General features: G+C 63.7%; 84 protein-coding genes, 2 tRNA genes, 2 rRNA genes and 1 riboswitch (2 of these 89 running past the window's edge). Of the genes, 58 read left to right on the top strand and 30 right to left on the bottom strand.

Translation table 11 applies throughout. The features are described from left to right. From C8C96_RS18970 to C8C96_RS18910, 13 genes are all read left to right on the top strand, one after another. Positions 1–2,066, top strand: a 23S ribosomal RNA gene (locus C8C96_RS18970) (it extends 813 nt beyond the left edge of the window). A gap of 143 nt (positions 2,067–2,209) precedes the next feature. Beyond that, positions 2,210–2,322: ribosomal RNA gene (gene rrf, locus C8C96_RS18965) — 5S ribosomal RNA — on the top strand. 99 nt (positions 2,323–2,421) lie between these two features. After that, complete coding sequence (locus tag C8C96_RS18960) at positions 2,422–3,174, top strand: 16S rRNA pseudouridine(516) synthase (protein WP_121943292.1); 753 nt, start codon at positions 2,422–2,424, stop codon at positions 3,172–3,174. Between the two features lie 275 nt (positions 3,175–3,449). Next, entirely contained in the window at positions 3,450–4,436 is a 987-nt protein-coding gene (locus C8C96_RS18955; RefSeq protein ID WP_121943291.1) for a YncE family protein, read from the top strand. Between the two features lie 23 nt (positions 4,437–4,459). Further along, positions 4,460–5,281, top strand: a complete 822-nt coding sequence (locus C8C96_RS18950; protein WP_121943290.1) for a polysaccharide deacetylase family protein — start codon at positions 4,460–4,462, stop codon at positions 5,279–5,281. A 97-nt stretch (positions 5,282–5,378) separates the two neighbouring features. After that, on the top strand, positions 5,379–6,392 hold the full coding sequence (locus tag C8C96_RS18945; protein WP_056743692.1) for a sterol desaturase family protein: 1,014 nt from the start codon (positions 5,379–5,381) through the stop codon (positions 6,390–6,392). Between the two features lie 35 nt (positions 6,393–6,427). Continuing rightward, positions 6,428–7,369: an EI24 domain-containing protein gene (locus C8C96_RS18940; protein WP_121944092.1), complete on the top strand. Its 942-nt coding sequence runs from the start codon at positions 6,428–6,430 to the stop codon at positions 7,367–7,369. Beyond that, a complete protein-coding gene (locus C8C96_RS18935) occupies positions 7,366–8,187 on the top strand; it encodes a molybdopterin-binding protein (protein ID WP_056067111.1) in 822 nt (273 codons plus the stop codon). The genes C8C96_RS18940 and C8C96_RS18935 overlap by 4 nt, the downstream gene beginning before the upstream one ends. Positions 8,188–8,359: 172 nt before the next feature. Next, positions 8,360–9,775: a type I glutamate--ammonia ligase gene (gene glnA, locus C8C96_RS18930; protein ID WP_056637704.1), complete on the top strand. Its 1,416-nt coding sequence runs from the start codon at positions 8,360–8,362 to the stop codon at positions 9,773–9,775. Between the two features lie 222 nt (positions 9,776–9,997). After that, positions 9,998–10,519, top strand: coding sequence for a hypothetical protein (locus C8C96_RS18925; RefSeq protein WP_056067114.1), 522 nt, complete (start codon positions 9,998–10,000; stop codon positions 10,517–10,519). Between the two features lie 81 nt (positions 10,520–10,600). Next, positions 10,601–11,626, top strand: coding sequence for a nitrogen regulation protein NR(II) (glnL, locus tag C8C96_RS18920; protein ID WP_056067116.1), 1,026 nt, complete (start codon positions 10,601–10,603; stop codon positions 11,624–11,626). A 51-nt stretch (positions 11,627–11,677) separates the two neighbouring features. Further along, positions 11,678–13,315 carry a nitrogen regulation protein NR(I) gene (gene ntrC, locus C8C96_RS18915; RefSeq protein WP_121943289.1) on the top strand — a complete coding sequence of 546 codons (1,638 nt, stop codon included), beginning with the start codon at positions 11,678–11,680 and terminating at the stop codon, positions 13,313–13,315. A gap of 228 nt (positions 13,316–13,543) precedes the next feature. Beyond that, entirely contained in the window at positions 13,544–14,491 is a 948-nt protein-coding gene (locus C8C96_RS18910) for a PA2169 family four-helix-bundle protein (protein ID WP_056067120.1), read from the top strand. A 147-nt stretch (positions 14,492–14,638) separates the two neighbouring features. Here the strand turns inward: C8C96_RS18910 and xth are convergent, their stop codons facing one another. The 4 genes from xth to C8C96_RS18890 form a co-directional block, all read right to left on the bottom strand. Beyond that, entirely contained in the window at positions 14,639–15,418 is a 780-nt protein-coding gene (gene xth / locus C8C96_RS18905) for an exodeoxyribonuclease III (RefSeq protein WP_121943288.1), read from the bottom strand. A 79-nt stretch (positions 15,419–15,497) separates the two neighbouring features. Beyond that, complete coding sequence (locus tag C8C96_RS18900) at positions 15,498–15,986, bottom strand: dihydrofolate reductase (RefSeq protein ID WP_121943287.1); 489 nt, start codon at positions 15,984–15,986, stop codon at positions 15,498–15,500. 32 nt (positions 15,987–16,018) lie between these two features. Continuing rightward, a complete protein-coding gene (locus C8C96_RS18895) occupies positions 16,019–16,627 on the bottom strand; it encodes a DUF4337 domain-containing protein (protein ID WP_056743682.1) in 609 nt (202 codons plus the stop codon). A gap of 75 nt (positions 16,628–16,702) precedes the next feature. Next, complete coding sequence (locus C8C96_RS18890) at positions 16,703–17,572, bottom strand: thymidylate synthase (RefSeq protein WP_108498839.1); 870 nt, start codon at positions 17,570–17,572, stop codon at positions 16,703–16,705. Between the two features lie 112 nt (positions 17,573–17,684). On the opposite strand from C8C96_RS18890, the gene C8C96_RS18885 reads away from it, so the two are divergent. Then, on the top strand, positions 17,685–18,197 hold the full coding sequence (locus C8C96_RS18885) for a GNAT family N-acetyltransferase (protein ID WP_121943286.1): 513 nt from the start codon (positions 17,685–17,687) through the stop codon (positions 18,195–18,197). A gap of 106 nt (positions 18,198–18,303) precedes the next feature. On the opposite strand, the gene C8C96_RS18880 is transcribed toward C8C96_RS18885, so the two are convergent. Next, positions 18,304–18,597 carry a hypothetical protein gene (locus C8C96_RS18880; RefSeq protein ID WP_056067132.1) on the bottom strand — a complete coding sequence of 98 codons (294 nt, stop codon included), beginning with the start codon at positions 18,595–18,597 and terminating at the stop codon, positions 18,304–18,306. A gap of 54 nt (positions 18,598–18,651) precedes the next feature. Further along, on the bottom strand, positions 18,652–18,945 hold the full coding sequence (locus tag C8C96_RS18875) for a DUF4148 domain-containing protein (protein ID WP_099729858.1): 294 nt from the start codon (positions 18,943–18,945) through the stop codon (positions 18,652–18,654). 440 nt (positions 18,946–19,385) lie between these two features. On the opposite strand from C8C96_RS18875, the gene C8C96_RS18870 reads away from it, so the two are divergent. From C8C96_RS18870 to C8C96_RS18820, 11 genes are all read left to right on the top strand, one after another. Continuing rightward, positions 19,386–20,717 (top strand): sugar ABC transporter substrate-binding protein, encoded by a 1,332-nt coding sequence (locus C8C96_RS18870; RefSeq protein ID WP_056743678.1) that lies wholly within the window; start codon positions 19,386–19,388, stop codon positions 20,715–20,717. A 146-nt stretch (positions 20,718–20,863) separates the two neighbouring features. Further along, positions 20,864–21,727, top strand: coding sequence for a carbohydrate ABC transporter permease (locus C8C96_RS18865; RefSeq protein WP_121943285.1), 864 nt, complete (start codon positions 20,864–20,866; stop codon positions 21,725–21,727). Positions 21,728–21,742: 15 nt separating this feature from the next. Further along, positions 21,743–22,588 (top strand): carbohydrate ABC transporter permease, encoded by an 846-nt coding sequence (locus tag C8C96_RS18860; protein ID WP_056067136.1) that lies wholly within the window; start codon positions 21,743–21,745, stop codon positions 22,586–22,588. A 46-nt stretch (positions 22,589–22,634) separates the two neighbouring features. After that, positions 22,635–23,678: an ABC transporter ATP-binding protein gene (locus tag C8C96_RS18855; protein WP_099729861.1), complete on the top strand. Its 1,044-nt coding sequence runs from the start codon at positions 22,635–22,637 to the stop codon at positions 23,676–23,678. A gap of 5 nt (positions 23,679–23,683) precedes the next feature. Further along, positions 23,684–24,430, top strand: coding sequence for an SDR family oxidoreductase (locus C8C96_RS18850; protein WP_199737495.1), 747 nt, complete (start codon positions 23,684–23,686; stop codon positions 24,428–24,430). A gap of 19 nt (positions 24,431–24,449) precedes the next feature. Next, the gene (dalD, locus tag C8C96_RS18845; RefSeq protein ID WP_121943283.1) at positions 24,450–25,853 is read left to right on the top strand and encodes a D-arabinitol 4-dehydrogenase; all 1,404 of its coding nucleotides are present in this window, start codon (positions 24,450–24,452) and stop codon (positions 25,851–25,853) included. A 29-nt stretch (positions 25,854–25,882) separates the two neighbouring features. Beyond that, positions 25,883–26,818: an AraC family transcriptional regulator gene (locus C8C96_RS18840; RefSeq protein WP_056743668.1), complete on the top strand. Its 936-nt coding sequence runs from the start codon at positions 25,883–25,885 to the stop codon at positions 26,816–26,818. A 128-nt stretch (positions 26,819–26,946) separates the two neighbouring features. Next, on the top strand, positions 26,947–28,431 hold the full coding sequence (xylB, locus tag C8C96_RS18835) for a xylulokinase (RefSeq protein ID WP_121943282.1): 1,485 nt from the start codon (positions 26,947–26,949) through the stop codon (positions 28,429–28,431). Positions 28,432–28,459: 28 nt separating this feature from the next. After that, positions 28,460–29,494 carry a PfkB family carbohydrate kinase gene (locus C8C96_RS18830; RefSeq protein WP_121943281.1) on the top strand — a complete coding sequence of 345 codons (1,035 nt, stop codon included), beginning with the start codon at positions 28,460–28,462 and terminating at the stop codon, positions 29,492–29,494. 75 nt (positions 29,495–29,569) lie between these two features. Further along, positions 29,570–29,845, top strand: coding sequence for a hypothetical protein (locus tag C8C96_RS18825; protein ID WP_121944091.1), 276 nt, complete (start codon positions 29,570–29,572; stop codon positions 29,843–29,845). A 14-nt stretch (positions 29,846–29,859) separates the two neighbouring features. Then, a complete protein-coding gene (locus C8C96_RS18820) occupies positions 29,860–30,330 on the top strand; it encodes a GNAT family N-acetyltransferase (RefSeq protein WP_233584273.1) in 471 nt (156 codons plus the stop codon). Between the two features lie 144 nt (positions 30,331–30,474). Here C8C96_RS18820 and C8C96_RS18815 read toward each other — a convergent pair whose 3' ends face one another. From C8C96_RS18815 to C8C96_RS18800, 4 genes are read right to left on the bottom strand one after another with little or no spacing between them, the layout of a single operon-like run. Next, entirely contained in the window at positions 30,475–31,095 is a 621-nt protein-coding gene (locus C8C96_RS18815; protein ID WP_121943279.1) for an SMI1/KNR4 family protein, read from the bottom strand. 20 nt (positions 31,096–31,115) lie between these two features. Further along, positions 31,116–31,583 (bottom strand): GNAT family N-acetyltransferase, encoded by a 468-nt coding sequence (locus tag C8C96_RS18810; RefSeq protein ID WP_121943278.1) that lies wholly within the window; start codon positions 31,581–31,583, stop codon positions 31,116–31,118. A 19-nt stretch (positions 31,584–31,602) separates the two neighbouring features. Further along, a complete protein-coding gene (locus C8C96_RS18805; RefSeq protein WP_121943277.1) occupies positions 31,603–33,018 on the bottom strand; it encodes an FAD-binding oxidoreductase in 1,416 nt (471 codons plus the stop codon). A gap of 57 nt (positions 33,019–33,075) precedes the next feature. After that, positions 33,076–33,507: a DUF2069 domain-containing protein gene (locus C8C96_RS18800; protein ID WP_121943276.1), complete on the bottom strand. Its 432-nt coding sequence runs from the start codon at positions 33,505–33,507 to the stop codon at positions 33,076–33,078. Positions 33,508–33,528: 21 nt separating this feature from the next. Here C8C96_RS18800 and C8C96_RS18795 point away from each other — a divergent pair, with 21 nt between their 5' ends. Continuing rightward, positions 33,529–34,779: a YihY family inner membrane protein gene (locus C8C96_RS18795; RefSeq protein ID WP_056067158.1), complete on the top strand. Its 1,251-nt coding sequence runs from the start codon at positions 33,529–33,531 to the stop codon at positions 34,777–34,779. Between the two features lie 104 nt (positions 34,780–34,883). On the opposite strand, the gene C8C96_RS18790 is transcribed toward C8C96_RS18795, so the two are convergent. From C8C96_RS18790 to C8C96_RS18780, 3 genes are all read right to left on the bottom strand, one after another. Further along, the gene (locus tag C8C96_RS18790) at positions 34,884–35,231 is read right to left on the bottom strand and encodes an Mpo1-like protein (RefSeq protein WP_121943275.1); all 348 of its coding nucleotides are present in this window, start codon (positions 35,229–35,231) and stop codon (positions 34,884–34,886) included. A 161-nt stretch (positions 35,232–35,392) separates the two neighbouring features. Next, the gene (locus tag C8C96_RS18785; RefSeq protein ID WP_008906693.1) at positions 35,393–36,211 is read right to left on the bottom strand and encodes an alpha/beta fold hydrolase; all 819 of its coding nucleotides are present in this window, start codon (positions 36,209–36,211) and stop codon (positions 35,393–35,395) included. Positions 36,212–36,213: 2 nt separating this feature from the next. Further along, positions 36,214–37,524, bottom strand: coding sequence for an O-acetylhomoserine aminocarboxypropyltransferase (locus C8C96_RS18780; RefSeq protein WP_121944090.1), 1,311 nt, complete (start codon positions 37,522–37,524; stop codon positions 36,214–36,216). Between the two features lie 158 nt (positions 37,525–37,682). On the opposite strand from C8C96_RS18780, the gene C8C96_RS18775 reads away from it, so the two are divergent. Beyond that, positions 37,683–38,132 (top strand): CBS domain-containing protein, encoded by a 450-nt coding sequence (locus C8C96_RS18775; RefSeq protein ID WP_015013536.1) that lies wholly within the window; start codon positions 37,683–37,685, stop codon positions 38,130–38,132. A gap of 63 nt (positions 38,133–38,195) precedes the next feature. Here the strand turns inward: C8C96_RS18775 and C8C96_RS18770 are convergent, their stop codons facing one another. Continuing rightward, complete coding sequence (locus C8C96_RS18770; protein WP_121943274.1) at positions 38,196–40,421, bottom strand: EAL domain-containing protein; 2,226 nt, start codon at positions 40,419–40,421, stop codon at positions 38,196–38,198. Positions 40,422–40,658: 237 nt separating this feature from the next. Beyond that, positions 40,659–42,230, bottom strand: coding sequence for a caspase family protein (locus tag C8C96_RS18765; RefSeq protein ID WP_121943273.1), 1,572 nt, complete (start codon positions 42,228–42,230; stop codon positions 40,659–40,661). Positions 42,231–42,348: 118 nt separating this feature from the next. On the opposite strand from C8C96_RS18765, the gene aroC reads away from it, so the two are divergent. After that, entirely contained in the window at positions 42,349–43,446 is a 1,098-nt protein-coding gene (gene aroC, locus C8C96_RS18760; RefSeq protein ID WP_056067164.1) for a chorismate synthase, read from the top strand. A 36-nt stretch (positions 43,447–43,482) separates the two neighbouring features. After that, positions 43,483–45,288 (top strand): bifunctional UDP-sugar hydrolase/5'-nucleotidase, encoded by a 1,806-nt coding sequence (locus C8C96_RS18755; RefSeq protein ID WP_121943272.1) that lies wholly within the window; start codon positions 43,483–43,485, stop codon positions 45,286–45,288. 47 nt (positions 45,289–45,335) lie between these two features. Here C8C96_RS18755 and C8C96_RS18750 read toward each other — a convergent pair whose 3' ends face one another. The 4 genes from C8C96_RS18750 to C8C96_RS18735 form a co-directional block, all read right to left on the bottom strand. Then, on the bottom strand, positions 45,336–46,238 hold the full coding sequence (locus tag C8C96_RS18750; RefSeq protein WP_121943271.1) for a DMT family transporter: 903 nt from the start codon (positions 46,236–46,238) through the stop codon (positions 45,336–45,338). A gap of 255 nt (positions 46,239–46,493) precedes the next feature. Beyond that, the gene (gene nrdR / locus C8C96_RS18745; protein WP_015013541.1) at positions 46,494–46,943 is read right to left on the bottom strand and encodes a transcriptional regulator NrdR; all 450 of its coding nucleotides are present in this window, start codon (positions 46,941–46,943) and stop codon (positions 46,494–46,496) included. A 24-nt stretch (positions 46,944–46,967) separates the two neighbouring features. Then, positions 46,968–48,212 carry a serine hydroxymethyltransferase gene (gene glyA / locus C8C96_RS18740; protein WP_056067170.1) on the bottom strand — a complete coding sequence of 415 codons (1,245 nt, stop codon included), beginning with the start codon at positions 48,210–48,212 and terminating at the stop codon, positions 46,968–46,970. A gap of 35 nt (positions 48,213–48,247) precedes the next feature. Next, a riboswitch (ZMP/ZTP riboswitch) is annotated at positions 48,248–48,401 on the bottom strand. Positions 48,402–48,485: 84 nt separating this feature from the next. Beyond that, complete coding sequence (locus C8C96_RS18735; RefSeq protein ID WP_056743637.1) at positions 48,486–49,331, bottom strand: lytic transglycosylase domain-containing protein; 846 nt, start codon at positions 49,329–49,331, stop codon at positions 48,486–48,488. Between the two features lie 951 nt (positions 49,332–50,282). Here C8C96_RS18735 and C8C96_RS18730 point away from each other — a divergent pair. Further along, positions 50,283–53,063: a DUF349 domain-containing protein gene (locus tag C8C96_RS18730; RefSeq protein WP_121943270.1), complete on the top strand. Its 2,781-nt coding sequence runs from the start codon at positions 50,283–50,285 to the stop codon at positions 53,061–53,063. 150 nt (positions 53,064–53,213) lie between these two features. Here the strand turns inward: C8C96_RS18730 and C8C96_RS18725 are convergent. Both C8C96_RS18725 and C8C96_RS18720 read right to left on the bottom strand, forming a co-directional pair. Further along, positions 53,214–53,298 (bottom strand) — tRNA-Leu (locus C8C96_RS18725). Between the two features lie 186 nt (positions 53,299–53,484). Next, positions 53,485–53,569 (bottom strand) — tRNA-Leu (locus tag C8C96_RS18720). 19 nt (positions 53,570–53,588) lie between these two features. On the opposite strand from C8C96_RS18720, the gene rnr reads away from it, so the two are divergent. Continuing rightward, entirely contained in the window at positions 53,589–55,922 is a 2,334-nt protein-coding gene (gene rnr / locus C8C96_RS18715; RefSeq protein WP_121943269.1) for a ribonuclease R, read from the top strand. Between the two features lie 93 nt (positions 55,923–56,015). On the opposite strand, the gene C8C96_RS18710 is transcribed toward rnr, so the two are convergent. Beyond that, positions 56,016–57,026, bottom strand: a complete 1,011-nt coding sequence (locus tag C8C96_RS18710; RefSeq protein WP_121943268.1) for an alpha/beta fold hydrolase — start codon at positions 57,024–57,026, stop codon at positions 56,016–56,018. 122 nt (positions 57,027–57,148) lie between these two features. On the opposite strand from C8C96_RS18710, the gene C8C96_RS18705 reads away from it, so the two are divergent. Continuing rightward, positions 57,149–57,889 carry an AraC family transcriptional regulator gene (locus tag C8C96_RS18705; protein WP_121943267.1) on the top strand — a complete coding sequence of 247 codons (741 nt, stop codon included), beginning with the start codon at positions 57,149–57,151 and terminating at the stop codon, positions 57,887–57,889. Positions 57,890–57,892: 3 nt separating this feature from the next. Here C8C96_RS18705 and C8C96_RS18700 read toward each other — a convergent pair whose 3' ends face one another. From C8C96_RS18700 to C8C96_RS18690, 3 genes are all read right to left on the bottom strand, one after another. Further along, entirely contained in the window at positions 57,893–59,422 is a 1,530-nt protein-coding gene (locus tag C8C96_RS18700) for an NAD(P)H-hydrate dehydratase (RefSeq protein ID WP_121943266.1), read from the bottom strand. Positions 59,423–59,506: 84 nt separating this feature from the next. Beyond that, positions 59,507–60,739: an FAD-dependent oxidoreductase gene (locus C8C96_RS18695; protein WP_121943265.1), complete on the bottom strand. Its 1,233-nt coding sequence runs from the start codon at positions 60,737–60,739 to the stop codon at positions 59,507–59,509. A gap of 52 nt (positions 60,740–60,791) precedes the next feature. After that, positions 60,792–62,147, bottom strand: a complete 1,356-nt coding sequence (locus C8C96_RS18690) for an amidase (RefSeq protein WP_121943264.1) — start codon at positions 62,145–62,147, stop codon at positions 60,792–60,794. A 187-nt stretch (positions 62,148–62,334) separates the two neighbouring features. Here C8C96_RS18690 and rpsB point away from each other — a divergent pair, with 187 nt between their 5' ends. The 20 genes from rpsB to C8C96_RS18590 all read left to right on the top strand — a co-directional run bounded on the left by rpsB (position 62,335) and on the right by C8C96_RS18590 (position 83,250). Continuing rightward, complete coding sequence (gene rpsB / locus C8C96_RS18685; RefSeq protein WP_056067188.1) at positions 62,335–63,087, top strand: 30S ribosomal protein S2; 753 nt, start codon at positions 62,335–62,337, stop codon at positions 63,085–63,087. A 106-nt stretch (positions 63,088–63,193) separates the two neighbouring features. After that, the gene (gene tsf, locus C8C96_RS18680) at positions 63,194–64,120 is read left to right on the top strand and encodes a translation elongation factor Ts (protein ID WP_015013552.1); all 927 of its coding nucleotides are present in this window, start codon (positions 63,194–63,196) and stop codon (positions 64,118–64,120) included. 56 nt (positions 64,121–64,176) lie between these two features. Beyond that, positions 64,177–64,899 (top strand): UMP kinase, encoded by a 723-nt coding sequence (pyrH, locus tag C8C96_RS18675; RefSeq protein ID WP_008906712.1) that lies wholly within the window; start codon positions 64,177–64,179, stop codon positions 64,897–64,899. Positions 64,900–64,948: 49 nt separating this feature from the next. After that, the gene (gene frr / locus C8C96_RS18670; protein WP_056067192.1) at positions 64,949–65,509 is read left to right on the top strand and encodes a ribosome recycling factor; all 561 of its coding nucleotides are present in this window, start codon (positions 64,949–64,951) and stop codon (positions 65,507–65,509) included. A 23-nt stretch (positions 65,510–65,532) separates the two neighbouring features. Further along, complete coding sequence (uppS, locus tag C8C96_RS18665; RefSeq protein ID WP_056067194.1) at positions 65,533–66,264, top strand: polyprenyl diphosphate synthase; 732 nt, start codon at positions 65,533–65,535, stop codon at positions 66,262–66,264. A gap of 27 nt (positions 66,265–66,291) precedes the next feature. Beyond that, positions 66,292–67,146, top strand: a complete 855-nt coding sequence (locus C8C96_RS18660; RefSeq protein WP_121943263.1) for a phosphatidate cytidylyltransferase — start codon at positions 66,292–66,294, stop codon at positions 67,144–67,146. Further along, a complete protein-coding gene (gene ispC / locus C8C96_RS18655) occupies positions 67,146–68,324 on the top strand; it encodes a 1-deoxy-D-xylulose-5-phosphate reductoisomerase (protein ID WP_121943262.1) in 1,179 nt (392 codons plus the stop codon). The genes C8C96_RS18660 and ispC overlap by 1 nt, the downstream gene beginning before the upstream one ends. A 29-nt stretch (positions 68,325–68,353) precedes the next feature. Then, positions 68,354–69,718, top strand: a complete 1,365-nt coding sequence (gene rseP, locus C8C96_RS18650; RefSeq protein ID WP_116749497.1) for an RIP metalloprotease RseP — start codon at positions 68,354–68,356, stop codon at positions 69,716–69,718. 45 nt (positions 69,719–69,763) lie between these two features. Next, complete coding sequence (gene bamA / locus C8C96_RS18645; RefSeq protein ID WP_056067201.1) at positions 69,764–72,061, top strand: outer membrane protein assembly factor BamA; 2,298 nt, start codon at positions 69,764–69,766, stop codon at positions 72,059–72,061. Continuing rightward, complete coding sequence (locus C8C96_RS18640; protein ID WP_056067203.1) at positions 72,061–72,582, top strand: OmpH family outer membrane protein; 522 nt, start codon at positions 72,061–72,063, stop codon at positions 72,580–72,582. The genes bamA and C8C96_RS18640 overlap by 1 nt, the downstream gene beginning before the upstream one ends. Before the next feature lie 24 nt (positions 72,583–72,606). Further along, positions 72,607–73,590 (top strand): UDP-3-O-(3-hydroxymyristoyl)glucosamine N-acyltransferase, encoded by a 984-nt coding sequence (gene lpxD, locus C8C96_RS18635; protein WP_056743618.1) that lies wholly within the window; start codon positions 72,607–72,609, stop codon positions 73,588–73,590. A 16-nt stretch (positions 73,591–73,606) separates the two neighbouring features. Further along, entirely contained in the window at positions 73,607–74,047 is a 441-nt protein-coding gene (gene fabZ, locus C8C96_RS18630; protein ID WP_056067207.1) for a 3-hydroxyacyl-ACP dehydratase FabZ, read from the top strand. Between the two features lie 21 nt (positions 74,048–74,068). After that, the gene (gene lpxA / locus C8C96_RS18625) at positions 74,069–74,857 is read left to right on the top strand and encodes an acyl-ACP--UDP-N-acetylglucosamine O-acyltransferase (protein ID WP_056067209.1); all 789 of its coding nucleotides are present in this window, start codon (positions 74,069–74,071) and stop codon (positions 74,855–74,857) included. 10 nt (positions 74,858–74,867) lie between these two features. Further along, the gene (gene lpxB / locus C8C96_RS18620; protein ID WP_121944089.1) at positions 74,868–76,031 is read left to right on the top strand and encodes a lipid-A-disaccharide synthase; all 1,164 of its coding nucleotides are present in this window, start codon (positions 74,868–74,870) and stop codon (positions 76,029–76,031) included. After that, a complete protein-coding gene (gene rnhB / locus C8C96_RS18615; protein ID WP_108498900.1) occupies positions 75,997–76,629 on the top strand; it encodes a ribonuclease HII in 633 nt (210 codons plus the stop codon). The genes lpxB and rnhB overlap by 35 nt, the downstream gene beginning before the upstream one ends. 20 nt (positions 76,630–76,649) lie before the next feature. After that, complete coding sequence (locus C8C96_RS18610) at positions 76,650–77,423, top strand: RNA methyltransferase (RefSeq protein ID WP_121943261.1); 774 nt, start codon at positions 76,650–76,652, stop codon at positions 77,421–77,423. A gap of 265 nt (positions 77,424–77,688) precedes the next feature. Then, positions 77,689–78,852 (top strand): glutamine-hydrolyzing carbamoyl-phosphate synthase small subunit, encoded by a 1,164-nt coding sequence (carA, locus tag C8C96_RS18605; RefSeq protein ID WP_121943260.1) that lies wholly within the window; start codon positions 77,689–77,691, stop codon positions 78,850–78,852. Further along, the gene (gene carB / locus C8C96_RS18600) at positions 78,852–82,097 is read left to right on the top strand and encodes a carbamoyl-phosphate synthase large subunit (protein WP_121943259.1); all 3,246 of its coding nucleotides are present in this window, start codon (positions 78,852–78,854) and stop codon (positions 82,095–82,097) included. The genes carA and carB overlap by 1 nt, the downstream gene beginning before the upstream one ends. 201 nt (positions 82,098–82,298) lie before the next feature. Continuing rightward, a complete protein-coding gene (gene greA / locus C8C96_RS18595) occupies positions 82,299–82,775 on the top strand; it encodes a transcription elongation factor GreA (protein WP_056067220.1) in 477 nt (158 codons plus the stop codon). Positions 82,776–82,803: 28 nt separating this feature from the next. Next, positions 82,804–83,250: a DUF4149 domain-containing protein gene (locus C8C96_RS18590; RefSeq protein WP_099732064.1), complete on the top strand. Its 447-nt coding sequence runs from the start codon at positions 82,804–82,806 to the stop codon at positions 83,248–83,250. Positions 83,251–83,329: 79 nt separating this feature from the next. Here the strand turns inward: C8C96_RS18590 and C8C96_RS18585 are convergent, their stop codons facing one another. Continuing rightward, positions 83,330–84,061 carry a glycosyltransferase gene (locus C8C96_RS18585; protein ID WP_370107400.1) on the bottom strand — a complete coding sequence of 244 codons (732 nt, stop codon included), beginning with the start codon at positions 84,059–84,061 and terminating at the stop codon, positions 83,330–83,332. Positions 84,062–84,105: 44 nt separating this feature from the next. Continuing rightward, positions 84,106–84,579 carry a YhbY family RNA-binding protein gene (locus C8C96_RS18580; protein WP_056067223.1) on the bottom strand — a complete coding sequence of 158 codons (474 nt, stop codon included), beginning with the start codon at positions 84,577–84,579 and terminating at the stop codon, positions 84,106–84,108. Positions 84,580–84,684: 105 nt separating this feature from the next. Here C8C96_RS18580 and C8C96_RS18575 point away from each other — a divergent pair, with 105 nt between their 5' ends. The 4 genes from C8C96_RS18575 to glmM all read left to right on the top strand — a co-directional run bounded on the left by C8C96_RS18575 (position 84,685) and on the right by glmM (position 89,820). After that, the gene (locus C8C96_RS18575) at positions 84,685–85,350 is read left to right on the top strand and encodes an RlmE family RNA methyltransferase (RefSeq protein WP_056067225.1); all 666 of its coding nucleotides are present in this window, start codon (positions 84,685–84,687) and stop codon (positions 85,348–85,350) included. A gap of 171 nt (positions 85,351–85,521) precedes the next feature. Further along, positions 85,522–87,441 (top strand): ATP-dependent zinc metalloprotease FtsH, encoded by a 1,920-nt coding sequence (gene ftsH, locus C8C96_RS18570; protein ID WP_056067227.1) that lies wholly within the window; start codon positions 85,522–85,524, stop codon positions 87,439–87,441. A gap of 123 nt (positions 87,442–87,564) precedes the next feature. Further along, complete coding sequence (gene folP, locus C8C96_RS18565; RefSeq protein WP_121944088.1) at positions 87,565–88,395, top strand: dihydropteroate synthase; 831 nt, start codon at positions 87,565–87,567, stop codon at positions 88,393–88,395. 90 nt (positions 88,396–88,485) lie between these two features. Next, positions 88,486–89,820 carry a phosphoglucosamine mutase gene (gene glmM / locus C8C96_RS18560; RefSeq protein WP_116749507.1) on the top strand — a complete coding sequence of 445 codons (1,335 nt, stop codon included), beginning with the start codon at positions 88,486–88,488 and terminating at the stop codon, positions 89,818–89,820. Between the two features lie 62 nt (positions 89,821–89,882). On the opposite strand, the gene C8C96_RS18555 is transcribed toward glmM, so the two are convergent. The 3 genes from C8C96_RS18555 to C8C96_RS24680 all read right to left on the bottom strand — a co-directional run bounded on the left by C8C96_RS18555 (position 89,883) and on the right by C8C96_RS24680 (position 95,453). After that, on the bottom strand, positions 89,883–92,114 hold the full coding sequence (locus tag C8C96_RS18555; protein WP_121943257.1) for an EAL domain-containing protein: 2,232 nt from the start codon (positions 92,112–92,114) through the stop codon (positions 89,883–89,885). Between the two features lie 189 nt (positions 92,115–92,303). After that, positions 92,304–95,255, bottom strand: a complete 2,952-nt coding sequence (locus tag C8C96_RS18550; RefSeq protein WP_121943256.1) for an EAL domain-containing protein — start codon at positions 95,253–95,255, stop codon at positions 92,304–92,306. Positions 95,256–95,270: 15 nt separating this feature from the next. Then, a complete protein-coding gene (locus tag C8C96_RS24680) occupies positions 95,271–95,453 on the bottom strand; it encodes a hypothetical protein (RefSeq protein ID WP_147455690.1) in 183 nt (60 codons plus the stop codon). On the opposite strand from C8C96_RS24680, the gene C8C96_RS18545 reads away from it, so the two are divergent. Together C8C96_RS18545 and C8C96_RS18540 are read left to right on the top strand one after the other, a co-directional pair. Beyond that, the gene (locus tag C8C96_RS18545; protein ID WP_121943255.1) at positions 95,452–96,291 is read left to right on the top strand and encodes a GNAT family N-acetyltransferase; all 840 of its coding nucleotides are present in this window, start codon (positions 95,452–95,454) and stop codon (positions 96,289–96,291) included. The two genes, C8C96_RS24680 and C8C96_RS18545, sit on opposite strands and share 2 nt — an antisense overlap. Before the next feature lie 3 nt (positions 96,292–96,294). Beyond that, positions 96,295–96,467: the 5' portion of a UDP-2,3-diacylglucosamine diphosphatase gene (locus C8C96_RS18540; RefSeq protein WP_121943254.1), read on the top strand. The gene runs 697 nt beyond the window's last position; 173 of the gene's 870 nt are visible here — the first part of the coding sequence; its start codon is at positions 96,295–96,297; its stop codon lies off the right edge, out of view.

The following is a 96,467-nucleotide window of genomic DNA, read 5'->3' as shown; positions in this document are numbered from 1 at the left end:
AAACTATTTAGGTAGTGCCTCAAGTATTACCTGCGGGGGTAGAGCACTGTTTAGGCTAGGGGGTCATGGCGACTTACCAAACCTATGCAAACTCCGAATACCGCAGAGTACAGCTTGGGAGACAGAGCACCGGGTGCTAACGTCCGGACTCAAGAGGGAAACAACCCAGACCGCCAGCTAAGGTCCCTAAAATTGGCTAAGTGGGAAACGAAGTGGGAAGGCTAAAACAGTCAGGATGTTGGCTTAGAAGCAGCCATCATTTAAAGAAAGCGTAATAGCTCACTGATCGAGTCGTCCTGCGCGGAAGATGTAACGGGGCTAAGCCAGTTACCGAAGCTGCGGATTTGCAATTTATTGCAAGTGGTAGGAGAGCGTTCTGTAGGCCTGTGAAGGTGTCTGGTAACGGATGCTGGAGGTATCAGAAGTGCGAATGCTGACATGAGTAGCGTTAAAGGGGGTGAAAAGCCCCCTCGCCGTAAGCGCAAGGTTTTCTACGCAACGTTCATCGGCGTAGAGTGAGTCGGCCCCTAAGGCGAGGCAGAGATGCGTAGCTGATGGGAAACAGGTCAATATTCCTGTACCGATCAATAGTGCGATGTGGGGACGGAGAAGGTTAGCTCAGCCAACTGTTGGATATGTTGGTTCAAGCCTGTAGTCGTGCTCGGTAGGCAAATCCGCCGGGCTTAGATGAGGGGTGATAACGAGTCTGCTTGCAGACGAAGTGAGTGATACCCTGCTTCCAGGAAAAGCCACTAAGCTTCAGCTATTGACGACCGTACCGCAAACCGACACTGGTGCGCGAGATGAGTATTCTAAGGCGCTTGAGAGAACTCAGGAGAAGGAACTCGGCAAATTGATACCGTAACTTCGGGAGAAGGTATGCCCCAAGTAGGTGAACTCGTACAGAGGGAGCCCAACGGGGTTGCAAAAAATCGGTGGCTGCGACTGTTTAATAAAAACACAGCACTCTGCAAACACGAAAGTGGACGTATAGGGTGTGACGCCTGCCCGGTGCTGGAAGATTAAATGATGGGGTGCAAGCTCTTGATTGAAGTCCCAGTAAACGGCGGCCGTAACTATAACGGTCCTAAGGTAGCGAAATTCCTTGTCGGGTAAGTTCCGACCTGCACGAATGGCGTAACGATGGCCACACTGTCTCCTCCTGAGACTCAGCGAAGTTGAAATGTTTGTGATGATGCAATCTCCCCGCGGAAAGACGGAAAGACCCCATGAACCTTTACTGTAGCTTTGTATTGGACTTTGAACAGATCTGTGTAGGATAGGTGGGAGGCTTTGAAGTGAGGACGCTAGTTCTCATGGAGCCAACGTTGAAATACCACCCTGGTGTGTTTGAGGTTCTAACCTAGGTCCATTATCTGGATCGGGGACAGTGCATGGTAGGCAGTTTGACTGGGGCGGTCTCCTCCCAAAGCGTAACGGAGGAGTTCGAAGGTACGCTAGTTACGGTCGGACATCGTGACGATAGTGCAATGGCATAAGCGTGCTTAACTGCGAGACTGACAAGTCGAGCAGATGCGAAAGCAGGACATAGTGATCCGGTGGTTCTGTATGGAAGGGCCATCGCTCAACGGATAAAAGGTACTCTGGGGATAACAGGCTGATACCGCCCAAGAGTTCATATCGACGGCGGTGTTTGGCACCTCGATGTCGGCTCATCTCATCCTGGGGCTGTAGCCGGTCCCAAGGGTATGGCTGTTCGCCATTTAAAGAGGTACGTGAGCTGGGTTTAAAACGTCGTGAGACAGTTTGGTCCCTATCTTCCGTGGGCGCTGCAGATTTGAGGAAGCCTGCTCCTAGTACGAGAGGACCGGAGTGGACACACCTCTGGTGTATCGGTTGTCACGCCAGTGGCATTGCCGAGTAGCTAAGTGTGGAAGAGATAACCGCTGAAAGCATCTAAGCGGGAAACTCGTTTCAAGATGAGATCTGCCGGGGCCTTGAGCCCCCTAAAGAGTCGTTCAAGACCAGGACGTTGATAGGTCAGGTGTGGAAGCGCAGTAATGCGTTAAGCTAACTGATACTAATTGCTCGTGCGGCTTGACCCTATAACTTTGATAGCCAACACGCAACCAGCGTGAAGCTCAAAGTCTGTTATGCCAAGTTAGACGCAGTCAAAACACAAACATCTGATTCCAGACTCTATGAATTCGCCAGGCAGTTCACAAAAACTGCCCAGCACCAAGTTATGCCTGATGACCATAGCAAGTTGGTCCCACTCCTTCCCATCCCGAACAGGACAGTGAAACGACTTTGCGCCGATGATAGTGCGGGTTCCCGTGTGAAAGTAGGTCATCGTCAGGCTCTTACAGCCCAGAAAACCCCAGTCAGATATGACTGGGGTTTTTTGCTTTGGAATAACAATAAATCATCCCCTCTCGCTGACCCTCCCGGGCATTGACCATGCAACTACAAGACATTCTGTATTCACAAGGTTTTGGTACGCGTCGTGTTTGCGCAGGCCTGATTCAGCAGGGGTGGGTCTCGGTGCGTGAGGCATCTTCGCCCAATGCCGAATACGTGCTCTGCACGGAGGCTACAGCAGGCTATGAGCCCGAAGGACTGCTGTTACGTGTGCAGGGTGTGGATTGGCCGTTCCACGCCAAGGCCTACGTGCTGCTTCACAAACCCGCCGGCACGGAGTGTTCTCAGAAGCCTTCTACGTACCCCAGCATCTACACGCTTCTGCCTCCGCCTTTGCGACAGCGGCCCACGAAGAGTGCGGTACAAGGAGTGCAGGCTGTGGGGCGCCTTGATCAGGACACAACGGGTATGTTGCTATTGAGCGATGACGGGCAATTCATTCATCGCTTGAGTTCGCCCAAGAAGCATGTTCCGAAGGTTTATCAAGTGACGACCAAACACCCGGTGGACGAGACACAGGTGTCGAAATTGTTGGCGGGGGTTGTGCTGGACGATGATCCCAAGCCGGTGCGTGCTGCAAACTGCTCCATCGTGGATTCCCATCGCTTGGATATGACGCTGACTGAGGGCAAGTACCACCAGGTCAAGCGGATGATTGCAGCGGTTGGCAATAGGGTGGAGGGGCTACATCGCTCTCGCATTGGAAGTATGGATTTGCCTGCGGATTTGGCCCCCGGCCAATGGCGATGGCTCAATGCTTCCGATCTGGCACTGTTGAACAGCAGTGCTTGAGCATGTTATCTGGGGAGGAGTGGCCTCTTTTAACTGGCTCAGAGCGCGCGGCCAGGGCACTGTGCCTCATGTCGTTGATTCCTTGACTGCTGACGCTGGGAGAGCTCTGCTGGCAAGTTGTGGTCTCGCCCTGCGATATGGCTTGGCACCCCAGGCAGCGCAATACCGGGATGACCTGAGTCAAAGAGAGCACGATCGTCCTGATGTTACTTGTTGTCGCTCGGGTCCGCGCTGGGCGCGGCGCTACACTTCAAGGCTGTGTTGAAAGTGGTTTTGTGAAGATTCTCTCGATTGCACGCATCTGCGTTGTGGCCCTTGGTGGGTGGTGTTACTCCTTGGCCAGTGTGGCGGCGGGCGCTCCGCCGCTTTTTGTACTCAATTCGCTGGAGGCCAACGTCAGCGTCATCGACCCGGTGACCTGGACTGAGACGGCCCGCATACCCACAGGTAAAGAGCCGCACCATCTGTATCTGACCCCCGATGAAAAGTCGATCATCGTGGCCAACGCGCTCGGTGACACGCTGACGTTTGTGGACCCCCGTACCGCCGAGGTGCAGCGTACCGTACGTGGGATTGTGGACCCCTACCATCTGCGATTCAGTCCCGACATGAAATGGTTCATCACGGCCGCCAACCGTCTGAATCACGTGGACTTTTACCGCTGGGACGGCAAGGACCTGACCCTGGTGCAGCGCGTGGCCACATCGCGCACCCCCAGCCATCTGTGGATCGATAGCCGCAGCACCACCGTCTATTCGACCATGCAGGACAGTGACGAACTGGTGGCGATTGATATTGCCACCCAGACCATCAAATGGCGTGTCAAAACAGGTCCCATGCCTGCGGATGTCTACGGCAGTCCCGATGGTAAGCACCTGTTTGTGGGACTGACGGGCGGTGACAGCGTGGAGGTGTTCGATATCTCAGGGCGTGAAGCGGTCAGCGTCAAGCGGATCAAGACAGGCAACGGTGCACACGCCTTTCGCGCTGCTGGCGACGGGCACCACCTGTATGTGAGCAATCGCGTGGCCAACTCGATCAGCAAGATCGACATGAACACCCAGCAAGTCGTCGAGTCGTACCCCGTGCCGGGCGGGCCCGATTGCATGGATGTTTCGGCGGATGGCCGTTATATCTACGTCAGTTCGCGTTGGGCCCGGAAGCTGTCTGTGTTGGACACCCAAGCAAAGAAAGTGGTGCGCCAAGTCAACGTGGGTAAATCGCCCCACGGCGTATGGACCCTGCAACACGCGCCACGTTGAGCGCGGTGTAGCCGGTGAGAGGTATGTTTCTCAGCGCTTTTTGTGGATCACGCAGCAGGCGTCGCGATGCTATTGTATTGATAGCTGTTTGGGCATGTTTCACTAGCGCTACCGCCCAAAATGACTGCAAAAAGCCCCTGTACCTGACCTTTGACACTGGCCACATGGAAGTGGCGCCTTTGGTGGCTGAGGTGCTCAGGCGCCAGCAGGTGCACGTGACCTTCTTTGCTGCAAACGAGCGCACGAAAGAAGGCGATGGAAGTCTTGGAGACCATTGGGCCCCGTGGTGGCGTGCACGCGCCGCGGAGGGCCATGAGTTTGCTTCCCACACCTGGAACCACACCTACTGGCGTGCCGATGCCGGCAGCGCGCCGCATCCGGCATTTCGGGTCCGTCCCTCTGCGGGACAGCGTGAGGGTCAAAGCTTTGTGATGTCCGCAGCTGAATACTGCGAAGAAATTGCCCGTGCTGCGGATCGTTTGAAGGCCATTACCGGCAAGACGCCTTTGCCCCTGTTCCGCGCGCCTGGCGGCAAGATCTCTGCACAATTAATTGCCAGCGCGAAGGCCTGCGGTTATGCGCATGTGGGGTGGTCGCCTGCCGGCTTCTTGGGGGATGAGCTGCCCAGTGAGACGGCCAGCAACACCGCGCTGCTGAACAAGGCGCTGCGTGATGTGCGCAGTGGCGACATCCTGCTGGCGCACCTGGGGATCTGGTCGCGCAAGGACGCCTGGGCGCCCGCTGTGCTGGAGCCTTTGATTGAAGGGCTCAAGCAGCGAGGGTTTTGCTTTCGCACCTTGCGGGATCATCCTGACTATGCGGCCGCAGCGGCTCAGGTTCGCTAGATGGGCTGTGGGATCAAGTTGGATTGCGTGCGCCGTGGCTGAGGGCGCACGCGCCGCATGTTTGCATGATTAACCAGGTGCCAGGGAGCGCGACACGATGGGATGGCTAGGCGGTGTATTTGACAGCGTGCAGCAATGGCTTTTTGAGAGCGTGCTGCAGCCGCTGATGTTCACCACAGGGCTGGCCAGCCTGCTGGAGAACGGCTATGAGGCATCCGGCTGGCTGCTGGTGGGATTGCTGCAACTGGTGGTCATCGTGGCTGTGATTGGCCCCATGCAGCGCTGGTGGCCGGTGGAGCAGATCAATGACCGCGCCACCATCCGCACTGACATCCTCTACACCCTGATTCACCGGCTGGGACTGTTCCGGCTGGCGCTGTTTTTCACGGTGGATCCGCTGGCGGATTCACTGTTTGGTGCCTTGCGTGTGGCGGGTGTCAGCACGTTCCAGCTCGATGGCCTCTGGCCGGGTGTGACGGACATCTCCTGGGTCAGCTTGCTGCTGTATCTGGTGGTGTTCGATTTTGTGGACTACTGGATCCACCGGGGGCAGCATCACTTTGAGTGGTGGTGGCGCCTGCATTCGCTGCACCATGCTCAGCAGCAGATGACGATGTGGAGCGACAACCGCAACCACCTGCTTGATGACCTGCTGCGCGACGTGATTCTGGTGACGGTGGCGCAGCTGATTGGCGTTGCGCCGGGGCAGTTCATTGCCATCGTGGCCATCACTCAGCTCAGCGAGAGCTTTCAGCACGCCAACGTGCGGCTGTGGTTTGGTCAGGTGGGTGAGCGGCTCTGGATCAGCCCCCGGTTTCACCGCCGGCACCACAGCATTGGCATTGGCCACGAGACGGTCAAGCCTTCGGCCGAGGCAACATCGGGCCAAGCAGCAACGCCGCCGCGTGTGGTGCTCGGCGGGCACAACTTCGGGGTGCTTCTGCCTTGGTGGGACATGCTGATGGGCACCGCCAACTTTGAAAAGCGCTTTGACCCTACGGGCGTGCGCGACCAGGTCGAGCCGGGCCCCGATGGCCGTGTGCGCGACTACGGCGCGGGGTTCTGGTCCCAGCAATGGCGGGGCGTACTGAGGTTGCTGGGCAAGGCCTGAGCGGCTTGGCGGGCGCTGCCTGTATGCTTGCCGCCATGGGATTACTGCTTGATTCTTTCTGGCGTGCCGCTGCCTATTGCCTGCGTCCGCGGGTGATTGCGCTGTCGCTCTTGCCTCTGTTCTTGATGGCCGTTTTGGCACTCGGCCTGGGTTACTTCTACTGGGACGCGGCGGTGCAGGGGATGCGCGCGTTGCTCGATGCGTCCTCGTTGCTGGCCAGCGTCTGGGGTTGGCTTCAGGGCTGGGGCCTGGGGGATGTGACTGCTGTCATGGCGCCGTTGATGGTGGTGCTGGCCGTGGCGCCTGTGCTGGTGGTGGTCTCGCTGCTGGCCGTAGCGGTACTCATGACCCCCGCCCTGGTGGCATTGGTGGCTGCGCGGCGGTTTCCGGATCTGGAGCGCAAGAAGGGCGGGTCCTTCATTGCGAGTGTGGCCTGGTCGATAGGGTCCACGGTGTTGGCGCTGGTGGCGCTGGTGGTGTCCGTTCCGCTGTGGCTGGTGCCGCCACTGGTACTCATCCTGCCGCCGCTGATCTGGGGTTGGCTGACCTACCGGGTGATGGTGTTCGACGCCCTGGCAGACCACGCCAGCAAGGAAGAGCGCCTGGAGATATTCCGCCGCCATCGCAGCAGCCTGCTGGGCATTGGCATCGTCACGGGCTACCTCGGGGCAGCGCCCAGCATTGTGTGGGCATCGGGCGTGGTGTTTGCCGCCGCGTTTTTTGTGCTGGTGCCGCTGGCGATCTGGATCTACACCCTGGTGTTCGCGTTGTCCTCGCTGTGGTTCACGCACTACGGTCTGGCCGCCCTGCAGCGCTTGCGTGCCGAGCGGGCCACCATGGCGCCGATGACCGGGCCCGCCCCATTGACCGAAGCGGCTGTGCACCCCAAAGAAGCGCCAGCATTGAACATGGCGGCACCCCCAGCCCCCGCGCTGCCGCCCCCTGCAAATCCGAACCCTGGAGACAATCCACCATGACCCCCACCTTTGGTCTCATCATCGTCGGTGACGAGATACTGTCAGGCAAAAGGGCCGACAAGCACATGCCCAAGGTGATCGAACTGTTATCGGCGCGGGGCCTGTCGCTGGCCTACGCCGACTATGTGGGCGACAGCCCGGACCGCATCACGGCCACTTTGCAGCGGGCGTTCGCGTCGGCCGATGTGGTGTTCTCGTGTGGCGGCATTGGCGCAACCCCTGACGACCACACGCGGCAATGCGCTGGACGTGCCCTGGGCCGGGATCTGGCCCTGCACCCAGAAGCCGAGACGCTGATCCGCGAACGCATGCAGGATGTGGCGCGCGAGCAGGGCGTGCCCTATGAGCCCGACCGGTCCGACAACGTGCACCGCCTCAACATGGGCATGTTCCCGGTGGGCGCGCGCATCATTCCCAATCCCTACAACAAGATTCCCGGCTTCAGTTGCGACGGGCCAGGAGGTGGTGCCGTGCACTTCGTTCCGGGCTTCCCTGTCATGGCCTGGCCCATGATCGAGTGGGTGCTGGAGCAGCACTACGCAGCCCATTTCAACCGGGCACCGCAGACCGAGCAGTCGGTGGTGGTTTATGGTGCGATGGAGGCAGCCTTGACGCCCCTCATGGAGCAGATTGAAAAATCGCACCCGGATGTGCGGGTGTTCAGTTTGCCCAGCGTAGATCATCCACAATACGGGCGGCATATCGAACTGGGTGTCAAAGGGCCCGCGTCCTCGGTGCCTGCTGCATGGCAGGCTTTGAAAACAGGATTGCACGAATTTGGTGCAAATTGCGGCCCTGAATTGGTGCGCAACCTGTGAGACTCAGATTTGGTAGATGGATTGCACCGTATTGGTGCTTTTTGGCGCGTGCCACGCCGACCTGTCGCGGGTAGCGCTCCTTCATAGTGCGGTGCTGCACTCGGCTGGCACGCAAACTGCTTTTATTTCGGCAAACTCTTTTTTCAACAAGCGCTTTATCCAGGAGAACCTGATGGCCAAGACCGTTGCAGACGTGATGAAGATGGTGAAGGAGAACGAAGTCAAGTTCGTTGACTTCCGTTTCACCGATACCCGTGGCAAACAACAGCACACCACGGTGCCCGTCTCTCACTTCGACGAAGACAAGTTCACTTCGGGCCATGCCTTTGACGGCTCGTCGATCGCCGGTTGGAAGGGCATTGAAGCCTCCGACATGCAGCTGATCCCCGACCCGAGCACGGCCAACATCGATCCGTTCTTTGAAGAAACGACGCTGATCCTGACCTGCGACGTGATCGAACCCACCGACGGCAAGGCCTACGACCGCGATCCCCGCTCCATTGCCAAGCGCGCTGAAGCCTACCTGAAGGCCTCCGGCCTGGGCGACACGGCCTACTTCGGTCCCGAGCCAGAATTCTTCATCTTCGACGGCGTGCGCTGGAGCACCGAACCCAACCACACGTTCTACGAAATCGAAGAGTACGAAGCCCCCTGGAACACAGGCGCCAAGCTCGAAGGCGGCAACCGTGGCCACCGTCCCACCGTCAAGGGCGGCTATTTCCCCGTGCCTCCCGTCGACAGCACGCAAGACATGCGCGCCGAGATGTCCCTGATCCTCGAATCCCTGGGCATTCCAGTCGAAGTGTTCCACCACGAAGTGGCGGGCGCTGGCCAGAACGAAATCGGTACCCGTTTCAGCACCCTGGTTGAGCGCGCCGACTGGACCATCCTGCAAAAGTACGTGATCCACAACGTGGCCAACGCCTACGGCAAGACCGCCACTTTCATGCCCAAGCCTTACCACGGCGACAACGGCTCCGGCATGCACGTGCACCAGTCCGTCTGGAAGGACGGCAAGAACCTGTTCGCTGGCGACGGCTATGCTGGTCTGTCGGACTTCGCGCTGTACTACATCGGCGGCATCATCAAGCACGCACGTGCCCTGAACGCCATCACCAACCCCGGTACCAACAGCTACAAGCGCCTGGTGCCTCACTTCGAAGCCCCGGTGAAGCTGGCCTACTCGGCCAAGAACCGTTCCGCTTCGATCCGTATCCCTTACGTGGCCAACCCCAAGGGCCGTCGCGTGGAAGCCCGCTTCCCCGATCCATTGATGAACCCTTACCTGGGCTTCGCAGCCCTGCTGATGGCCGGTCTGGACGGCGTGGAAAACAAGATCCATCCTGGCGAAGCCGCTACGAAGGACCTGTACCACCTGCCTCCAGAAGAAGACAAGCTGGTGCCCACCGTGTGCCACAGCCTGGACCAAGCCCTGGAACATCTGGACAAGGACCGTGCGTTCCTGACCAAGGGTGGCGTGTTCACCGACAGCATGATCGACGCCTACATCGATCTGAAGATGAACGAAGTGACCCGCTTCCGCATGGCAGTGCACCCTGTCGAGTACGACATGTACTACTCCCTGTAATCGTCTGCCTGAAGACCATTGCTCAAGAAAAGGCGGCGCAAGCCGCCTTTTTTCATGGGCGGGCGGCGGCGCTACCTGCGCCGAACGCGTGCGGCGGAACCAAGACGTCAGGTGTTGCATCCGTATACACAGCCCTTCAAGGGTCTGCCCTTGTTGGATTGGAGATGTAGGGTGATTGGGAGATACTCCCCTGTCCCCTGCATGTCAGTGCGAGGAAACCGAATGAATAAAACGCTCATCACCCTGCTCCTCATCGCCGCCACCGTCCCCGCAGTCCAGGCGCAAGACCGCATCTACCGTTGCGGCAACGAATACACCAACAACGCCCAGCAAGCCAAGGAGCGCGGCTGCAAACTGGTGGAGGGCGGCAACGTTACCGTGGTGCAGGGCACCCGCCCAGCGTCTGCCGCAGCTCCTGCAGCGGGTGGTGCTGCAGCCCCGTCGTCTGCGACCTCGCCCGCCAACGCTCCACGCGTCAGCAATAACGAACAAAAATCCCGCGACTCGGATGCCCGCGCGATTCTGGAGTCCGAGCTGCGCAAGGCGGAAACGCGCCATGCCGAACTGCTCAAGGAATACAACAACGGCGCCCCCGAGCGCAACGCACTCGATCTGCGCAACCCCCAACGCTACACCGAACGCACGGCCGAGCTCAAGGCCAGCGTGGCCCGCAGCGAGAGTGACATTGCGGGTATCAAGCGTGAGATTGCCCGCCTGCCTGCCCCTGCTGCACCCACCAACTGATAGCGGTGATTGCGTGTGAGTGCCCCTTCTTCCTCCGACCTTCCCGGCACTGACACCGGGCGTTTTCATTCCCTGGACCTGATGTCCACCCTGGTGGCGGTGCTGCGCGCTGACGATGGCGCGGTGCAGTTTGCCAATGCCGCGCTGGAAAACACACTGGGCCTCTCGCGCCGTACCCTGGAAGGGGCGGACTTCTCTACCTTCTTCACCGACCCGGCACTGCTGCAGACGGCACTGGCGGGAGCCCGGGGCAAGGACTTTGCCGCGCTGCGCTACGAGGCCAGCCTGAAGCGCCTGCACCAGGACCCGGTGCCCGTGCATGTCAACGTGGCCGATGCCGAGCAGGTCGGCGAAATCCTGGTGGAGCTGTGGCCGCTGGAGCAGCAGGCCCGCCAGGACCGCGAAGAGCGCCTGCGTGACCAGGCCCAGGCCAACAAGGAGCTGATCCGCAACCTGGCCCACGAGATCAAGAACCCGCTGGGTGGCATTCGGGGCGCGGCACAGCTGCTGGAGATGGAACTCGACAACCGGGAGCTCACCGAATACACCCAGGTCATCATCCACGAGGCCGACCGCCTGCAGAGCCTGGTGGACCGGCTACTCGCGCCCCATCGCCACCCTCACCTGGTGGGCGATGTGAACATCCACGAGGTGTGCGAGCGCGTGCGTTCGCTCGTGCTGGTCGAATACCCGCAGGGCCTCAGGGTGCAGCGCGACTACGATACCTCCATCCCTGAGTTTCGCGGGGACCGCGCGCAGCTCATTCAGGCGGTGCTGAACATCGTGCAGAACGCAGCCCAGGCGCTGTCAGAGCGCATCGCCAAGGGGGATGCCGTGATCACGCTGCGCACGCGTGTGGCCCGCCAGGTCACGTTCGGCCGGCAGCGCTACCGGCTGGCACTGGAATTGCATGTCATCGACAACGGACCGGGCGTACCCGATGCCATCAAGGAGCGGATTTTTTATCCACTGGTATCGGGGCGGGACGGCGGATCAGGGCTGGGGCTGACGTTGGCGCAAACCTTCGTGCAGCGTCACCACGGGTTGATTGAATGCGACAGCGTACCGGGTCGCACCGACTTCCGAATCCTGATCCCCTTGCCCTGACAGCGCATGACGGTCCCTGACACGCAACCACAGGGAAGGTAAGAAAAATATATGAAGCCGATCTGGATAGTAGATGACGACCCCTCGATCCGCTTCGTCCTGGAAAAGGCGCTGGCCCGCGAGAACCTGCCCACGCGCAGCTTCACGCACCCCCGCGAAGTGCTGGACGCACTGGCCGATGTCACCGCAGGCGACCCCGCGCGCCAGGGCCCCCAGGTTCTGGTGAGCGACATCCGCATGCCCGGAGGTTCGGGCCTGCAACTGCTGGAGAAGGTGCGCGAGCTGCAGCCCGGCCTGCCTGTCATCATCATGACGGCGTACTCAGACCTCGACAGCGCTGTGTCGGCCTTCCAGCGCGGCGCGTTCGAATACCTGCCCAAGCCGTTTGACCTGCCCAAGGCGGTGGAGTTGATCCGCCGCGCGGTCGAAGAAAGCCAGCGCGAAGAAGTCACCGAAGAACGCCAGACCGCGACCCCCGAAATGCTGGGCCAGGCGCCCGCCATGCAGGACGTGTTCCGCGCCATCGGGCGGCTGTCGCAAAGCCAGGTCACGGTGCTCATCACCGGCGAATCGGGCTCGGGCAAGGAGCTGGTGGCGCGCGCGCTGCACAAGCATTCGCCCGTGGCAGACGGCCCCTTTGTGGCCATCAACACCGCAGCCATTCCCAAGGACCTGCTGGAGAGCGAACTCTTCGGCCATGAGCGCGGCGCCTTCACCGGCGCCCAGACCCAGCGGCGCGGCCGCTTCGAGCAGGCCGAGGGCGGCACGCTGTTCCTCGACGAAATCGGCGACATGCCGTTTGATTTGCAGACGCGCCTGCTGCGCGTGTTGTCCGACGGCCAGTTCTACCGCGTGGGCGGCCACGCAGCCGTCAAGGCCCATGTGCGCGTGATTGCCGCCACCCACCAGAACCTGGAGCAGCGCGTCAAGGAAGGCGGCTTCCGCGAGGACTTGTTCCACCGCCTCAACGTGATCCGCCTGCGCCTGCCCGCGCTGCGCGAGCGGCATGAAGACGTGCCCATGCTCACGCGCCACTTTCTGCAGCAAAGCGCGCGGCAGCTGGGCGTGGAGCCCAAGCGCATTGCCGATTCGGCACTGGCGCGGCTGGAGCAGTTTGCCTTCCCGGGCAATGTGCGCCAGCTGGAGAATATCTGCCACTGGCTCACGGTGATGGCGCCGGCCCAGGTGATCTCGCTGCAGGACCTGCCGCCCGAGGTGCTGGAAGCCCCGGTGTACCAGCCGCCAGTGCGCGCCACGGCGGGCGCCGAGCCTGCGGCGGCCACGGTCACATCGATGCCGGTGGCCCCGCTGGCGCCTGTTGCGCCAGTGGCGCAGCCTGCACCCGAATTGGTGGGGGGCCTGCACCCTGCAGCGCAGGTGTCTGCTCCGGTGTCGGCGTCTGCACCTGCGGCCGTTGCGTCCTGGTCGGCCGACGCCGCCGCAGCCCCTGTGGCTGCCGCCCACAGCTGGGAGCAGGCACTGGAAACCGAAGCGCAAAAACTGCTGGCAGGCGGCCAGCCCGAGGTGTGGGACGCGCTCACGCGGCGCTTTGAGTCGCGCCTGATCCGCACGGCCCTGGTGGCCACCCACGGCCGTCGCATGGAGGCCGCGCAGCGCCTGGGCATTGGGCGCAACACCATCACCCGCAAGATCCAGGAGTTGGGGCTGGACGCGCCGGATGAAGCATGAAAATGGCCGCAGGTGCATGTTTATCATGCCTCTGAAGCTATTGAAATCGTAGCAATGCAAGGTGCTACTACATCGCTGGTGGCATCGCTGTAACCCGGCCCGGATGCGCGCTGCTCATCGCACTGCATGGCGGGCCATGTCCTACATGCAGGCCCTCCCTGGGCCGACCCGGCACTCCGGAGGTGGCTTCAACAATGAAGTCACTGTCAACCAACCGGAGATGTTCCTATGTCGGATTTCAACGATGCCAACCGTGACCCCTTGACCAATGAGCCAGGTGCTCACCCCGTCGGAACGGGCGTGGGCGCCGCCCTCGGGGGCGCCGCTGCCGGGGCTGCTGCAGGTGCTTTTGGCGGCCCGGTCGGCGCTGCCATTGGTGGCGTGGCGGGTGCTGTGGCGGGCGGCCTGGCAGGCAAGGCGGCTGCCGAGGCCGTCAACCCCACCGAAGAAGACGCGTACTGGCGCGAGACCTACCACCGCGAGCCCTACTACGTGGGCGGCCGCACGTACGACCAATACCGTCCTGCCTATGAGCTGGGCTGGTCGTCGGTAGGCCGCTACGAGGGCGACTTTGACGCCATCGAGCCGCGCCTGGCCGACGACTGGCGTGCACGCCACGGCAGCGATGGCCTGGCCTGGACCGATGTGCGCCCCGCCACCCGCGCCGCGTGGGAGCGCGCCGCCAACCGCACTGCGCTGGCCAGCGACCGTCCGATGGACGTGATCGACGCCGAAGACGTGGTCGATGTGCTCAACGACCTGCTGGAGTCTGCACGTGACGGCGAATACGGCTTCCATGCCTGTGCCGAGCACGCAGAGTCGGGCCAGCTCAAGGGCATCTTCCAGCGCCACTCGCGCGAGTGTGCGGCTGCCGCCGTGGAGCTGGAACACGAGATCCGCCGCCTCAATGGCGACCCCGCGCAGGGGGGGACCGTGGCGGGCGCGTTGCACCGGGGCTGGGTGTCGGTGAAGACCGCTTTGTCCACCCAGGACGATAAGGCCGTGCTCGAAGAGTGCGAACGTGGCGAGGACGCTGCGGTGGCCCGCTACCGCAAGGCGCTGAAGGCGACGCTGCCTGCCGATGTGCGCGCTCTGGTGGAGCGCCAGGCCCAAGGCGCCCAGCGCAACCACGACGAGGTGCGTGCGCTGCGCGACGGGTTCTCGCCCCGGCCCTGATCCCAGGTGCCAAGGGCGACCCTTGGGTAAACCGCACCTGACCGGGCGTCGGTTGCTGCGCTGAGGGCTGACCCCAAGAAAAAGGCTGCCAGAGCATTCCTCTGGCAGCCTTTTTTTACGTCGCGTGCGGAGCGGCTCAAGGGTGCATCAGTCGCTCATCGTGACAACCACCGGCGCATGGTCGCTGGGCTGTGGGTTCTTGCGCGGGGCGCGGTCCACCACGCAGGCCGTCACCGTGGGCTTGAGGGCCTCGCTCACCAGAATGTGGTCAATGCGCAGGCCCCGGTTTTTCTGAAAACCCAGCATGCGGTAGTCCCACCACGAATAGCTCTTCTCGGGCTGCTCGAACATGCGGAAGGCATCGGTCAGCCCCAGGGCCAGCAGGGCCTGGAAGTGGTTGCGCTCTTCGGTGGTGTGGTGGATGGTCTCGCGCAGGCCCTCGGGGTCGTACGAGTCGCGGTCTTCGGGCGCCACGTTGAAGTCGCCCACCAGCACCAGGCGCGGGTGGGCGGCCATCTCGGCGCGCACCATGTCCTGCAGGGCCTGCAGCCAGCGCATCTTGTAGGCGAACTTTTCCGAGCCCGGCTCCTGGCCGTTGACGAAGTAGCCGTTGAGCAGGCGCAGCGGGCCTGCCGGCGTGTCCAGCGTGGCGGCGATGACGCGGGCCTGCTCGTCGCCAAAGGCGGGGATGTTGCGCACCACATCGCGCAGCGGGTGGCGGCTCAGGATGGCCACGCCGTTGTAGGTCTTTTGGCCGAAGGCCACGGCTTCGTAGCCGGCCTCTTTCAACGCGTCGTGGGGAAACTTGTCGTCGGTGAGCTTGAGCTCCTGCAGGCACAGGGCATCGACCGGGTTGGCGGCCAGCCAGGCCAGCACCTGGGGCAGGCGCACCGACAGGGAGTTCACGTTCCAGGTGGCAATTTGCATGGTTTTTGGCCGGTAGCGCTAGTGGATCATGCGCTGGCAGCTATCAAAATGTGAGTAAAAGAGTGATGGGGCTGCGCCGTCAGCTGCGGCGTACACGGGTCACAAAGCTGAACGGCAGCCCGTTGGTGCTCACGTGGTGCTCGCGGGCGGTTTCTACCCATTCTGCGCCCAGCACAGGGGCATAGGCATCGCCGTCAAAGTCCTGGGCGATCTCCGTCACCTCCAAGCAGTCCGCCAGGGGCAAGGATTCGGCATAGATCTGCGCGCCGCCAATGATCCACACGGTTTTGCCTGCGTCGCACAGCGCCAGGGCTTCGGCCAGGCTGCCTGCGCGGTGGGCACCCTCGGCCTGCCAGTCGGCCTGCCGCGTCACCACGATGTTGGTGCGGCCGGGCAGGGGGCGAAAGCGCGGGGGCAGCGAGTCCCAGGTCTTGCGGCCCATGACCACCGGGCAGCCCTGGGTGAGCTGCTTGAAGTGCGCCATGTCCTCGGGGATGTGCCAGGGCAGGCGGTTGTCCTTGCCGATGACGCCGTTGGCCGCGCGGGCGTAGATGAGGTGCAGGGGCATGGGGCTCGCTCTGTGCGTGAGTGGGGAGGGGATCAGATGTGCAGGAACGCCAGCGCGCCCACACCCAGGCCCACGGCGGCCACGCCGTACATGCCGTATTCCAGCCACTTCTTCTTGGTCAGCAGCGCAATCGCGGCCAGGGCAATCGCGACCTGCAGCGCAGTGGTGGCCTGGGCCCAGCGGTGGTGCTGGTGCATCTGGGCTTCGCTTTGCTGGTCGAACGCGTGGGCATCGGCCTCCAGCTTTTCGGCTGCAGTCTTGATCTCGTTCTTTTCTTTTTCGTAGCGGTCGATCTTGGCCTGGTATTTGACCTTCTCGGCTTCGGCCGGGGTCAGGTCACGGGCCAGCTCGGCCAGGCTTTGTTTGGTGCTTTTGGACTGGAAGTAATTCCACTGGTTGGAGGCCTCGGTCTTCTTGATGGCCGCATCGTTTTTCATCAGGCCCGCATTGGCCTGGGTGGCGCCGCCCATGTAGGCAAAGATGGCACCCACCGTGGCCACGATGGCCGTGAACATGGCGATCTTGTTGGTGGACGAGCCGCCGCCATGGTCCGCGCCGTGGTGCGCAGCATCGTGGCCGTGGGTGGCATGTTCGACCGCGTGGTCGTGGGGGCCGTGTACGTGGAATCCGCCGGAAGACATAGATAGAAGCTCGTTGTATTGGTTATGGGTGAAAACGGGGCCTGTGCGGCAGGCTGGCCTGGTGCAGTGGTCAGGTCAGACTGCCACGGGCGCCTTGATGGCAGGGTGGCACTGGTAGTCCACCACTTCAAAGTCTTCGTACTCGTAGTCGAAGATGCTGTCCGGCTTGCGTTTGATGTTCAGCACAGGGTAGGGGTAGGGCGTGCGCGCCAGCTGGGTCTGCACTTGCTCGTGGTGGTTGCTGTAGATGTGGCAGTCGCCACCCGTCCACACGAAGTCGCCCACCTCAAGATCGCACTGTTGGGCCACCATGTGGGTCAGCAGCGCATAGCTGGCGATGTTGAACGGCACACCCAGAAAGATGTCTGCACTGCGCTGGTACAGCTGGCAAGACAGCGTGCCGCGCCCGCCGGGCTCTTGCGCCGGGGCTACGTAAAACTGAAAGAAAGCGTGGCACGGCATGAGCGCCATCTTGTGCAGCTCGGCCACGTTCCAGGCGCTCACGATGATGCGGCGCGAGTCGGGGTTGGTCTTGAGCGTTTGGATGACGTCGCTGATCTGGTCGATGTGCCCGCCGTCCGGCGTCGGCCAGCTGCGCCACTGCACGCCGTACACCGGGCCCAGATCGCCGTCCTCGCGCGCCCATTCGTCCCAGATGGTCACGCCGCGCTCTTTCAGCCAGTTGTTGTTGCTGGAGCCGGTCAGGAACCACAGCAACTCCTGGATGATGGACTTGAGGTGCACCTTCTTGGTCGTGACCAGCGGAAAACCTTCCTTCAGGTCAAACCGCATCTGGTGGCCGAACACGCTCTTGGTGCCGGTGCCGGTGCGGTCCGACTTGTCCACGCCGTGGGTGAACACATGGCGCATGAAATCTTCGTACTGGGAGCGCACGGGGCGGGCGGGCAAGGCAGAAGCTGCCGGGGCAGCAGAAGGCTGGGTCATGGGATGGATCACTCAGGGTAGGGCGCCGCCATCAAGGGGTGGCCGTTGCCGACGGCGGATTTTATGCGGAGCGGGAGAATGCCGGACTCGCCATCCATCCACTGCACTTCCCATGACGACTTCCGATACCCCCGTCACCATCCGCCCCTTCCAGTCTGCCGACTGGCCCGCCGTATTGCCCATCCTGCGCACCACCTTCCAGGCGGGAGACACGTATGCGTTTGCCCCCGACAGCACCGAGGCCGAGATCCACAAAGCCTGGGTAGAGCTGCCTGCTGCGACCTTTGTCGCCCTGGGCGTGGGCGGGGAGATTCTGGGCACCTACTTCATCAAGCCGAATCAGCCTGGGCAGGGCGCCCATGTGTGCAACTGTGGCTACGTGGTGGCGCCGGCCGCGCAGGGGCAGGGCGTGGCCTCGTTGATGTGTGAGCACTCCCAGCAGCAGGCTGTGGCCATGGGCTTTCGGGCCATGCAGTTCAACCTGGTGGTGGCGAGCAACGTGCGCGCCGTGCGGCTGTGGCAGCACCTGGGCTTTGCGATCGTGGGCACGCTGCCCGGGGCCTTCCGGCACCACACGCTGGGCTATGTCGATGCCCACGTGATGTTCAAGACACTGGTGGCCTGAGCTTGTTGCCAATGAAAAAAGGGCTCCCACATGGGAGCCCTTTCTGAGAGTCCGGGGGCACACGTCCACAACCGTGAGAGGCCGCCACCCGGGAAGGTCCGCGTTCTTACATTGCGCTGATTTCGCCCGATGGGATCTTGCCGGTGCGCACGGCTTCGGCCGCTGCGGCGCGCACTGCAGCACGGTCGGCAGTCGACTTGTAGGTCACGACACGCGAACCAGCGGGTTCGATGCTGCGTGTTTGGGCCACGGTAGAGGCTTCAGCAGCCACTTCGGCACGGGTGCGGTTGGTGTCGAACTTGAGGGCGAATTGCGAGCTGTCGGCTTCGTCAGCGTGGGCGCCGAAAGCGGAGAAAGCAGCCACAGCAGCGATGGACAGGAAACGTGTTGTCTTGTTCATGGTGATCTCGATTCTTGATGGGGTGGGGGCGAAGTCCGTTGATTCCGGGACGGCTTACAGAGCGCCGAGTTCGCCGGAAGGGATCTGGCCAGTGCGCACTGCTTCAGCAGCCTGGGCACGCACGGCAGCGCGGTCGGCCGTGGACTTGTAAGTCACTACACGCGAACCAGCGGGCTCGATCGAGCGGGTCTGGGCCACAGTAGCGGCTTCGGCGGCCACTTCAGCGCGGGTGCGGTTGGTTTCAAACTTGGTGGCGAACTGCGAAGCATCGGCTTCGTCAGCCTGGGCACCAAAAGAAGCGAAAGCGGCGACAGCGGCGATAGACAGGAAACGTGCGGTGTTGTTCATGATGGATAAGTCCTTGAAGTTGAAAAAGCGTCTCAAAAAAGCCGGGTCAAAAACCATTCCTGAACCGGGTTCGGTGAGTCGCCTTGCGGGTTCGGCTCATCGATGGGTTGAACTGTACGCCGATGGTGTTTAGAGAAAAACCACTGAGTCGCAAACTGACTGTTCCAGTTTTGGAAACAGTAGACCCACTCAGGACGCGCCCTTGGGTCAAATGTGTGCAGCGCCCCGCAGCGCCAGGGCGGGCACCCCAGGCCCACAATGCACATACCCAATTGATGCGACTAGGTATAAATCCTGAGATTCTGGCGAAATTTAGTATGTGTAGTGCTTTTCAAAGTATCAACTGAGCATCAGAGCATCGGTATCGTTCAGTCCATCAATGCCGCAATCCGACTGGCGTTGAATGGCAGATCCATACCAACTACGCAGGAGACGTTCCGATGCCCCGTTCCACCCGTCCACACACTCGCTTGGCTCTGGCCGCTGCTGCCCTGGCGGCATCGCTGTGCGGAGCCGCTGCGCATGCGCAGACCGAACTCGTGATTGCCACCGTGAACAACGGCCACATGATCGAGATGCAAAAGCTCAGCAAGAACTTCGAGCAGGCGAACCCCGACATCAAGCTCAAGTGGGTCACGCTCGAAGAAGGTGTGCTGCGCCAGCGCGTGACGACCGACATCGCCACCAAGGGCGGCCAGTTCGACGTGATGACGATTGGCATGTACGAAGCGCCCATCTGGGGCAAGAAGGGCTGGCTGCAGGAGCTGAAGACCGATGCTGCCTACGACGTGGATGACCTGCTGCCCGCCGTGCGCAATGGCCTGACGGTGGACGGCAAGCTGTTTGCCGCGCCGTTCTATGGCGAAAGCTCCATGCTGATGTACCGCAAGGACCTGGCCGACAAGGCCGGCGTGCAGGTGCCTGAGCGTCCCACCTGGCCGCAGATCAAGGACTTGGCCGCCAAGATGCACGACCCCAAGAATGGCGTGTACGGCATCTGCCTGCGCGGCAAGCCAGGCTGGGGCGACAACATGGCGTTTTTGACCACGCTGGTCAACACCTTCGGCGGCCAGTGGTTTGACATGCAGTGGAAGCCGCAGCTCGAATCCAAGCCCTGGAAGGACGCGATCACCTTCTACGTCGACCTGCTCAAGAACTATGGCCCGCCCGGCTCGTCGGCCAACAGCTTCAACGAGATCCTGGCGCTGACCAACTCCGGCAAGTGCGGCATGTGGGTGGACGCGACCATCGCCGCATCGTTCGTGGCCGACCCCAAGCAGTCCAAGGTGGCCGACCAGATGGCCTTTGCCCAGGCGCCCACCATGAACACGCCCAAGGGCGCGAACTGGCTGTGGTCGTGGAATCTGGCCATCCCGGCTGGTTCCAAAAAGGTCGACGCCGCGCAGAAGTTCATCACCTGGTCCACCAGCAAGGACTACATCCAGCTGGTGGCCAAGACCAACGGCTGGGCCAACGTGCCCACCGGCACGCGCAAGAGCACCTACGCCTCGCCGGAATTCCAGAAGGCCGCGCGTTTTGCCGCCGCAGAGAAGACCGCCATCGACTCGGCCAACCCCACGGATTCGACCTTGCCCAAGAGCCCGTATGTGGGCGTGCAGTTCGCGGCCATTCCGGAGTTCCAGGCCATCGGTATCGCCGTGGGCCAGCAGATGAGTTCAGCGCTGGCAGGCAAGACGACGGTGGACGCGGCACTCAAGGCCGGCCAGGTGGCGGCTGACCGCGAAATGAAGAAGGCCGGCTACTACAAATAGGCATTCATTCGGCTACTGCGCGGGCCGATCCGGGGCCGGTGTTCCTCGCCGTACGGGAGTACGGCTGCGGTACAGCGACCCCGCCTCGGCCCGCTCGCGACGCCGACTGAACGCCTATTTTTGCTGGACTATTTTCTGAGGCTTACATGAACCGCCGCCTGCTCCCTCGCCTGCTGCTCACGCCTGCCATGGCCACGCTCTTCCTGTGGATGATCGTGCCGCTGGTGATGACGATCTACTTCTCGCTCATCCGCTACAACCTCATGCAGCCGGACCAGACGGGCTTTGCCGGGCTGGAGAACTTTGAGTATTTCGTCACCGACCCGTCGTTTGGCACGGCGGTGGTCAACACGCTGCTGCTGCTGGGCAGCGTCATTCTCATCACGGTGGTGTTCGGCGTTGCGATTGCGCTGCTCATCAACGAGCCGTTTGCGGGCCGGGGCATCGTGCGGGTGCTGTTGATTTCGCCGTTTTTCGTCATGCCCACGGTGAACGCGCTGATGTGGAAGAACATGATGATGAATCCCATCTACGGCGTGCTCGCCCAGGTGTGGATGTTGTTCGGCGCGGCTCCGGTGGACTGGCTCACGGACCACCCGTTGTTCTCGGTGATCGTCATGGTGTCGTGGCAATGGCTGCCGTTTGCCACGCTGATCTTCATGACCGCATTGCAGAGCATGAACCACGAGCAGCTCGAAGCATCGCGCATGGACGGCGCCAACTACCTGCAGCAGCTGCGCTACCTGTATGTGCCGCACCTGGCGCGCTCGGTGGCGGTGGTGGTGATGATCGAACTCATCTTTTTGCTCAGCATCTTTGCCGAGATCTACACCACCACGGGTGGCGGGCCGGGCGATGCGAGCACCAACGTCACCTTCCTGATCTTCAAGCAGGCGCTGCTCAACTTCGACGCGGGCGTGGCCTCGGCAGGTGCGCTGTTCGCAGTGTTGCTGGCCAATATCGCGGCGGTGTTTCTGATCCGCATGGTCGGCAAGAACCTTGACAAGTAAGACGGGGCAACGCTCATGACAACGACAAAACGACGCCGCTCCAACTTCCCGCTGGGCCTGCTGGCCCTGCGCACCGCCGCTGCCTGGGGCGTGGCCCTGCTGCTGTTTTTCCCGCTGGGTTGGCTGTTCCTCACGGCGTTCAAGACCGAGTTGCAGGCCATCGCCGTGCCGCCGCAGCTGTTCTTTGTCCCCACGCTCGAAAACTTTCACGAGGTGCAGGAGCGCAGCGACTACTTGCTGTACGCCAAGAATTCGGTCATCACCAGCGTGGTCTCTACCCTGGTGGGGTTGATGCTGGCTGCGCCTGCGGCCTACGCCATGGCCTTCTTCAAGGGCAAGTACACCAAGGACATCCTCATGTGGATGCTCTCGACCAAGATGATGCCCGCCGTGGGCGCGCTGGTACCCATTTATGTGCTGGCGCAAAAGAGCCACCTGCTCGATACGCAGCTTGCGCTCATCATCGTGTTCGCGCTGTCCAACCTGCCCATCATGGTCTGGATGCTGTATTCGCACTTCAAGGACATCCCGCGCGAGATCCTGGAAGCCGCGCGCATGGACGGCGCCACGCTGTGGCAGGAGGTGCGCCTGGTGCTGCTGCCGCTGGGCATGGGCGGCCTCGCGTCCACCGGCCTCTTGTGCCTGGTGCTGTCATGGAACGAGGCCTTCTGGAGCCTGAACCTCAGCGCTGCCAAGGCCGGCACGCTGGCCACGCTGATCGCGTCGTACTCCAGCCCCGAAGGCCTGTTCTGGGCCAAGTTGTCTGCGGCTTCGCTGATGGCCATTGCGCCCATCGTGGTGTTCGGCTGGTTCAGCCAGAAGCAGCTGGTGCAGGGCCTGACGTTTGGTGCGGTCAAGTAAGCCGCAGTTTTCCTCCCAGTTTTCAAGATTTCAGGAACCCGATTCCATGGCCTACCTTCAACTGCGCGGCATCGAGAAATTCTTTGGTGAGCACCGCGCCATCAAGGGCATCGACCTCACCATCCAGCAAGGCGAGTTCATCGTCTTCGTCGGCCCCTCGGGCTGCGGCAAGTCCACGCTGCTGCGGCTGATCGCGGGGCTCGAAAACATCGACGGCGGCACCCTGATGCTGGACGGCCGCGACATTACCGACCAGCCATCGAGCAAGCGCGACCTGGCGATGGTGTTCCAAAGCTATGCGCTGTACCCGCACATGAGCGTGTACGAGAACATGAGCTTCGCGCTCAAGCTCGCCAAGGTGGACAAGCAGGTGATCGACGAGAAGGTGCAGAACGCCGCGCGCATCCTCAACCTCACGCAGTACCTGCAGCGCACGCCCAAGGAGCTGTCGGGCGGGCAGCGCCAGCGCGTAGCCATCGGCCGCGCCATCGTGCGCGCGCCCAAGGTGTTTTTGTTTGACGAGCCACTGTCCAACCTCGACGCGGCGCTGCGCGGCCAGACGCGGGTGGAGATCGCCAAGCTGCACCGCGACCTCGGGGCCACCACCATCTACGTCACGCACGACCAGGTGGAGGCCATGACACTGGCCGACCGCGTGGTGGTGCTGCGCGACGGCGTCATCGAGCAGGTGGGCACGCCGCTGGAGCTGTACGACAAGCCCGCCAACCAGTTCGTGGCCCAGTTCATCGGCACGCCGCAGATGAATGTGGTGCCCTTGCCGCAGCTGCCATCGCCCGTGCAGCAGCAGGCACCCGCCGGGGCCGAGGGCGGCGCCATCGGCCTGCGCCCCGAGAACATCACGGTGCGCAACACCGGCGCGACGCCGGTGCCGGGCCAGGTGGACCTGGTGGAAGCATTGGGCGCAGAGACGCTGATCTACGTGAGCACGCCCAGCGGCGCGCAGTTTGTGGCGCGCCAGAACGACCGCACAAGCCTGCGTGCGGGCGATGCGGTTTGCCTGGACATCGATGCCTCGCAAGCCCATTGGTTCGACCCGAACGGCCGCGTGGTGGCCCGCCAGACCGCATGACCGCCATGACTGCTTCCATGCCACGCGGACAAGAACTTCAAGGCAAGGTGGCGGCCGTTACCGGCGCCGCATCGGGCATCGGCTTTGCCAGTGCCCAAGCCATGGCCCACGCTGGCGCGAGTGTGGTGCTCATCGATCGCGACGAGGCCGCGCTGGCCAAGGCGTGTGCAGCCATCGGCCCCGGCGCCTTGCCGCTGGTACTGGACCTGCTCGATGCCAGGCAATGCGCCAGCCTGCTGCAGCGCACGCTGGCGCTCGCGGGGCAGCTCGACATCTTCCACGCCAACGCCGGGCTGTATGTGGGCGGCGACCTGGTGGATGCCGACCCCGACGCCATCGACCGCATGCTGAACCTGAACGTCAACGTGGTGATGAAGAACGTGCACAACGTGCTGCCCCACATGATCGAACGCGGCACGGGCGACATCATCGTCACCAGCTCGCTGGCCGCGCATTTCCCCACGCCGTGGGAGCCCGTCTACGCATCGTCCAAGTGGGCGGTCAACTGCTTCGTGCAGACCGTGCGCCGCCAGGTGTTCAAGCACGGCATTCGTGTGGGCTCCATCTCGCCCGGGCCCGTCATTACCTCGCTGCTGGCCGACTGGCCCGCGGAAAAGCTGGCCGAGGCCAAGGCCAGCGGCAGCCTCATCGAGGCGTCCGAAGTGGCCGACGTGGTGCTCTTCATGCTCACCCGCCCGCGCGGCATGACCATCCGCGATGTCGTGATGATGCCCACGAACTTTGATCTCTAGAAACCCGCAGTCACGCACCATGAATTTCATCCTGCACCTGGGCCTGGGCTCGTTCCACCGCGCCCACCAGGCCGTTTACGTTCACGCATTGCGCCAGCAGGGCGACACGGGTTGGGCCATCGCAGGCGGCAACCTGCGCCCCGACATGGCCGACACCATCGCGGCGCTGCAAGCGCAGGATGGGCGCTACACGCTCGAAACCGTCACCCCCCAAGGCGAGCGCAACTACACCGTCATCGAGTCGATCCAGCGGGTGATCCCCTACCAGGACGACCTGGCCCCGCTGATTGCCGTGGGTGCCGACCCCGCCACCCGCATCATCAGCTTCACGGTGACCGAGGCGGGCTACTACCTGGATGCCCAGAACCAGCTCGACTGGCCCACTTTTGCCGACCTGCGCGCCGACCTGGCGGCCGTCAAGGCGGGCCAGGCAGGCCACACCATCTACGGCGGCCTGGTCAGCATCCTGCGCGCGCGCAGGGCAGCCGGTGCGGGCGCTATGACGCTGATGAACTGCGACAACCTGCGCCACAACGGCGACCGCTCGCGCGGCGGGCTGCTGCAGTTCATCGAGGCGCTGGGCGATGCGCCACTGAAAGAGTGGGTAGAGCAGAACACCACCAGCCCCAACGCCATGGTGGACCGCATCACGCCGCGCCCCACGCCCGATGTGGCCGAGCGCGTGAAGGCTGCAACGGGTTGGGGCGACAAGGCCGCGCTCATGGGTGAAAGCTTTATCCAGTGGGTCATTGAAGACGACTTCATCGCAGGCCGCCCCGCGTGGGAAACGGTCGGCGTCGAGATGGTGCAGTCGGTGCAGGCGCACGAAGAGGCCAAGATCCGCCTGCTCAACGCCACCCACAGCTGCATTGCCTGGGCGGGCACGCTGGCGGGTTACCAATACATCCACGAAGGCACACACGACGCGGCCATTCGCCAGATGGCCTACGACTACGTCACCGACGACGCGATCCCGGTGCTCCACACCCCAAAGCAGCCATGCCCCATCAACCTGGAGCAGTACCGTGATGTGGTGCTGGACCGCTTCGGCAACCCTGCCATTGCGGACACCAACCAGCGCGTGGCCATGGATGCGTTCTCCAAGATCCCCGGCATGATTGCGCCCACCATCCGCGACCGACTGGCGCGCAACGCGTCGTTCGACAGCGTGGCCATGCTGCCCGCGCTGTTCCTGGCCTACCTGCAGCGCTGGCACGCGGGGCAGATCCCCTACAGCTACCAGGACCAGGCCATGGACCCCGCCGTGGCGCATGCCATCTGCGATGCCGCTGACCCCGTGGCGGCCTATGCGGCCGACACGACCCTGTGGGGCGAGATGGCCGGCCACCCCCAACTGGTGGACGCGCTGCGCAAAGCCTATGCCCGCGTGTTGGCTTTTGTGGCAGAGCGGACAGGCGCCTGATGCTGGTGTAATTTGAGCCCACTACCGCCATGACCGTGAAGATGCCCATCGCCCCGCGCCAGACCAAGCCCGAGCTGGAGCACGACTATGTGCGCTCGCCCGCGTTGGGCTACGAGTCGCCCGAGACGGCGGGCTTCATCCGTTGTTTGTCGCACGGGTTTCCCACGCCGCTGGCGCGCTGGCATTACCACGACGAGTACGAGCTGCACCTGATCACGGCCACTTCTGGCAAGGTCTTTGTGGGGGACTGGATCGGTCAGTTCCAGCCCGGCCACCTGGTGCTGACCGGGCCGCGCCTGCCGCACAACTGGATCAGTATGGATCTGCCCGAAGGCGGCGTGCCGCTGCGCGACCTGGTGATCCAGTTCTCGCACGCGCCGCTGGTGGCCAGCAGCGAGACCATCCCCGAGCTGCGCGAGGTGCTGCCTCTGCTGGAGCGCGCGCGCCACGGTGTGGAGTTCTTTGGCATGGAAGCGCAGGCGCAAGAGCACTGGCACCGCATCAAGGCGCGCCAGGGGCTCGCCCGGTTCGGCGCTTTCTGTGAGTTCATGAGCGACCTGGCGCGCTGCACCGACTTTCGCCTGCTGTCGAGCACGCAGCTGCAAAGCGAGGACAACGATACCCAGCTCGACCAGATCAACGCCATCGTGAGCCGCATCACCGACCACCTGGCCGACCCGCTCTCGGCGGCCGACCTGGCGCAAGAGCTGGGCATGACGGAGAGCCGCTTTTCGCGCTTCTTCCGCCGCGCCACGGGCAATACCTTCACCGACTTCGTGAACCTGGTGCGCGTGAACCGCGCGTGCCAGCTGCTGATGGAGACCGAGCGCTACATCACCCACATTGCATATGACGTGGGCTTCAACAACATGGCCAACTTCAACCGCCGCTTTCTGGACATCAAGGGCATGACGCCCAGCGAGTACCGCAAGCAGGGCGCAGGAAGGTTTGGAAAGACTTCCTGATCCCCGGCCGGATCTGCACCCTGAGAGGCGGGGGGAGGCCTTGTTGCGTGACCCCTGCACGCAGCCCGCCAAAGGCGAAGGCCGGGCCATGGCTTTCACTGTGAATCACTGACATCTGTCCATCACCCATGTACCTCGGAATCGATTTAGGCACCTCGGGTGTCAAGCTCCTGCTGCTGGACGATGCGCACACTGTGGTCGCTACGGCAGATGCCGCCGTGCCTCAGCTGCGCCCCCAGCCCACCTGGAGCGAACAGCACCCCGCCGACTGGTGGGCCGCTGTGGAGACCTCCGTGGCGCAGTTGCGCGCGCAGGCTCCCGCAGCGTGGGCGCAGGTGCGGGGCATCGGCCTCTCGGGCCACATGCATGGCGCGGTGGTACTGGACGCGCAGGGCCAAGTGCTGCGCCCGGCCATCTTGTGGAACGACGGCCGCGCCAGCGCCGAATGTGCGCAGCTGGAATCGGCTGTGCCCACTTCGCGCCAGATCACCGGCAATCTCGCCATGCCCGGCTTCACCGCGCCCAAGCTGCTGTGGCTGCGCACGCACGAGCCCGCCGTGTTCGACCAGATCCGCACCGTGCTGCTGCCCAAGGACTGGCTGCGCCTGCAACTCACTGGCGATGCAGTGAGCGACATGTCCGACGCATCGGGCACGCTGTGGCTGGACGTGCAGGCCCGCGCCTGGAGCCCGGCCATGTTGCAAGCCTGTGGGCTCGATGTTTCGCACATGCCGACGCTGGCCGAGGGCAGTGCGCCCACCGGCACACTGCGCAGCGATGTGGCACGCCGCTGGGGGCTCGGTGACAGCATCGTCGTGGCTGCTGGCGCAGGCGACAACGCCGCCAGTGCCGTGGGCGTGGGCGCCCGCACTGCGGGGCAGGGCTTTGTGTCGCTGGGCACCTCGGGTGTGGTCTTTCGCGTGACGGACGCTTTTGCGCCTGCCACAGAGCGCGCCGTGCATGCCTTTGCCCATGCGCTGCCGCAGCGCTGGCACCACATGTCCGTCATGCTCAGTGCAGCGAGTGCGTTTGGCTGGGTCACCCGGCTCACGGGGCGTGGCGACGAGGCGCAACTGTCTGACGCCGTCAGCGTCCTCAACACCACCCGCCAGGCGCAGGCGCCGCTGTTTTTGCCGTACCTGAGTGGCGAGCGCACACCGCACAACAACGCGGCTGCCACCGGCGTGTTCATGGGCCTGCGGGCCGAGCACGAAGCGGCGGACCTGGCCTATGCCGTGATGGAAGGCGTGGGCTTTGGCCTGCTCGATGGCCTCAATGCCATGCGTGCCGCCGGGGCCGGGCAGGGTGGTGCTGCCCGCCGGGATGATGAAGCCCTGGCCTTGGTCGGTGGCGGTGCCCGCAGCAACCCCTGGGCGCAGCTCTTGGCCAGCGCGTTGGGCACCCCGCTGCAGCGCCCGCAGGGCGCGCACGCCGCAGCCGCCCTGGGGGCCGCGCGCCTGGCGGCCATGGCCTGCGGTGGTGACGAACCCCACTGGTGCCAGCCCCTGCCCGCTGACGCCACCTTCATGCCACAGCCCGCACAACAAGCCCAGCTGGCCGAACGCTATGCCCGCTTTGTCGCGCTGTACCCCGCGCTGCAATCGCAGTTCTGACGCACTGTCTGCTTCCTTCCAAACGTCCATGACTTCCGCATCCACGATTTCCAACGGCATAGCGCCCATCCACGCCGCCATTGCCGGCGAGGCCCTCATCGACCTGATCCGCCGCCCCGATGGCAGCTACCTGCCGTGCCTGGGCGGCGCGCTCTACAACCTGTGCCGTGCGCTGGCCCGCCAAGGCGTGGGCACCCAGTACCTCAACCCCCTGTCGCGCGACCGTTTTGGGCGTGAACTGGCGGCGCAACTGGTGGCTGACGGCGTGGTGCTGGCCCAGCCCGAGCCCGTGCAGCAGGTCACGTCACTGGCCGTGGTCAACCTCGACGCACATGGCCACCCTGACTACGCCTTCTACCGCGAAGGCGTGGCCGACCGCGCCGTGTCCGCCGCAGGTCTGGGCGATAGCTGCGCCGCCTTGCCCGCGCTGCAGTTGGTGTGCACCGGCGCGCTGGCGCTCGACGCGCGTGACACGGCCATCTACCTGCCGTGGCTGGCCGCCCAGCGCGCCGCAGGCCGCTGTGTGGTGGTCGATGCCAATCTGCGCCCCTCCGTCATGCCCGACCTGGCGGCCTACCGCACCACGGTGCAAGCCGCGCTGGCCCATGCCCACATCATCAAGGCCAGCGACGAAGACCTGGAGCATCTGGCCGTGCCTGGTGTGGATGCCCTGGCCCGCGCACAGCACCTGCTGGCCGCCAACCCACAGGCCCATCTGCTGGCGCTCACGCTGGGCGCGGAAGGCGCCTGGCTGCTGCACCGCAACGGCGTGCAGCGTTTTGCCAAAGAGGCCCAGCCGCTGCCAGTGGTGGACACCGTGGGCGCGGGCGACAGCTTTCTGGCCGGGCTGCTGGCGCATTTGCTGCGGCAATTGCAGGCTGCCGGTGGTGCGAGCTTTGTGCGGTTTGTCGAAGCGCTGGCGGCCGATGCGTGCCAGCAGGCGCTGCGCCATGCGCTGGCCAGCGCCAGCTTGTGCGTGATGGCGCAAGGCTGCGTGCCGCCGGGCTGGGAGGCTGCCCGCGCATGGAGCCAGCAGCATCCCGCAGCCCAAGACCCGCGCTGACACGGGGGTTCGGTCACCGTCTCTGGAGTGGCAGGCCGTCTATCATTTCGCGTCGCTGATTTGCGGAGGATGCCGATGACGGAGTTTCTGGTTGCGATGCTGTGGTCAGTGGTTGAAGTGCTGATCGTCTGCACGGGGGCGCAGGTGGTGAGGGTGGTCAGCCTGGGCCGCTGGCGCTCTGAGCGCTGGGGCAGGAACGAAGCGCGGACCTGGAGCGCGGCGGGCGCACTATCGTTCCGGCATGAAGGACAACGTGTGGTGACGACCAATGGCCTTATATTCGTGGGCTTGTTGTTCTATGGGGTGCTCGCTGTGCTGGCTGTCGCGCTTGCGGGGCTGATTTCGGCGTGATTGCGGGTAGCGCAGTGCCTCAAGACACACAGATCTTCCCTGTGGGCCCCGATGCCGCAGAAGCCGCCTGCACGGTCATCCGCCAATCCATCACCCACTGCTGTGCGCTTGACCACAGCCATGACCCCACCATCCTGATGGCCTGGCTGGCCAACAAGACGCCCGAGAACCTGGCTGCGTGGATCTCCGCGCCGGGCGCTGCAGCATGGGGGGCATACCGAGGCGACACGATGGTGGGCTTTGCGCTGCTGGCGCGGCCCACGCTGGCGCTTTGCTATGTGGTGCCAGAGGCCTCGCACCAAGGGGTGGGGCGGGGCCTGCTGCAGCACGTGGAGGCCCATGCACGCGGGGTGGGGCTCGCAGCTTTGGGGTTGGAGAGCACGCGCACTGCGGAGGCCTTTTATCGCCGCCATGGCTATGTGCCGCATGGAGCAGTGCAAACCTGGGCGGGGCTACAGGCACAGCCAATGCGCAAGGTGTTGTGACTGCACCTTTTCGGCGGCGGCGTCACCCCTCAGGTCACGGACGGGAGGGCGAATGTTCTAGTAAAAATGGCCTCTGGCGCCCAATTTATAAGCGCTAAAAGCTCTCATTTTTATAGCGATGGGTGCTCCCAGCCCTGCCGCAGCTCACACGTCGGTACGCACCCGGTGGCCCTGGTTGTCGCTCATTTCCAGAATCCACCACTGCGTCCCCGTGTTCTTGTCGATGAAGCGCATGTGCGAAGCGATGTTGGCCAGCGTGGGGCTGTCGAGGTGGAGCAGGCGCTGCACATAGTCCACCAGGTCGTCGGCCGCGTAGGTGAATTCAAAACCGTCGTGGTCGAACTCGAAAATCTGGCCGGCGCACTCGCCATCGGTCGCCATCAGGATGTAGTTGCCCGAATGGGGTGTCTCGCCAATCACTTGGCAGTGCTCGATCCAGTCGGGCAGGATCTCTTCGCGTTCTTCGTCGCTCAGGTGTTCCGTCCAGCCCTCAAACGCCTCTTGCAGCGTGGGCCATTCAGCGGGCGGGGCGATGTAGCGGGCGGCGTCGCCCGAGTCGGCATCGTGGTACAGCAGCACGCCGCCGAACGTGGCGTAGAAAGCGGCGAGCTGACCCACACCGGGCAGAGGTGCATCCAGCGCGGCGGGGGGCTGTATGTGGTGCTGAAAATTCACCGTTTTGGTCTCTTGCGGCTTGTTGATGCGCTCACAGGAGAACGTGCCTTTGTGTTCGGCGATGGCGCGGTGCAGATCAGGCAGTGTCATGGGCAGACCTTGGGTGGCTGTCAAAGTTCTTGTGCGTACACGATGAAACCATGGTGCTTGGCCAGCTTGTCGTACAGCTGGCGCCCGGCGGCATTGGTCTCGTGGGTTTGCCAGTACACGCGGGACGATTGGGCGGCGCGCGCTGCGCCGTAAACCGCTTCGATCAGCGCCCGTCCCACGCCCCGGCCGCGCGCGGCTTCGCGGGTGAACAGGTCGCTGAGGTAGCACACGGGCTCGATGCGCGTCATGCTGCGGTGAAACACATAGTGCGTGAGGCCCAGCAGCTCGCCGCTGGCATCGTCCTGCGCCACCAGGCAGAACATGGGCTCTGCCGCGTCATGAAACCGCTGCCAGGTGGCTTGCGTGATGTGCTCCGGCAGCGCGGTGGCGCCAAAGCGGCCATAGAACGCGTTGTAGCCATCCCAGAGCGGGCGCCAGGCGGCGTAGTCTTCGGGTTGAACCGGGCGCACAGTCACGGCAGCGGTCATGGGTCAGCTTTCTGTGGGTTTACTGCAGCACGCGCTTCGGGTTCATGATGCCCTTTGGGTCCAGCGCCTGCTTGATGGCGCGCATCATGCCAAGCGCCACGGGCGACTGGTACTTGGCGAGCTTGTCGGCCTTGAGTTCGCCGATGCCATGCTCGGCCGAGAACGAGCCGCCAAACTCGGCCACGGCCTCGTAGACCAGGTGGTTCACATGCGCCTCGTGCTCGCGCAGGAAGACCTTGGGGTCGCCTTCTGCCGGTGCCTGCACGTTGTAGTGCAGGTTGCCGTCGCCAAGGTGGCCGAAGTTGACCAGGCGCACGCCGGGGATCTCGCGCTGCAGCACCGCGTCGGTGTGGGCCACAAAGGCGGGGATGCGCGAGATCTGCACCGAGATGTCGTGCTTGATGTTCAGGCCCTCTTCGGCCTGGGCGAGCGGAATGCTCTCGCGGATGTGCCACAGCTGGTGTGCCTGCGTGAGGTTCTCGGCCACCACGGCGTCGGTCACGCAGCCCATTTCAAACGCGGTCTCCAGCAGCGATTCAAACCGTGCACGCGCGTGTTCTTCGGATTCGCTGTCGGAGTTTTCGAGCAGCACGCACCAGGGCGCGTTGTCGTCGCCCAGGAAGGGTACGCGCAGCTGCGGCATGTGTTTGCCCACCAGGCTCAGCGCAAACTGGCCCATCACCTCAAAGCCCGTGAGGCCCGCGCCCAGCTGCTTGTGCGCCAGGCCCAGCAGCGCCACGGCGTGCTCCATGGATGGCACGGCAGCCCAGGTGGTGAGGCGTGCGGCGGGCTCGGGGTAGAGCTTCATCGTCGCGGCGGTGATGATGCCCAGCGTGCCTTCGCTGCCGATGAACAGGTCGCGCAGGTCGTAGCCGGTGTTGTCCTTGCGCAGGCCCTTGAGGCCGTCCCACACCTCGCCCTGCGGCGTGACCACTTCGAGGCCCAGGCACAGGTCGCGCGCATTGCCGTAGCGCACCACCTGCGTGCCGCCCGCGTTGGTACCCAGGTTGCCGCCAATGGTGCAGCTGCCCTCGGCAGCGAGGCTCAGAGGGAAGAGCACGCCGGCCTTCTCGGCCACGTCCTGCAGGTTCTGCAGGATGCAGCCCGCTTCTACCGTCATGGTCAGGTTGTCTGTGTCCACGCTGCGCACCGCGTTCATGCGCGTGAGGCTCAGCACGATCTGTGTGCCGCTGTCATCGGGCGTCGAGCCCACGGCCAGACCGGTGTTGCCGCCTTGCGGAACGATCGCGGTGCCCGCTGCCGCACAGGCCTTGACCACAGCGGCCACCTCTTGCGTATTGGCAGGGCGCACCACGGCCAGGGCCTTGCCGCGCACGCGGCGGCGCCAGTCCTGTTCCCAGGCGGTGAGGTCGCCTTCGTTGAGTACATGGGCGGGGCCGACGATGGTGCGCAGGGTCTCGAGCAAGGTGGTCATGGGTGAAGCGACGGGTTCAGTGGGTTGATCGGATTGCGGAGGGCTGCGCCATGGATATCAGGGGGCGGGTGGCGCAGCGCTGGCTTCTGCCGCAGCGGCGGCTGCCTTGGCGTTGCGCTGGCGCACGCGCACATGTAGCGTGCAGGCGGTGAACAGCACGAGGCACAAGGCAACTTCGCCCCAGGCCAGCCATTGCGATGGGGGCTTGTCGCCCCAGCCGCGCACCACGCCTTCGGTGAAGTACAGCCAGATCACCAGGCTGACCCAGCGGTAGGTGTACATGCGGTTTTTCAGGATGCCCGCCAGCGGGATGCACAGCGGCAGGGCCTTGATCGCCAGCCAGGTGCCGCCGGGGCGCAAGGGGGCCAGCACCAGCTCCCAGGCCAGGCACAGAACAATCAGGGCGAGCAGGCTGCCAGTGGCAAGCCAGCGGGTGGCAGCAACACCGCTGTCGGACGGTGGGAGAGGGATGGCGGGGGAGGCAGTCATTGGGGTGGCATCATATCGGCCATGCCTTTTTCCATACAGACAGTAGCGTCGCGCACCGAGGCGTTGATCAATGAGCTGTCGCACTTCCCATGGAAGACCACGGCCCAGACGCTGCGTGAGCGCTTTCGTGAGGACCACCTGGGCCTCACGGCCAGCAGCCTCACCTTCACCACCATCCTGGCGCTGGTGCCGTTTTTCACCGTGGCGCTGGCGGTGTTCACCGCATTTCCCATCTTCGGCAAGCTGCAGGATGCGCTGCAGGGCTGGCTGGTCAGCAGCCTGGTGCCCGACAGCATCTCGCGGCAGGTGCTGGGCTACCTCACGCAGTTTGCGGCCAAGGCCAGCAGCCTCGGCGTGGCGGGGTTCAGCATCCTGCTGGCCACGGCGCTGGCGCTGATCCTGACCATTGACCGCACGCTCAACGACATCTGGCGCGTGCAGCGCCTGCGGCCGCTGGGCCAGCGGGTGCTGATCTACTGGGCGGCCATCACGCTCGGCCCGTTGCTGATGGGCGCGAGCCTGGCCCTCACTTCGTATGTGATGTCGGCCTCGGGCGGGCTGGTCAAGCGCCTGCCGGACGGCGTGCAGTTGCTGTTCGATTCGATCCAGTTTGTGGTGCTGGCGGGCGGCATGGCGTCGCTGTACCACTATGTGCCCAACACGCCGGTGAAATGGCGGCACGCCTGGACGGGCGGCTTTTTTGTCGCGGTGTGCATCGAGCTGGCCAAGAAGGTGCTGGCGGTGTACTTGGGCAAGGTGCCCACCTACTCGGTGGTGTACGGCGCGTTTGCCACGCTGCCCATCTTGCTGGTCTGGATCTATGTAGCCTGGGTCATCGTGCTGCTGGGGGCGGTGGTGACTGCCTACCTGCCCAGCCTGCTGGCGGGGGTGGCGCGGCGCGGCACGGTGGCGGGCTGGACGTTCCAGCTGGCGGTGGAGGTGCTGCAGGCGCTGCACCGTGCGCGCCAGCAGCCCATCAAGGGCCTGCGCCCCAGCCAGCTGGCCCAGTTGCTGCGGGTCGATGGACTGCAGCTGGAGCCGGTGCTGGAAGCCCTGACCGCGCTGGACTGGGTCGGACAGGTGGCCGATGCTGCGGTGAGTGCAGCCGACGTGCCCGAGTCCCGCTATGTGCTGCTGGCCGACCCGGAAAGCACCTTGCTTGCGCCCCTGGTGCAGCGCTTGCTGCTGCAGCGCGTGGACAGCCTGGGGCCGCTGTGGGTCAACGCCAGGCTCGAAAGCTTGCACATGGCGGATGTGCTGCAGGCGCGTTGACCGCGGTGAATGACTGCCTTCAAATAGCGGCTAATTGCTATACAAATAATAGCTAAAAAGGCATGTTGCACTAGCGCTTCCAGCCTCTGTGGCTCCAAATCATCTCACAGGGGCACTTTACCCGTCCAGATGTCCTTGTACATGACCCAGTCGCCCATGAAGCTGTACAGCGGGCGCTTGAAGCTCGCGGGCTTGTTCTTTTCAAAGCCGAAGTGCCCCACCCAGGCAAAGCCGTAGCCGCAGAGCAGGCCGTACAGCAGGTACTGGGGCTTGCCCGTGGCCACCAGCATGGCCAGGCAGACCAGCGTGAGCGTGGAGCCCACAAAATGCAGGCGGCGGCATGTGCGGTTGCTGTGTTCGCTCAGGTAGAACGGGTAGAAGTCCGCGAAGCGCTTGAAGGCCCGAGGGTCCGTGCTGGGCGCTGGTTGCGGGGTGGCAGTCGGGGTAGTCATGGCGTTGTCTCCGGGCGGCGTTGGGGCTCTGCCCGCGTTATACGCCGTGACCCCGGTGCGCACCAGCGGGGCAGTGCGGGTGTGGTGTCGCCAACGGGTCTGCCGCTTTGAACAGGTTCTGAAAGCCCCGGCGGGCCTGCCAGCGCGCCGGGGTTTGGGAGTCACCGGGCCAGGAAGTCCCGGATGGCGGCCAGTGTCTCTTCAGGCGCCTCGGTCATCTGGTTGTGCCCCACGGGCAGATGTGCGATCTGCACCTGCTTGCCCGCCGCCTGGGCGGCCTTGACGAGTCCCTGTGCGGCCTTGGGCGCCGTCATCTGGTCCTGGCTGCCCAGCGCAAACAGCACGGGGCAGGTCAGTTGCGCCATGGCCGCTTCTCCACCGGCATAGCTATCACAGGCCACAAATCCCCGGTGGAACACGTTGACTGCCGTGTTGCTGCGCAGCACCTTGCGCCCCAGCGCCATGCCTGCACCAAACACCCAGGTGCCCGGGCCCAGGGCCGACGGGGGCGCAGACAGGGTGCTGCGCGAGAACACGTTGACCATGCGCATCGCCTTCTCCGGGTCGGTCTGCGAGGCCTCGATGAGTGCGGGCGATACCTTCATCGGGAAGGCGGTGCCCACCAGCACCAGGTGGCTGATGCGGTCCTTCAGGCGCGCAGCGGCTTCCATGGCGATGAGGGAGCCCCAGCTGTGGCCTACCAGCGCCGCGCGCTGCACGCCCGCGGCATCCAGCAGCGCGCCGATGAAGTCCGCGCCTTGCTCCACCGTGGCGGGGGCATCGCCGCCACTGCGGCAGTGGCCGGGCAGGTCGATGGCCAGAACGTTCCAGCCGTGGTTGGCCATGTAGCGGCTTTGCAGTGCCCACACGCTGTGGTCGTTGAGCACGCCATGGATGAACACCACGGTCGGTTTGGCGGCATCAAATGCCTTGCCGCCGGTGTAGCAGTAGATGGCGGCACCGTTGACTTGGATGTGCATGGTCAGGCCCCCGCCTTTTCTGCGGCTTTGAGCGCGCGTTTCAGGTCGTCAATGAGGTCGTCGGCATCTTCGAGGCCGATGGACAGGCGGATCGTGCCCTGGCTGATGCCTGCGCCCGCCAGCGCTTCGTCGCTCATGCGGAAATGCGTGGTGCTGGCCGGGTGGATCACCAGGCTGCGGCAGTCGCCCACGTTGGCCAGGTGGCTGAAGACCTTGAGGGTTTCGATGAATTTCTTGCCCTGCTCGCGGTTGCCCTTGATGTCAAAGCTGAACACTGAGCCCGCACCGCGTGGCAGCAGCTTTTGCGCCAAGGCGTGGCTGGGGTGAGACTCCAGCAACGGGTGGCCCACGCGCGACACAAACGGCTGCGCCGCCAGAAACTCCACCACCTTCTCGGTGTTGCGCATGTGCTGTGCCATGCGCAGCGGCAGGGTCTCGATGCCTTGCAGGATGAGCCAGGCGGTGTGCGGGCTCATGCAGGCGCCAAAGTCGCGCAGGCCCTCGCGCCGCGCGCGCAGCAGAAAGGCGCCTACGGTGCTCTCTTCGGTGAACACCATGTTGTGAAAGCCGTCGTACGGCTGCGTGAGTTCGGCAAATTTGCCGGCCGACTTTGGGCCGTCCCAGTCAAAGCTGCCTCCGTCCACCACGATGCCCCCCACCACCGTGCCGTGGCCCGAGAGGAATTTGGTGGCCGAGTGGTAGACCAGATCCGCTCCATGTTCAAAAGGCTTGATGAGCCAGGGCGAGGTGAGGGTGGAATCCACCAGCAGCGGCACGCCCGCTTCATGGGCGATAGAGGATACGGTAGGGATGTCCAGCACATCCAGGCCGGGGTTGCCCACGGTTTCGCCAAAAAACAGCTTGGTGTTGGAGCGCACAGCGGCGCGCCAGCCGTCGATATCGCCGGGCTTCACAAACGTGGTCTCGATGCCGAAGCGCGACAGCGTGTAGTGCAGCAGGTTCTGCGAACCGCCGTATAGCGCCGTGCTGGCGACGATGTGGCTGCCCGCGCCCATCAATGTGGCAATCGCCAGGTGCAATGCAGCCTGGCCGCTGGCGGTGGCAATGGCGCCCACGCCGCCTTCCAGGGCGGCCACGCGCTGCTCCAGCACCGCGTTGGTGGGGTTGCTGATGCGGCTGTACACATGGCCGCCGCGCTCCAGGTTGAAGAGGGACGCGGCGTGGTCGCTCGACTCGAAGACGAACGAGGTGGTCAGGTGGATGGGCACGGCGCGCGCGCCGGTGGCGGGGTCGGGGCTGGCGCCTGCGTGCAGCGCCAGCGTGTCAAAGCCGGGGTCGGAGTAACCGGGCATCTGTGTGTCTCCCATGTTGTCAATGCAGGCGGGCATTGTGGGCTATATTTGCTGACAAACAGCCTGCAGCACCTGGGCAACCCCAGCGGATGTGCTGGTGTGTGCGGGCCCACACATACTCTTACCGATTCTTCCCGATCCCCCGGAGACTCCGCACCATGAAAGTCAGCGACATCCTTCGCGTCAAAGGCAACACCCTCTACACCGCATCGCCGGACGAGCCGCTGGCGGGTGCCGTGAGCCTGATGGCAGAGCGCGACATTGGCTCGCTGGTGGTGATGGAGCATGGCGACCTGGTGGGCATGCTCACCTTCCGCGAAGTGATCCAGGCGCTGGTCAAGAACGGCGGCAGCGTGGGCACGATGCTGGTGCGCACGGCCATGGACGATGCGCCCCTGACCTGCACGCTCGAAACCGACATGGACGAAGTGCGCCGCATGATGCTGGACCGCCACGCACGCTACATGCCCGTGATGGACCGCCGCATGCTGATGGGCGTGATCAGCTTCTATGACGTGGCCAAGGCCGTGGTGGACAGCCAGAACTTCGAGAACAAGATGCTCAAAGCCTACATCCGCGATTGGCCGGAAGAAGAACCCCGTACCTGAGGTTGTGGGCGGGGCGCGAGGCCCACGCCCCGGCGTGACGGCACAGATGTGCCTCTAGCCAAGTCAGCGATAGGGGCGAGGCGCCTGGGCGCAGAGCCAGGCCTCGATCTCATCGGGTGGTAGCGGCTTGCCGAATAGGTAGCCCTGCATGACCGGGCAGCCGTGAGCCTGCAGCCACTGCTGCTGGCCGGTGGTCTCCACCCCCTCGGCCACCACCACCATGCCCAGGCTGTGCGCAATGCTCAGCACCGACACCGTGAGGGCGCGCGCCGTGGCGCTGGTGGTGAGGTCCTGCACAAAAGCCATGTCGAGCTTGAGCTCGCTGATGGGCAAGCGGTGCAGGTAGCTCAGGCTGGAATAGCCGGTGCCGAAGTCATCCAGCGACAGCTTGAAGCCCTGGTGGTGCAGGGCCTCGATGTTCTGCAGCGTGACGGGCCGCGCATCCATCATCACGCTCTCCGTGATCTCCAGCAGCACATCGCTGGCGCGCAGGCCATGGCGCTGCAGCGCATCGCTGATCTCCTGCGCAAACTCCGGCCGGTGGAAGCTGCGGCCCGACAGGTTGATGGCCACGCAGGGCACGTCGTGGCCTGCAGCGCGCCAGGCCGCCAGCTGGCGGCAGGCTTCGTCCAGCAGCCACAGGGTCAGCTCATGGATCAGCCCGGCGTCCTCGGCCACGGGGATGAACTGCGACGGCGGCACCATGCCCCACTGCGGGTGGTTCCAGCGCGCCAGAGCCTCCACACCGTGCAAGGTGCCGGGGGAACTGCTGAGAACCTGCGGCTGGTAGTGCAGCGTGAGGCTGCGGTCGGACAGCGCCTGCTGCAGCGCGCGCTCCAGCGAGGCGCGCTCCTGGGCACGGCGGTTCATCTCGGCGCTGAAAAGCTGCAGGCTGTGGCGATGGTCGCTTTTGGCCTGGTGCATGGCCTGGTCGGCATGGCGCAGCAGGGTGTCGATGGTGTCTCCATCGTTCGGAAACATCGCAATGCCGATGCTCGCGTGGGGCACATGGGTCTGCCCGAAGATGTCCAGCGGCTGGGCAATGTCGTGCAGCACGCGGTGGGCACTTTGTACAGCCTGTTCGGTGGTGCATTCGGAGAGCAGCAGCACAAATTCGTCGCCCGACAGGCGCGCGATCAGGTCGCGCGCGCGCAGGCCTTGTGTGAGGCGCTGGGCCACCTCGCTCAGCAGCGCATCGCCTGCGGCGTGCCCCTGGGTGTCGTTGACCTGCTTGAACCGGTCCAGGTCCAGGAACAGCAGGGCGCCTGTGTGGCGCCCTCGCTGCAGGTCGGCCAGTGCGCGCTCCCCGCTGCTGCGAAACAAGGCCCGGTTGGGCAGCCCGGTCAGCACGTCAAAAAACGCGAGCTGGTGGATGCGCTCGTGCGTGCTGTTGCGTTCGATGGCCAGTGCGCACAGGTGCAGGCACACATCCACCAGGCGGCGGTGCAGTGCATCGGGTGCGCGGGGCTCGCGAAAATAAAACGCAAAGGTGCCGATCGGCTGGCCCCGGTGGTCGCGAATGGGACTGGACCAGCAGGCGCGCAAACCGCTGTCGGCAAACAGGTCGCGGTAGTCGTCCCAGAGTGGGTCTGTGGCCATGTCGGTGACCACCACGGGCGCGTTGCGGAAGGCCGCGGTGCCACACGACCCGGCCGTGGGGCCAATCGCCAGTTCGTCCAGCGCATGACTGATGGTGGGTGGCAGGCTGGGCGCCGCCAGCGGGCGCAGCCGGCCCTGGGCATCCACCGTCAGGATGGTGGCGGTGACCTCGGGCGCGATGCGTTCGACCTCGCGGCAGACCAGGGCCATCAGCTCGGGCAGGGGCAACTCGTTGACCATGCCCTCCAGCACATGCGTCTGCAGGACCTCGTGCATCTTGGTGAGCGTGATGTCGGTCAGGATCGAAATGCTGCCCCCCGGTCCGCCGGAGCTTTCGTCGGACGCATTGATCACCAAGGACACCCAGCGTGGTTGCCCCGTCTTGCTGTAAAGCAGGGTATCCGTGCGAAAACTGCCTTTGGTCAGCACATTGCCCCGGATGCTTTCGAGCAGGTCCGGATCGGAGTGGGGGCCGAGCAAGACCTCGCTCAGGTGCCTGCCCAGCACCTCGGCGGGCTGGTAGCCAAACAACCGCGTGAATCCTTCATTGATATACACCACACGCTTGGAGCTGTTGGTCATCACCACCGCGTTGTCGCTGGCGTCCAGTGCGCGGCGAAGGGGGGCGTCTGCCAGGGCCGCGGGCGCGGAGGTACAGGTCGGCGATGCTGGACCCGGAAGAGGCGGCATTAAAGCGGGCATGAATGTCCCAAAAATCGATGCTGGATGCTAGCAAGCACCCATGGCCCTGCCAAGCAGGATGTGTCCAACCGTCCTGCTTGTGAAGCTGTCCTTTTGCCGCACCACGTATTCGTGATGGGGGCGCGGAAGATCGGTTGTTCCAGAGGGCCTTGAACGCCGCGTGGATTTTTACGGACCATTCGGCAGTTGACCGGCAGGTACCTTTTCAGGAGCATGGAATCCGAACTACCGTGGCTTGTGGATGCGTACTACTTCCCGCGTCCAACTGTTGTCCCGTGTCATCCCGTTGTGCAAACTGACTTTGGCCCGTCGGACGTACTTTGCGATGGTTCCGCGGCTATCAACCCAATAGGTGACTTTTCCAGACAGCCCCCTGTATGACCGCAAGCTGGCCTCGATGCGGTAGGCGTACATCGTGCCCGCCGGCACGGTGATTTGTTCGTAGGCTGCCACTTTCATTTCCTGCTCTACCCATCCCACGTCGCCAATCGGCGTCTGGATGTTTTTGGGCATTGTTTCTTGCGACCGGCTGACCCATTTTTTTCCGATCTGAAACTCATCGGCGGGCAGTGACTGGAGGGGAGGGTCAAAGTCGATGCCCATGTCATTGCGGACGGTGCCCCCCGCGAGGGTCACGATTTGCTTGCCGTTGTTGATTTCGACGAGGCCATCCTTGATCGATGTGACACGGAGTGTTTCCCGGCGTGTCTCCAGGTTGGTGAGATAGTCCCGGTAAACGTACTCGATCTCGTCGCCGACCTGCACATCTCGCTGCACAGAGTGGCGCCCCTGTACGGGAGTTGCCGTGACCAAAGGCTGGGATATCTGGTTGAGCCGGCTCTGAGCGGCTTCACTGATCGCGCCAGAGGGGTAGGCTTGCAAAAATGCGTAGAAATCGTCCGGGTTGTGTGACTGCTTGATGCGGTCCCACTCCACTTTTTCGCGGAGAAATATCTGGTCGCGCTCTTCTGGCCGGGGCTTGGGCGGGGGCGCGACGGCAACCACCGAGCCTGCGCCCCGACCATCATTGAAGACAAAGTCTTCCTCCAGACTTGTGCTCTCCCATGGAATCTGGTTGCCACGGCTCTTTTGCCGTACCTGCAGGCGCACGCGTTTGAACACATCCTCGATGCGGGAGATGGGCTTGGCCATTTCCTGCAGCAGGTAACCTGTGTACAGGCCGTTCTCGCCTTCTCCATCGTCCGCGACATTGCCTGGCGCGGTGGCGTAGGCGAGAAACGTCCCTGGCACAGCATCGAGCTGCGCCAGCCCCTTGACAGACGCCGTACCTTCGAAGGGGTTGTTGCGGCAGGCATCGAGTACCAGGATATTGACGCGGTTGCCCGCCTGCTTGAAAGCGTTGATCACAGATTCCACATCGACCGCCTGTGCCACGACTTCAGTTTGGCTTCTAGGACGTGCGTCGACAGGCACCATGTAGTTGCGCCAGTCAATCTGGACTCCGTGCCCCGCGTAATACAGCATGCCCACGCCGCTCCTGCCGTGAAGCCGCTTGCGCGCATCTTCAATGGCCTCCGTCATCTGGCTGCGAGATCCATCGCGCAACTCAAGCACCTGGAAACCCAGCTTGCGCAGTTGTTCCGACATGGCCTTTGCATCATTGGCGGGATTCGACAGGGCTGCAGAACCAGAATAGGCCGAATTGCCTATCACCAAAGCAATGCGCACGTCCAGAGGTGCGTTGGCCTGCGCGGAGGCCGCCAGCGCCGCCAAGGCTAGCGACGCGCGTGCCAGAAGCCGTTTTGCGTACTGCGACGCTGCGAAGACTTGGATCAATGGTGGCCTCCCATCTTGCTCTCCGGTTCACTATATCGTTGGCTGGAGCATTCGCCAATTGGGAAAAGGGCTTGGCACTTCCGTCCTTGGTGCTGCGTGTCTGGAATAATCCCGCCCCATGAGCGGCAACACCATCGGTACCCTATTCGCAGTCACCAACTTTGGTGAATCCCACGGCCCGGCCATTGGCTGCGTGATCGACGGCTGCCCGCCCGGCATGCCGCTCACCGAGGCTGACATCCAGGCCGACTTGGACCGGCGCCGCCCTGGCACCAGCCGCCACGTCACGCAGCGCAACGAGCCCGACGCGGTGGAGATCCTCTCTGGCGTGTACGAGGGCAAGACCACCGGCACCCCCATCGCCCTGCTGATCCGCAACACCGACCAGCGCAGTAAGGACTACAGCAACATCGCCGAGAGCTTTCGCCCCGGCCATGCCGACTACACCTACTGGCACAAGTACGGCATCCGCGACCCACGCGGTGGCGGCCGCTCGTCGGCCCGCCTGACGGCGCCCACGGTGGCCGCAGGCGCCGTGGCCAAGAAGTGGTTGGCGCAGCAGTATGGCGCCCAGTTCCGCGCCTGCATGACGCAGCTGGGCGAGCTGCCCATCCCGTTCGAGAGCTGGGATCACGTACGCGCCAACCCCTTCTTTGCCCCCGTGGCCGACGTGCAGCAGTACGAGGACTACATGGACGCCCTGCGCAAGGCCGGTGACTCGTGCGGTGCCCGCATCCGTGTGCAGGCCACGGGCGTGCCGGTGGGCCTGGGCGAGCCGCTGTATGACAAGCTCGACGCCGACATCGCCCACGCGATGATGGGCTTGAATGCGGTGAAGGGCGTGGAGATTGGCGCGGGCTTTGCCAGCGTGGCCCACCGGGGCACCATGCACGGCGATTCGATGACGCCGCAGGGTTTTCGCACCAACAACGCCGGTGGCGTGCTGGGCGGCATCAGCACGGGGCAAGACCTGGAGGTGAGCATTGCGATCAAGCCCACCAGCTCCATCATCAGCCCGCGCGAGTCCATCGATATCCACGGCAAGAGCACCGAGGTGATCACCAAGGGCCGCCACGACCCCTGCGTGGGCATTCGCGCCGCGCCGATTGCCGAGGCGCTGCTGGCGCTGGTGGTGATGGAGCACGCCCTGCGTCACCGTGCCCAATGCGGCGATGTGGTGCCGCCTGTGCCGCCGATCCAGGCCTCGTTTCTGTAACACCAACTCCCACCGTCCCCAGGGCGGTGCCTCTGTATGAGCAACCGCTTGTTCCGGGCCTTTTACCGCAGGGCGCTGGCCGCCTTGGCGGTGCCGCTGTGGCTGGCTGGCTGTAGCGGCATTGCGTCCACCGCCCCTGCGGCGGGTAGCGCGCCGGCCCACATCGACATCACCCTCATCGGCTTCAACGACCTGCACGGCAACCTGGAGCCGCCCCACATGGCGCATCGGGTGCAGGGGCCCACAGGCCCGGTGCTGGCACCTGCCGGGGGCATGGCGTACTTCGCCAGTGCCATGGCCGCCCTCAAGGCCCAGTCGCCGCACCATGCGGTGGTGTCGGCGGGTGACATGGTGGGCGCCTCGCCGCTGGTGTCGTCGCTGTTCCTGGACGAGCCCACCATCGAGGCCGTCAACCGCATGCAGATCGACTTCAACGCGGTCGGCAACCACGAGTTTGACCGGGGCTGGCGAGAGCTACTGCGGCTGCAGAACGGTGGCTGCGAGAAATTCACCTCGCGCGAGCCTTGCCGCATCAGCAAACCTTTTGAAGGCGCCCAATTTGGCCTGCTGGCGGCCAACACGGTGCGTGAAGACGGGCGCACCCTGCTACCCGCCACGGGGCTCAAGCGGTTTACCGAAGGCGGTGTCACCGTCACCATGGGGTTTATCGGCCTCACGCTGCAAGCCACACCGACCATGGTCAGCCCGTCCGGGGTCGCTGGGCTGCGTTTTGAGGACGAGGCGGCCACGGCCAACGCGCTGATCCCTCAGCTCAAGGCCCAAGGCGCCGATGTGATTGTGGTGGCCATCCATGAAGGCGGGGGCACCACGGCGGGCGTGCAGGAGACCAGCTGCGCAGGTCTGTCGGGCGACATCGTGCCCATCTTGGAGCGCCTGGACCCGGCCGTGGATGTGGTGGTCTCGGGCCACACGCACCAGGCCTATGTGTGCGACTACAGCCGCGTGAACCCGGCCAAGCCGTTTTTGCTGACCAGCGCAGGCCAGTACGGCACGCTGCTCACCGACATCCAGCTGCGCGTGGATACGCAGACCCGCCGTGTGGTGAGCAAGACGGCGCGCAATGTGGTGGTGCAGGGCGAGGCCTTCACGGGCGCCCAGGGGCCGGTGCCGCTGACCACGGCCGTGCCGACGTTCCCTGCGGATCCCGGCGTGCAAAAGATCATCGACACCTACCGCGCTGCCGCCATTCCGCTGGCCCAGCGTCCAGTGGGGCAGGCCCAAGGGGCCATGCGCCGCCAGCCCAACGCGGCGCTGGAGAGCGTGCTGGGCAATCTGGTGGCGGACGCCCAGCTGCTGGCCACACGAGCGCCTGCGGATGGTGGTGCGCAGCTGTCCTTCATGAACCCGGGCGGCCTGCGCGCTGACCTGGTGCCGGATGAGCAAGGGCTGGTGCGTTACGGCCAGCTGTATGCGGTGCAGCCTTTTGGCAACCAGCTGGTGATCAAGACCTTCACGGGTGCGCAGATCCGCGCGGTGCTGGAGCAGCAGTTCGCCAGCGGTGGCAACACCGTGCAGCGGCCCCGGGTGCTGTCGGTGTCCAGCGGGTTCAGTTACCGCTACGACCTGAGCCAGCCCGCCGGGGCGCGCATCAGCCACATGGTGCTGAATGGTGCGCCAGTGACAGACATGCAGTCCGTGCGTGTGGTGATGAGCAGCTTTCTGGACAGCGGCGGTGACAACTTCACGGTGCTGACGCAAGGCCAGGACCGGCGCGTGGGTGAGCTGGACCTGGATGCGCTGGAGGCGTACTTCCGGCTGCAGAGCCCGGTGGCACCACCCGCTACCCACCGCATCACCCGCGTTGCGCCTGCCGCGCGCTGAGGAGCACCAAAGGCGTTGGGTGCACGCTGGGTGGGGGAGTCCGCCGCTTAGTCGTCTGTGCGGCGCAGCGCGCCCAGCCATTGCAGCGGGTTGAAGCCGGTGACCAGCCCGGTCGCCACCAGCACCAGCGCGCCGCCCCAGAGCATGCCCGGCCCCAGTGCCTCGCCCAGAAAGATATGGCCCCAGGCCACGCCGAACAGCGGGATCATGAAGGCGGAACTCATGGCGGCCACGGGCGAGACATGTTTGAGGACCCGCAGGTTGAGCCAGTAGGCGAGCCCCGAGGTCACGATGCCCATCACGGCTACGGCGGCCAGCGCCTCGGGAGTGAAACGTGCGGTGGGCAATGTCCAGGCCGCCCCGGGCAGCAGCAGCACCAGGGCAGCAGCGTGGATACCGGCCGCGATCGACAGCGGTGACATGCGGGTGGTCGCCCGCTTCATCCAGGTGAGAGACAGGCCGTAGCACGCCGCAGCGGTCACGCACGCGCCTGCCGCAAGCAGTACCGCCGAGGTGGGCGCCACAGGCCCCAGCTGCACGATCAGCGCCACCCCTGCAAAGCCGCAGAGGCAGCCCGCCCATTTGCGCGTGCTCAGCGTGTCTTCCTTCATCCAGGCGGCGGCGATCACGCCAAACGGCACGGCCATGGTGTTGAGCAGAGAGCTGTAGCCCGCAGGCAGGTGCAGTGCCGCCCAGGCGTACAGCAGAAAAGGCGCTGCCACCGTCAGCGCACCCAGCCCCAGCAGTTCCCGCCAGTGGCGCCAGGGCCAGGGCTCATCCACCCAGCGCATGATGCCGATCAGCGTGAGAGTGGCCAGCCCAATGCGCAGCGCGGCCATCACATTCGGACCCAGTACCGGGCTGGCGATGCGGATGAACAAAAAGGAAGCGCCCCACAGGGCAGACAGCAGCACCAGCTGCAGGAAATGGCGGGTTTTCACCGCGCGCATTGTCAGGCACCTGCGCAGTGCTTGCCGGAGTGTTGGATGGCAGTTTTGATGCAAAAACTGCTTGAAGCGCTAGTCCATCATGCTGTGATAGCTATCAAATTGGTAGCAATTGCAGAGTAGCTTGCGCGACATGCGCAGGAGCCATGGCCGAACCTGGGAGTGCGCAATGTGTGCCAACGGTGCCGCGCTCTGCATTGGCCAGACAAGGTAGCAGGGGCGGTCATCCGCGTGACGGCCACCCTGGGGCGCGCGTGACTACTTGCGCACCTCATCCACCATGGCGCGAAAGTCGTCGATGTCTTCAAAGCTGCGGTACACGCTGGCAAAGCGGATGTAAGCCACCTTGTCGAGCTTCTTGAGCTCGCGCATCACCAACTCACCAATGCGGCTGGAGATCACTTCGCGCTGGCCCAGGTTGAGCAGCTTTTCTTCGATGCGCTCGATGGCGCTGTCGATCTGGTCGGTGCTGACCGGGCGCTTGCGCAACGCCAGGTTGAAAGAGCCCAGCAGCTTGCTGCGGTCGTATTCAATGCGCCGACCGTCTTTTTTGACGATGGCCGGGAAGTTCACTTCCGGCCGCTCGTAGGTGGTGAAGCGCTTGTCGCACGCGCCGCACTGGCGGCGGCGGCGGATGAAGACCCCATCCTCAGACACCCGCGTTTCAACAACTTGCGTTTCGAGGTGGCTGCAGAAGGGGCACTTCATGGGCGCTGAGGACCGGCTTGTTGCTTAACGGTAGACCGGGAAACGAGCGGTCAGGGCGTTGACCTTGGCACGCACGGCGGCGATGTTGGCTTCGTCGCGGGGGTTGTCCAGCACATCGGCAATCAGGTTGGCCGTGATGCGGGCTTCTTCTTCCTTAAAGCCACGCGTCGTCATGGCGGGGGTGCCAATGCGCACGCCGCTGGTCACCATCGGCTTTTCAGGGTCGTTGGGGATCGCGTTCTTGTTGATGGTCATGTGGGCGGCGCCCAACACGGCCTCCGCTTCCTTGCCGGTAATGCCCTTGGCGCGCAGGTCCACCAGCATCACGTGGCTTTGCGTGCCGCCGGACACGATGCGCAGGCCGCGTGCGGTCAGCGTCTCCGCCACGACCTTGGCGTTCTTGGCCACTTGCTCCTGGTAGGCCTTGAACTCGGGCTGCAGCGCTTCCTTGAAGGCTACGGCCTTGGCAGCGATCACGTGCATCAGCGGGCCGCCTTGCAGGCCGGGGAAGATGGCGCTGTTGATGGCCTTCTCGTGCTGTGCCTTCATCAGGATGATGCCGCCACGGGGACCGCGCAGGCTCTTGTGCGTAGTGGATGTGACCACGTCGGCGTGGGGCACGGGGTTGGGGTATACACCGGCGGCAATCAGGCCGGCATAGTGGGCCATGTCCACCATGAAGATCGCGCCCACGTCCTTGGCTACCTTGGCAAAACGTGCGAAGTCAATGTGCAGGCTGTAGGCCGAGGCACCGGCGATGATCAGCTTGGGCTTGGTCTCGTGCGCCTTTTTCTCCATCGCTTCGTAGTCGATGGCTTCGTTGGCATCCAGACCATAGGACACCACGTTGAACCACTTGCCAGACATGTTCAGCGGCATGCCGTGCGTCAGGTGGCCGCCTTCGGCCAGGCTCATGCCCATGATGGTGTCGCCGGGCTTCAAGAAGGCCAGGAACACGGCCTCGTTGGCCGATGCGCCGCAGTGAGGCTGCACGTTGGCGGCTTCTGCGCCGAACAGCTGCTTGACCCGGTCGATGGCCAGTTGCTCGGCCACGTCCACATGCTCGCAGCCACCGTAGTAGCGCTTGCCGGGGTAGCCTTCTGCGTATTTGTTGGTCAGCTGGGTGCCCTGCGCCCACATCACGGCGGGGGAGGCGTAGTTCTCGCTGGCGATCAGCTCGATGTGGTGCTCTTGGCGCGCGTTCTCCGCCTGGATGGCAGCAAACAGCTCGGGGTCGGTTTGTTCGACAAGAATTTTGCGGTCGTACATGATTGGCAGTCCTATGAACTTGTGTCCCTTGAAACAAGGGCTGCCCAGGCGAACGGCTGAACGCATGGGGCAGGGCCCCTGCGGCACGCTTCCCAGTGGTTCACAAGAAGTAGGTTCTTGCTGGTTTCCACGTCAGCGGCAACATCCAGTGGCTGGATGCTGCGCCTATCGCCAGTCGCGTACCCCGTTAGTGTAGCCGACACGGCGCCGGTGCTGCACCGTCCGAACCGCTGGGCGCCAGGGTCGTTGCCTGGGTGCCGGGAGCCTGCAGGGTTACAGGCCAGGTGTCAGCAAAGCCACCTTGTCGCTGGCTGCTGCAGGGGCTGTGGTGCGGGGCACCGCTGCGGGGATGCTCTGCACGGGAGCCTGGGTAGACAAGGAGGGTGGAGGATTGAAAGGCACTGCGCGACCGCCGGCCACCTGGCGCAGGCGCAAATGTTCCGCCATCACCTTGGCGGCATAGCCTCCGTCGTCGGCCATGTTGCCTGCACCCACATAAAAGCGCAGGCCGCCTTCGAGCGAGCCAGCGCGAGCGATGCATTCCTGCAGCACCTTCACACCGACCCGCAGGTTGCTCACCGGGTCAAAGGCTGCAAAGTGACCGCCAAAGTTCTGGTACTTGTCTGTGTGCACGCGGGTCATCACCTGCATGAGCCCCTGTGCGCCCACGGCGCTTTCGGCAAACGGGTTGAAGCTCGACTCAATGGCCATGATGGCCAGGATCAGGGTGGGGTCGATCTTGGCGCGGGTACCAATCTCGTAGGCCTCGGCCACCAGAGCGCTCAGGGGCTCAGGCGCTACGCGGTACTTTTTGCTGAGCCAGAAGGCCACGGCTGCCTGCTCCTTGGGCAGGTCCTTGGGGTTCACCGCCGTAGCGCGCTCGCTGGCTTCCGGTTCGATGGGCATGCCCAGCATTTCAACCTGACGGGCTTGCAGCCAGTTCATCAGTTGCTCTTCACCAGCCTGGCGCAGATCCGGCCGTGCAGTGAGGGCAATGACGACAAAGGCAACGGCCAAGCCGATGAGGGCGAAGCTGTTGTGGGTGATTTCAAGAAAACCTTCGGTCACGTCGGCCGCGAAGGTTCGCACGCCGGAGACTATTTTTCCTGACGCTGTCATAGCTCTTCCTTTCTGAAGCGGGCCAGTGGAGCGGGGCAGTCGCGGGGGACTGTGCTTTGCTGGCAGATCGCCTGGATTGGTACGCCATCAAGTCCGGGCTGCACGTCTGTGGAGTGCTTGGCGCCCTGGGTTGACTTAGCCGGGTTCGGCAGCGATTGGGGTTTGTACTAGCCCTGTTTTTGGGGCTGGCGGATTCTAGAAGCTCACTAAATGCATAGTCAATACTAACAAAACTATTTTTAAGACATAAAAATTATGAAAAACATGTGAAAAATCACAGTTTTTGTGGGGTCAGGGGCTGTTCAGCGCTGTGGGTGGGCCGGTGGTGGCTGACATCTCCATGTCAAATTCAATCGGTCTTTTCTCCGCCATTGAGAATCCGATTTGAGTTGGCCGCGTGAGTTTGATAAGGTGGAGGCGCCTGTAGATTTCAGGCATCGCCAGACGAAGCGAAGTCTCCCTCCGAGGGCATTCAGTGCCAAGGTGCAGCAGATGCCGCTTCCATGGCAACCCCTGGAGGCAATACCTTGCCTCCTCGCCATGCGGACCTTTCTCTCCGCATCGCGACCGATGGCAAAGACCGTTGTGTCAGCCGTCAAGCCCGGCGGGCAGGCCCTTCAGGCACTGCTCGTCGGGCTTTCTTATTGGTGCTTCGCCTTGTGGGTGGGCGGCGCTGTCTTATATATAGATAATGGGGGCTGTTCCCTAGAGCGGCGACCCTTCGCCCGGAGTGTCGCGCGGCGTTCTCGCAGAGGTCCATCAGCGGGGCGGCCTGCCTCGCAAAGCCTTGTGCCAGATCACCTGGCTGGTGTGGACGATGCTCCCCGCCACGGCTTGTTGGCCCAATCCGGTGAAAATAGCCCTTTCGTTGCCCTGGCGTGCGCATGGTGCGGTCGCTCGGGCACGGCCCCAGGCCCTGCGCCAGGGATGCCTTCGTAATCCATTGGATCCATGTTTCCATTTTTTTCCCGCAGCAAAATGTCCGACGCACCTGAAGTGAATCTGGCCCCGGCCAAAACCCACGAGCCGCACCCGCTCGATGCGCTGACCGGCGGCGCTTTTTCTGCCGCTACGTCGGGTGAGCGCGCTTCCCGCATCCGTGACTGGCTGGCCACGCAGCCAGCGCCTGAGCAGCTGCAGGAGGTGTTCAAGGAGTTGAGCGGACGTGACAAGGGCGCAGCCCGCGCCGTGCGCGAACGGCTGGACGAAATCCGCCGTGCCAAGGGGCAAGAGGCTATTGCGGCCGAATGGGCGGACAAGGCCCAGGCACTGCTGGCGGCCCCCAAGCTCAATATTGCAGATGCCCTGGCCTGGCAGCGGGATGCCGCCAAGGCGGGTGCGCCTCTGTCGCGCGAGCCGCTGTCGCTGCTCAAGGTGCAGCTGGCGGACCGTGTGAAGGTCATTGAAGACCTGCAGCACCGCGTGCAGGTGCAGCGCGAGGCCGCTGTGCTGCTGGCGCAGCGCATTGAAGTGCTCTCCACCAAACCCTGGCGTGATGCCCATGCTGCGCTGGAGCTGCTGCGCGCCGATGTCGCGCGCTGGCAGGAGCAGGCCCAGGAGCTCACGGGCGATGCGAGCTGGGCGAGCGTCGAAGCGCGGTTCCCCCCTTTGCTGGATGCCTCTCGCACCCAGTTGCTGGTGGTGTGGGAGGCTTTTCAGCCCGCAGTCGCCCAGGCGGCTGCAGCGGCAGAAGATGTCTCCGCGCCCCTGCCTCCCGTGCCGGTGTGGGCGGACGAATTGCGCGCTGCCCGTGGCCTGCCCACGGAGGCCGCCGCCGCTGCGGCTGCTTCAGCAGCGGCCAGCAAGCCAGCCCGTGTCGCCAAACCCAAGGTGGCGCCAGAGGTGATCGAAAAAGCGCACCAACTGGTGCGCGATGCTTTGGCAACGCTCGAAAAAGAAACCGCTGAAGGCCATGGCAAGGCCAGCGCTGGCGCAGCGGCTGCGCTGCGCGCCGTGCTCAAGGTGCATGGCAAACACATTGACAATGCCCTGGAGCAGCAGGTGCACACGGCGCTGGTGGCTGCCGGTGAGCTGGAAGGCTGGCAACGCTGGAGTGCCGACCAGGTGCGTGAAGACCTGGTGGCCAAGGCCGAAGCGCTGCTCAACCGCCCCGAGGGCCAGGCCCTGGGTGGCCGCAAGATGCAGGAGACCCTGCGCAATCTGCGAGACCAGTGGAAGCAGGCAGACCAGGGTGGTGCGCCTAACCACGCCCTGTGGAAGAAGTTTGATGAAGCCTGCAACGCGGCGCACAAGGTGGTCGAGGCCTGGCTGGACAAGATCCGCGCTGAAGCGGCCGAGCACAAGGCTCAGCGCCTGGCGCTGATCGAGGAGGTCAAGGCCTGGGCGCAAGAACACGCTGCATCGGGCGACTGGAAGGCCATCAACCGCTCGCTGTATCAGTTCGGCGACCGCTGGCGCGAAGGCGGGCATGTGGGCGAGAAGATTTTTGCAGAGCTGCAGCCCCTGTGGAAACAGGCCATTGCCCTGGCCGCGGCCCCCCTGGAGGCCGCACAGAAGGAAAGCCTGGCGCGTCGCCACGCGATGATCGACGAGGCCACAGCCTTGGGCGCGGCACCCGCTTTGCGCATCGATGCCGTCAAGGCGTTGCAACAGCGCTGGCAGGCTGAGGCACAGACCGTGCCGCTAGACCGCAAGCACGAGCAAAAGCTGTGGGACGCTTTCCGAAAGCCCATTGACGAAGCGTTCAACCGCAAATCGGCGGATCGTGATCGTGCTGTCACCGAGCTGAGTGCGCGAGACCGCGTCGTGCTGGATGCCTCCAAGGCGCTGGAGGCTGCCAACGCCACGGGTGATGCGCAGCAGATCCGTGCTGCGATGCAGGCGCTGGAGGCTGCATTGCGCGGCCAGGCCCAGGCGGCTGAAGCGGTCGCCACGGCCAACAAGGATGCCCAGTCGCATGCTGAAGCGCAGACAAACGCTGCTCCGGCTGCTCCAGCTGCTACTGAAATTGGAGCGGAGGCCTCTGCCGAGGCTGCGGAGGGTGGTGACACCGCTGCAGCCGCGCCTGCGCCGGCACCTGCAGCCCCCAAGCCTGTCGCAAGACCTGTTGTGGCGGTGCGTGGGGATGACCGCCCTGGCATGAAGAAAGACGCTCCGGTGGCCCCCGGCCGTGGTGCGCGACCGGGTGACCGCCGCGATGGTCGTCCTGGCGACCGTGACGGTGCCCGCGGCCCACGCACTGATGGCCGCATGGGCGATCGCGCTGACCGGGGAGGTCGTTTTGGTGATCGTCCAGCCTTCGAGGACCGTGGCCCTCGCTTGGGGGACACGGCATTCCGTGCTCAGCGCGAGGCGATGGAGCACGCGCAGCTGGCTCTGAAGAAGTTGGCTGCACAGGCCCACGGCGAAGCCTTGACCCAGCTGTTGACCGCATGGGAAAAGCGCGATGCTGCGCTGGTCCCCGGCACGCAAGATTTGGGTTCGGGTGTGACGGCGTCGGTGCGCAGTGCCTGGACACAGGCATTGTCGGCTGCGCCCAAGGGCGATGCGGCAGAAGCGCTGCTGCGCCTTGAAATGGCGGCCGAGGCCCCAACGCCTGCCGAGCACATTGCTGCGCGGCGGATGTTGCAACTGCAGTTGCTGACGCGCCGCAACGACCCTGCGCCCACCCAGACCTGGGGTCAGGATGTGGCGCGCGTGCTGGCGAGCAATAGCGATGCGGCGAACGCACGCCGTTTGCAGAACGTGCTCAAGACGCTGCTGCGCAAGTAGTTGAAGGGCTGGGGCGCGCGCCGCGGCGCGTGTACTCTCAGGGCAGCAGACAGAACGAAAAACGAGACCGCTGGCGGTCTCGTTTTTTTCTTTGCTTTGATGGTTTGAAAACAAAAAAGCCGTTGCGGATGCAACGGCTTTTTATATGTTTGGTGCCCAGGAGAGGACTCGAACCTCCACGATGTTACTCGCTAGTACCTGAAACTAGTGCGTCTACCAATTCCGCCACCTGGGCTTTCAGATCAGCCTTGAATTATAGGACAAGAAATTCGGGCTTCTGAAGAGTTTTCAAAAAAATGTGCCGTCGGCTCAAAAATCTTTGGCCGCAGCAGAGCACGCAAAACATCTCAGCAAATAAAAAAGCCGCTGGGTGTACAGCGGCTTCGATATTTTGAAAACCAACGCTGGTTCTCGTTAAACTTGGTGCCCAGGAGAGGACTCGAACCTCCACGATGTTACTCGCTAGTACCTGAAACTAGTGCGTCTACCAATTCCGCCACCTGGGCATTTCAGGAAAGACTAAGATTGTATAACAAAAAATCCACCCCCGGCACGCAGCCAGCCACACATTTGTCGCAAGAGATCGAAGGCAGCGTGCAAGGGCACCGTGATGGACACGGTTTCGTCATCCGCGACGATGGCGAAGGCGACATCTATATTCCCCCGAACGAAATGCGCGCAGTCCTGCACAAGGACCGTGTGCGCGTGCGCATCGTGCGCCAGGACCGCCGTGGCCGTCCCGAAGGTCGCGTTGTGGAAATCATCGAACGTCCACCCCAGCCCATCATCGGCCGGCTGCTGCAGGAAAGTGGTGTGTGGCTCGTGGCTCCCGAAGACAAGCGCTATGGCCAGGATGTACTGATCCCCAAGGGCGCCACGGGCGCCGCGAAGCCCGGGCAGGTCGTGGTGGTTGAGCTGACAGAACCTCCGGCCCTGTTCGGCCAGCCTGTGGGGCGTATCACCGAAGTGCTCGGCGAAGTGGACGACCCTGGCATGGAGATTGAGATCGCGGTGCGCAAGTACGGCGTGCCACACGAGTTCTCTGCCGAGTGTCTCGCCCAGGCCAAGGAGCTGCCCGACAAGGTGCGCGCGCAGGACAAGAAACGCCGCGTGGACCTGACCGACGTGCCATTGGTCACCATCGACGGCGAAGACGCGCGCGACTTCGACGATGCCGTGTACTGCGAGCCCGCCAAGGTCGGCCGCAGCAAGGGCTGGCGTCTGCTGGTGGCGATTGCCGACGTGAGCCACTATGTGGAAACGGGCAGCGCCATCGACATCGATGCCTACGACCGTGCTACCAGCGTGTACTTTCCGCGCCGCGTGATCCCCATGCTGCCCGAGAAGCTCAGCAACGGGCTCTGCTCGCTCAACCCCGAGGTGGAGCGCCTGTGCATGGTCTGCGACATGCTGGTCACCGCCAAGGGCGAGGTGCACGCATACCAGTTCTATCCAGCCGTGATGTTCAGCCACGCGCGCTTCACGTACACCGAGGTCGCAGCCATCTTGGCCAATACGCGCGGCCCGGAAGCCAGCAAGCGCAAGGACCGCGTCAAGGACCTGCTCAACCTGCATGACGTATACCGCGCGCTGCTCATCGCGCGCCAGGCGCGCGGCGCCGTGGACTTCGAGACCACCGAGACGCAAATTGTGTGTGACGAAAACGGCCGCATCGAAAAGATCGTGCCGCGCACCCGCAACGACGCGCACAAGCTCATCGAGGAGGCCATGCTGGCCGCCAACGTGTGCAGCGCCGACTTCATTGCACAGGGTGGCCAGCCGGGCCTGTTCCGCGTGCACGAAGGCCCTACGCCCGAGAAGCAGGAGATCCTGCGCAACTACCTCAAGGCCATGGCTGTGGGCATGACGATTGGCGACGATCCCAAGCCGGGCGACTTCCAGGCGATTGCTACGGCGACCAAGGATCGGCCCGACGCACAGCAGATCCACACCATGCTGCTGCGCTCCATGCAGCAGGCCATCTACACGCCCATCAACAGCGGCCACTTCGGCCTGGCGTTCGATGCCTACACCCATTTCACCAGCCCCATTCGTCGGTATCCCGACTTGCTGGTGCATCGGGTCATCAAGGCCATCCTGAGCAAGACGAAGTACGCGCTGCCGTCCTTGCCCACACCCGGCGAAGCCCATGCCAAGCTGGCCAAACGGCTGGCGGCCCGCGTGGCTGCACCTGGCACCAAGCCACGCAAGGATGTGAAACCGCCAAGCCGCGATACCCAGGCCTGGGAGGCCGCCGGCCTGCACTGCAGTGCCAACGAGCGCCGCGCCGACGAGGCCAGCCGCGATGTGGAAGCCTGGCTCAAGTGCAAGTACATGCGCGAGCACCTGGGCGAGGAATACAGTGGCGTGGTCAGTGCTGCGACGAGCTTCGGCATCTTCGTGACGCTGGACGCGATGTACGTCGAGGGGCTGGTGCACATCACCGAATTGGGCGGCGAATACTTCAAGTTCGACGAGGCGCGCCAGGAGCTGCGCGGCGAGCGCACCGGTATCCGCTACGCCATCGGCGCGCGGGTGCGGGTGCAGGTGAGCCGGGTGGATCTGGACGGGCGCAAGATCGACTTCCGCCTGGTGCGCGAAGGCGAGGAGCTGCTGGGCCGCGCGCTCAAGGACAAGGGCGTGGGCACCGAGGGGACTGGTGGTGGCGCCCGCAAGGCGGGTGGTCGGTCCGGCGGACGCAAGGCCGACAAGGCCGCAGGTCCATCTGCCACCGAGCAGGCCGGCCTGACCCGCGAGCGGGCCGCGCGTTCGCCGATCCAGTCGCTCAAAGCATCGGTCAAGAAGGCGGTGGCGGGTAAGTCCAGCAAAGGCAAAGCGCGCAAGCCACGCCGCGGCTGAGGTCGTCGAGCTGGTGGGCCAAGGCCCTCCAGCTCGCCTCACCATTGCTATCTAATTAATAGCTGCTAGCGCATATAGAACATGCGCTTGCGGCTATTTTTTATTGAAATGTGCATGCTTGGCGGCTTGAGGGGCGCTCGATTGCTCCACAAAGCGCGCATACCGTTGTGCCGTGTCGGTGGGGGTTTCCATCATGGGTAGGTGCCCAATGCCAGGCAGCGCGGCGATGTGTGCCTGCGGAAGCAGCTTCTGCACTGTTTGAAGGCCGCTTCGGTCGAACACGCGGTCGCTGTCGCCCCACAGGACCAGGGTGGGGTGCTGCTGCAGGCGGCCCAGGTGTTGTTCCAGCAGATAGCGGTCTTTCAGCTGCGCGTCCCACAGGCGGGTGTTGGATGCAGCGTTGCGCAGCGCGTCCTGCTCGGAGGCATGCAAGATGGGGTAGGGCAGGAAGGGGCGCTTTTCAAACACCAACTCCATCATCGCTTTGAAGGCGGTGGCATCGTGGGCCACCAGCGGGCGTTGCCCGGCGTCGATGAGGCGGTCCATGGTGCTGGGCTGGGGCGAGCGTATGCCGTGGGGCGCGCCGATGAAGGCCACGCTGGCTACGCGCTCGGGGTACCGCAGGGCAAAGAGCGCTGCGATCGTGCCACCCATCGAGTTGCCAGCCAGATGCACTTGCGCCAAGCCGAGTGCGTCCAGAAACGCGGCGAGGCGCGTCACGTGGGCCGCATAGTCGTAGGCTTGGTCATCGCGCCGCGTGCTTTCGCCAAAGCCCGCGATATCTGGGGCAATCACCCGGTACTGGCCGGTGAGGGGGCGCGCAAAATCGACCCAATGGTCCTTCTCCGCAAAAATGCCGTGCAGCAGAACAATGGGCGTTCCAGCATCTGCTCCACTGCCGACGGCCAGCGCGGGGTTTGGGGGCGTGCCGTTGTCCAGGTAGTGGATGGTGTGCATCGCCGCGTTGGTGGTTTTTTCTTCCAGGCCAGACAGATGGCGATTGGCCCTGAGCAGGGGCTCTTTGAACAGTGAAGGGGCCCCGTAGTAGAGGCCGGCTGTGCCCAGTACCAGTGCCGTTGCAACAGAAATAGCGATGCGTTTCAAGAAGCGTTCTCCAGGGATATGGCTGCGTACACGTCAGGGGCCCTGCTTGCACACCGGCAGGCCCCCTGGCAGGAGAAGCGAGACTACGGAGATTTCGGTAAAAAAACTTGTAGGTTTGGGCTATGCCGGCACGCAACACACTGACCCTGGGCACTGACCGCGCGCTCTACGTCGGAGAGATCCCGGCCACGGGCTGGCACTGCCATGCATCGCCGGTGCTGCTGATGGGGCTCTCGGGCCGGTTTGCGGTGCACTGGGGGGCAGGGCGTGTGGAGACCTGCCACAGCGCGTTGGTCGATGCCGGGGTGGAGCACCTGTTCGACCCCTGTGGTGAAGTGGTGGCGCTGGTGTATCTGGAGCCGGATTCGGCGCAGGCGCGCGGCCTGCGGGGGCTGTTCGGGCAAGAGGGGGGTGTGGTGGTGGACGTCGCAGTCCCTGTGGGTGCGCGCAGTGCCATGGAGGGTTATCTGCATCACTTCGATCTGCCCGCCTTGCTGCGGTGCCCGCTCGATAGCGAGGTGGCGCCGCTCGACCCACGCGTCGTCCGCAGCCTGCATGTGCTGCGCCATCCGCAGGCGGGGCGGGTGGCGCGGGGTGACTTGGCCTCGGGCGTACAGCTTTCGGCATCGCGTTTCAACCACCTGTTTCGCGCCGAGATGGGCGTGAGCTTGCGCACCTATCGGGTCTGGTCCCAGGTGCGGTTGGCGATGGCGGGGCTGGCGGTCAGCCCGCGCCTGACCGACGCGGCGCTACATGGCGAGTTTTCTGATTCGGCACACTTCAGCCGCATGTTCCGGCAGACCTTTGGCATGACACCGTCGAGCGTGCTCAAGCCGCTCAAGAAGGTGACCTTGCTGGCCTGAGGCTCAGCTTCCGCCCACGCGCCGCGCCAGCGCACTGGCCGTCAGCGCCTGGCGCACTGGCCAATCATCAGCCGCCTGGCCATGCTGGTACACCGCTTCACTCGCCGCGCGCAAGGCGCTGGCACCGCCGGCCAGGTGGGCGCCCACCATGCCTGCCAGCACATCGCCCGTACCCGCCGTGGCCAGCCGCGCATTGCCCGTGGGGTTGATGGCCGGGACGCGGTCGGGTGCAGCGATCACGGTGCCCGAGCCCTTGAGCACGGCCACGCAGTTGAACTGGTTGGCCAGTTGCTGCGCGGCATCCAACCGGTGGGCCTGGACCTCGGCTGTGGTCAGGCCCAGCAGGCGCGCAGCCTCCAGCGGGTGCGGTGTGAGCACCGTGGGTTGCCCGTGCTGTCCGCGTGCCACCACCAGCGCGTGCAGTGCGGCCTGGGTGGCGATGGTGTTGAGCGCGTCGGCATCCAGCACCAGTCGGGCCGCGCGGGTGATGACCTCGGGCAGCGCGCGTGAGATGGCCTGCCCGCCGCCACAGCCGCAGACCACGGTGAGCTGTTCGAGCGCGAGGGCGTCAAAGCGGCGGAACATCAACTCGGGCTGCTGCAGGTCCAGTTGCAGATGCCCATCGTCCAGCAGGGCCACCAGCACCCGGCCCGCGCCGCTGTGCAGAGTGGCCGAAGCGGCCAGCAATGCGGCGCCCGCCATGCCCATGCCCCGCGCTGCCAGTCCTTCGCCACCCACCACGGCCACGTCGCCATAGCTGCCCTTGTGACTCGCATGGGAGCGGCGGGCGGGCAGGGCGGGGCCGGAGAGCCAGGCGTTGGGCGGCTCGTGCCCGGGTTCTACGCCCAGATCATCCAGCCAGACCTGGCCTGCTGCGTCCCGCCCGGCGGCGCTGAACAGGCCGGGCTTGAGGGTGAGCAGACTCAGCGTGTGGCGTGGCGGGGGCGCTTGGTGGTGCAGGTGGGGTGGGGTGTCGGGCGCCAGGCCTGCGGCAAACTGGCCGGTGTCCGCGTCCAGCCCGCTGGGCAGGTCCACGGCCAGCACGGGGGCCGGGCTGCGGTGCAGGGCTTGCAGACATGCTCTGAGCCTTGCGTCGGGCGCGCGTGCGGGGCTGTGGGGTGACGAAGAGACGCCAATGCCCAGTAGCGCATCAATGCACAGGTCGTTGGCCCCCAGATCGTCGGGGGCAGTGTCTGCCCAGGATACGCCCGCATCCCGTGCGCGCTGCCAGGAGGCCCTGGCATCCGCCGGGGCCGTATCGGGCTGGCCCAGCCAGGTCACGACCACTCTGCGGCCACCGCGCTGCAGGTGCATGGCAGCCTCCAACCCGTCACCCCCGTTGTTACCGGGGCCGCAGGCAATCCACACGGTGCGTGCGTGGGGTGCCAGCGCCTGGGCCAGTTGCGCGGCGGCTAGGCCGGCGCGCTGCATGAGCGTGTGCGGGGGCAGGGCGGCTGCCGCCGCTTTTTCCAGGCGGCGTGTGGCGGCCGTGTTGAACAGGGGATAAGGCTGGTGGGCGGTGACGCGGTGCATGGGCTGCAAGGGGCAAGGGCTGCTGCCAGCGGCAGCGCGCCTGCCATTGTGCGCCGATGCCCCGTGGGGGCAAAGCGCAGGCTCTTAGAACCGCCGCATGCCCAGCCCGTCCAGCGACACCTCGGGTTCCCGCTGCGCGATCAGGTCGGCCAGTGCCCGCGCGCTGCCGCAGGCCAGGGCCCAGCCGCCAGCGCCATGGCCGGTGTTGAGCCACAGGCCCGGCACGCCGCTGGCGCCCACCACCGGGGCACCGTCTGGCAGCATGGTGCGGGCACCACGCCAGATCTGCAGGTTGGATGAGAGCTGCGCGCCCCCGGGGAACCAGTCGTTCAGCGTGCGGTACAGGCGCTGCAGTGTGGGGGTGTGGTGCTCGGCATCGGCCCCGGCCAGTTCAGCGCCACCGGCAATGCGCACGCGCTGGCCCAGGCGGGTGATGGAGATTTGCTGGCCCGCATCCACCACGCTGGCGCGGGGGGCGTGGGTGGATTCGCGCAGCGGGGCGCTCACGGAGTAGCCGTACACAGCCGCCATGGGCAGCCTCAGGCCCAGTGCGGGCAGCAGCGTGGCCGATGCCATGCCGGCGCACAGCACCACGGCATCAAAGCGTCGCAGGTCCGTTTCGCCCTGCAGCACCACGCCCGTGGGGCTGGTGCCGACGCGGTCTACACGGGTGTTGAACACAAACTGCACCCCTGCGCCTTGGATGCCCTGGCGCAGCAACTGTGCAAACAGACGGCAGTTGCCGGCGCGTGCATCGGGCAGGTGGATCGCGCCGGCCAGCGGGGCTTCGGGCGAGAGGCCTGGCTCGATCTGGCGCGCCACATCGGCGTCGATCTCACGCAGGGCCACGCCGCTGTCGCGCAGCACTTGCAGCGCGGGCTGCAGGCGGGCGCGGTCTTCTTCGGTGCGCAGCAGCACCAGGCGGCCGTCGCTGGCTTCAAAGTCCAGCTCATGCTGGTTCGCAATGGCCTGTAGTCGAGCTTGGCTGTATTGCGCCAGGCGTTCGACCGCGGCGGCCGGGGCGCTGTGGCTGCGCGCCATGCTGCGCCAGCGCCGCAGCCAGGCCCAGTTGGCGCGGGTCAGGCCGCCAGCCAGCCGCAGGGTGGCCTGTGTCCCCATCAGCCGCAGCGGCTGGCCGAATCCCGGCAGCGCCCAGGGGCTGAGCAGGTGGGGCGCCAGCAGCCCGGCGGTGGCAAAGCTGGCCTCTTCGGCGGCCGCACTGCGTTGTTCAAACACCGTGACTTCGTGGCCGTCGCTGGCCAGTTCGTACGCGGTGGTGACGCCGACAATGCCGGCGCCCACGATGGCAATCTTCATGAATTTGGGTGTTTTTGGCTTGTAGCGCTAGTGAATCATGCGCTGGTAGCTATTATTTTTGTAGTGTTTGCTCGATCTGCAGGCTGATGTTGAGCACCGTGTCATCCCTGAGCGCCCCATGCCAGACCATCAGTCCGACCGGGAGTTCCCCTTGCACGTGGCAGGGCAGCGACAGCGCACAGCCGTCCAGCAGATTGACCACACTGGTGTTGCGCAGCAGCAGGTTGTTGACGCGGAAGAACTCGGCATCGCGGGCGGCGTCCTGGTCCTTGTCCGCACCATCTGCAGGAGCAACATCGGACAGCAGTGGCGCCAGGATGGGCACGGTGGGGGACAGCAGGGCGTCGTACGGCTGCATGTCGGCGATCATGCGTGCAATCCATTGCTGGCGCGCCTGCAGCAGGTCGATGTATTCCCAGGCCATCAGCGTGGCGCCTTTTTCGATGCGCATGCGCACCCGGGGGTCGTAGCGGTCGCCTGCGCGCTGCAGCAGCTCGCGGTGCCAGGCGTAGGCTTCGGGGGCGGCAAAGCCGTAGGCGGGCTGCTCCAGCACGGCGGGCAATGCGATGGTGTCGATCTGTGCGCCCGCCTGGCGCAGGGCTTCCACGCTGCGCTCAAAGGCGCGCGCCACGGGGGTGTCCAGCCCGTCCAGGAAGAGGGTGGACGGCACGGCCAGCCGGTATTGCGACAGCGGCGCCAGACTGCGCGTCACGCGCCGGGCGGCCAGCACCTCGTGCGCCACGATGGCGTCGCGCACGGTGCGCGTCATGGCGCAGGCGGTGTCCAGGGTGGTGGACAGCGGCACGGCGCCGGCGGTAGGCACCAGCCGGGCGGTGTTCTTGAAGCCCACGATGCCGTTGAGCGCCGCTGGAATGCGGATGGAGCCACCGGTGTCCGATCCCAGCCCGATGAACGCCGCGCCAGTGGCCACCGATACCCCGGCGCCGGACGAAGACCCGCCGGGCACGCGGGGCGCGCCGGGCAGGGCGCCAAAGCGGGCATCCCAGGCAGCAGGCGTGCCGTAGTGGGGGTTGACGCCCACGCCAGAGAACGCGAACTCCACCATGTTGGTGCGGCCGATCAGGCTGGCGCCCGCTGCGCGCAGGCGGGCCACGGCCGGGCAGTCCTCGGCTGCTGCGGGAGCGTCTGCGAGCGCGGTAGAGCCCGCCGGGGTGGGTTGGCCGGCCACGTCAAACAGGTCCTTCACCGACACGGCCAGCCCGGCCAGGGGCAGCTGGGCCACACCCGGCTGCACCGCCCTGGTGCGTGCCTCGTCAAACAGCGTGCGCACAAAGCTGTGGGTGTTGGGTGTGGCCTGGGCGGCGTCGATGCAGCGCTCCAGCTCGGCGGGCGCGGTGGTGGCGCCGTCCCGCAGTTGCTCACGGGTGGCGATCAGGTCAGGGAGCATGGGTGTGCTAGAATCTTTGGGTTTTGCTGGGAGCAGTAGCGCAGTGGTGCAAGGTTTGCACAACCGGCGTGGCCGCTGCGGCAAGACCAATCGCAAAGCAGCCCTGTCAAGGTGTTGCAGTGTTCGTGAGGATCACGGCGCTGCAAATATTGGGGCTGATTTTAGACCTAACCTTTGGAGTATTTTTATGTCCGTTACCATGCGCGAAATGCTGGAAGCCGGTGTCCACTTCGGTCACCAAACCCGCTTCTGGAACCCCAAGATGGCCCCCTACATCTTCGGCCATCGCAACAAGATTCACATCATCAACCTGGAAAAGTCGCTGCCACTGTTCCAGGAAGCCCAAAAGTTCGCCAAGCAACTGGCTGCCAACCGCGGCACGATCCTGATGGTCGGCACGAAGCGCCAAGCCCGTGAAATCCTGGCCACCGAAGCGCAACGCGCTGGTGTGCCTTTCGTGGACCAGCGCTGGCTGGGCGGCATGCTGACGAACTTCAAGACCGTGAAGACTTCGATCAAGCGCCTCAAGGACATGAAGGCCCAGCAAGAAGCTGGCCTCGAGAACCTGAGCAAGAAGGAGCAACTGACGTTCTCCCGCGAAATCGAAAAGCTCGAAAAGGACATCGGCGGCATTCAGGACATGGCTGCTCTGCCCGACGCCATCTTCATCATCGACGTGGGTTTCCACAAGATCGCCGTGGCCGAAGCCAAGAAGCTGGGCATCCCGCTGATCGGTGTGGTTGATACCAACCACTCGCCCGAAGGCATCGACTACGTGATCCCTGGTAACGACGACTCGGCAAAGGCCGTGACGCTGTACGCCCGTGGCATCGCTGACGCGATCATCGAAGGCCGTGCCAACGCCGTGAATGAAGTCGTGAAGGCTGCAACCGCCGAGAGCACCGACGAATTCGTGGAAGTGCAAGAAGCCGCTGCCTGATAGCCCGGCTGCGCGATCCGTCGCGAACAAAAGCGGGGCCCCTGGTGAGCCCCCTTTTTTTTAGCCCGAATCTGAACTGACTGAACTGAATACTGAAGGAATAAAGATGGCTGCAATTACCGCAAGCATGGTGGCTGAACTGCGTGGCAAGACCGACGCCCCCATGATGGAATGCAAGAAGGCGCTGACCGAAGCCGACGGCGACATGGCCAAGGCGGAAGAGCTGCTGCGCGTCAAGCTGGGCACCAAGGCTGGCAAGGCCGCATCGCGCGTGACTGCTGAAGGCGTGGTCGCCAGCTACATCGACGGCACCACGGGTGCTCTGGTCGAAGTCAACAGCGAAACCGACTTCGTTTCCAAGAACGACAGCTTCATTGCCATGGCCAACGCCGCTGCCAAGCTGGTGGCACTGCACAACCCCGCCACGGTGGAAGCCCTGGGTGCACTGCCCTACGAGCAAGACAGCTTCGGCCCCACGCTGGAAGATGTGCGCAAGGGCCTGATCGGCAAGATCGGCGAAAACATGTCGTTCCGCCGCTTCAAGCGCTTCAGCGGCTCCAACCTGGCAGCCTACCTGCACGGCTCGCGCATCGGTGTGGTCGTCGAGTTCGACGGTGACGCCACTGCCGCCAAGGACGTTGCCATGCACGTGGCCGCCATGAAGCCCGTGGCCCTCACCAGCGCCGACGTGCCTGCCGATCTGATCGCCAAGGAGCGCTCGGTCGCCGAAGGCAAGGCTGACGAAGCCAACAAGGAACTCGTGGCTGCCGGCAAGCCTGCACAAAGCGCTGAAATCACGGCCAAGCGCATCGACGGCGCGGTGCAGAAGTACCTCAAGGAAGTCTCGCTGGCCGACCAGGTCTTCGTGAAGGCTGCCGACGGCAAGCAAACCGTGGCCCAGATGCTCAAGGCTGCCAACACCAACGTGAAGGGCTTCACCCTGTACGTGGTGGGCGAAGGCATTGAGAAGAAGGTGGACGACTTTGCCGCCGAAGTGGCTGCCCAGGTGGCTGCTGCCAAGGCTGCTGCCTGATCGTTCCCTGTAACCACCCCACCAAAGCCTCGTACCACTTACTGGAGAAATTTCCCATGTCCAACGCTGCACCAGCCCACAAGCGCATTTTGCTCAAGCTGTCTGGTGAGGCGCTGATGGGGGATGACGCCTTCGGTATCAACCGCGCCACTATCGTGCGCATGGTCGAGGAGATCGCCGAAGTGACCCGCCTGGGTGTCCAGGTGGCCGTGGTGATCGGTGGGGGCAATATTTTCCGTGGTGTCGCCGGGGGCTCGGTCGGGATGGACCGTGCCACCGCCGACTACATGGGCATGCTGGCCACCGTGATGAATGCCCTGGCCCTGGCCGACGCCATGGATAAGCAGGGCCTGGTGGCCCGCGTGATGTCTGCCATTGCCATCGAGCAGGTGGTCGAGCCCTATGTGCGCCCCAAGGCGCTGCAGTATCTTGAAGAGGGCAAGGTCGTGGTCTTCGCGGCCGGTACGGGCAACCCGTTTTTCACCACCGACACAGCAGCTGCCCTACGTGGCGCGGAAATCGGCGCCGAACTGGTGCTCAAGGCTACCAAGGTGGACGGCGTTTATACTGCCGACCCCCAGAAGGATCCCACGGCGACGCGCTACACCAAGCTCAGCTTTGACGAGGCCATGTCCCGCAATCTGGGCATCATGGACGCGACTGCCTTCGCTCTGTGCCGTGACCAGAAGCTGCCCGTGAAGGTGTTCTCCATCATCAAACACGGCGCCTTGAAGCGCGTGGTGATGGGCGAAGACGAAGGTACGCTGGTTTACGCTTGATCACGATGGAAAGGCCTGCATCGCATGCAGGTCGGCCCGAGGAGAAAACATGACGATTGCCGACATCAAGAAGACTGCTGAAACCAAGATGGACCAGTCCATCACCGCGTTCAAGAACAACCTGCAGAAGATTCGCACCGGTCGTGCCAATCCGGCCCTGCTCGATACGGTGCAGGTCGAGTACTACGGCTCCCTGGTTCCACTGAGCCAGGTGGCCAACGTGGCGCTGATCGATTCGCGCACCATCAGCGTGCAGCCCTGGGAAAAGGGCATGGGCGCCAAGATTGAAAAGGCCATCCGCGAAAGCGATCTGGGCCTGAACCCCGCCTCCATGGGCGACCTGATCCGCGTGCCCATGCCCCCCATGAGCGAAGAGCGCCGCAAGGAAATGACAAAGCTCGCGCGCAACGAGGGCGAGAGCGCCAAGATCGCCGTGCGCAACCTGCGCCGCGATGCCAACGAATCCGTCAAAAAACTGGTCAAGGACAAGCTGGCGTCCGAAGACGACCAGAAGCGCGCCGAAACGGAAGTGCAAAAATTCACCGACAAGCACATCGCCGAGATCGACGCGCTGGTGGCCGCCAAAGAGCAGGAAATCATGGCGGTTTGAGCCCCCAGGGCTTGAACATTCCCATGTCTGTATCTCCGGTGGTGCCGCACCACATTGCCATCGTCATGGATGGCAACGGCCGCTGGGCTACGCGTCGCTTTTTGCCGCGTCTGGCTGGCCACAAGCAAGGGGTTGACTCACTTCGCCGCTGCGCACGCGCTTGCGTGCAGCGCGGCGTCGGTGTGCTCACGGTGTTTGCGTTCTCTTCCGAAAACTGGAACCGCCCCGCCGACGAGGTCTCCGGCCTCATGGAGCTGCTGGCGATGGCGCTGGCGCGCGAGGTGCCCCAGCTCAAGAAGGACGGCGTGCGTCTTCATTTTGTGGGCGAACGTGGCAGCCTTTCGCCCAAGGTGCGAGACGGCCTGGGTCAGGCAGAAGCCGCCACGGCGGACAACACCCGCTTGGTGCTCAACGTCTGCTTCAACTACGGAGGCCGCTGGGACATCGCGCAGGCGGCTGCATCGCTGGCTGCCCGTGGCGAGCCCATCACCGAGGCCAGTCTGCACAATGCGATGGGATTGGCCCACGTGCCCGACCCCGATCTCGTGATCCGCACCGGGGGAGAAATGCGGATCAGCAACTTTTTGCTCTGGCAATCGGCATACTCCGAGTTCTTCTTCAGCGACCGACTGTGGCCCGATTTCGATGAGTCCGCCCTGGACGAGGCCATTGACGCCTTCAGCCGCCGCGAGCGCCGTTTTGGCAAAACCTCTGAACAGATTCTGTCCGCGCATCCTGATCCGATGCCGGGTTGAGAACCTGAACAGGTTCTGAAAGCCCCCATGCTTCAACAGCGCGTCATCACAGCCCTTGTTCTGCTGGCCATCTTGTTGCCCGCGCTTTTCTACGCCAACACCATACCGTTCACGCTGGTCGTGCTGGTTCTGATGGCTGCCGGGGCTTGGGAATGGGGTCGTCTGAGCGGCTTTGGCCAAGCAGGTTCCGTGGCGGTGGGTGTGGCCTGTGTGGCCTTGTGCGCCGGGTCGTGGGCGCTGGGCTGGGTCGATCGCCCGTTGACTGTCCTGTGGGTGGTGGGCGGCGGGCTGTGGGTCCTGGCGGCTGCCTGGCTGCTCAAGGCCGGAGTGCCCGGCTGGCCCCGCATACCAGCCGGTGTGCGTCTCGTGGCTGGCGTGCTTGCCTTGTGGCTCGCGTGGCTGGCCGTCGTGCAGGCCCGCAATGTGGGCATCAATTTTTTGCTGTCGGTGCTGCTGCTGGTGTGGGTGGCCGACATCTTTGCCTACTTTGCGGGGCGCGCATTCGGATTGCGGTTTACCAAGGGCAAGCTGGCGCCCTCGATCAGTCCCGGCAAGAGCTGGGAAGGTGTGTGGGGCGGCCTGGCAGGGGTGATGGTGATGGCTTTGGTTTGGGCGGCAGCGGATGCCCACTGGCAGGCCTCGGTGCCCAGTTTTTACAGCCGCATGGCGCAGCAGGGCTGGTGGTTGCTGGTGATTGCGGCGTTGTTCATGGTGGCCATGAGCGTGTCGGGTGACCTGGTGGAGTCGCTCATCAAGCGCAGCGCCGGAGTCAAGGACAGCAGTGGCCTTTTGCCCGGACACGGCGGCGTGCTTGACCGCGTGGATGCCTTGCTGCCCACACTGCCCCTGGCCATGATGCTCACGAGCCTGACGACCCCATGATGAAACAACGACTCACCGTTCTCGGCTCCACCGGCTCCATTGGGACCAGCACGCTGGATGTGGTGGCACGCCACCCGGAGCGCTTCGAGGTGTTTGCCCTCAGCGCTGCGACGCAAGTGGATCTGCTGCTGCAACAATGCGCGCAGTTTCGCCCTCGCTACGCGGTGATGGCCAGCGCATCCCATGCGGCGGAGCTGGCAGAAAAATTGCAGGCCAATAGCCTCCCGACAAAAGTGATACAAGCGCAAGATGCTCTTGAAATCATAGCGTCTCATGATGAGGTCGACGCCGTAATGGCGGCTATCGTGGGGGCTGCCGGTCTGGCTCCGTGTCTGGCTGCGGCGCGCGCGGGCAAACGATTGCTGTTGGCCAACAAGGAGGCCCTGGTGGTGGGTGGCGGGCTGTTCATGCAGACCGTGCGCGACGGCGGTGCCACACTGCTGCCCATCGACAGCGAACACTCTGCGATCTTCCAGTGCCTGCCAGAAGACCCTGCCACCTGGTCTGACCGGGTGGACAGCATCCTGCTCACAGCCTCGGGCGGTCCCTTCCGCCAGCGGGATCCGGCCACGTTGGCGCAGATCACCCCTGACCAGGCCTGCGCGCACCCCAACTTCTCGATGGGACGCAAGATTTCCGTGGATTCGGCCACGATGATGAACAAGGCCTTGGAGGTCATTGAGGCGCGTTGGCTGTTTGATCTGCACCCAGACCAGATCAAGGTGGTCATCCACCCGCAGCAGATCATCCACTCCATGGTGCAGTTCAAGGATGCTTCCATCCTGGCGCAGTTGGGGACGCCCGACATGCGCGTGCCGATTGCCTGCGGCCTGTCCTGGCCCGAGCGCATTACCAGCGGGGCCAGCAAGCTGGATTTCTCGACCCTGAGCGCCCTCGCGTTTGAAGACGCGGACGCCATTCGCTTCCCGGGCCTGCACCTGTCCTGGCAGGCGCTGAAGGCGGCCGAGGGGACCACTGCCGTGCTGAATGCGGCCAACGAGGTGGCGGTGGGCGCCTTTTTGTCGGGTCGGCTGCGTTTTGACCATATTCATGCGGTCAACCTTGCAACTTTGGATGCAGTTTCGCCCTCCAAGCCTGATTCGCTCGCCGCGTTGCTGGATCTGGATACCCAGGCCCGCCATGCGGCTGAACATGTGGCGGGCCGTCTGGCTGCCTGACTGCCGGCCCACTCAGGAACCATCCATCCATGCTGCTTACTATCGCTGCCTTCATCGTTGCCCTCGGTCTTTTGATCGCAGTGCACGAATACGGGCACTACCGCGTGGCGGTGGCCTGTGGGGTCAAGGTATTGCGGTTCTCTGTGGGTTTCGGCAAGCCGCTACTGCGCTGGCAGCCCCAGGGGTCTCCCACGGAGTTTGTACTGGGAGCCTTCCCATTGGGGGGCTATGTGCGCATGCTGGACGAGCGCGAGGCACCCGTTGCCGCAGAGGAGCGGCATCTGGCCTTCAACACCCAGCCCCTGCGCTCGCGAGCAGCCATCGTTGCGGCTGGGCCCATCGCCAATTTGTTGTTGGCAGTGCTGCTGTATTCGGTGGTGAACTGGAACGGTGTCGAGGAGCCCCGGGCCATTCTGGCAAGCCCGGTCGCAGGGTCGGTCGCACACAGTGCCGGGTTGCGGGGCGGTGAACTGGTAGAGCGCGCCGCATTGGGTGCAGAAGATCTGGAGCCGGTGCGTTCGTTTGAAGACCTGCGGTGGCTGCTGACCCGTGGTGCGCTTGAGGGGCTGAACGTGCGTCTTGACGTCCAGTCCGCCCATGGTGCGGGCCATCGTGAGGTTGTGCTCGACATGTCCCGGATCGACAGCCGTGAGGCTGATGCCCAGCTGTTTCGCAAGGTCGGCATCCTGGGACCTTGGACCCGCCCTGTGTTGGGCGAGGTCATGGCGCAAAGCGCGGCTGAGCGCTCTGGCCTGCGCCAAGGTGATGTGGTGCTCAAGGTGGGGCAGACCGATGTGGTGGACGGCCAGCAACTGCGCGAGTTGATCCGGCAGTCGGTGCGGGGCAACGAGCCATTGGCGCAGCCATGGCGCGTCGAGCGCGGTGGTCAGGTGATGACACTGGATGTGTTGCCCGAGGCTGTGACCGAACCCGCTAATACGGTGGGGCGCATTGGCGCCTATGTGGGAGCTGCACCAGAATTCGTCACTGTGGACTACGGGCTGGTTGAGGGTCTGTGGGGTGGTGTGGTGAAGACCTGGGATGTGTCGCTGCTGACCCTGCGCATGATGGGCCGCATGGTGATCGGCGAGGCGTCGCTCAAGAACCTCAGTGGCCCCTTGACCATTGCTGACTACGCAGGCCGCTCAGCCAGCATGGGGCTGACGCAGTACCTCATCTTTCTGGCCCTGATCAGTGTGAGCCTGGGGGTGCTGAACCTGCTTCCGCTGCCAGTCTTGGACGGTGGGCACCTGATGTATTATCTTTGGGAGGGTGTCACGGGCAGGGGTGTGTCGGACGCATGGATGGAGCGATTGCAGCGTGGAGGCGTTGCTGTCCTGCTTGTCATGATGTCCATAGCTCTGTTCAACGATATCACCCGGCTCTTTGGCTAACACTTTTGCCGCGCTTGCCCTGCAACTGCGGCTCCCGCTTCATTCATGAAAAAACACATCAATCGCCTGGGCGTGCGTACCGCATCGGCCGTTGCAGCCATGATTTTTGCCGCCAATGCGGCATGGGCTCTGGAGCCATTCAAGGTGCAGGACATTCGCGTGGAGGGCTTGCAGCGTGTGGAGCCGGGTACCGTGTTTGCATCCATGCCCCTGCGGGTGGGTGACGACTACAACGACGAAAAAGGCGCCGCAGCAATTCGTGCGCTGTTCGGCCTGGGACTCTTCAAGGATGTGCGCCTGGAGGCCAGCGGCAACGTTCTGGTGGTGGTGGTCGAAGAGCGCCCCACTGTCGCTGACGTGGACTTTGCCGGTGCCCGTGAATTCGACAAAGATGCGCTCAAAAAAGCCATGCGCGAAGTGGGCCTGACGGAAGGGCGTCCTTATGACAAGGCGCTCACCGACCGCGCCGAACAAGAGCTCAAGCGCCAGTACATCAACAAGAGCCTGTATGGCGCCGAGGTGGTGACCACGGTCACGCCCATCGAGCGCAACCGCGTGAACCTGACCTTCACGATCACGGAAGGTGAGCCCGCACGCATCAAGGAAGTGCGCATCGTGGGCAACAAGGCGTTCAGTGAATCGACGCTCAAGGGCCTGTTCGACCAGGACACGGGGGGCTGGCTGAGCTGGTACACCAAGTCCGATCGCTACTCGCGCACCAAGCTCAACGCCGACCTTGAAACCCTGCGCTCGTATTACCTGCAGCGCGGCTACCTGGAGTTCCGTGTGGACTCGACGCAGGTCGCCATCTCGCCGGACAAGCAGGACATCTCCATCACTGTCAATGTGACGGAAGGCGAACGGTATGTGGTGTCGGGCGTGAAACTCGAAGGCAACTATCTGGACCGCGAGGACGAGTTCAAGTCGCTGGTGACCATTCGCCCCGGTGAGCCCTACAACGCGGACCAGGTGACCGAAACCACCAAGGCGTTTTCCGAGTACTTTGCCCGCTTTGGTTTTGCATTTGCCCGCGTGGAGGCTGTGCCCGAAATTGATCGTGAGAACAATCGCGTCAATTTTGTGTTGCAAGCCGAACCAGCACGCCGCGCCTACGTGCGCCGTATCAACGTCAGTGGCAACAACCGCACGCGTGACGAAGTCATTCGCCGTGAGTTCCGCCAATACGAGGCCTCCTGGTACGACGGCGACAAGATCCGCCTGTCCCGCGACCGCGTGGACCGTCTGGGCTTCTTCACGGAAGTGAACGTGGAAACCCAGGAAGTGCCCGGCTCGCCCGACCAGGTCGATCTGGTGATCAACGTGGCAGAAAAGCCCACCGGCTCGTTGCAACTGGGCGTGGGTTTTTCCAGCGCTGAAAAAGCGTCTCTCTCGTTCGGTATCAAGCAGGAAAACATCTTTGGCTCGGGCAACTACCTGGGCATCGACGTCAATACGAGCAAGTACCGGCGCACGCTGGTGTTCAGCACCACCAACCCGTACTTCACGCCCGAAGGCATCTCGCGCACGCTCGATGTGTACTACCGCACCGACAAGCCGTACGAAGACCAAGGGGGCAACTACCAGCTGGTTACCACCGGGACCTCCGTGCGTTTTGGCGTGCCTTTCAGCGAGACCGATACGGTGTTCTTTGGCGGCGGGCTGGAGCAAACCCGCATCAAGCCCGGCACGAACATCCCGGCCACCTACCTGTTCTATGCCGACAAGTTCGGCTACAGCAGCACGTCAATTCCATTGACCGTGGGCTGGTCCCGTGACGACCGGGACAGCGCCTTGGCGCCCAACTCCGGCCGGTACCAGCGCCTCAATTCCGAATGGTCTGTGGCAGGCGATGCACGCTACGTGCGGGCCAACTATCAGTACCAGCAGTACATCCCCCTCAACAAGCGCTTCACCATTGCGTTCAACGGCGAGGCCGGTTATGGCAAGGGCTTGAACGGCCGTCCGTTCCCGGTATTCAAGAACTTCTACTCGGGTGGTCTGGGCTCGGTGCGTGGTTTCGACCAGGGCACCCTGGGACCACGTGATGTGACCGGGGCCTCGTTGGGTGGGCCCAAGAAGATCACGCTGAACACCGAGCTGATTGCTCCGTTCCCGGGTGCTGGCAATGACCGGACCCTGCGTGTGTTCACGTTCCTGGACGTGGGCAATGTGTACGGCGAGAACGACAAAGTTACCTTCAGTGACATGCGTGCCTCCGTGGGCCTGGGTCTGAGCTGGATTTCGCCGCTCGGTCCCTTGCGTTTGGCGTTTGCGCAGCCAGTGCGCAAGTTCGCCGGCGATAGAATCCAGAAACTGCAATTCCAGATTGGAACGTCTTTCTAATGAAATCCTTTTCTCGCCATCTCTCTGTGGCCTTGCTGCTCGGCACCGTTGCCATTGCAGCCCCTGCACAAGCGCAAGAGTTCAAAGCCGGTTTCGTCAACACCGATCGCATCTTCCGAGAAGCCACCACAGCCAAGGCTGCGCAGGCCAAGCTGGAGCAGGAGTTCTCCCGTCGCGAGAAAGAGCTGGTGGATCTGGGCAACACCCTGAAGACTGCCAGCGACAAGTTTGAGCGTGAAGCACCCACCATGGCGGAGAGCCAACGCACCGCGCGCCAGCGCCAGCTGGTGGACCAGGACCGCGACTTCCAGCGCAAGCGCCGTGAATTCCAGGAAGACCTGAGCGCCCGCAAGAACGAAGAGCTGTCGCAAGTGCTGGAACGCGCCAACAAGGTGGTCAAGCAGGTGGCCGAGGCCGAAAAATACGACGTGATCCTGCAAGAGGCCGTCTACATCAATCCCAAGCACGACATCACCGACAAGGTGATCAAGGCCCTGAATGCCGCTGCTGCTGCCAAGTAAGCCGCTGCGCAAGACAGGTGGCGCGTGAGCAGCTTGCTTCTCGGGCACATTGTTGATGCGCTCGGTGGTTCGCTGGAAGGGGGCGCGCGGGAAACCGTCATCGCCCGCATTGCGCCACTGGAGGTCGCGGGCCCGGGAGACCTCAGTTTCCTGAGCAATCCCCGCTACCAACAGCAACTGGCCGCCTCCCGGGCGGCCTGTGTCATTGTGGCGCCTGCCATGCGCGATACCGCATTGGCGCGCGGCGCATGCATCGTGGCCGACAACCCGTATGTGTACTTTGCCCGCGCCACCCAGTTGTGGCGCCAGCGCAATACACCCGCGCGGACGTCCGGTGTGCACTCCAGCGCAGTGGTTGATCCCTCGGCGCAGGTCCACCCCTCGGCCACCATCGGTCCTCTGTGCGTGATCGAACGGGGGGCCTCGGTGGGCGCAGATACCGTGCTCAAGTCGCGCGTCACCGTGGGCGAGGGCTGCAGCATCGGCGCGCGTTGCATCGTCCATGCGGGTGTGGTGATCGGCGCCGATGGTTTCGGCTTTGCGCCTGAGAACGGGCAGTGGGTCAAGATCGAGCAACTGGGTGCCGTGCGCATTGGAGATGACGTCGAGATTGGCGCCAACACCTGCATCGACCGGGGTGCGCTGCAGGACACGGTGATCGAAGACGGCGTGAAGCTCGACAACCTGATCCAGATCGGGCACAACGTGCGCATCGGCAAGCACTCGGCCATGGCTGGGTGTGTAGGCGTGGCGGGCAGCGCCACCATCGGGGCGCATTGCACGGTGGGCGGTGGTGCCATCGTGTTGGGGCACCTGGAGCTCGCTGACAACGTGCACATCTCGGCCGCGACGGTGGTCACCCGATCTCTCACGCGGCCTGGCCAGTACACCGGCATGTTCCCCATCGACGACAATGCGCGCTGGGAAAAAAACGCTGCCACACTCAAACAATTGCACAGCCTGCGCGAGCGCATCAAGGCGCTGGAGCTGGCCCTCAAGGCAGCATGAACGGAAGAACAACTCGATGATGGATATTCACGCAATTCTCAAACAACTGCCCCACCGCTACCCGTTTTTGCTGGTGGACAAGGTGATCGAGTTAGAGAGCAACACCCGCATCAAGGCCATCAAGAACGTGACGTTCAACGAGCCCTATTTCATGGGGCATTTCCCCGGCCGTCCGGTGATGCCGGGTGTGTTGATTCTGGAAGCACTGGCCCAAGCTGCGGGCCTGCTGGCGTTCGATGCCATGGGCAAGGTGCCCGATGAGAACAACATTTACTACTTTGTCGGTATCGATGGCGCGCGGTTCAAGCGCCCTGTGGAGCCCGGCGACCAGTTGATCCTGACCATCACCATCGACCGCGTGCGCGGTGGCATCTGGAAGTTCAAGGGCGTGGCGAGCGTGGGCGAAGAGGTGGCCTGCGAGGCCGAACTCATGTGCACCATGCGCAACGTCGGTTGACCGGTTCAGGCCTGTTGGATCGTGAGCAATATCCACCCCACAGCCATTGTTGCGGACGGCGCCCGCCTGGACCCTACGGTCACAGTGGGGCCCTACGCGGTCATTGGCGAGCATGTGTCCATCGGCGCGGGCACCACAGTTGGCGCGCATTGCGTGATCGATGGGCGCACTACGATTGGCGCTGACAACCGCATTTTCCAGTTCAACTCCATCGGCGCCATCCCGCAGGACAAGAAGTACGCAGGCGAGCCGACCGAGCTGGTCATCGGTGACCGCAACACCATCCGCGAATTCTGCACGCTGAACCTGGGCGTGCCCCAGGCCGGCGGCATCACCACCGTGGGCCATGACAACTGGATCATGGCGTACACCCACATCGCCCACGATTGCCATGTGGGTAACCACACCACACTGGCCAACAACACCACGCTGGCAGGGCATGTGCACCTCGGCGACTGGGTGACGGTGGGCGGACTCACGGGCATCCACCAGTTCGTCAAGATCGGTGCGCACGCCATGGTGGGCTTTGCCAGTGCGGTGTCGCAGGACGTGCCGCCTTTCATGCTGGTGGATGGCAATCCCCTGGCCGTGCGCGGCTACAACGTGGTGGGGCTGCGCCGCCGTGGCTTTTCGGCCGAGCGCATTGCCGCGGTCAAGCAGATGCACAAGCTGATTTATCGGCAGGGCCTGACGCTGGAGGCCGCGCGTGCCGCCATTGCAGAGTTGGCGCAGTCCGCACCACAGGCCGGTGACGATGCGGCGATGATGGAGCGGTTCCTGGCCGACGCCACGCGCGGCATTGCGCGCTGAGGGCTGGGCGATGGCAGATTCCCCTCGCGTCGCCATGGTGGCGGGCGAGACGTCGGGCGACTTGCTGGCGGGCTTGCTCATCGATGGCATGCAGGCGCATTGGCCCGGGCTGCAATCCTGCGGCATTGGCGGGCCGCAGATGGCGCGCCGCGGTTTTACTGCCTGGTGGCCCAGCGACAAGCTGGCAGTGCACGGCTACAGCATGGAAGTGCTGCGCCGGCTGCGCGAGCTGCTGGGCATTCGCAAACAACTGCGCGAACGCCTGCTCAAGGACCGCCCCGACGTGTTCATCGGCGTGGACGCTCCCGATTTCAACCTGGGCCTGGAGGCCGATTTGCGCGCTGCCGGCATCAAGACCGTGCATTTTGTGTGCCCGTCCATCTGGGCCTGGCGTGCGAATCGCGTCGACAAGATCTGCCGCAGCGCGGACCATGTGCTGTGCATCTTCCCGTTTGAGCCAGAGCTGCTCGCGCAGCACGGCATTGCCGCCACCTACGTAGGTCACCCGCTGGCGGGCGTGATTCCCATGGTGCCGGACCGTGCAGCCGCGCGTGCGCAATTGGGTCTGAAGGATGAGGACGAAGTCCTGGCCATCCTGCCGGGGAGCCGCTCCTCCGAGATCCAGTACATTGCCCAGCCATTCTTTGAGGCTGCAGCGCTAGTACTTCAAGCGCGACCAGCTATTAAATTGATAGTGCCTGCAGTGCCCGCACTGCGTGACCGCATCGAGCAGTTGGCGCGCGCGTGCGGTTTGGGCGATGCCTTGCAAATCACCACGGGCCAGTCGCACACGGTGCTCGCAGCGTGTGATGCCACGTTGATAGCCAGCGGCACCGCGACGCTGGAGGCCGCGCTCTTCAAGCGGCCCATGGTCATCGGCTACCACATGCACCCGCTCAGCTGGTGGCTCATGCGCCGCAAGCAGTTGCAACCCTGGGTGGGCCTGCCCAACATCCTGTGCCGCGAGTTTGTGGTGCCCGAGCTGATCCAGGACGCCGCCACGCCCCAGGCGCTTTGCGCAGCCACGCTGGACTGGCTGGACGCAAAGCACCAAGATCCCCCAAAAATTGCAGCCCTGGAGCAGCGCTTTACGGCGCTGCACGAGAGCCTGCTGCGCAACACTCCCCAACTGGCTGCCGATGCGATCCAGAAAATCCTCGCTCCCGCTGCCTGAGCAGGCCTGCCTGCCCTGGCATCCGCCCGGCCTCGTGGCTGGCGTGGATGAGGCTGGCCGTGGCCCCCTGGCCGGGCCGGTGGTGGCGGCGGCCGTGATCCTGGACGACCTGCACCCCATTGCTGGACTGGCCGATTCCAAGAAACTCACCGCCGCGCGGCGCGAGAAGCTCTACGACGAGATCCGTGCCAAGGCCCTGTGCTGCAGCATTGCCGAGGCCAGCGTGGAAGAGATTGACCAGCTCAACATCCTGCAGGCCACTCTTCTGGCCATGCGCCGTGCCGTCATGGGGCTGCGGCTCAAACCGGCCATGGTGCTGGTGGACGGCAACCGGCTGCCCGTGCTGGACGTTCCTGCGGAGGCCATCGTCAAGGGCGATGCGCTGGTGCCGGCCATCTCGGCGGCCTCCATCCTCGCCAAGGTGCACCGCGACCGCTGGTGCGCGCAGGTGCATGACGAGTTTCCGCAGTACGGCTTTGCCGGCCACAAGGGGTACGGTACGGCCGTGCACATGGCCGCCTTGCGGGAGCACGGTGCCTGCATTTACCACCGGCGCTCGTTTGCGCCGGTGGCCCAGAACCTGCGCGCCGGATCCTGACCGCGCGCTGAAAATTTGCCATGACCTCCTCGTCCGTGACCTCCATCCATTCCCGCGATAACACCTTCGTCAAGGATTTGCGCCGTTTGGCCCAGGATACGACGGCCTACCGCAAGCAGGGCCGTGTCTGGCTTGAAGGCGATCATTTGTGCCGCGCTGCGCTCGCACGGGGGCTGCGGGCATCGGTGGCGGTGTTTTCGGAGTCTTTTTGGCCGCAAGCGCAGGTGCAATATGCTGGTGCAGCTACAAAATTCATAGTCCTTGCCGATGCACTTTTTGCGGACGTGAGCGGGCTGGAGTCGCCCGCCTCGATGGGTTTTATCCTGGACTTGCCCGCACCGGCTTCACTCCAGGCCAATGCGCCCACCGTGGTGCTGGACAGGGTGCAGGACGCGGGCAATGTGGGCTCCATCCTGCGCAGCGCCTCGGCGTTCGGGTTCCGTCAGGTGGCCGCCATCAAGGGCAGTGCCGCGTTGTGGTCGCCCAAGGTCTTGCGGGCGGGCATGGGGGCGCATTTCGCACTCGACCTGATCGAGGGGCTGGCGCTGGACGACCTCGCCGCCCTGCAGGTGCCGCTGCTTGTCACCAGCTCCCACGCGGGCGACTTCTTGCACCGCGCCGCCTTGCCCTGGCCCTGCGCCTGGGTGATGGGCCACGAAGGGCAGGGTGTCAGCCAAGCTCTGGAAGATAGGGCTTCGTTGCGCATCCGCATCGCCCAGCCCGGTGGCGAGGAGTCGCTGAATGTGGCTGCGGCTGCGGCCATCTGCCTGCACGCGAGCGGAGCAGGGCGCTGACGCTGTCTGCGCCCGCATCGGTGCTGTGGGCGTCCAAGGCGAGCTTGGGGATCGCAGGTCATAGACGCTGGTATCAGGGTTATGCAAGGCGTGCATTGCAGAGGTGTCAGCGACGGAGGGTATAATCGGGAGCTTTTCTCGCAACAGCGTCGCCCGACCGCACCCAAAGCAACAACCCATCTGAGAGCAGCCATTGGCACCATCGCGCTTCGAGTGTGCGAGTGGTCTGCAGGCGCCGGGCGACCGTAACCATCCGGAGAACCCAGTGCTTTTGTCTCTCAAGGGAAACTTCCCGCCCGCCATCCTGGCGCTCGCAGACGGCACGGTCTTTATCGGTAACTCGATCGGTGCCATCGGCACCACGGTCGGTGAAGTGGTGTTCAACACCGCCATCACCGGCTACCAGGAAATCCTCACCGACCCCAGCTACTGCCAGCAGATCGTCACCCTGACGTATCCGCACATCGGCAATTACGGCGTCAATGCGGAAGACATCGAAGCCGACAAGGTCCATGCTGCAGGCCTGATCATCAAAGACCTGCCCCTTCTGGCCAGCAACTTCCGATCCACCGAAACGCTTTCGCAGTACCTCGTGCGCGAGAAGACGGTGGCCATTGCCAACATCGACACCCGCAAACTCACCCGCCTGCTGCGCGACAAGGGCGCGCAGAACGGCGCCATCCTGGGCCTGGCGGCTGGTGAGGCTGTGACGCAGGCGCGCATCGACGAAGCCCTGGCGGCTGCCAAGGCCGCGCCCAGCATGAAGGGTCTGGACCTCGCCCAGGTGGTGACCACCCCTGCGACCTATACCTGGGACCAGACCGAGTGGAAGCTGGGCGAAGGCTATGGCACACAGGCTGCCCCGCGCTTCCACGTGGTGGCGTACGACTTCGGCGTCAAGAAGAACATCCTGCGCATGCTGGCCGAACGTGGCTGCAAGCTCACCGTGGTGCCCGCCAAGACGCCCGCGGCCGACGTGCTGGCGATGAAGCCGGATGGTGTGTTCCTGTCCAACGGTCCTGGTGACCCAGAGCCCTGCGACTACGCCATCGAAGCCACCCGCCAGATCGTTGATGCAGGTGTGCCCACCTTCGGCATCTGTCTGGGCCACCAGATCATGGCACTGGCCAGCGGCGCCAAGACCTTCAAGATGGACAACAGCCACCATGGTGCCAACCACCCGGTGAAGGACCTGGACAACGGCCGCGTGAGCATCACCAGCCAGAACCACGGCTTTGCCGTGGACATGGCCTCGCTGCCCGCCACGCTGCGCCCCACGCACATCAGCCTGTTCGACGGCACGCTGCAAGGGCTGGAGCGCACCGACAAGCCTGCGTTCTGCTTCCAGGGCCACCCCGAGGCATCGCCCGGCCCGCACGACATCGCCTACCTGTTTGACCGCTTCACCGCGCTGATGGAGAAGAAATAATGCCAAAGCGCACAGACCTCAAATCGATCCTCATCATTGGCGCCGGCCCGATCATCATCGGCCAGGCCTGCGAGTTCGACTACTCCGGCGTGCAGGCCTGCAAGGCCCTGCGTGAAGAAGGCTACAAGGTCATCCTGATCAACAGCAACCCTGCGACGATCATGACCGACCCGGCCACCGCCGACGTCACCTACATCGAGCCCATCACCTGGCAGACGGTCGAGAAGATCATTGCCAAGGAACGCCCCGACGCCATCCTGCCCACCATGGGCGGCCAGACTGCGCTGAACTGCGCGCTGGACCTGTGGCGCAACGGCGTGCTCGACAAGTACAAGGTCGAGTTGATCGGTGCCACACCCGAAGCCATCGACAAGGCCGAAGACCGCCTGAAGTTCAAGGACGCCATGACCAAGATCGGTCTGGGCTCCGCGCGCTCCGGCATTGCCCACAGCATGGACGAAGCCTGGGCCGTGCAAAAGACCGTGGGTTTCCCCACCGTGATCCGCCCCAGTTTCACGCTGGGCGGTACCGGCGGCGGCATTGCCTACAACCCCGAAGAGTTCGAGACCATCTGCAAGCGCGGCCTGGAAGCCTCGCCCACCAACGAGTTGCTGATTGAAGAGTCGCTGCTCGGCTGGAAGGAGTACGAGATGGAAGTGGTCCGCGACAAGGCGGACAACTGCATCATCATCTGCTCCATCGAGAACCTGGACCCGATGGGCGTGCACACAGGGGACTCGATCACGGTGGCCCCCGCGCAGACGCTGACCGACAAGGAATACCAGATCATGCGCAACGCGTCGCTCGCGGTGCTGCGCGAGATTGGCGTGGACACGGGCGGCTCGAACGTGCAGTTCTCGGTCAACCCGAAGGACGGCCGCATGATCGTCATCGAGATGAACCCGCGCGTGTCGCGTTCGTCGGCGCTGGCCTCCAAGGCCACGGGCTTCCCGATTGCCAAGGTCGCGGCCAAGCTGGCCGTGGGCTATACGCTCGATGAGCTCAAGAACGAAATCACCGGCGGCGCCACGCCTGCCTCGTTCGAGCCTTCCATCGACTACGTGGTCACCAAGATCCCACGTTTTGCGTTCGAGAAATTCCCGACGGCCGACAGCCGCCTGACCACCCAGATGAAGTCTGTGGGCGAGGTCATGGCCATGGGCCGCACCTTCCAGGAGTCCTTCCAGAAAGCCCTGCGCGGTCTGGAAGTGGGCGTGGACGGCATGAACGAAAAGACCCAGGACCGCGAAGTGCTCGAAAAGGAACTGGGCGAGCCCGGTCCCGAGCGCATCTGGTACGTGGGCGACGCGTTTGCCATGGGCCTGTCGGTGGACGAGGTGTACGACCTTACCAAGATCGACAAGTGGTTCCTGGTGCAGATCGAAGAGATCGTGAAAATCGAACTCGAACTCGACCAGCTCGCCGCCGACAAGGGTGATGCGGCATTGGCTGCACTGGATGCCGACACGCTGCGCACGCTCAAGAAGAAGGGCTTCTCCGACCGCCGCCTGGCCAAGCTGCTCAAGACCACCGAGAAATCGGTGCGCGAAGCACGCCGCGCGCTGAACGTTCGCCCCGTGTACAAGCGCGTGGACACCTGCGCTGCCGAGTTCGCCACCAACACGGCCTACATGTATTCGACCTACGAGGAAGAGTGCGAAGCTGCGCCGACGGACAAGAAAAAGATCATGGTGCTGGGCGGTGGCCCGAACCGCATCGGCCAGGGCATCGAGTTCGACTACTGCTGCGTGCATGCCGCACTCGCCATGCGCGAGGATGGCTACGAAACCATCATGGTCAACTGCAACCCTGAAACGGTTTCGACCGACTACGACACCTCCGACCGCCTGTACTTCGAGCCGCTGACGCTGGAAGACGTGCTCGAGATCGTGGACAAGGAAAAGCCACACGGTGTGATCGTGCAGTACGGCGGCCAGACGCCGCTCAAGCTGGCACTGGGCCTGGAAGCCGAAGGTGTGCCGATCATCGGCACCAGCCCCGACATGATCGACGCGGCCGAAGACCGCGAGCGTTTCCAGAAGCTGCTGGGTGACCTCGGCCTGCGCCAGCCGCCCAACGCCACGGCGCGTACCGAAGCCGAGGCTCTGGAAAAGGCTGCCACCTTGGGTTACCCCCTGGTGGTGCGCCCTAGCTACGTGCTGGGCGGCCGCGCGATGGAAATCGTGCACGAGCAGCGCGACCTGGAGCGCTACATGCGCGAGGCCGTCAAGGTGAGCAACGACTCGCCCGTGCTGCTCGACCGCTTCCTGAACGACGCCATCGAGTGCGATGTGGATTGCCTGCGCGACCCCGAAGGCAAGACCTTTATTGGTGGTGTGATGGAGCACATCGAACAAGCCGGCGTGCATTCGGGCGACTCGGCCTGCTCGCTGCCGCCGTATTACCTCAAGCAAGCCACGGTGGACGAGCTCAAGCGCCAGTCGGCTGCCATGGCCGAAGGCCTGAACGTGGTGGGCCTGATGAACGTGCAGTTTGCCATTCAGGAAGTGGATGGCAAGGACGTCATCTACGTGCTGGAGGTGAACCCCCGCGCGTCGCGCACGGTGCCGTTTGTCTCCAAGGCCACCGGCATCCAGCTGGCCAAGGTCGCAGCGCGCTGCATGGCGGGCCAGTCGCTGGCTTCGCAGGGCATCACCAAGGAAGTGACACCGCCTTATTTCAGCGTGAAGGAAGCCGTGTTCCCCTTCGTCAAGTTCCCGGGCGTGGACACCATCCTCGGCCCCGAGATGAAGTCCACCGGCGAGGTGATGGGCGTGGGCAAGACCTTTGGGGAAGCGTTCGTGAAGAGCCAGCTGGGCGCGGGCACCAAGCTGCCGACGTCGGGCAAGGTGTTCCTCACCGTGAAGAACAACGACAAGCCCCGTGCGGTGGACATTGCCCGCCAGCTGGTGGCGCTCGGCTTCGACCTGGTGGCGACCAAGGGCACCGCTGCGGCCATCGCCGAGGCGGGCGTCCCGGTGGTGGTGGTCAACAAGGTCACGGAAGGCCGTCCGCACATCGTGGACATGATCAAGAACAATGAGATTGTCATGGTCATCAACACGGTGGAAGAGCGCCGCAATGCGATTGCAGATTCGCGCGCGATCCGCACCTCATCGCTGCTGGCCCGCGTGACCACCTTCACCACCATCTTTGGTGCCGAGGCGGCCGTCGAGGGCATGAAGTACCTCGACAAGCTCGACGTGTATTCCGTGCAGGAACTGCACGCTCAACTGGCTGCCTGACCGGGTTTTTGCGGTGGCTTTTGCCACCGCAAACACGGCATAATTGCAGCCGAACTAACACCGCCGCGCGGCAACGTGCGGCGGTTTCCTTTTGTAGATGTGCCATGTGCACCCGCCCGTGTTTTGCGGGGCGCAGCGTGGCGACAGATCGGTGGAAGTGCATTGCACTTTCACCGTTTTGACTTGTGGAGACTCAATCTCATGGCCACCATTCCAATTACCAAGCGCGGCGCCGAAATGCTCAAGGAAGAGCTGCACCGACTCAAGACCGTGGAGCGTCCCGCTGTGATCTCGGCCATTGCCGAAGCGCGTGCGCAGGGCGACCTGAGTGAAAACGCCGATTACGACGCAGCCAAGGACCGCCAGGGCTTTATCGAAGGCCGCATTCAGGAGATCGAGGGCAAGCTCTCGGTGGCCCAGGTCATCGACCCCAGTGCGGTCGATGGCGGCGGCAAGGTGGTGTTTGGTGCCACGGTCGAACTGGAGGACGAAGAGTCGGGCGACACGGTGAAATACCAGATCGTCGGGGAAGACGAGGCGGACCTCAAGCGAGGCCTGATCAATATTTCCAGCCCCATCGCGCGTGCCCTCATTGGCAAGGAGGAGGGCGACACCGCTGAGGTGCAGGCCCCCGGTGGCATCCGCCGCTATGAAGTGGTGGCGGTCAGCTACCAGTGACGGTGTGATGGCTGCCATGTGGCTGGGCATGCGCCCGCGACTTCCGGCTCTCGTAGCGGCCTTGTGGTGGGGCAGTCTCACCACCATCGGCTTTTTGGTGGTGCCGCTGTTGTTCGCCTCTCTGCCATCCCCTTCCCTGGCGGGACAGATGGCGGCCCGGCTGTTTGCGGCGCAAACCTGGGTGGCTGTGGTGTGCTGTGTGGTGCTGCTGCTGCTGTCCAGACCTCGGCATGGGGTGACCCAATATCCGTGGGCACGCGCTGCCATGCTGTTCGTTCTGGGCGGCCTGCTGCTGGCGTTGCTCAACCAGTTTGGTGTGGCGCCCCGCATTGTGGCCCGGCAGGACTTGCGTCTGTGGCACAGCGTGGGGACAGTGATGTACGCGGTGCAATGGGGTTGTGCCTTGGCAGTGTTCTGGCAAACGCTTCGGCCCGGAGCGCACACGGCAGTGGAAGAGCGGTCCGCCAGCGATTGACGGTCAGGCAAGCGACTCGCTGACAGACCTACTGCGGCGTGGACTTTTCTTTTGAGGACAAGCCTGCCCGCCGCCGCGCCTATTCGTGCCAGTGTTCCGCCACCCAGGTAGCTGGACGGATGTAGCGGAAGCGGCGGTTGCGCCTCCCCGCCAGCGCATCCGGGGGATTGCATTCCCCGTGAAAAATCACGATGCGCGCGCCGTCGGGCACAAACGGAGCGCGCCAGTAATTGGTGGGCCACGGCGGTATCCCGTGGTACTTGAAACTGGGGCACCATGCAGCGGGCCAGTATTGCAGCTTGCCCTGCTTGTGCAAGAAGTCGGACAGGTAGGCCTGTTCGTTGCGAAACTGTGCGCGGATCTCCGCGAAGTGTTCGCGAAAATACGCCAGCACATCAGGATGGGCGCCAAGCTCGAAGCGGTAGACCGACGAGTTTCCCGTGATACGCCATGGGCGCTTGTAGTCGTGAATGATCAGGAATTCGCCGGGCTGGGTGAAAAAATCATCCAGGCTGCCGGTGATGACCACATCCACGTCCAGAAACAGGGCGGTGCCCCGCAGGCCATGCAAGTCTGCGCTGAACGTGGCCAGCTTGGTCCAGCCCCGCTCGGGAATGCCGGGCGGTAGATCCAATGCAGGAATGGGCAGGCATTGCACTTCGCTACGGATTCCGGTGCTGTCATCGGTGAGGCAGACAAAACGGAAGTCTCCGCTCAGATGCCGGCGCACCATGGCGTACAGCCGGTTGACGTATTCGGGGCCGTATTTCGTGCCCCATTTCATGCAGAGGATGTGGCGCGTCGGCGCCATGCCGGCAGGTGCTGCAATGGTTGCAGATGCTGCTTCAGCGGTCATCAGTCAGCCTGGCGCTTCTTGATGGATTTTTGCTTGGGCTTGGCGCGCTTGATTTGGCCGCCTGACGTGAGGCGCTGGTTGCCGAGCACACGCAACTGCTTGATCTCGGGGCGCTGACCACCCCGTTTGCTGTACTTCAGCACCTTGACATCGCGTGGGCCGGGCATCCGGTCTTCGTCGATGGTTCGCTCTTTGACAGGCTGGGGCCGCCACAGCACCAGCAGTTTGCCGATGTGCTGAATGGGTGCGGCGTTGAGTTCGGCAGTCAGCTCCTGGTACATCAGCTCGCGCGCCACGCGGTCGTCGTTGAAAACACGCACCTTGATCAGGCCATGGGCGTTGAGGGCGGCGTCGATTTCCTTCTTCACGGCAGGGGTGAGGCCATCGCCGCCGATCAGGACCACGGGGTCCAGGTGGTGGGCATTGGCGCGTTGTTCCCGGCGCTCGGCAGGAGTCAGTTGAATTTGGGGCATACCCGTATTATGTCTGCGGCCCGTGGTGGGGTGACTCCACCTCCCGAGTGCGGCAAGGCTTTCAAGTCACCAGCTACAGCGATTGTCGAGAGACAATACCGCCATATGAAAGTCAAAACCCAGAGCAAGAAGGTGAACAAGGCGTGGCTCAACGACCACGTGAACGACACCTATGTCAAATTGGCACAGAAGGAGGGTTACCGCGCCCGTGCCGCCTACAAGCTCAAGGAGATTGACGAGCAACTGGGCCTCATCAAGCCTGGTTATACGGTGGTCGACCTGGGCTCCACACCGGGGGCGTGGAGCCAGTATCTGCGCAGGCGCATGTCGCCCGCGGGCGCCGCAGCGGGGCAGCTCAACGGGGTGATCATTGCGTTGGACATTCTGCCCATGGACCCCATTGAAGGCGTTACCTACTTGAACGGAGACTTTCGCGAGCCCGAGGTGCTGGAGCGCCTGGAGCAGGCGCTCGACGGCCGGGTGGTGGACGTGGTGGTGTCTGACATGGCGCCCAACCTGTCGGGCATCGAGTCGGCCGATGCAGCACGGATTGCGCATTTGGTGGAGTTGGCTGTGGATTTTGCGTGCAACCATTTGAAACCGGAAGGCGCCCTGGTGGTCAAGCTGTTCCATGGCAGCGGATACAGCGATCTGGTCACACTGTTCAAGCAGACCTTCAAGGTCGTCAAACCCTTGAAACCCAAGGCGTCGCGCGACAAGTCGTCAGAAACCTTCCTGGTGGGCATGGGGCTGAAAAAGCAGCCTGTCTAGGCTTGCCTCAGGTCAAGAATCCGTGAACTTTGGCTGCAAAGCCCGTGCTGATTCCATGGGCGTGAGGGGGAATAGAGCTGGTCCCGTGGCTTGAAAGACCTAAAATGGGCCGCACATGCGTGCCATGACGGCAGTGTGTCCGTTTTCTGTTCCCTGCAACTGGAGCCCCGCTTGAACAATCAGTGGTTTTCAAAAATTGCCGTATGGCTGGTCATTGCCATGGTGCTGTTCACGGTGTTCAAGCAGTTTGACACTCGCAGCGGCGCCAGTGCAGGCCATGTCGGGTATTCCGAGTTTCTGGACGAAGTCCGCAACAACCGCATCAAAAGCGCCACCATTCCCGAAGGGCTGAGCGGTGGCGAGATTGTTGCGGTCACCACCGATGATCGCAAGATCCGCACAAACGCTTCGGTGCTGGACCGTGGTCTGGTGGGTGACCTGCTGAATCACAACGTCAAGTTCGACGTGAAGCCTCGTGAGGAAGGCTCCTTGCTCATGACCCTCCTGGTCAGCTGGGGGCCCATGTTGCTGTTGATTGGCGTGTGGGTGTACTTCATGCGCCAGATGCAAGGTGGCGGCAAGGGCGGCGCGTTCAGCTTTGGCAAGAGCAAGGCTCGCATGCTGGACGAGAACAACAACCAGGTCACGTTCGCTGACGTGGCCGGCTGCGACGAGGCCAAGGAAGAAGTCAAGGAAGTGGTGGACTTCCTCAAAGACCCACAAAAGTTCCAGAAGCTCGGCGGCCGTATTCCCCGTGGCCTGCTGCTGGTGGGGCCTCCCGGCACTGGCAAGACCCTGCTGGCCAAGTCCATCGCTGGCGAAGCCAAGGTGCCGTTCTTCAGCATCTCCGGCTCCGACTTCGTGGAAATGTTCGTTGGCGTGGGCGCGGCGCGCGTGCGCGACATGTTCGACAACGCCAAGAAGAACGCTCCCTGCATCATCTTCATCGACGAAATCGATGCGGTGGGCCGCCAGCGTGGCGCTGGCCTGGGTGGTGGCAACGACGAGCGTGAACAGACCCTGAACCAGATGCTGGTCGAGATGGATGGCTTTGAAACCAACCTGGGCGTCATCGTGGTGGCTGCCACCAACCGCCCTGACATTCTGGACGCCGCCCTGCTGCGTCCAGGCCGTTTTGACCGCCAGGTGTATGTGACGCTGCCCGACATCCGTGGCCGCGAGCAGATCCTGAACGTGCACATGCGCAAGATCCCGATTGGTCAGGATGTGGCGCCTGGCATCATCGCCCGTGGTACCCCCGGCATGAGTGGTGCCGACTTGGCCAACCTGTGTAATGAAGCCGCCCTGATGGCTGCCCGCCGCAATGCGCGCACCGTGGAGATGCAGGACTTCGAGAAGGCCAAGGACAAGATCCTCATGGGTCCCGAGCGCAAGAGCATGGTCATGCCCGAGGAAGAACGCCGCAACACGGCTTACCACGAGTCAGGCCATGCGCTGATCGGCAAGTTGCTGCCCAAGTGCGACCCCGTGCACAAGGTCACCATCATTCCCCGCGGCCGTGCTCTGGGCGTGACGATGAGCCTGCCCGCACAGGACCGTTACAGCTATGACCGCGAATACATGCTAAACCAGATCAGCATGCTGTTCGGTGGCCGCATTGCCGAAGAAGTGTTCATGAACCAGATGACCACCGGCGCCAGCAACGACTTCGAGCGCGCCACTCACATCGCCCGCGACATGGTCACGCGCTACGGCATGACCGATGCCCTGGGGCCGATGGTTTACGCCGAGAACGAAGGCGAAGTGTTCCTGGGCCGCTCGGTCACCAAGACCACCACCATGAGCGAACAGACCATGGAAAAGGTGGACATGGAAGTGCGCCGCATCATCGACGAGCAGTACAACCTCGCCCGCCGCCTGATCGAAGAGAACAGCGACAAGATGCACGCCATGGCCAAGGCCTTGCTCGAATGGGAAACCATTGATACCGAACAGTTGGATGACATCATGGCGGGCAAGGAGCCTCGTCCTCCCAAGGACTGGACGCCACGCACCCCTCCCTCTGGTGGTGATAACTCCAGTGGTGGCACTCCAGCTGTAGCCACGGACACCGCACCGACGGCGGCCTGACCAGGCTCGCGGTCCAGCCGTCTGAACGGGGCCTTGTGCCCCGTTTTTCATGGGGACCATCGATTTTTCTTGCGGAATGCTTTGTCGAGCCGCTATTTCGAAATTTGCATGGGTGTGATCGGCATGATCTGGCAAACCTCTCGCTTCGCAATTGACTTGGTCCGTCCCCAGGTCATGGGCATCGTCAACGTCACTCCCGATTCTTTCTCCGATGGTGGGCGCCATGGCTCCACGGTTGCTGCGCTACGGCATTGCGAACAGCTGTTGAAAGAGGGCGCAGATATCCTGGATATCGGTGGTGAGTCCACCCGCCCGGGCAGCCCTGCTGTGCCGCTGGATGAGGAGCTGTCTCGTGTCGTTCCCTTGGTGCGTGAGGCTGTGGCGCTGGGTGTCCCGATTTCAGTGGACACCTACAAGCCGGAGGTCATGCGCGCTGTGTTGGATCTGGGGGCTGACATCGTCAACGACATCTGGGCCCTGCGGCAGCCAGGAGCTGCGGCAGCGGTGGCTGCGCACCCGCAGTGTGGTGTGTGCCTGATGCATATGCACCGCGACCCGCAGACCATGCAGCAGGCGCCCATGGGGGGGGATGTGGTGCCTCAGGTGCTATCATTTTTGCAGCTGCAGGCGCATAATCTACTAGCGCTTGGGGTCGAAAAGGCTCGTATCCTGCTGGATGCGGGCATTGGTTTCGGCAAAACGGTGGAACAGAACTTTGCGTTGCTGGCACGACAGTCCGAGCTATTGGCCGCTGGCTACCCGCTGCTGGCGGGATGGTCACGCAAGTCATCGCTGGGCACGATCACCGGGCTGGAGGTGAGCCAACGCATGGTACCCAGTGTGGCCGCCGCCTTGCTCGCGGTAGAGCGGGGCGCGTCGGTAGTGCGTGTGCACGATGTACGCGAGACGGTGGCGGCACTGGCAGTGTGGTCTGCGATGCAGCGATCTGGCTGAGGGGCCGGTGATTCGAGAGCAGGTAGTGGGGCGCCAGGTCCTCGCCTTTGACAACAACATACTGAGATCCGTACGAGGAGACGCCAGAACATGACACGCCAATACTTTGGAACCGACGGCATTCGCGGCACTGTGGGGCAGCCGCCCATCACACCGGATTTTGTGCTGCGCCTTGCCCATGCCGTGGGTCGCGTGTTACGCCGCACGGAAGAGCGGCCCACAGTGTTGATCGGCAAGGACACCCGCATCTCTGGCTACATGCTTGAAAGCGCGCTGGAGTCTGGCTTCAACTCGGCAGGGGTGGATGTAGTGCTGCTGGGGCCGTTGCCCACGCCAGGCGTGGCTTACCTGACCCGCGCCCAGCGCGCCAGTCTGGGCGTGGTGATCAGTGCCAGCCATAACGCCTACCCTGACAACGGCATCAAGTTCTTCAGCGCGCAAGGCACCAAGCTGTCGGACGCCTGGGAGCTGGCGGTGGAAGCCGCACTGGCCGAACCACCCGTCTGGGTCGATTCGGCCAGCCTGGGCAAGGCCCGGCGCCTGGATGATGCGGCCGGGCGCTACATCGAGTTTTGCAAGAGCACGTTTCCCCAGGACCTGACGCTCAAGGGCCTGAAGATTGTGGTGGACGCTGCCCACGGAGCCGCCTATCAGGTGGCGCCCAAGGTATTCCACGAGCTGGGTGCGGAAGTGCTGTCGATTGGCTGCGCACCCGACGGCCTCAACATCAACCACGAGGTCGGTGCGACACACCCCGACGCGTTGGTGCGCGCTGTGCGCGCGAACCGTGCCGACTATGGCATTGCCCTGGATGGGGATGCAGACCGGCTGCAGATTGTGGACGCCACTGGGCGGCTGTACAACGGTGACGAGCTGCTGTACCTGATGGCCGCAGACCGCATGGGCCGTGACGAGCACGTGCCTGGCGTGGTGGGTACCCTGATGACCAACATGGCGGTAGAGGTGGCGCTACTGGCCAAGGGAGTGAAGTTTGTACGCGCCAAGGTCGGTGACCGGTACGTACTGGAAGAACTGGCGCGCCACCACTGGGTGTTGGGCGGGGAGGGGTCCGGGCATCTGCTGGCTCTGGACCGACACACCACCGGCGACGGTTTGGTCAGTGCCCTGCAGGTGCTGCAGGCTTGTGTGCGCAGTGGCCGCACGCTGGCGCAGCTGCTGGCAGGCATCACGCTCTACCCACAGGTCTTGCTCAACGTCCGATTGGCGCCAGGGCAGGACTGGAAGGCCAACCGTTTACTGGCAGAGGCCACGCAGGCGGTGGAGCAGCAGTTGGGCTCCTCGGGCCGCGTACTGATCCGCGCCAGTGGGACCGAGCCTCTGCTGCGTGTGATGGTGGAGGCGCGCGACGCGCAGTTGGCCAGCTCTTGCGCTCAGCGCCTGGCCGACGCAGCCCGCGCGGGTTGAGGTCTTGGTCTATCGGCGGAGCGCAGCAGCGTCCGCCGCGCTGGAAGGGGTCTTGAGGCCGCTCAGTGTGCTGGTGTGTGTTGCCGCATGAAGCGTTCCAGCTGCTCCGCGGGCAGTGGCGTGCTGAAGTGGTAGCCCTGCGCTTCGTCGCAACCTTGTTCGTGCAAAAAGGCCAGTTGCCCCTCGGTTTCCACACCTTCGGCGGTAGTACGCATGCCCAGCGCCTGCGCCATGCGGATGATGGCGCTGACGATGGCGCGGTCGTTGCTGTCGTTGCCCAGGTCGCGCACAAAGGATTGATCGATCTTGAGCTTGAAGATCTGGAACCGCTTGAGCTGGCTGAGTGACGAATAGCCCGTGCCGAAGTCGTCCATCGACATCCGCACTCCACGCGCATGCAACTGGTCCATAGTGGCCACCGCCGCATGGGGGTCGTCCACTGCCACCCCCTCTGTCAGCTCCAGTTCCAGCGAATCGGGGGGCAGGTCAAACTCCGCTAGCACCCGGCTCACCAGCTCTGGCAGCTGTGGCTGGCGAAATTGAATGGCCGATAGGTTCACTGCCATTGTGAGTTCGGGAAACCCGCAGCTGCGCCATGCCTTGAGCTGGGCCAGCGCTGTGCGCAGCACCCACTCGCCGATCTGCAGAATCTGGCCGCTGTCTTCGGCGATGGGGATGAACTCTCCCGGAGAAATCGCACCCAGCTGGGGGTGTTGCCAGCGCAGCAGGGCTTCCACACTGCGCACAGTACCCGTGGCCAGGTTCATCTGTGGCTGGTAGTGCAGGTGGAACTGTTCGCGCTCCAGCGCACGGCGCAATGCGTTTTCGAGCTGCAGGGCCCGTACCGACTGGGCCTGCATCTCGGGGGTAAAGAAGCGAAAGGTGTTGCGTCCGTCCAGCTTGGCGCGGTACATGGCCACGTCTGCCGACTGGGTCAAAGTATCGAAATCGTGTCCGTCCTGGGGGAACAGCGCAATGCCCATCGACGGGGCCATGGTCAGTTCGTGGTGATCGATCTGGTACGGCTGACGGGATGCCTCCTGCAACTTGCTGGCGACCCTGGCTGCACCCCGCGCGTCGGCGCCTGGCAGAAGCAGGATGAACTCATCCCCTCCCAGGCGCGACACCGTGTCCTTGTCGCGCACCACCGCACGCAGGCGCTTGGCAATTTCGACCAGCAGCACATCGCCCACCCGGTGGCCCAGAGAGTCGTTCACATGCTTGAAGTGATCCAGGTCCAGGAAGATGACGGCCAGCGGCGTCTGGTTCTCCTGCGCCACCCGAATGGCCTGCTGCGCACGTTCTGCCAGCAGGGCACGGTTGGGCAGACCGGTCAACGCATCGTAGTGGGCCAACCAGTAAATGCGCTCCTGGTCGGCCTTGCGGTCATTGATTTCACGGTGCAGGTTTTCCACTGTCTCGCGCAGCTCGCGCGTGCGGTCTTGCACCTGCCGCTCCAGCTCCTCATGGGCCTGGGCCAGCACCGCCTGCGCGCGTTTGCGGTCGGTGATGTCCATGGTGATCCAGATGGTCCCCTGGGCAGGGTCGGCGGGATCGATGCATTTGCTGCGTACTTCGCAAATCACAGGGGTGCCGTCCTTGCGGCATAGCTCCACCTCGCCCTCGTACGACTGTCCGGCCACCAGCGAGGGGTAGCAGCGGTCGCCCACTTCTTGCCAGGCAGCATCGCTGGCGTACCAGCGACGCGACGAGCTGCCCATGAGTTCGCCCGGCTCGAAGCCCAGCATCTGCTCAAAATGGTGGTTGCAGCGGGTCAGATGCCGGTCTCGCAGAAAGACGATGCCGACCATCGCGCTGTCAAACAGCAACTGCTTTTCCCGCACAGCGGCATTCAGCGCGGCGTGGGCACGCTTTTGCTCATCGATGTCGTCCACGATCCAGATCGAGCCTTCTCCGGTGTCGTGCGGATTGATCAGGCGCCCCGTGAGGCTGCCCCAGAACAGTGTGCCGTCCTGACGACGCAACTGGCGTTCAATCCGGAATGACTGCCCCTGGGCCAGCGCGGGATAAGCCGTGCGCCCGAGGTCCCGGAATGCATCCCGGTCTGGATAGAAGGCTTCGGTGTTGAGCCCTACCAAGTGGGCGGGGCTGGCATACCCAAAGATTTCGGCATACCGCTGGTTGCATCGCACCACGCTGCGCTGGCGCAGGAACACGATACCCACTCCCGCGCTGTCCAGGAGGGTTTGTTGTTCACGCAAGGTGCGTTGCAGGGGGGTGTCAGGGGGCACTCCGGCGCGCTGCGAGGGCGGAGTGCTGAACAGCGAATACATAAGACCAGAACAGGCGGCAGGGCCAGATGGCCTCAGAAAATTGTGCCAAAGTGTAGCAGCGGCAGCTTACAAGCCGTTTGAGGGTATGCGTCAGGTACAGCGCTGCAGGTTCTGCCGTACGGCTGATGCAAGTGCAGTCGCCAAGAGCTCTGGCGCGAGAGGGTGCAGAGACACGTTGCCCGGCTTTTTTTAGCGTCCCAAGTGTTCCCGCAGATAGGCCTCAAAGGCATCGGCTGCCAGGGGGCGACTGAACAGGTAACCCTGGCCTTCGTCGCAGCCCTGCGCGCGCAGAAACTCCAGCTGGCCATCGGTCTCCACCCCCTCGGCGGTCGTCTGCATGCCCAAGGCCTGCGCCATCCGGATGATGGCGCTGACAATGGCCCGGTCATTGGCGTCGTCGTCCAGGTCGCGCACAAACGACTGGTCGATCTTGAGCTTGTAGATCTGGAAGCGCTTGAGGTAGCTCAACGACGAATATCCCGTGCCAAAGTCATCCATCGACAGCCGGACGCCCCGGTCATGCAATTGGTCCATCATGGCCAGTGCAGCAGCGGGGTCGTCTACCGCAGCCCCCTCGGTCAGCTCCAGCTCCAGCCGACGCGCAGGCAGTCCGGCTTGTTGCAGGCAGCGTGTCACCATCTCGGGCAACTGGGGGTGGCGGAACTGCACCGCCGACAGATTGACTGACACAGCCCGCAGTGGCAATTGAAGGTCCAGCCAGCGCTTGGCGTCATGCACGGCAGTGTTCAGCACCCACTCACCAATTGCGACGATCATGCCGCTGCTTTCTGCCACAGGGATGAACTCTGCCGGGGACACCATGCCCAGCTCGGGGTGGCTCCAGCGCAGCAGCGCCTCGGCACCGACCACTTGGCGCGTGGTGAGTGACACCTGGGGTTGGTAGTGCAGCTCGAACTGGTTGCGTTCCAGTGCCCGGCGCAGTGCGTTTTCGATCTGCAAGGCTCGGGCGGTCCGTGCCTCCAGGTCGGCGGTGAAAAAGCCAAAGCGGTTGCGCCCGCTTTGCTTGGCACGGTACATGGCTGCATCAGCGCGCTGGTACAGGGTGTCGAACGACTCTCCGTCCGCCGGATACATGGCAATGCCTACGGACAGGGTGGTGGTGAGTTCGTAAGGCTCCACCTGAAACGGCTGCGCCACGGCCATCAGCAAACGGTTGGCTACGTCGGCCGCCTGCAGGGCCGAGGCAGCGGGTAGCAGCAGCAAAAATTCATCCCCTCCCAGGCGCGATACGGTGTCCTGTGCGCCCAGCAGCGACTCCAGCCGTCGCGCTACCGCCACCAGCAGGATGTCGCCAATGCGGTGCCCCAGCGAGTCGTTGACGTTCTTGAAGTGGTCCAGGTCCAGGAACAGCAAGGCCAGCGTTCCGCCCCGCGCTTGCTCTTGTTCGATGTGGCGTTGGGCGCGCTCTGCCAGGAGCGCACGGTTGGGCAGGTCAGTGAGGGGGTCGAAATGCGCGAGGCGCTGGATGCGGTCCTGAGCCTCGCGTTGCAGGGTGATGTCGCGGAACAGCGTGATGGAGTGGGTGGTGCTGCCATTGCCATCGCGCACGCAGCTGACGGACAGCCACTGGGGGTAGGTCGATCCGTCCTTGCGGCGGCCCCAGGCTTCGCCTTCCCAGTGCCCTTCTTTGGTGAGATGGGTGTACACCAGGTCGGCGTCGAAGTCTCGGGTGGACTCTGCCACCGTGAGCAGGCGCATCGACTGACCTACGGCCTCCGCTTCGGAGTAGCCGGTGATGCGGCTGAACGCCCGGTTGATGCGCACGATGGTCTGGGCCGCGTCGGCAATCACGATGGCCTCGCCGCTCTGGTCAAACACCTGGGCCGTCAGCTGCAGTTGTTCTTGCGACCGCTTGCGTTCAGAAATGTCGCGGGACAGCAAGATGAACCTGGGTTTTCCTCCCGCTGATCCTGCCTTGCGGGCCGCAGAAAGTTCGAACCAGGTGGGCCCCAGGCCAGGCAGGTCCAGCATGATCTGGCGTCCGGTGGACCATCCCTGGGATTGCGCTTCATTGAGCACATCCATCACCGTCAGTGCAGCCAGGGCGGGTAACACCTCGGTGACATTGCGGCCGATCAATTGCTCAGCAGGGCCCATGAGCAACTCGGCACGAGGGCTGTGCACGCTGCAATAGCGGCCGTCCTGGTCGATTTCAAACAAAGGATCGGGAATTGCATCGATGGTGGCGCGCAGCTGCTGCTGTGTTGCCTGGATCTCGGAGGTCCGCTGGGCCACCTGTGTCGCCAGACCGCGCTCGTGCGCCTTCAATTCAACGAGCAAGCGCGCCAGGTAGCCCATCAGCAACGCAAACAGCAAGCCCAAGGCGCAGCGCAGAGCCAGCACATCTGGCGCACCCCATCCCTTGGCGGGTGTCAGGCTGAGCGTCCACTGGCCATTGGGCAGGGTCAGGGACCGGCCAACAGCGTCACCGGTGGGCGGAGGGTCAGACGTCGCGATGGTCTGCTCCTGGTTGTTATCCGGGCGGACACGCCACAATCGATAGTGAAACCCCCGTTCCTTGAGCTGGGGCAGCCGGGCGGTGGCCAGCACCTCGGGCAGACGGATGGTGACGTAAGTAAAACCCCAGAAGCTCCGGCGCCCCAGGTCATCTTCCAGGTACACCGGTTGGCGCCCCACGACGCCCAGGCCGCCCTGGACCAACTCCATGGGCCCCGCCAGCGTCAACACGCCGGACTCGCGTGCACGCGCGGACTCCGCCCCTTGGCGGGGGTCGTTGAGCTGGTCAAAACCAATCGAATTTTCGTTGCCTGCACGGGGAACAACCTGCTGCACTACCCCTCCCGGGGACAGGCCCATGGCCGCGATGCCCGGGTAGAAAGGCAGCATCTGCACGCCGATTTCTTCGAACTGGAGAACGTTCCCGTGGCCCTGGCGCACCAGCGCCACCAGGGTGTTGTTGGCCGACAGTGCCAACTCGATGGCGCGCTGCAGGGCCTGGACATGATCGCCCGCCACATCGGCGGCTTGGGTGCGCTGCTGCGCACGTTCCTGGCGTTCCAGCGTCCAGATCAAAGCACCAGCGCAGGCTGCTGCCAGCACAAACACAGCCACAAAGGCTGCGATGGGGCTGCGTGTGGGGGGCAGGGCGGGGGACGGCACGGCGGAGTTCCTCAGTCAATTATGCAGGCCATTGGTGAGGGCCCGTGCCAATGGAAGGCGCGCATTGTCATGGCGTTGACACGCCGAAGACATGGCGATGTCATGCGCGGCTTTCACACTCCCGGCCAGGAAAGCGGATTCCCGCTCTGTTTGGAAATTCCAGCTGTGCCCGTTCTTACCGAAGGAGACGTTGTCCATGAACGACCTGCCCACTTTGATGCAGTTGTCCACATCGCCGGAGGCTACAGGTACCGGTATTGTTCAGCCTTCTGGTGTTGTGCCGGGCGCTATGCATGCTATCCCGGCGCGTGGTGCTATCGAGGTGACTTGGGCCAGACATCTGGATGAGGTCCGTGAGGCGCAGCGCTTGCGGTTTGAGGTGTTCGCGGCAGAGATGGGCGCTCGATTGACGACCCCCATTCCTGGCCACGACGTGGACCTGTTTGACGACTATTGCGAGCATCTTCTGGTGCGCGACGCTCCGAGCCAGCAAGTCATTGGGACTTACCGGGTGCTGACGCCCGCGCAGGCCAAGCGGGTGGGCGGAACTTACAGCGATACCGAATTTGACTTGACGCGCTTGCGCACGCTGCGCCCGCGCATGGTGGAGCTGGGCCGCAGCTGTGTGCATCCCGACCACCGCCACGGCGGCGTGATCATGGCGCTGTGGAGCGCGCTGGCGGACTTCATGGTGCGCAACGAACTCGACACGATGATCGGCTGTGCCAGCATTCCCATGCTTCACAATGGCGTGGTCAGTGGCGACGCGGCGGCCAGCATCTGGCAGCAAGTGCGAAAGACCCATCTGGCACCCATCGAATACCACGTGCTGCCGCGCCTTCCGTTGCCCGTGGAGCATCTGGACGGATCCATTGCCGTGGACCCACCGGCCCTAATCAAAGGCTATCTGCGACTGGGCGCCCGTGTACTGGGTGCACCGGCGTGGGATCCGGACTTCAATACCGCCGACCTGCCCATGCTGATGCGGCTGGCCGACCTGCATCCCCGCTACCGCAAGCATTTTCTGGGGGCCTGACCGGTGCGTGCCGCGTTCGACGCCCTGGGCCCTTGGTTGAACGAGTCCCAGGTGCCGCAGGATGCAGAGCCCGAGGCCCTTGCGGCGTTTGCCGGTCAACGCCGGTTCCGTGCGGTGTTCATTTCGGATTTGCACCTCGGCACGCCTGGGTGTCAGGCTGAAGCGCTTCTGGATTT

Source organism: Acidovorax sp. 100 (assembly GCF_003688355.1).
GTDB classification, from domain to species: domain Bacteria; phylum Pseudomonadota; class Gammaproteobacteria; order Burkholderiales; family Burkholderiaceae_C; genus Acidovorax; species Acidovorax delafieldii.
The sequence above is the reverse complement of the archived record's forward strand: the minus strand, read 5'-3'. Positions and strand labels throughout refer to the sequence as shown.

Excerpts from the sequence above, each read along its gene's own strand:
- C8C96_RS18960 (WP_121943292.1), top strand. The coding sequence starts at position 2,422 with ATGCAACTACAAGACATTCTGTATTCACAAGGTTTTGGTACGCGTCGT.
- C8C96_RS18950 (WP_121943290.1), top strand. The coding sequence starts at position 4,460 with ATGTTTCTCAGCGCTTTTTGTGGATCACGCAGCAGGCGTCGCGATGCT.
- C8C96_RS18945 (WP_056743692.1), top strand. The coding sequence starts at position 5,379 with ATGGGATGGCTAGGCGGTGTATTTGACAGCGTGCAGCAATGGCTTTTT.
- C8C96_RS18940 (WP_121944092.1), top strand. The coding sequence starts at position 6,428 with ATGGGATTACTGCTTGATTCTTTCTGGCGTGCCGCTGCCTATTGCCTG.
- C8C96_RS18935 (WP_056067111.1), top strand. The coding sequence starts at position 7,366 with ATGACCCCCACCTTTGGTCTCATCATCGTCGGTGACGAGATACTGTCA.
- glnA (WP_056637704.1), top strand. The coding sequence starts at position 8,360 with ATGGCCAAGACCGTTGCAGACGTGATGAAGATGGTGAAGGAGAACGAA.
- C8C96_RS18925 (WP_056067114.1), top strand. The coding sequence starts at position 9,998 with ATGAATAAAACGCTCATCACCCTGCTCCTCATCGCCGCCACCGTCCCC.
- glnL (WP_056067116.1), top strand. The coding sequence starts at position 10,601 with ATGTCCACCCTGGTGGCGGTGCTGCGCGCTGACGATGGCGCGGTGCAG.
- ntrC (WP_121943289.1), top strand. The coding sequence starts at position 11,678 with ATGAAGCCGATCTGGATAGTAGATGACGACCCCTCGATCCGCTTCGTC.
- C8C96_RS18910 (WP_056067120.1), top strand. The coding sequence starts at position 13,544 with ATGTCGGATTTCAACGATGCCAACCGTGACCCCTTGACCAATGAGCCA.
- xth (WP_121943288.1), bottom strand. The coding sequence starts at position 15,418 with ATGCAAATTGCCACCTGGAACGTGAACTCCCTGTCGGTGCGCCTGCCC.
- C8C96_RS18900 (WP_121943287.1), bottom strand. The coding sequence starts at position 15,986 with ATGCCCCTGCACCTCATCTACGCCCGCGCGGCCAACGGCGTCATCGGC.
- C8C96_RS18895 (WP_056743682.1), bottom strand. The coding sequence starts at position 16,627 with ATGTCTTCCGGCGGATTCCACGTACACGGCCCCCACGACCACGCGGTC.
- C8C96_RS18890 (WP_108498839.1), bottom strand. The coding sequence starts at position 17,572 with ATGACCCAGCCTTCTGCTGCCCCGGCAGCTTCTGCCTTGCCCGCCCGC.
- C8C96_RS18885 (WP_121943286.1), top strand. The coding sequence starts at position 17,685 with ATGACGACTTCCGATACCCCCGTCACCATCCGCCCCTTCCAGTCTGCC.
- C8C96_RS18880 (WP_056067132.1), bottom strand. The coding sequence starts at position 18,597 with ATGAACAAGACAACACGTTTCCTGTCCATCGCTGCTGTGGCTGCTTTC.
- C8C96_RS18875 (WP_099729858.1), bottom strand. The coding sequence starts at position 18,945 with ATGAACAACACCGCACGTTTCCTGTCTATCGCCGCTGTCGCCGCTTTC.
- C8C96_RS18870 (WP_056743678.1), top strand. The coding sequence starts at position 19,386 with ATGCCCCGTTCCACCCGTCCACACACTCGCTTGGCTCTGGCCGCTGCT.
- C8C96_RS18865 (WP_121943285.1), top strand. The coding sequence starts at position 20,864 with ATGAACCGCCGCCTGCTCCCTCGCCTGCTGCTCACGCCTGCCATGGCC.
- C8C96_RS18860 (WP_056067136.1), top strand. The coding sequence starts at position 21,743 with ATGACAACGACAAAACGACGCCGCTCCAACTTCCCGCTGGGCCTGCTG.
- C8C96_RS18855 (WP_099729861.1), top strand. The coding sequence starts at position 22,635 with ATGGCCTACCTTCAACTGCGCGGCATCGAGAAATTCTTTGGTGAGCAC.
- C8C96_RS18850 (WP_199737495.1), top strand. The coding sequence starts at position 23,684 with ATGACTGCTTCCATGCCACGCGGACAAGAACTTCAAGGCAAGGTGGCG.
- dalD (WP_121943283.1), top strand. The coding sequence starts at position 24,450 with ATGAATTTCATCCTGCACCTGGGCCTGGGCTCGTTCCACCGCGCCCAC.
- C8C96_RS18840 (WP_056743668.1), top strand. The coding sequence starts at position 25,883 with ATGACCGTGAAGATGCCCATCGCCCCGCGCCAGACCAAGCCCGAGCTG.
- xylB (WP_121943282.1), top strand. The coding sequence starts at position 26,947 with ATGTACCTCGGAATCGATTTAGGCACCTCGGGTGTCAAGCTCCTGCTG.
- C8C96_RS18830 (WP_121943281.1), top strand. The coding sequence starts at position 28,460 with ATGACTTCCGCATCCACGATTTCCAACGGCATAGCGCCCATCCACGCC.
- C8C96_RS18825 (WP_121944091.1), top strand. The coding sequence starts at position 29,570 with ATGACGGAGTTTCTGGTTGCGATGCTGTGGTCAGTGGTTGAAGTGCTG.
- C8C96_RS18815 (WP_121943279.1), bottom strand. The coding sequence starts at position 31,095 with ATGACACTGCCTGATCTGCACCGCGCCATCGCCGAACACAAAGGCACG.
- C8C96_RS18810 (WP_121943278.1), bottom strand. The coding sequence starts at position 31,583 with ATGACCGCTGCCGTGACTGTGCGCCCGGTTCAACCCGAAGACTACGCC.
- C8C96_RS18805 (WP_121943277.1), bottom strand. The coding sequence starts at position 33,018 with ATGACCACCTTGCTCGAGACCCTGCGCACCATCGTCGGCCCCGCCCAT.
- C8C96_RS18800 (WP_121943276.1), bottom strand. The coding sequence starts at position 33,507 with ATGACTGCCTCCCCCGCCATCCCTCTCCCACCGTCCGACAGCGGTGTT.
- C8C96_RS18795 (WP_056067158.1), top strand. The coding sequence starts at position 33,529 with ATGCCTTTTTCCATACAGACAGTAGCGTCGCGCACCGAGGCGTTGATC.
- C8C96_RS18790 (WP_121943275.1), bottom strand. The coding sequence starts at position 35,231 with ATGACTACCCCGACTGCCACCCCGCAACCAGCGCCCAGCACGGACCCT.
- C8C96_RS18785 (WP_008906693.1), bottom strand. The coding sequence starts at position 36,211 with ATGCACATCCAAGTCAACGGTGCCGCCATCTACTGCTACACCGGCGGC.
- C8C96_RS18780 (WP_121944090.1), bottom strand. The coding sequence starts at position 37,524 with ATGCCCGGTTACTCCGACCCCGGCTTTGACACGCTGGCGCTGCACGCA.
- C8C96_RS18775 (WP_015013536.1), top strand. The coding sequence starts at position 37,683 with ATGAAAGTCAGCGACATCCTTCGCGTCAAAGGCAACACCCTCTACACC.
- C8C96_RS18770 (WP_121943274.1), bottom strand. The coding sequence starts at position 40,421 with ATGCCGCCTCTTCCGGGTCCAGCATCGCCGACCTGTACCTCCGCGCCC.
- aroC (WP_056067164.1), top strand. The coding sequence starts at position 42,349 with ATGAGCGGCAACACCATCGGTACCCTATTCGCAGTCACCAACTTTGGT.
- C8C96_RS18755 (WP_121943272.1), top strand. The coding sequence starts at position 43,483 with ATGAGCAACCGCTTGTTCCGGGCCTTTTACCGCAGGGCGCTGGCCGCC.
- C8C96_RS18750 (WP_121943271.1), bottom strand. The coding sequence starts at position 46,238 with ATGCGCGCGGTGAAAACCCGCCATTTCCTGCAGCTGGTGCTGCTGTCT.
- nrdR (WP_015013541.1), bottom strand. The coding sequence starts at position 46,943 with ATGAAGTGCCCCTTCTGCAGCCACCTCGAAACGCAAGTTGTTGAAACG.
- glyA (WP_056067170.1), bottom strand. The coding sequence starts at position 48,212 with ATGTACGACCGCAAAATTCTTGTCGAACAAACCGACCCCGAGCTGTTT.
- C8C96_RS18735 (WP_056743637.1), bottom strand. The coding sequence starts at position 49,331 with ATGACAGCGTCAGGAAAAATAGTCTCCGGCGTGCGAACCTTCGCGGCC.
- C8C96_RS18730 (WP_121943270.1), top strand. The coding sequence starts at position 50,283 with ATGTTTCCATTTTTTTCCCGCAGCAAAATGTCCGACGCACCTGAAGTG.
- C8C96_RS18705 (WP_121943267.1), top strand. The coding sequence starts at position 57,149 with ATGCCGGCACGCAACACACTGACCCTGGGCACTGACCGCGCGCTCTAC.
- C8C96_RS18700 (WP_121943266.1), bottom strand. The coding sequence starts at position 59,422 with ATGCACCGCGTCACCGCCCACCAGCCTTATCCCCTGTTCAACACGGCC.
- C8C96_RS18695 (WP_121943265.1), bottom strand. The coding sequence starts at position 60,739 with ATGAAGATTGCCATCGTGGGCGCCGGCATTGTCGGCGTCACCACCGCG.
- C8C96_RS18690 (WP_121943264.1), bottom strand. The coding sequence starts at position 62,147 with ATGCTCCCTGACCTGATCGCCACCCGTGAGCAACTGCGGGACGGCGCC.
- rpsB (WP_056067188.1), top strand. The coding sequence starts at position 62,335 with ATGTCCGTTACCATGCGCGAAATGCTGGAAGCCGGTGTCCACTTCGGT.
- tsf (WP_015013552.1), top strand. The coding sequence starts at position 63,194 with ATGGCTGCAATTACCGCAAGCATGGTGGCTGAACTGCGTGGCAAGACC.
- pyrH (WP_008906712.1), top strand. The coding sequence starts at position 64,177 with ATGTCCAACGCTGCACCAGCCCACAAGCGCATTTTGCTCAAGCTGTCT.
- frr (WP_056067192.1), top strand. The coding sequence starts at position 64,949 with ATGACGATTGCCGACATCAAGAAGACTGCTGAAACCAAGATGGACCAG.
- uppS (WP_056067194.1), top strand. The coding sequence starts at position 65,533 with ATGTCTGTATCTCCGGTGGTGCCGCACCACATTGCCATCGTCATGGAT.
- C8C96_RS18660 (WP_121943263.1), top strand. The coding sequence starts at position 66,292 with ATGCTTCAACAGCGCGTCATCACAGCCCTTGTTCTGCTGGCCATCTTG.
- ispC (WP_121943262.1), top strand. The coding sequence starts at position 67,146 with ATGAAACAACGACTCACCGTTCTCGGCTCCACCGGCTCCATTGGGACC.
- rseP (WP_116749497.1), top strand. The coding sequence starts at position 68,354 with ATGCTGCTTACTATCGCTGCCTTCATCGTTGCCCTCGGTCTTTTGATC.
- bamA (WP_056067201.1), top strand. The coding sequence starts at position 69,764 with ATGAAAAAACACATCAATCGCCTGGGCGTGCGTACCGCATCGGCCGTT.
- C8C96_RS18640 (WP_056067203.1), top strand. The coding sequence starts at position 72,061 with ATGAAATCCTTTTCTCGCCATCTCTCTGTGGCCTTGCTGCTCGGCACC.
- fabZ (WP_056067207.1), top strand. The coding sequence starts at position 73,607 with ATGATGGATATTCACGCAATTCTCAAACAACTGCCCCACCGCTACCCG.
- lpxB (WP_121944089.1), top strand. The coding sequence starts at position 74,868 with ATGGCAGATTCCCCTCGCGTCGCCATGGTGGCGGGCGAGACGTCGGGC.
- rnhB (WP_108498900.1), top strand. The coding sequence starts at position 75,997 with ATGCGATCCAGAAAATCCTCGCTCCCGCTGCCTGAGCAGGCCTGCCTG.
- C8C96_RS18610 (WP_121943261.1), top strand. The coding sequence starts at position 76,650 with ATGACCTCCTCGTCCGTGACCTCCATCCATTCCCGCGATAACACCTTC.
- carB (WP_121943259.1), top strand. The coding sequence starts at position 78,852 with ATGCCAAAGCGCACAGACCTCAAATCGATCCTCATCATTGGCGCCGGC.
- greA (WP_056067220.1), top strand. The coding sequence starts at position 82,299 with ATGGCCACCATTCCAATTACCAAGCGCGGCGCCGAAATGCTCAAGGAA.
- C8C96_RS18590 (WP_099732064.1), top strand. The coding sequence starts at position 82,804 with ATGCGCCCGCGACTTCCGGCTCTCGTAGCGGCCTTGTGGTGGGGCAGT.
- C8C96_RS18585 (WP_370107400.1), bottom strand. The coding sequence starts at position 84,061 with ATGGCGCCGACGCGCCACATCCTCTGCATGAAATGGGGCACGAAATAC.
- C8C96_RS18580 (WP_056067223.1), bottom strand. The coding sequence starts at position 84,579 with ATGCCCCAAATTCAACTGACTCCTGCCGAGCGCCGGGAACAACGCGCC.
- C8C96_RS18575 (WP_056067225.1), top strand. The coding sequence starts at position 84,685 with ATGAAAGTCAAAACCCAGAGCAAGAAGGTGAACAAGGCGTGGCTCAAC.
- folP (WP_121944088.1), top strand. The coding sequence starts at position 87,565 with ATGATCTGGCAAACCTCTCGCTTCGCAATTGACTTGGTCCGTCCCCAG.
- glmM (WP_116749507.1), top strand. The coding sequence starts at position 88,486 with ATGACACGCCAATACTTTGGAACCGACGGCATTCGCGGCACTGTGGGG.
- C8C96_RS18555 (WP_121943257.1), bottom strand. The coding sequence starts at position 92,114 with ATGTATTCGCTGTTCAGCACTCCGCCCTCGCAGCGCGCCGGAGTGCCC.
- C8C96_RS18545 (WP_121943255.1), top strand. The coding sequence starts at position 95,452 with ATGAACGACCTGCCCACTTTGATGCAGTTGTCCACATCGCCGGAGGCT.
- C8C96_RS24680 (WP_147455690.1), bottom strand. The coding sequence starts at position 95,453 with ATGGACAACGTCTCCTTCGGTAAGAACGGGCACAGCTGGAATTTCCAA.